Source organism: Rathayibacter sp. Leaf248, from assembly GCF_920939495.1.
In the GTDB taxonomy this organism is placed as follows: Bacteria; Actinomycetota; Actinomycetes; order Actinomycetales; family Microbacteriaceae; genus Rathayibacter; species Rathayibacter caricis.
In genome coordinates this window covers 1,295,567-1,407,150 of the sequence record NZ_CAKLAV010000001.1, presented here as the reverse complement: position 1 = coordinate 1,407,150, position 111,584 = coordinate 1,295,567, and the positions used below count along the sequence as shown (strand labels likewise).

Here is a 111,584-nt window from a genome sequence, read left to right as displayed (position 1 = left end):
CGCGAGGTGTTCCTCGAAGTGCGCGCCGACAACCCCGGCGCGCAGACCCTCTACCGTTCGGAGGGCTTCGAGGAGATCGGAGTCCGTCCCGCCTACTACCAGCCCGACGGGGTGGACGCGATCGTCATGCGCGCGCCACTTCCGCGGGCGTCGGAGGAGACCGCATGAGCGACGGACCGCTCGTCCTCGGGATCGAGACCAGCTGCGACGAGACCGGCATCGGCGTCGTCCGCGGCACGACGCTGCTCGCCAACACCATCGCGTCGTCGATGGACGAGCACGCGCGCTACGGAGGCGTGGTGCCGGAGGTCGCGGCCCGCGCGCACCTCGAGGCGCTCGAGCCGGCGCTGCGCGCGGCGCTCGCCGAGGCCGGAGTGACGCTCGAGGAGCTCGACGCGATCGCCGTCACGAGCGGCCCCGGGCTCTCGGGTGCGCTCATGGTCGGCGTCGGCGCGGCCAAGGCCCTCGCCGTCTCGCTCGGGAAGCCCCTCTACGCGGTGAACCACCTCGTCGGCCACGTGGGCGCTGACGTGCTCCGGGCCGACGGGAGCGAGGGGAGCCCGGTCGAGGTGCCCACGATCGCGCTCCTCGTCTCGGGCGGGCACACGTCGCTCCTGCACGTGCGCGACCTGGTCTCGGACGTCGAGCTGCTCGGCGAGACCATCGACGACGCGGCCGGGGAGGCGTTCGACAAGGTCGCGCGCGTCCTCGGGCTGCCCTATCCCGGCGGTCCGCAGATCGACAGGGTGGCGGCCGACGGCGACCCCCGCGCGATCCGGTTCCCGCGCGGATTGAGCCTGCCGAAGGACCTCGAGCGGCACCGCTACGACTTCTCGTTCTCGGGGCTGAAGACCGCCGTGGCGCGGTGGGTGGAGAAGCGCCAGGACGCCGGCGAGGAGGTGCCGGTCGCGGACGTGGCCGCGAGCTTCCGCGAGGCCGTGGCCGATGTGCTGCTCACGAAGGCGGTGGCGGCGTGCCGCGACCGCGGGGTGCCGAGACTGCTGTTGGGCGGCGGAGTGGTCGCCAATGCACGGGTGCGGGCGCTCGCGGAGGAGCGGTGCGCGGCCGCGGGGATCGCGCTGCGGATCCCGGCGCTCTCGCTCTGCACCGACAACGGCGCGATGATCGCGGCGCTCGCCGCTCAGCTCATCGAGGCGGGGCACCCGCCGTCGAGCCTCGACTTCAGCGCGGACTCCACGCTCCCGGTGACCGAGATCCAGGTCCGCTAGCCGACGTCTCGGGGCGACACAAGCGTCGCTCAGCCTTTTGACAGTGTGCAGCGCCGACTGCCACGCTGGCGTCTCCTGTTCCGATCAAGGGGGATCCCATGACGACTCCGTACACGCCCACCACCGACCGCTACAACATCCTGGCGATCATCGGCTTCATCGCCTCGTTCTTCGTCTCCGTCGTGGGCATCGTGCTCGGCTTCATCGCCCTGTCGCAGATCAAGCGCACGGGGGAGAAGGGCCGCGGCCTCGCGATCGCCGCGATCGTCATCGGGTTCGTCGCGATCATCGTCTACACGATCGTCGGCGTCCTGTTCTTCGCCGCCCTGGCCACCGTCCCCTCCACGGGGTACTGAGCCGACCGGTCCCGCCGGGGACCGTAGGCTGGAGCCAGCTGTGCGAGGGGAGAGCGCGTGAACGACGAATCGGCGATCGATCGGTCCGCCGGGACGCCGGTGCCCCCGCCTCCCGCTCCCGACGCGGTCGACCCGTCGGCGGCCTACCCGCCGCCGACGGGTCCCGCGCACCCGGACGAGTACTCGCCCAACGCTCCGGCGCTCCGCCCGCCTCTCGAGGGTCTCGCGGTCGCCGCCCTCCTCTGCGGGATCCTCGGGCTCGCGCCGGCCGCGATCGTCCTCGGTCACGTGGGGCTGTTCCGGGCCCGCCGGTCCGGCCGCCGCGGCGGAGGCTTCGCGATCGCCGGCTTCGTGCTCGGCTACCTCGTCGTCGTCCTGGCGGTCCTGGGCTTCCTGGCGTACACCGCCTTCGTGGGGGACCTGCGGACCGACGGGTACCTCCCGAGCTGAGACCGGCCGCTGGCTAGACTCGGCCGCATGAGCGACAGCACCGCGCCCGGCTCCGAGGAGCGTCCGGGTCCCGCCCCCGTCCCGCCCGCGCCTCCGGCTTTGCCCGTGCCGCCGGCTCCGCCGGCTCCGCCTGCTCCGCCCTCGGCGCCCGTGTCCGGCCATGGAGCTCCGGCCTCGGCGCCCGCGCCCGGATACGGGGCTCCGCGCACGGACGCCCCGTCCTACGGGACGCCGACGCCTCCGGGCACCGCGCCGGCGTACGCCTCCGCACCGCCGGCCCCGGCCCCGCCCAGGACCCTCAGCCTGACGGGCATGATCCTCGGCATCGCCGGCCTCGTGATCACGATCTTCGCGTGGGGCTTCGGATTCCTGCTGTCCGCTCCGGCCGTCGTCCTCGGGTTCCTCGGGCGTCGTCGCGAGCCCGGAGCGCGCGGGTTCGCCCTGACCGCGATCATCACGGGCTTCGCGGGGATCGTGATCTCGCTGATCTACCTGGCGATCACCGTTGTCATCTTCGTGGTGGCGATCCAGTCGGCCAACTACTAAACGCCCGCCTGCGCCACCCGCTCGGCCAGCAGGGCGCGGTGGCGCCCCTGCACCCGCGTCAGGATCAGCACGGCGCTGCCCCGGCCGGACAGTCCCAGCTTCTTGCGGAACCGCGCGGGGTCGACGTCGACCCCGCGCTTCTTGATCTCGAGCACGCCGATGCCGCGTCCGCGCAGCTCCTTCGCGAGCGTCCGCTCGTCGAGGGGGAGTTCGGCGAGGACGCGGAAGCTGCGCAGGAACGGCGAGGCGGACGGCTCGTCTCCCGTGAGGTAGGCGATGCCGGGCGAGAGCATCCGCGAACCGCTCGAGCGCGCCAGCTCGCCGAGCAATCGCGCCCGGATGGCGGACCCGTCCGGCTCGTGCACGTAGGCGCCGAGCTCGCCGACCTCCTCGTCGTCGGCGTCCGAGTCGGCGGTCAGCTCGGCGGCGCCGTGCGCACCGAGCAGCAGAGCGGAGCGGCGGACACCGGGCCGGGCGAGCGACCCGAACCAGAGTCCGGTCTCGACCAGGTCGCCCTCGACGGACACCCACTGCGCCTCGGCGTCGGCCGGGATCCGCTCGCGGTCGAAGCCCGGCCCGACCTTGACGCCCACGGGCAGGCGCGCGGCCAGGCCGAAGGTGAAGTCGAGCGACGGGGAGTAGTCGTCGGGATCGTCCAGGCGCCGCGTCTCGCGGTGACCGGCGGTGCGCCGAGCCGGATCCAGGTAGACGGCGTCGTAGCCGTCGAGGTCGAACGACTCCGCATCGCCGTGCACGGCGCGAGCGGAGGGGAACGGGGCGAGGTTGAAGCTCGCGAGCGTCGCGGTGATCTCGTCGGCGTCGACGGCGGTCACCTCGAGGTCGATCGCGGCGAGAGCGAGTGCGTCGCCGCCGATCCCGCTGCCCAGGTCCGCGACCCTCCTGGTGCCCGCTGCCGCGAAGCGGCCCGCGTGCAGTGCGGCGACACGGAGCCGCGTGGCCTGCTCGAGGCCGGCGTCGGTGAAGAGCATCGAGCGGGCGAACTCGCCGAACTTGCCCTGCGCCTTCTCGCGCAGTCGCGACTGGGTGAGCACGGCGGCGACCAGCGCGGGGGAGTGACCTGCGGACCGGAGCCGGGCGACGGCCCGCACGAGGTCGTCCGAGCGGTATCCGTCGAGGGAGTCGAGGAGCCGGAGCCCCTCCGGGGAGAGGAGCTCGACCAGCTCGTCGCGATGCATCCGGCCATGGTAGGCCACGGCGTCCGCGCCGCTCCGACGTCGTTCCGCGACGCTCCGCTTGGCACTCTGATTGCACGAGTGCCAGCACAGCCTCTACAGTGGATCTAGCACTCTCGGAGCGTGTGTGCCAGAACCGCGCTCCGCCACATCGTCGTCAAGAAAGAGGTCAACCGTGTCGGTGTCCATCAAGCCGCTCGAAGATCGCATCGTCATCAAGCAGGTCGAGGCGGAGCAGGTGACCGCTTCCGGTCTCGTCATCCCCGACACCGCCAAGGAGAAGCCGCAGGAGGGTGAAGTCGTCGCCGTGGGCCCCGGCCGCATCGACGACAACGGCAACCGCGTCCCCCTCGACGTGGCCGTGGGTGACAAGGTCATCTACTCCAAGTACGGCGGAACCGAGGTCAAGTTCTCGGGCGAGGACCTGCTGGTCCTCTCCGCTCGCGACGTCCTCGCGGTCGTCGTCCGCTAGGACGCGTCCCGAGAAGGGCCCGGCGACCCAGGTCGCCGGGCCCTTCGTCGTCCCGGGCCGGTCCTCCTGGCGACGGGTGGCCTGATCCGGCCGTCCGATGACCGTTCCGAGCCGATCAGCGGGTGCCCGCGTGCGTAGCATCGGACGGGTGTCCGCCTCCCGCACCCCTTCCGAGCCCGACCTGACCGGTACCGCGGCCGAGGAGGGCGAGGGCGTCGAGGCCCTCGCCGAGTCGCGGGCGCGCGGCGGTGCGATGTCCTCGACCGGATTGTGGTTCGGCTTCGGCGCCTACCTCCTGTGGGGCGCGATGCCGCTCTACTTCATCGCGATGGCACCGGCCTCGCCGTTCGAGATCGTCGCGTTCCGGGTGATGTTCTCGCTCGTCTTCTGCCTGATCCTGCTCACCGTGACGCGCAGCTGGGCGGGCTTCCTCGGCCTCTTCCGCGAGCCGCGGCTGCTGGGGGCGATGGCTCTCGCCGGCGCCCTGATCTACGTGAACTGGCAGGTCTACGTCATCGCGACGACCACCGGGCACGTCATCGAGGCTGCGCTGGGCTACTTCATGAACCCGCTCGTCACGGTGCTGCTGGGCGTGCTCGTGCTGCGGGAGCGGCTCCGACCGGCCCAGTGGATCGCGATGGCGATCAGCGCGGTCGCAGTGCTCGTCATCGCCGTCGGCTACGGCTCGTTCCCGTGGGTCTCGCTCGCGCTGGCCTTCTCCTTCGGGTTCTACGGACTCGTGAAGAGCCGGGTGGGCGGCCGGATCGACGCGGTGTCGGGACTGACGCTGGAGACGCTCTGGCTCACTCCGCTCGCGATCGTGCAGCTCGCCGTGGTGGGCTCGCTGGTCGGTCTGACCTTCGGGACGGAGGGCACGGGGCACGCCCTGATCCTGGCGTCGGCCGGTATCGTCACCGCCGTCCCGCTGCTGCTGTTCGCGGGAGCCGCCCGTCGGCTGCCGCTCTCGATCGTCGGCTTCATCCAGTACCTGACGCCGTTCCTGCAGTTCCTGGTGGGCGCGTTCGTGCTCCACGAGGCGATGCCGCCCGAGCGCTGGCTCGGCTTCGCGCTGGTGTGGACCGCGCTGGTGATCTTCTCAGTCGACCTCGTCGCGGCCGAGCGCAGAAGGCGCCGTATCCTGGCGTGAAGTGCGGATCGCGTCGCTGAGAGCGGTTGCTGCTGCCGGAAGTAACGATCCGGTCGCGAAATCCGTTCGTAACACCCCCGTATTGTTCACGGCCCCCTCGAAGGTTACGTTTGCCGAGCGGTTGCCTCCGGCACCGCTCTGACGACAATCACTCTCAAGGAGCAACATGGGCGTTTACGCGAAGGCCGGTTCGGCTCGCGCACGGTCCCTCCGGGCAACCCTCGGCGGTGTCGCCATCCTGGGCGCCAGCGCACTCGTCCTCGCCGGCTGCGCCGGTGGCGGCGAGACCGACGCGGGCACGGACAGCGGCGCATCCGGTGACCTCTCCCTCAAGATCGGCGCGATCCTGCCGCAGACGGGAACGCTGGCCGTCCTCGGCCCGCCCGAGTTCGCCGGTGTCGACCTCGCGGTCGCCGACATCAACGAGGCCGCCGCGGGCATCACGATCGAGGCGGAGCCGAAGGACTCGGGCGACACGTCGACCGACATCGCGACGCAGTCCGCCACGGCGCTGATCGCCGACGGCGTGTCCGCCATCATCGGCGCCGCGTCGTCCGGTGTCTCGAAGACCTTCATCGACCAGGTGACCCAGGCGGGCGTCGTGCAGATCTCGCCGGCCAACACCTCGCCCGACTTCACCACCTACGAGGATGACGGCTACTACTGGCGCACCGCTCCCTCGGACGTGCTGCAGGGCCGCATCCTCGGCAACAAGATCCTGGGCGACGGCAAGACCAACGTCTCGATCCTGTACATGAACGACGCGTACGGCACCGGTCTCGAGAAGAACATCAAGGAGACCCTCGAGGCCGGCGGAGCCACCGTCGCCGCGGAGGAGATCTTCGAGCCCGCCTCGACGGACTTCAACTCGGCGCTGACCACGGTGCTGGCCCCGAACCCCGACGCGCTCGTCGTGATCTCGTTCGACGAGATCAAGACGATCGCGGAGCAGCTCGCGGCCAAGGGCTTCGACTTCTCGAAGCTCTACGGCACGGACGGCAACTACGGCGTCATCACCGAGGCCGACACCAACGTCGACATCGCCGGCGCCCAGTTCACCAACCCGGGCGTGCAGGCGTCGGAGGACTTCCAGTCGAACCTCCAGGCCCTCGTCGAGGAGCAGGGCAACGACCCGCTGACGGTGTTCAGCTACGCTCCCGAGTCCTACGACGCCACCGTCCTGCTCGCCCTCGCGGCGCTGCAGGGTGGAGCGACGGACGGCGCGACCCTCCGCGACAACCTCGAGAGCGTCTCGAAGGACGGCACGGAGTGCACCACCTTCGCCGACTGCGCGGCTCTGCTCGCCGACGACGAGGACATCGACTACAACGGTCTCTCCGGCCCGATCTCGTTCGACGAGAACGGCGACCCGAGCGAGGCCTCCGTGTCGATCTACAAGTACTCGGAAGGCAACGTCACCTCGTTCGAGGAGACCGTCGACGGCTCGCTCGAGTAACGACCACACCGTGACGCGACCTCGGTCGTGACACCGGAAGGGGCTCGGTCTTCGGACCGGGCCCCTTCTGCGTGCCTGGGGAGGGGCGGCGGGTCCGCCTCCGATCCGACGGTCGGAGGGATGCTTGTGCGATCTGCAGGGGATCCTCGTCGTGCGTGCCTCGTCGATGCGGCGGAAAGCAGTTTCCGGCCCGCAGTGCCTGCAGATGGTGCGGATACCTGCAGACGGTGCGGATGCCTGCAGATGGTCCGCAGGCCTGCGGACGGTGCGGATGCCTGCAGATCGTGCGGATACCTGCAGACGGTGCGGACGGTGCGGATGCCTGCGGATGGTGCGTGCGCCTCGGGTCGGTCCGGGGACGGCGGATCGCACCCCGGACGACACGAGGGCGCCCTCCGGACCGAGGTCCGAGGGGCGCCCCCGTGAGCGTCGCGCGTCAGCGGGGCCGGCGCACGACCCGCACCGCACCCGCCGGCACCGTCAGGGTCCCCGACGTCTCCGCTCCCGTCAGCAGCTCCACACCCGTCGCGTCGACGAGCACGTCGTCGGCGGAGTGGTTCAGGAAGAACGCGAAGTCGGCCTCGTCGCCCTCGCGGGTCACCGTCTCGAGGCCCTCGGGGGAGAGGTCGGCCTCGATGCCTGCATCGCGCAGGGCGTCCTCGACGACCGAGCCGAGGTCGTCGCCCGAGAGGCGGGTGGAGACGTACCAGGAGCGGCCCTCTCCGTAGCCGTGGCGTGTGACCGCCGGTCCGCCCGCGGCCGGCCCGCCGACGTACTCCGCCACCGCGTCCGCGCCCTCGAGCACGAGCTCCTCGGCCCAGCCGGACGCCGAGGCGCCGGTGCTCAGCGCGACGGTCTCGTCGGCGTGCAGCGGCAGGAACTCGGGCACCGCCACTCCGAGCACCTCGCGGAAGGCGCCGGGGGCGCCACCGGCGTGCACCGCGTCGTTCTCGTCGACCACGCCCGAGAAGTAGGAGGCCAGGAAGGTGCCGCCCCGTCGCACGTAGTCCTCGACGTTCGCCTTCGACGTCGCGTCGACCAGGTAGAGCGCGGGGGCGAGCACGATGTCGTAGGAGGAGAGGTCGGCGTGCGGATGCGCGAAGTCGACGCTCACCCCGCGGCGCCAGAGCTCGGTGTAGTACGCGATGACGCGCTCGCGGTGCTCGAGCTCGACGGACGGGCGCCACTCGAGGTCCTGGGCCCAGAACGACTCCCAGTCCCAGAGGATCGCGGCGCGGGCGTGCACCCGGGAGCCGAGCACCTCGGCGAGCCCGGCGAGCTCGTCGCCCAGGGCCACGACCTCCTTCCAGATCCTGCTGCCGACGCCGGCGTGCGGCAGCATCGCCGAGTGGAACTTCTCGGCTCCGTAGCGCGAGGCGCGGAACTGGAAGTAGAGGATCGCGTCGGCGCCGCGGGCGAGGTGGCTCATGCTGTTGCGGGCCAGCTCACCGGGCCGCTTGGCAATGTTGCGCGGCTGCCAGTTGACGGCCGAGGTGGAGTGCTCCATCAGGATCCACGGGGCACCGCCGGCCAGGGATCGGGTGAGGTCGGCGTCGAGGGCGAGGAGGACGTGGTTGTCGGAGCGCTCGGCCACGAGGTAGTGGTCGTTGGCGACGAGGTCGACCTCGTCCCGCCACTTCCACAGGTCGACCGACGGGCAGTTGGTCGCCATGAAGTTGGTGGTCACCGGCGTATCGGGGGCGAAGCGCTTGATCGCGTCGCGCTCGGCGCGGAAGCACTCGAGCAGGGCGTCCGAGGTGAAGCGCGCGAAGTCGAGGCGCTGCGTCTGGTTCACCACGCTCGCCGACACGCGCGGTGCGTCGATCTCGTCCCACTCGCCGTAGACCTGGCCCCAGAAGAGCGTGCCCCAGGCGCTGTTGAGCGCGTCGAGGGAAGAGTAGCGGCGCTGCAGCCAGGCGCGGAACGCGCGGACGCTGTGGTCGGAGTAGTCGTCGCTGATCGGAGCGCCGTACTCGTTGTGGACGTGCCAGAGGACGACCGCGGGGTGGGAGCCGTAGCGCTCGGCGAGCCGTTCCGTCAGGGCGACGCAGGCGGCGCGGTACTCGGGTGAGCTCGGGCTCACCATGCCGCGCGATCCCCAGCCGAGGGTGACGCCCTCGCGGGTGACGGGGCGCGAATCCGGGTACTTCCTCCAGAACCAGGCGGGGGGAGCCGCGGTCGGAGTGGCGAGGTCGACGTCGATGCCCGCGCCGTGCAGCAGGGCGATCAGCTCGTCGAGGAACGAGAAGTCGTACTCGCCCTCGCGCGGCTCGAGCAGCGCCCACGAGAAGATGCCGATGCTGACGAGGTTCACCCCGGCGCTGCGCATGAGGGCGATGTCCTCGTCCCACACCTCGCGCGGCCACTGCTCGGGGTTGTAGTCGCCGCCGTAGCGGATCTCGGAGCGGCCGCCGAGCAGCGCCCGGCCGGGGCGGCCGACGACGGCGGTGCGCGGGGTCTCCGCGACCGCGTCGGCGACGGGGGAGCTGAGGTCGGTGGTCATGCGGAGATCTCCTTCGAACTGTGTGCGCTCCCAGTTCTAGCACGGGATATCCGCGCAGCCGGAAGCAGTGACGGCCTGAGAGCCGCCTGGATCCGCGCATTCCGTCGAGTTGACAGCCCTCGGTCCCGTGTGTGTAACTGTAACCGCTCACAGGTACACCGTCGTCCATCCCTCGTCGGAGCGCCCGTGCACCACCACCACACAGCACTTCGACAAGGAGGACGAATGCGCACATCACTCCGCAGGGCCGCCATCGCGACCGCGGCCGCCGCCGCCCTGACCCTCACCGGCTGCACCGCATCCGGAGACGCCGGCGAGTCCGGCACCGTGAACCTCAACTACTGGGCCTGGGCGCCGAACCTCGAGCAGGTCGTCGACATCTGGAACGAGCAGAACCCGGACATCCAGGTCACCGTGAACAAGCAGGACGGCGGCGACCCCGCCATCACCAAGCTGCTCACGGCGATCAAGGCCGGTAGCGGCGCTCCCGACCTCATCCAGGCCGAGTACCAGAAGATCCCGACCCTGGTCTCCTCCGACGCGCTCGCCGACATCTCCGGCTCCGTCTCGGACGACCTGGCCGGCGAGTACTCCGAGGGCGTCTGGAACTCGGTCACCCTCGGCGGTGACGCGGTCTACGCGATCCCGCAGGACTCGGGCCCGATGATGGCCTACTACCGCACCGACATCCTCGACAGCCTCGGCCTCGCCGTCCCGACCACCTGGGACGAGTACGCCGAGGTGGCGCGCGCCGTCCACGCGGCCGACCCGACGAAGTACCTCGGCACCTTCTCGGCCAACGACGCGGGCTGGTTCACCGGTCTCGCGCAGCAGGCCGGAGCCTCCTGGTGGTCCATCGACGACCAGAGCTGGGGCGTCGACATCGACGCCGGTCCGACCGAGCAGGTCGCCGAGTACTGGGGCGGACTCGTCGAGGAGGGTGCCATCGACAACAAGCCGATGTACACGCCCGAGTGGAACGCCGGACTCAACGACGGCTCGCAGGTCGGCTGGATCAGCTCGGTCTGGGCGCCCGGCGTCCTCGGCGGCAACGCCCCCGACACCGCCGGTCTCTGGACCGCGGCGACGCTCCCGCAGTGGGACGCCTCCGCACCCTCGAACGGCAACTGGGGCGGCTCGAGCACGGCCGTCACCACCCAGTCCGACCACGTCGAGGCGGCCGTCGAGTTCGCCACCTGGCTGAACAGCGACCCCGAGGCCGTCGCCGCTCTGGCCGACATCTCGGGCGTCTACCCGGCCGCGACCGAGGCCGCCGCCGACGCGCTGACGACCTCTCCCGAGTTCTTCAGCCAGCAGGCCGACTTCTACGACATCGCGTCGGAGGCGGCGGGCTCCGTGTCGAGCTTCACCTACGGACCGAACGTGAACGTCGCGTTCAGCGCCTACAACGACGAGTTCGCCAAGGCCGCCGACGCGAGGACCCGCCAGGCCTTCGTCGACGCGGTCGCCGAGATGCAGTCGATCACCACGGACGACCTGGTCTCCAGCGGCTTCTCCGTGAACTGACGGTGATGGAGGCGGGGTCCCCCGGCCCCGCCTCCGCACCGTCCCCTCCCGTGCAGCGGCATCCCTCCTGCACGCGCAGACCACCCCAGCAAGCAGGACGAGGACCAGCGATGACCGCTCCCACGATCACCCGAGCACCGGACGGCTCCGTCTCGTCGAACCGCTCGAGCCGCCCCGCCGCCCGCCGCTCCGGCCGCTCCGGCTGGCGCTCGCGGGTCGGCATCCCCTACGCGATGCTCGCCCCCGGCATCGTGCTCTTCGTCGCCTTCATGGCGGCGCCCATCGTCTACACGCTCTTCCTCAGCTTCCAGAAGCGCCAGGTGACCGGCCTGGGCCTGGGGTCGGGAGCGCAGACGCAGGTCTTCGCCGGCGTCGAGAACTACGTCTCGGCCCTGTCCGACCCCGAGTTCGGCGCGAGCGTCGGCCGGGTCCTGCTCTACGGCCTCATCCTCATCCCGTGCATGCTCGGCCTCGCGCTGCTGTTCGCGCTGCTGCTCGACTCGCAGCGCACCCGCGCGGTCGGCTTCTCGCGGATCTCGATCTTCCTGCCCTACGCGGTGCCCGCCGTGATCAGCTCGCTGCTCTGGGGGTTCCTCTACCTGCCCGCGGTCAGCCCCTTCTACTACGTGTTCGAGCGGCTCGGGTGGGACGCCCCGAGTCTGCTCTCCTCCGGCGCCGTCCTCTTCGGCATCGCGAACATCGCGCTCTGGGGCGGCGTCGGCTTCAACATGATCGTCATCTACACCTCCCTGAAGGCGGTGCCGTCGGACATCTACGAGGCGGCCAGGATCGACGGCGCGAGCGAGGTGCAGATCGCCCTGCGCATCAAGATCCCGATCCTCGCGCCGGCCCTGGTGATGACCGCGCTGTTCTCGATGGTCGCGACGCTCCAGGTGTTCGCCGAGCCGACCACCCTGCGCCCGTTGACCAACAGCCTCTCCACGAGCTGGTCCCCGCTCATGCTCGTCTACCGCGACGCGTTCACCCGCGACGACATCTACTCCGCTGCGGCGACCTCCGTCGTGATCGCCCTGGCCACCTTCATCGTCTCCTTCCTCTTCCTCCGGGTCGTGCAGAAGCGAGCCTTCGGACAGGAGGACTGATCCATGACCGCTCTCGCCCCCCGCCTCGGCACCGCCGCTCCCTCGCGGCGCCCGTCCCGCTCGCCCCTCGCCCGTCGCGAGCGGCCGAGCATCCTCTCGACCGGGATCCTCCTGGTCGGCGCGGTCTACTGCCTCTTCCCCGTCTTCTGGGTGCTGATGGCGTCCACGAAGGACGGCGGCGAGCTGTTCTCGACGTTCACCCTCGCCCCCAGCACGCACCTCGTCGACAACATCGTCGCGCTGACCTCGTACCGTGACGGGCTCTTCTGGCGCTGGATGCTGAACACCGCGCTCTACGCCGGGCTCGGCGCGATCGCCTCGACCTGGATCTCGGCGCTCTCGGGCTACGTGCTCGCGAAGTTCGAGTTCCCGGGCAAGAAGGTCGTCTTCAACGTCCTGCTGATGGGCGTGCTCGTCCCGGGTGTGATCCTCGCCATCCCGCAGTACTTCCTGCTCGCGAACGTCGGCCTGACCAACACCTTCTGGGGCGTGCTGCTCCCGCAGATCATCAGCCCCTACGGCATCTACCTGGCCCGGATCTACGCTGCGGCGGCCGTGCCGACCGACGTGATCGAGGCGGCCCGTACCGAGGGCGCGAGGGAGATGTACATCTTCACCCGCATCGCGACGCCGATGCTGCTCCCGGGACTGGTGACGATCTTCCTCTTCCAGTTCGTCGCGATCTGGAACAACTTCATGCTGCCGTACATCATGCTCGGCAACGACGAGCTGTTCCCCCTCACCGTGGGTCTGAACGGCCTGCTGAACCAGGGTGCGTCGGCGCCCTCGCTGTACACGCTGGTGATCACAGGAGCCCTGCTCTCGGTCATCCCGCTGATCGCGATCTTCCTGGTCCTGCAGCGGTTCTGGAAGGTCGATCTCGCCGCCGGCGCGGTGAAGGCGTGATCTCCGGCGAGCCGCGGGCGGCGGACGGCCCGAGCCCTAAGCTGGCCGGGTGACCACCGCCTCCGGCCGCCAGAGACCGACGATCGAGCACGTCGCGCTGGAGGCGGGAGTCTCCCGCGGCACCGTCTCGCGCGTCCTCAACGGCGGCAAGTGGGTCAGTCCGGATGCGAAGACCGCCGTCGAGACGGCGATCAAGAAGACCGGCTACCGGGTGAACCCCCACGCCCGCAGCCTCGCGACGAACCGCACGAACTCGGTGGCGTTCCTCCTGACCGAGGAGCACCAGCTGCTGTTCGAGGACCCGAACTTCTCGACGCTGCTGACCGGCACCGCCGCGGCGCTCGCCGACCGCGACGTCTCGCTCGTGCTGATCATGGCGGGCAACGTGTCCGAGCAGAAGCGGGCTCTCGCCTACCTCGGCGCGGGGCACGTCGACGGCGTGCTGCTCGTCTCGGCGCACGGCGGCCAGGGGCTGCTGCGCGAGATCCAGGACCTCGCGGTCCCGGCGATCGCGTGCGGCATCCCGCTGGGCTACGAGAAGCGGATGGGCTACGTCGCCGCGGACGACGAGGAGGGCGCGCGCGAGATGGTCGCGTACCTCCGCTCCCGCGGGCGCACGCGCGTCGCCACGATCGCCGGCCCGCCGGACATGCCGGGCGGCCTCGTGCGCCTGGCAGGCTACCGTCGCGAGCTCGGCGGGGAGTACGACGAGGGCCTCGTCCGCTACGGCGACTACAGCCGGGCGAGCGGCGACCGCGCGATGACGGAGCTCCTCCGCGACCGCCCCGACGTCGACGCCGTCTTCGCGGCGAACGACCGGATGGCGGCCGGAGCGATCGACGCGCTGCTGCGCTCCGGCAGGCGGGTGCCGGAGGACGTCGCCGTGGGCGGCTTCGACGACTCGAGCGTCGCGGTGTCGACCGAGCCCGCGCTGACCACGATGCGCCAGCCGTTCGGCCGCATCAGTGCCGAGATGGTGCGGCTGCTGCTGCAGAGCATCGCGGGGGAGAAGCCCGCCGCGATCATCCTGCCCACCGAACTGATCGAGCGCGCGTCCGCCTGACGGGGACGCGCGCTCGAGGGACGTGCGGGAAGCTCTAGGAGGCCCGCAGCAGCTCGGCCTCCTGGGCGAGGCGGTACGTCACGAACGAGCGGCTGTAGCTGCTCCGCTTGCCGCCGCGGGTCTCGGCGATGACGACCTGGGCGTAGACGCCGACGACCGACCAGCGCTCGTAGTCGCCGATCGCTCCGGTGCCGAAGACGGCGCCGAGGGCGACGGGGGCGGGGGTGTAGCTCTTCATGCACGGCTCCTTCAGAACGGGGTCGAGCGGCGGGGGCCACCGCCCGGGCGGTGTCGTCCGTCGGGCTGCGACCGGAAGGTGCCTCCCACCAGGAGGAACGTGCTCGGTGCACCCCGCCGGGGTGACGTCTCGTGTCCCCAAAAGTACGGCACCGGCCCTGCCGATCTGGCCCTCCGATGAGGGGTGCGGTGGCGGAGAGATCCTCGTTTGTCGCGGATCGACGGTGCGGCGACGATCAGCTCCAGTCGCAGAAGTCCGAGGCGATGAACTCGTACAGCTCGCCACGCACGTCGTCGCTCACTCCGATCGGCACGACGCCCTCGGCGCCGCCCTCCAGAGCGACGACGACCGGGAAGAAGGTGCCGCGCTTGTCCTCGGCGACGGTGTGGGTGCTGCAGTTCACGGGCACGATCGCGAGATCCAGCACGAGCGGGTCAGAGTCGGCGTCGAGTCGCGCGTCCACCGGCCACACGTCACCGGAGGCGGGACGCAGCAGGATCGTGCCGCGCACCTCCGGGATCCGCACCGCCCCCGGAGCGCCGGTCGGCGTCATCGTCAGGGCGAGGTGCGCGACGGGTCCGCCGGGTTCCTGCGAGACGGTCACCTCGTCGCCGGGCTCGATCGTCACCACCTCGGCGAGCCGCTGGGCGAGGCAGTCCTCGTCGTGCACCCGGGCGAGGGTGCCGAACGGGTCCTCGGGCTCGACGACGGCGGTCCCCGAGGCGTCCGCGGTCGTCCAGGCGAGCCGGATGCGGCCCTCGGAGTCGTCGCCGGCGCAGTCCGGCTCGGGCAGCTGGAGGCGCAGAGCCGTGGTCGTGCCGGCCCGCACGCGGGTGGGCCGCGGCGTCCAGGCGGGATCGGCGAAGGCGGGGGAGTCCAGTCGCGCCTCCCAGACCTCCAGCGCCTCGTCGCCGTCGTTGGCCACGAGCACCTCGAGCCGTCTCGGGCCGTAGTCGTCCCGGTTCTGGCGGATGCTCACCGAGACGCCGTCGGGCAGTGCGGAGGTGGGAGCGGGCCCGCATCCCGTGAGCAGCGTCGCGAGCAGCGCGGTCGTCACGGCCGCGGCGGTGCGTCTCATCCGGTGCCTCCTCGCAGGGGGGACGACGAGGGCCCGCCGCCGCCTCGCGGCGGACGACGGGCCCTCGGCTGGGCGGAGGCGTCAGCCTCCGACGGTCGGCGTGCTCGTGGTGACCTCGTTGGTCGTCGCGAGCGTGCCCAGGTAGAGCTCGATCACCTTGGGGTCGTTCATGAGCTCGCGTCCCGCGCCCTCGTAGGCGTCGCGGCCCTGATCGAGCACGTAGCCGCGGTCGCAGATCTGCAGCGCCCGGCGCGCGTTCTGCTCGACGATCATGATCGAGACGCCCGCGCGGTTGATCCGCTGGACGTTCACGAACGTCTCGTCCTGGCGCATCGGCGACAGGCCTGCGCTCGGCTCGTCCAGGAGCAGCATCGACGGGTCCATCATCAGGGCCCGCGACATCGCCACCATCTGGCGCTCACCGCCCGAGAGCGATCCCGAGCGCTGCTTGAGGCGCTTGGACAGCTCCGGGAACAGCTCCGTGACGAACTCGAGGCGCTGGCGGTACATCTTCGGCTTCTGGTACATGCCCATCTCGAGGTTCTCCTCGATGGTGAGCGACGGGAAGACGTTGTTGTTCTGCGGCACGAAGCCGACGCCCTTTGAGACCAGCTTGTCGGCCTTCATGCCGGTGATGTCCTCGCCGTTGAGCAGCACCGTGCCCTGGCGGATGTTCACCAGCCCGAACATCGCCTTCAGGAGCGTCGACTTGCCCGCCCCGTTCGGGCCGATGATGCCGACCAGCTCGCCCTTCTTCACGTAGACGTTCGAGCCGTTCAGGATGTTGACTCCCGGCACGTACCCCGCGTGGAGGTCGTGCGTCTCGAGGGTGTTGCCGGTCACTTGTCGTCCTTTCCGAAGTCGACGGCGGGCGCGTCCGTGGTGGGCGCGACGCTCGTCGGAGCGACGTCCGCGACGTCCGCGGCGTGCGCGGTAGTGGCGGAGCCGGTGGCCGGGGCTGCGGCGGGAGGGGTGGGCGGCACGAGACCGGCCTCCTCCGCCTGCTTCTCGACGTCCTCGCGGACGAGGTCCGACTCCATCTCCTCCGCGATCACGAGCTGGCCCTCGACGGTGCCGAGGTCGGTGTCGTGGTGGGCGCCGAGGTACGCGTCGATGACGGCCGGATCGTTCATCACGGTGGAGGGCGGACCCTCCGCGACGACCTTGCCCTCGGCCATCACGATCACCCAGTCGGCGATCGTGTTGACCATGTGCATGTCGTGCTCGACGAAGAGGACGGTCATGCCCTCGTCCTTCAGGTTCACGATGTGCCCCAGGAGCGACTGGGTCAGCGCCGGGTTCACGCCCGCCATCGGCTCGTCGAGCATGACCAGCTCGGGCTCGGACATGAGCGCCCGCGCCATCTCGAGGAGCTTCTTCTGACCACCCGAGAGGCTCGACGCGTAGTCGTCCTTCTTCGTGTCCAGCTTGAACTTCTCGAGCAGACTGATCGCGCGCGCCTCGATCGTGTCCTCCTCCTTCGACCACAGCGGCCGGATGAGCGACGTGAAGATGTTCTCGCCCTTCTGCCCCTTGGCCCCGAGGAGCATGTTCTCGAGCACCGTCATGCCGCCGAGGGCCTTGGTGAGCTGGAAGGTGCGCACCATGCCCATCCGGGACACCCGGTACGCGGGGACGTTCGCGAGGTTCTTGCCCTTGAAGTTCCAGCGCCCGGTGTTGGGCTTGTCGAAGCCCGTCAGCAGGTTGAAGAACGTGGTCTTGCCGGCTCCGTTGGGGCCGATCAGGGCGGTGATGGAGCCGCGCGGGATCTCGACGTGCGCGACGTCGACCGCGGTCAGGCCGCCGAAGCGCCGGCTGACGCTGTCGGCGACCAGGATGGGGTCCTTCTTCTTGACCCCGGGGACGATGGTGTCCTCGGTGATGTCCGAGACCGGCGTTTTAGGCAAAGTGCAGATCCTTCTTCTTGCCGAAGATCCCCTGTGGTCGGAAGATCACCAGGAGCATGAGCGCGACCCCCACCACGATGAACCGGATGGGTCCGGTCTGCACCGTCGTGAGGCGGATGATGTCGTTGCTGAGGACACCGGTGTCGATCCCCAGGGTGAGCAGTCCGTCGGTGAGACCGAGGACGACCCAGAAGATGATCGACCCGGCCACGGGCCCGAACACCGTGGCGGCGCCGCCCAGCAGCATGATCGTGTAGAGGAAGAACGTCAGCTGGGTGCCGTAGTTGTCGGGCTGCAGCGAGCGGGGCAGGATGAACAGCGCTCCGGCCAGGCCGCCCAGCACGCCGCCGAGGACCAGCGCCTGGATCTTGTACGAGAAGACGTTCTTGCCGAGCGAGCGCACGGCGTCCTCGTCCTCGCGGATGCCCTTGATGACGCGGCCCCAGGGGCTGCGCATCAGGAGGAACACGAGGAGGCAGGCCAGGCCCACGAGGCCCCAGCCCACGATGCGCACCCACCACTGGTCCTGGTTGTAGGTCAGGATCCCGATGCCCCAGCGCCCCTCCGGGAGCGGGTTGAGGTCGTTGAAGGCGCGGGCGGCGCCGTTGATGCCCTCCGAGCCTCCGGTGATCGCCGAGAACTCGGGCGTCTTGACCGAGAGCCGGATGATCTCGGCCGCCGCGATCGTCACGATCGACAGGTAGTCGGCGCGCAGTCGCAGTGTCGGGATGCCCAGGATCAGGGCGAAGACGGTCGCCGCGACGATGGTCGCGAGGAACGAGCCCCAGACGGGCCACTCGAACTTGACCGACGTGATGGCGAAGGCGTACCCGCCCACCGCCATGAAGCCGGCCTGTCCGAAGTTGAGGAGGCCGGTGAATCCGAAGTGGATGACCAGGCCGACCGTCGCGAGGGCGTACGCCGCGACGGTGGGATCGACGATCTGCCCGATCGCCAGCCAGATGAAGTTGAGGTTCATGGTGTCCTAGCCGATCCGTTCCTTGCGGCCCAGGATTCCCTGCGGCCTGACCAGGAGGATGATGATCATGAGGATGAGCGGAGCCACGTACTTGAGGTTCTCCGGGATCCACACGGTCGAGATGTTCATCATGAGTCCGATGATGAGCGAGCCGACCAGCGCGCCGTAGGCGGAGCCGAGGCCTCCCAGCGTGATCGCCGCGAAGATCAGCAGCAGGATCGACGCTCCGGTGTCCCAGCGCAGCGACTGGTAGTAGCCGATGTAGACGCCGGCGAGAGCGGCCAGCGCGCCCGAGAGCACCCAGACCACGCGGATGACGCGCTCGACGTTGATGCCGGAGGCGGAGGCGAGGGCCCGGTTGTCGGACACCGCGCGCATCGCCTTGCCGATCTTGGTCTTCGTCAGCACGAGGGCGACTCCGACGATGCAGATGATGCCGACGACGGCGCCGACGATGTCGGTGAACTTCAGGCTGATCCCGAGCGCCTCGACCGTGAAGAACGGCGCGGTGCTGTTGGGGAGGGAGAGGCGGTCGGCTCCGAAGAAGAAGACGTAGACGTAGCGCAGGGCCAGCGAGAGGCCGATCGTGACGATCATCAGCGGGATGAGCTGGATGCCCTTCTTCCGCAGCGGCTTCCAGAGCAGGCCGTCCTGCACGTAGCCGAACGCCCCGCCCAGGATCACCGCGATCGGGATCGCCACCAGCGCAGGGAGGCCGAAGACCCCGGAGAAGAGGTACGCCATCAGCGCGCCGAAGGTGACGAGCTCGCCGTGCGCGAAGTTGTTGAGTCCGGTGACGCCGTAGATCAGTGAGGCTCCGATCGCCGCCAGGGCGATCAGGAGGCCGAAGATCAGACCGGTGACGACCTTGGGCCAGAAGGTGATCCAGAAGGTGTCGGCCGAGACCGGCGGGGTCGTCGTGCTCGAGGTGCCGTCGGGGTTCGTCGCCGTGTTGCCGGTCGTGCCCTCGGTCGCCGGGGAGGTCGGACCCGCGGAATCCGTGGGGACGGGGGCCGTCGCTCCGGTGCCGATCGGGTTCGCCGTCGAGACGATGAAGTTCACGATCTGGTTCTGCGAGCCGACGATGGTCACCTCCTTCGGGTTCTGACCCGCGGCGGGGTAGCCCTTGTCGGCGGGGAGGGTGGCCTCGTCGACGGTGATGGTGAAGGTGCCGGGCTCGTCGAGCGGGAAGACCGCGCGGCCGTCCGCGCCGGTGGTGAGCGTCGCGGAGGAGTCGCCCTCGATCGCGATCGAGACGCCGGCGAGGTTCTCGTTGGTGCCCTGGACGCGGACCCAGGCGATGATCGACTGGTCGGCGGTGGTCGCGGCCGTCGCGGCGGGAGCCGCTGCCGCGAGACCGGTCAGGGTCGCGGCGAGCAGGCCCACGGCCAGGAGTCGGCGGCGGAGTGCGCCGAACCGGGGGCCTGTGCGCGACGGCCGTGCGCGGGAGGGGCTAGCTGTCGCCACGGGGCGCCTCCCTGTCCGTCGGGTGCGGGGTCGTCGAGCGCTTGTGGCGCGTCGACCGGGGAGCTGTGAGCAAGACGTTTACCTCTCGTCAGGGTGCACAGACGGAAACTGACTCCGGGCACGCCCGAACAGCCGTCGTCAAACAACGTTGGTTGACCATACGTTCCGCATGTGTCGGCGGTGTTTCACCGGCGGCACATCCGCGTGACCACATTATGCGGGGCGGAGAGCGCTCCAGCGGACTCGAACGGGTGACAGAGTCGGCGGCGGCGCCTCCCGGACGGGCGACAGGGCCCCGAGGGGCAGGAATAGAGGAGCGCCTCCGACGCTTAAGATCGAGTATCCGGGGGCTCCCGGACCGGATGCCCCACCTCACGCCGGGCACCCGCTGTCGACCTGTTAGGGGCATTGATGGACCAGCCGGATCCCTTCGGATTCCTCGGACTCACCTACGACGACGTCATGCTCCTGCCGGGGCACACCGACGTCATCCCGAGCGAGGCCGACACGACCTCCCGGCTCACCAAGCGCATCACCGTCGCGACGCCGCTCCTCTCGGCCGCCATGGACACGGTGACCGAGGCGCGGATGGCGATCGCCATGGCCCGCCAGGGCGGCCTGGGCGTCCTGCACCGCAACCTCTCCATCGCCGACCAGGCCGACCAGGTCGACCGCGTCAAGCGCAGCGAGTCGGGCATGGTCTCCAACCCCGTCACCACGACCCCCGACGCCACCGTCGCGCAGGTCGACGAGCTGTGCGGGCAGTACCGGATCAGCGGCCTCCCCGTCGTCGACTCCACCGGGGTCCTCGTCGGCATCATCACCAACCGCGACATGCGCTTCGTCTCGCCGTTCGAGAAGGCCTCGACCCTCGTCCGCGACGTCATGACCAGCTCCGGCCTCATCACCGGCCGCGTCGGCATCCCCGACAGCGAGGTCATCGCGCTCTTCGCCCAGCACAAGATCGAGAAGCTGCCGCTGGTCGACGAGCAGGGCAAGCTCGCCGGGCTCATCACCGTCAAGGACTTCGACAAGTCCGAGCAGTACCCCAACGCCACCAAGGACGGCGAGGGGCGCCTGCGCGTCGGCGCCGCGATCGGCTTCTTCGGCGACGCCTGGCAGCGCGCGACCGCGCTCCTCGAGGCCGGAGTCGACGTCATCGTCGTCGACACCGCCAACGGCGACTCCGCCGGCGTCCTCGACATCATCCGCCGCCTCAAGTCCGACTCGGCCTTCGCCGGAGTCGACGTCATCGGCGGCAACGTCGCCACCCGCTCCGGCGCCCAGGCGCTCGTCGACGCGGGCGCCGACGCCATCAAGGTCGGAGTCGGCCCCGGCTCCATCTGCACCACCCGCGTCGTCGCCGGCGTCGGCGTGCCCCAGGTCACCGCCGTCTACGAGGCCTCCCTCGCCGCCCGCGAATCCGGCGTGCCCGTGATCGCCGACGGCGGCCTGCAGTACTCGGGCGACATCGCCAAGGCCCTCGTCGCCGGCGCCGACACCGTCATGCTCGGCTCGCTGCTCGCCGGCTGCGAGGAGAGCCCCGGCGACCTCGTCTTCCAGAACGGCAAGCAGTTCAAGACGTACCGCGGCATGGGCTCGCTCGGAGCGCTGCAGACCCGCGGGGAGCGCACCTCCTACTCCAAGGACCGCTACTTCCAGTCCGACGTGCCCACCGACGACAAGCTCATCGCCGAGGGCATCGAGGGCCAGGTGCCCTACCGCGGACCCCTCGCGAACGTGGCCTACCAACTCGCCGGCGGACTCCGGCAGTCGATGTTCTACGTCGGCGCGCGCACCATCACCGAGCTCAAGGAGCGCGGGAAGTTCGTGCGGATCACGGCGGCGGGGCTGAAGGAATCGCATCCGCACGATGTTCAGATGGTGGTGGAGGCGCCGAACTACCGGCGCTGAGTGCTGCTGGTGGCGTGGGTCGGCGTCGGATCGCGATGGCGGCCCCTCTGCCCGATGGGCCTGCGGCCCATACGCCCACCACACCGGAGGGGCCGCCATCCCGATCCGCCGCCGACCCCGTCCCGGGAGTCGGCGGCGGTTCTGCGTGAGGCGGAACGCCGGACGCAGCGCGAGCGGCGCGGGGCGCCGCCGCGGCTGCGCCGGGAGGGTGGGGCAGCGCGAGCGGCGCGGGGCGCCGCCGCGGCTGCGCCGGGAGGGTGGGGCAGCGCGAGCGGCGCGGGGCGCCGCCGCGGCTGCGCCGGGAGGGGCTTGCGGGGGGGGCTCCGGGGAGGGGCCGCTCGTGTGAGGGGACCGGGGGCGGGAGATGAGCGGGGCGAGGCGCCCGGCTAAAGTGGCACGGTGACTGAGATCGAGATCGGCCGCGCCAAGCGCGCTCGCCGCGCGTACGCCTTCGACGACATCGCGGTCGTGCCCAGCCGCCGCACCCGCGATCCCGAGGTGGTCTCGGTCGACTGGACGATCGACGCGTACCGGTTCAGGACGCCGATCCTCGCGGCTCCGATGGACTCGGTGGTGTCGCCGGCGACGGCGATCACGCTCGGGCGCCTCGGCGCGCTCGGAGTGCTCGACCTCGAGGGACTGTGGACCCGTTACGAGGACCCGGAGCCGCTCCTCGCCGAGATCCGTGAGCTGCCCGCCGAGCGGGCGACCGAGCGCATGCAGGAGATCTACTCCGAGCCGATCAAGCCCGAGCTGGTGACCGCGCGGCTGGCCGAGATCCGCGCCGCGGGCGTCACGGTCGCCGGAGCGCTCTCGCCGCAGCGCACGGCCGAGCTGTACCAGACCGTCGTCGATGCGGGCGTCGACCTGTTCGTCATCCGCGGCACCACCGTCTCGGCCGAGCACGTCTCGCGTGACACCGAGCCGCTGAACCTCAAGAAGTTCATCTACGAGCTCGACGTCCCCGTCATCGTGGGCGGGGCCTCCACCTACACCGCGGCGCTGCACCTCATGCGCACCGGGGCCGCGGGCGTGCTCGTCGGCTTCGGCGGAGGAGCGGCGTCGACGACGCGCGCGACCCTCGGCATCCAGGCGCCGATGGCGACCGCCGTGGCCGATGTGGCCGGCGCTCGCCGCGACTACCTCGACGAGTCGGGCGGACGCTACGTGCACGTGATCGCGGACGGCGGCCTCGGCACCTCCGGCGACATCGTGAAGGCCGTGGCCGTCGGCGCCGACGCCGTCATGCTCGGCTCCGCGCTCGCCCGCGCGACCGACGCCCCGGGCGGCGGCTGGCACTGGGGCCAGGAGGCGCACCACCCGCAGCTGCCGCGCGGCCGCCGCGTGCAGGTCGGCACGGTCGGCACCCTCGAGCAGGTCCTCTACGGCCCCGCGACCGGCGCCGACGGCACCGCGAACCTCATCGGCGCCCTCCGCCGCTCCATGGCGACCACCGGTTACTCCGACCTCAAGGAGTTCCAGCGCGTCGAGGTCGTCGTCGCCCCCTACCAGCCCAGCTGACCCTCGGCCCGTCGCGCCAGGGAACCCCGGACGGTCGAGGGAGCCCGCACCGGCTGGTTCCCTCGACGGTCCGGGGTTCCCTCGATACGCCTGACACCGGCACGGGCCAGGCGGACGAGCAGGGGCCGGGTGTCGTAGGCGTCGCGCCAGGACCAGCCGGCGAAGCCGCGCACGCACGACCGGAGGCGATCCTCCCGACGCTTCTCGGCGAGGAGCACCTCCTCGGGCGTGCGGCCGAGGAGGAACGCCGGGTCGGCGTACTTGTGATCGCCGTCCGCTTCACCGACCACAGCCGCGTCCTCGAAGAAGAAGTCCACCACTCCGGCCCGCCCTCCGAGGTCGTGGATCGGATGCTGCAGCACCGGCGCCGGCAGCCCGCCCACGTGCATCGCCACGCGGCTGATCGACTCGAGCGGCGTCTCCGAGGCGGGGTCCGCGAACGCGATGACGGCGGCGCTCGCCGTCCGGCCGCGCGAGCCGGGCGGCAGGCCGGCGTGCCGATCGAGCAGCTCCTCGCGCCGGAGGAGGGGACGGCCGTCGTCGTCGACCAGACGCAGCGCGTGGTCGGCCGCGACCACGGCGCGGCGGAAGGACGAGAACCGCGCGAGATCGAACACGGTCTGGGCGAGGTCCGAGACGGCGAGGCCGTCGACCATCGCGAGCGTCGGGAAGCGCGCGCTGCGGTGCTCCGCCACGCCGTTCCGAGTGCGGCTGCCGACATCGGTCGCTCCTTCGACGTGGACCGCCGTGGCCAGCGGTTCGACCAGAGGGAGCCCCCACACTGCGGCCGCCGATTCGCGGAGGAAGAAGGGCGACGACGAGGTGAGCGCGACCGCCTCGATGCGCGCCCGCTGCCTCTCGTCGACCGAGGCCAGAGCCCAGGCTTCCTCTCGCGCGTAGACGCCCCTTCGCAGCCGCACGAACGCGTCCGACCGTCCGCACGCCCCGTCCCGGAGCAGTTCCACCGCACTCATGCGCCCACCCTGGCTCACTGCGTCTCCCCGTGGACCCGGTCTGCACCACCCTGTGGAGACCCAGCAGGCCCCTGTGGACAGTGAGGGAACCCCGAACCGTCGAGGGAGCCCGCACCGGCGGGTTCCCTCGACGGTCCGGGGTTCCCTCCGCGGCCGGACGGCGTCCGTCCGTTCCCCGGGGGCGAACGGACGGAGGGAGGGGAGCGGGCGCGCCTAAACTGGAGGCATCCCGAGTCAGGAGCGCCGCAGGGCGCGGATGGAGCACGCATGGTCGAGGTCCGCAGGGTCAAGCTGCCCGGTGTCGGAGTGCTGCACACGTTCCTCACCGCCGACGGCGGCAAGGTCGGCGTCATCGCGCACCGCTCCGGCCACAGCGACCTCATCACGTTCGCCGAGGGCGACCAGGACGGCGCGAAGGTCTCCCTCCGCCTGAGCGACGACGAGGCGCACACCCTCGCCGAGCTGCTCGGCGGCACGCAGATCACCGAGTCGCTCACCGCGCTGGATCAGATCCCCGGCCTCTCGATCGACTGGTTCACCGTCGACTACGACGACCACATCGCCGGGCAGCAGCTCGGCAAGCCCGCCGACCGCGGCATCGTCGGACTGACGGTCGTCGCCGTCGTGCGCGGGGACGCCGCGAACCCGGCGCCCGCACCCGACTTCCGCGTCTTCCCGGGCGACACCCTGGTGGTCGCAGGCAGCCCCGAGAAGGTCGCCAAGGCGTTCGCCTTCTTCCGCACGGGAGCGTTCCACAAGACGGCCGACGCGCCCGGAGCCTGAGGATGAACCACGGTGAAGACCTCATCGTCCTCGGGATCCTGTTCGTCGTCGCCTACGTGCTCGGCCGTCTCGGCCGGACGATCGGCCTCCCGGCGATCCCCATCTACATGGTCGTGGGGCTCCTCGCGAGCCCGAACTTCCACTGGTTCCCCCTCGATTTCGAGTCCACCTACATCGAGCTGACGGCCGTCTTCGGCCTGATACTGCTGCTGTTCAACCTGGGCCTGGAGTTCGATCAGGACGAGTTCTTCGGCAACGCCGGGCGCCTGATCCTGTCGGGCGGCACCTACATCGGCGTGAACATGGCCGTGGGCCTGGGCTTCGGCTTCCTGCTGGGCTGGGGGAGCCAGGAGGCGCTCATCGTCGCCGGCATCACGGCGACGAGCTCGAGCGCGATCGTGACCAAGCTCCTGATCGAGCTGAAGCGCCTGGCCAACCCCGAGACTCCGATGATCCTCGGGGTCACCGTGGTCGAGGACATCTTCATCGCGATCTACCTGGCCATCGTCTCGGTGGTGCTCTCGGGCGAGACCGAGCCGTGGCCCGTGATCCTGAAGCTGCTCATCGCGTTCGCGTTCCTGGTCGTGATGTTCGCGATCGCCCGCTGGGGCGGGCGCGTGGTGTCCCGCCTGTTCCGCACCCGCGACGACGAGCTCTTCACGATCCTGTTCTTCGGTCTGGCGCTGCTGTTCGGCGGCATCGGCGAGGTCCTCGGAGTGACGGACGCGATCGGCGCGTTCCTCATCGGCCTCGTGATCGGCGCCACCCGCTACCGCGCCCGGGTCGAGCACATCGCCATCCCGCTCCGCGACGTCTTCGGGGCGTTCTTCTTCGTCAACTTCGGCCTGGGCCTGGATCCGAGCGCGTTCCCGGAGGTGGTCCTCCCCGTCCTCGCGGCGGCCGTCATGACCATCGTCCTCAACCTCGGAGCGGGCCAGTTCGTGGCCTGGCTCAACAAGCTCGGGCCGCGGGCGGGACTGAATGCGGCGTTCATTCTGCACAACCGCGGCGAGTTCGCGCTGATCCTCGCGACCCTCTCGCTGTCGGCCGGGCTCGACGACCGGATCCAGCCGTTCGCGGGTCTGTACGTGCTGATCATGGCGATCGTCGGTCCGATCCTGGCGTCGCGGTCCGAGAGCATCGGGCAGTTCCTGTCGGAGCGGCGCCGCCGGCCGTCCCGAGCGCCGGCGAAGCGCGGTGCCCTCGAGGAGGAGGAGTTCGCGCTGGTCGAGGCGGCGATGGCCGATACACCGGAGGCGACCCGGACCGGGCCGACGCGGACGGAACCCGCGCGGAGCGACCCCGAGTCCGTCGACGCCCCGCCCCGCCGGGAGCCCGAGCACGACGAGCTCGACGACGAGTTCCCCGACCCGATGCGCCAGGCGCTGATCGATCAGGCGATGCAGCAGTCGGACGGCGCGGAGGACCGGCGCCCGCGCCGGCCCGTCGAGCCCGACTACTGATCCCGGGGAGCTCCCACGGTCACCGGTTAGGCTCGTCGGGTCCACCGGCGGCCCCGCTGGGCTGCCGGGACCCCGCACGAACGAGGAGCGCATGACGCAGAGCACCGTCTGGCAGGTCGCCCGGCGCCCGCGCTGGATCGGCGCGCTGGTGCTCGCCCTCGTGATCGCCGGTCTCTTCGCCGCCCTCGGCCAGTGGCAGGTCGGCCGCGCCATCGATGCGGCCGAGCCCGACGGAGGAGCCTCCGAGACGATCGTCCCGCTCGACGCCGCCGCCGCGCCGTCCGCCCCCATCACCGCGACGGCCGACGGCCAGCGGGTCGAGGCCGAGTCGGCGCTCGTCCCCGGCGGCGCCGAGGTGATCGGCGGGCGCCTGAACGCCGGCGAGCCCGGCTGGTGGGTCTTCGCCCGGACCCGCACGAGCACCGCCGACCTCGTCGTCGCCTACGGCTGGACGGCCGACGAGGGCGAGGCGCGCGCGGTCGCCGAGCGCCTGAACTCCGGCGAGGAGGTGCCTCCGGCCTCCTACACGGGCCGGCTGGTCGCCAACGAGGCGGCCGAGGCGCCGGAGGAGGGTGTGGACCCGCAGACCCTCACCGCGCTCTCGATCCCCGCGCTGATCAACCGCTGGCCCGACCCTCCGGCCGACGTCTACCAGGGCTACATCGTCGTGGACGAGCCGCTCGAGGGCCTCGAGGCCATCGACTCGCCCGCCCGCCAGCAGGACCTCTCGCTGAACTGGCTCAACGTGTTCTACGCGATCGAGTGGGTCGTCTTCGCCGGCTTCGCGCTCTACCTCTGGTACCGCCTCGTCCGCGACGCCTGGGAGCGCGAGGTCGAGGAGGCGCTCGACGCGGAGCAGTCGGCCCGCGCCCCCGCCCCCTCCGCCGCACCGTAAACTGGACCCCATGCCCCTCGAGCCCAAGCCCGCGCAGTTCCCTGCGATCCGGAGCGCTCTGCGCTTCTACCGGGTGACCTCGATCATCACGGGCGTCATGCTCCTGCTGCTGTGCGCCGAGATGCTGCTGAAGTACGTGTTCCACCTCGAGCTCTTCGCCTTCGGGCAGCAGGGCGTGCTGAACCTCGCGCCGATGTACGAGGTCCCGGGCGGTGAGTACGAGTCCAGCGGCACGGGAGCGAACCTCTCGACCGGCATCCTGATCGCGCACGGCTGGTTCTACGTCGTCTACCTCTTCGCCGACTTCCGCCTGTGGAGCCTGATGCGCTGGCCCTTCAGCCGCTTCGTGCTCATCGCGCTCGGCGGCGTGATCCCCACCCTCTCCTTCTTCGTCGAGGGGCGCATCGCGCGCGAGGTCGAGCAGTACCTCGCGCGCCGCACCGCCGGCGTCGATCCGAAAGCCCCGACCGACTCCGTGGAGGCCCCCCATTAGCGAGCAGCCCAGCGCCCCTCCGACCCCGCAGCTGGCCTCCCAGCCGGTGCTCGTCGTCGACTTCGGCGCGCAGTACGCGCAGCTGATCGCGCGCCGCGTCCGCGAGGCGAACGTCTACTCCGAGATCGTGCCGTCGAACGTCACCGCGGCCGAGATCGCCGCGAAGTCACCGGTCGGCATCATCCTCTCGGGCGGCCCGTCCAGCGTGTACGAGGAGGGCGCCCCGCAGCTCGACCCCGCGATCTTCGATCTCGGAGTGCCGGTGCTGGGCATCTGCTACGGCTTCCAGGTGATGGCCAAGGCGCTCGGCGGAGAGGTCGCGAACACCGGCCTCCGCGAGTACGGAGCGACCGACGCCGCGATCTCGACCGACGGCGGCGTGCTCCTCGGCGAGCAGCCGGCCGACCAGACGGTCTGGATGAGCCACGGCGACTCGGTCGCGAAGGCGCCCGAGGGCTTCGACGTCCTCGCCTCGACCACCTCCACCCCCGTCGCCGCCTTCGGGAGCGACGCGCGCCGCCTCTACGGCGTGCAGTGGCACCCCGAGGTGAAGCACTCGACCCACGGCCAGGCCGTCATCGAGAACTTCCTGCACCGCGCGGCCGGGATCCCGAACGACTGGAACTCCTCGAACGTCATCGAGGACCAGGTCGCCCTCATCCGCGAGCAGGTCGGCTCGGGCCGCGTCATCTGCGGCCTCTCCGGAGGAGTGGACTCGGCCGTCGCCGCGGCGATCGTGCACCGCGCGGTCGGCGATCAGCTGACCTGCGTCTTCGTCGACCACGGACTCCTCCGCAAGGACGAGCGCCGCCAGGTCGAGGAGGACTACGTCGCCGCGACGGGCGTCCGCCTGGTGACGGTCGACGTGCGCGAGCAGTTCCTCGACGCGCTCGCCGGCGTCAGCGACCCTGAGCAGAAGCGCAAGATCATCGGGCGCGAGTTCATCCGCACCTTCGAGGCGGCCGCCGAGGCGCTCGTCCTCGAGGCGCAGGGCGAGGGTGCGTCGATCGACTTCCTCGTGCAGGGCACGCTCTACCCCGACGTGGTCGAGTCGGGCGGCGGCACGGGCACCGCGAACATCAAGTCGCACCACAACGTCGGCGGACTGCCGGAGGACCTCCAGTTCACGCTGGTCGAGCCGCTGCGCACCCTCTTCAAGGACGAGGTCCGCGCCATCGGCCGCGAGCTGGGCTTGCCCGAGGTCATCGTCGGCCGTCAGCCGTTCCCCGGCCCCGGCCTCGGCATCCGCATCGTCGGCGAGGTCACCCAGGAGCGGCTCGACCTGCTCCAGGAGGCCGACGCCATCGTCCGCGCCGAGCTGACCGCCGCCGGCCTCGACTCCGAGATCTGGCAGTGCCCGGTCGTGCTGCTCGCCGACGTCCGCTCGGTCGGCGTCCAGGGCGACGGCCGCACCTACGGCCACCCCATCGTCCTCCGTCCGGTCTCCTCCGAGGACGCGATGACCGCCGACTGGACGCGACTGCCGTACGACCTGCTGGCGCGCATCTCGAACCGCATCACCAACGAGGTCGCCGGAGTCAACCGCGTCGTGCTCGACGTCACGTCGAAGCCGCCGGGCACGATCGAGTGGGAGTGACGCCTCTCGCGTCGCTGTGACCGGACGGGCTCCTCAGCGGGCCCGTCCGGCGTTTCCGGGCGGGGTCAGGCGGGGCTGTCGACGACGCCGACGAAACGGGTGCCGATGCCGTCGTACTCGTCGCGGCGGTGACCGTCGGGGTGGTGCGGCCACTCGTCGGGGGAGTGGTCCTCGCAGACGAGGAAGGTGAAGTCGGGCCACCACTTCTTGGGGCGCGCGGCCTCCGAGCGGCCGCAGACGGTGCAGTCGAGGGTCACCCAGACCGGGCGCTTGCCGGTGCGGTTCTCGCGGGACTGGACCAGCCACGGCGGCGGCTCCTGCTCCAGGGCCGCGAACTCCTCCTCCGAGAGGCGGGCGGCGAGGCCGTGGCGGGCCGCCATCTCGACGGGGATGTCGAGGCGCTGAGCGGCCTCGCGTCGCGTGATCATCGGGCCACCCTAGCCCAGCGCCCGGACACGGGACCGGCTGGTCGGGCGCAACGAGGCCCGTGCCAGGAGCCACTCGAGCGGACCCTGACCGATGTACTGGCGCCAGAGCATCGCGAAGGCGATCGAGCCGAGGGCGAAGTAGAGCAGGATGTCCCAGCCGCGCCACGCGTCGAAGTCGAACGGCTCGAAGGGGATGAGGTAGAGGGCGAGGAGGACGATCTGCAGCGAGTAGATCGTCAGGGGCATCGCTCCGACGGCCTCGAGCGGCGCCGCGAGGCGGCGGAAGGCGCCCGAGCGCTGTCCCAGCGCGGTCAGGAAGCCGATCGCGATCGCGGCGACTCCGCCGGCGCCGAGCAGCTCGGCCGTGGTGCTCGCGTGGGCCTCCACCGTCTCGGGTCCGCCGAGCAGCAGCCCTCCGCCGTAGCCGATCAGGGCCGACGCGGCACCGCCGATCACGAGCCAGCGCTGCGTGGTCGCCGAGCCGACGTCGCAGCGGGCGACGAGGAGGCCGAGGACCACGTAGGCGAGCCAGGACGGCACCGGGTAGTACTGCGTGAGCCAGGTGAGGGGCTGCCGCGCGATCAGCGCCTCATCGGGCGAAAGGAGCGCCAGCCACGGTGTGCTCCGGAGCACGAGCTCGTCGACGACGATCGGCCCGGCGACCGCGAAGACCGCGACGAGCACGGCCAGGACCGCTCTCGGGAGGAACAGCAGCAGTGCGGCGACGAAGAACATCAGCCCGTAGTGCGACAGGATCACCGCGATCGGCGTCCCGAGGACGGTGAGAGCGACGCCGATCGCGAGGAGGTAGAGACCGCGCAGCAGGATCGACGCCGTGTCGAGCCAGGGTCGCGTCGACCTCCCCGCGCCGCCCGTCATGAGTCCGATCGAGACGCCCGCGAGGACGGCGAACAGGACGGAGCTGCGCCCGTCCCAGGGCATCTCGCGGCCGGTGGGGGCGAGGTGCGCCGCGAACATGCCGAGGACGGCGAGCCCCCGGGCGACGTCGAGGCCGACGATCCGGGCGGGGGAGGAGGCGGTCACGACTCCATGGTGCCAGGCGCGCCTGGCACGGCGCCGGAACGACGACGGGCGCCCGACCCGGAGGTCGAGCGCCCGTGCGGACGTGGTGCAGTGACTACTCGCGGAAGATCGCGACGAGTCGCAGGATCTCGAGGTACATCCAGACGACGGTGACGAGGACGCCGTAGGCGCCCGTCCAGCCGTAGATGCGCGGGGCGCGGTTGCGCACGCCCTGCTGGATGAACTCGAAGTCCATCACGAGCGAGTAGGTCGCCAGGGCGATGGCGATCAGGCCGATCACGATGCCGATGAAGCCGGTGCGCAGACCGAAGCCGCCGCCGACGCCGAAGAGGCCGAGGCCCAGGTTCACGAGCGAGAAGACCGCGTAGCTGATCATGCCGATGAAGAAGATCTTGTTCAGCTTCGGCGAGGTGCGGATCTTGCCGTTCATGAACAGCGCCAGGGTGACGCCGATCACGATGACGGTCGCGAGGAGGGCCTGGACGACCGCTCCTTCGTAGGCGGTCTCGAAGAAGCGTGAGATCCCGCCGACCGCGACACCCTGGGTGAGGGCGTAGCCGAGGATCAGAGCGGGGCTCGGCACCTTCTTGAAGGCGTTGACGATGCCCAGGACCAGCGCGATGAGGACGGCCGGGAGCATGAGCCCGGGGACGAACCAGCCCACGGCCGCGCCCGCCAGGAGCACGACGAACGCGAGCGCCGTCTTCGCGAGGGTGTCCTCGACGGTCATCCGGTCGGTCTCGAGCGAGCTCGCGGCCGGACGGTTGTACATCTGGTCGAGCGTGTCGGACGAGACGTCGGGGAGGTCCTGCACGCGGCCGGCGTAGCCGCGGTTGCTGAACTCCGGACGCCCGAAGGCCGGATTGCTGCTTGCCATGGTTCCTCTTCTCTCAGGTGCGCTGGTGTCCGGTGGATCAACGGAGCTGAGTCGCGGTGTGGTCGGGATGCTGTGGTGCCGCCGGGTCCTCCGAGAGGACTCCGACGATGTGTTCCACAGTATCTGAGAACAGCTCTCAGAGTCTGGCTATTCCCCACGAGGAGACCGAGTCCTCGCCCGTAGGATCGCGGCATGTCCGACCGACTCCGACCGCTCGTCATCGGCCACCGAGGGGCGAGCGGGTACCGCCCCGAGCACACCCGCTCCGCCTACGACCTCGCTATCGCGCTCGGCGCCGACGCCGTGGAGCCGGACCTGGTCGCCACCCGGGACGGAGTGCTCGTCCTGCGCCACGAGAACGAGATCTCGGGCACCACCGACATCGAGCGCCGTCCGGAGTTCGCCGACCGGCGCACCACGAAGCGCCTCGAGGGGAAGGACGTCACCGGCTGGTTCACCGAGGACTTCACCTGGGCCGAGCTCTCCGAGCTGCGGGCGCGGGAGCGGGTGCCCGCCGTCCGCCCGTCCAGCGCCACCTTCGACGGCCAGTTCCCGCTCCTGCGCTTCTCGGACCTGCTCGCGCTGCTCGACCGGGCGGGCGAGGACGCGGCCGGCGCGCCTCCCGGCCTCGTCGCCGAGATCAAGCACGCCGACTACTTCGACTCGATCGGCCTGCCGCTGGACGTGCTGCTGGAGCAGGAGCTCGCCGCCGCCGGCTGGGGGACGCGGGATCCGCGCTTGACGATCGAGAGCTTCGAGAAGACGGTGCTCGAGCGGCTCGGCGTGCGCGGCGTCGGGGCGAAGCGGGTGTTCCTGATCGAGGCCGCCGGCACCGCTCCCGACCTCGTGGCCGCGCACGGGGCGCACGCGACCCCGTACGCCGACTTCGTCACCCCGGCGGGCCTGCGGGGTCTCTCCGGCACCGTCGACGGGGTGAGCGTCGACAAGCGGATGCTCTTCGCGCGCGACTCGGCCGGGCGCGCGGTCGGGCCGAACGACCTGGTCGCCCACGCGCACGCCGTCGGCCTCGAGGTCTACTGCTGGACCCTCCGGCCGGAGAACCGGTTCCTCGAGAAGGCGCACCGGCGCGGCAAGGACCCGGCCGCGTTCGGCGCATGGCAGGACGAGTTCCGGATGATCCTGGCGACGGGCCTGGACGGCGTCTTCGCCGACCACCCCGACCTGGCGCTCGAGATCGTGGCCGCCGGAGCCTGATCCGGAGCCTCGCGGCGAGGATGGAGGGAACGGGGAGCGTCGACTGCCATCATCGGAGCCCGGCGGTCGACCCCCGCCGATCGCCCCGTGTCGAGAGGAGGAGCCCCGTGTCCACCCGCGCCCGCATCACCCGCCGCTGGCTCACCTCCGCCGTGCTCGCCGCCCTCGGGGTCGCGCTCGTCTACTGGATCGCCGTGCTCACGCCGCAGGGCCAGGCGGCCGAGAACTCCGGGCTCCGTGGGGCCGACCTCGTCTTCGGGCGGGCGACCGGCGCGGCCGCCGGCGCGCTGGCCGACGTCACTCCGGTGTCGATGATCGCCGGAGCGCTCCTGGCCGCGTCGATCGCGCTGATCCGCCGGCGCCCCGCCCTGGCGATCGCCTCCGTGGGCTCGATCGTGCTGACCGCCGGGCTCACCCAGCTGCTGAAGAACATCGTCCTCGAGCGGCCGCTCCTCGTCGAGACGGACGCCTGGTACACCGGCGGGAGCTTCCCGAGCGGGCACACGGCCGCCGCGGTCTCGGTCGTCTTCGCGTTGGCGATGGTGCTGCCGGCGCGCGGGCGCACGGTCGTGCTGCTGCTGGGAGGCGCTGTCGTGATCCTGGTCGGCAACCTCACCATGGCGGCGTCCTGGCACCGCGCGAGCGACGTGCTGGGCGCCGACCTCGTGGCGCTCGCCTCCGCCTCGCTCGCCTGCGCCTGGCTCTCGACGCGGGCGCAGCTCGGCCGGGCTCCGCGCCGCAGCACGCGCCGCGGGGTGAACCGGCTGCTGCTCGTCTGCTCGGCGGTCGTGGTGCTGGTCCTCGCCGGACTCGCGGTGCAGGGCATCCAGTACTACCCCGACGACACCAAAGACCTCACCGCGTTCGCGCTGCAGCAGCTGCTCGCGGTGTCGACCTCGACGATCGCCCTCGTGGGGTTCTCGCTCGCCTGGCGCGGGCTGGACGTGGGCGGTTCGCTGACGGCGTCGACGGCCCGCCCCCGGGCGGTCTGACCCGGCCCCGGGTGTCGGAGGGTCGATCTACACTCGGAGGGACATGAGCTTCCTCTTCGATCCGAGCGATTCCCGAGCCACCCCGGTCGTCCTCGCCGCACCCGGCCGCGACGGCGCCTCCTTCAGCGATCCGGCGCACGAGCAGCTCGTCGCGGGACTCAATCCGCAGCAGCGCGAGGCGGTCGAGTACCGCGGCGATGCGCTGCTGATCGTCGCGGGCGCGGGCTCCGGCAAGACCAGCGTGCTGACCCGTCGCATCGCGAGCCTCCTCGGCAACGGCGAGGCCTGGCCGAGCCAGATCCTCGCGATCACGTTCACCAACAAGGCCGCGGCCGAGATGCGCGAGCGCGTCGAGAAGCTCGTCGGGCAGAGCGCCGAGGGGATGTGGATCTCGACCTTCCACTCCGCGTGCGTGCGGATCCTGCGCCGCGAGGCCGAGAACTTCGGCATGACCAAGTCGTTCACCATCTACGACTCCGGCGATCAGCGCGCGCTGCTCAAGCGGATCGTGAAGGACCTCGAGGCCGACTCGCTCGGCATCACGGTCGCGAGCGCCTCGTCGAAGATCTCGAAGCTCAAGAACGAGCTCGCCGACGTCGACTCCTACGCGCGCACCGCGAACATGAGCGATCCCAACGAGGAGATGTTCCTCCAGGTCTTCCGGGCCTACTCGCGGGCGCTCGAGAGCGCGAACGCGTTCGACTTCGACGACCTCATCGCGCAGACGGTCTACCTCTTCCGCGCGTTCCCGCACGTCGCCGCGAAGTACCAGCGGCGCTTCCGCCACGTGCTGGTCGACGAGTACCAGGACACCAACCACGCGCAGTACTCGCTGATCCACGAGCTGACCCGCCCGGTGCCGCGGGCGACGATCGACGCCGCGCAGTTCGACCGTCCGTACCGCGGCCCCGTCACGGCCGACGGGTCGATCCCCGGCGCCTCCCTCACGGTGGTCGGCGACTCCGACCAGTCGATCTACGCGTTCCGCGGCGCCGACATCCGCAACATCGTCGAGTTCGAGCGCGACTTCCCCGGCTGCCGGGTGATCCTGCTCGAGCAGAACTACCGCTCGACCCAGAACATCCTCTCGGCCGCCAACGCGGTCATCTCGAACAACTTCGACCGCCGCGCGAAGAACCTCTGGTCCTCCAGCGGCGACGGCGAGAAGATCATCGGCTACACGGGCTACTCCGGGCACGACGAGGCGCAGTTCGTCGTCGACGAGATCGCCCGGCTGCACGCGGCCGGCACGGGGTACGATGAGATCGCCGTGTTCTACCGCACCAACGCGCAGACCCGCGCGCTGGAGGAGATCTTCATCCGCTCGGCCCTGCCCTACCGGATCCTGGGCGGCACCAAGTTCTACGAGCGCGCCGAGATCAAGGACGCGCTCGCCTACCTCATCACCGTCGCCAACCCCGCCGACGTGCTGGCGCTGCGGCGGATCATGAACACCCCCAAGCGCGGCATCGGCCCGGCGACGGAGGCGCAGCTGCAGTCGTTCGCCGACACCAACGGAGTGACCCTCCGCGAATCGATGCGCAACGCCGGGTCGCTCGGCATGGGTCCGAAGGTCACGAAGGCGATCGTCGATCTGGCGACGCTGCTCGACGAGTGCGCCATGATGCTCGACCCCGGCCGCCCCGAGGGCGAGGCGAAGGTGCACGAGGTGCTCACGGCGCTCCTGACGCGCAGCGGCTACCTCGACATGCTGCGGGCGAGCCGCGATCCGCAGGACGAGGCGCGCGCCGAGAACGTCGACGAGCTCATCGCCGTGACCAAGGAGTTCGCGCGCAACAACCCCGACGGCGGCCTGGTCGACTTCCTCACCGAGGTGTCGCTCGTCGCCGCGGCGGACGACCTCGAGGACGACTCGGGCACCGTCTCGCTGATGACGCTGCACACCGCGAAGGGCCTCGAGTACGACGCCGTGTTCCTCACCGGGATCGAGGAGGACCTCCTCCCGCACCGCATCTCGGCGAACGAGCCCGGCGGTCCGGCCGAGGAGCGGCGGCTGTTCTACGTCGGCATCACCCGCGCGCGCAAGCGGCTCTACCTCTCGCTGGCGATGACGCGCGCGCAGTACGGCGAGACGTCGGTCGCGATGCCGAGCCGCTTCCTCCAGGAGATCCCCGGGGAGCTGATCGAGTGGCGGCAGTCGCCCGGCGCGGCGACCTCGCGCGGAGGTACCCAGCCGCGGGCTCTGAACGCGCAGCGCCCCGGCTTCGGCCGCTCCCGCTCGAACTCCGAGTTCCGCGAGGCGCTCGCCGCGGCGCCGAAGGCCAAGGCCGAGTTCCCCAACCGCATCACGGGCATGGTCCGCGACAACGGCGACCTCGAGCTGATCGCGGGTGACCGCATCCGGCACACCGACTTCGGCGAGGGCCGCGTGAACGCGGTCACGGGGGAGGGCACCAAGCGCGTCGCGCACGTGCTGTTCGACCAGGTCGGCGCGAAGAAGCTGCTGATCAAGGTCGCTCCGATCGAGAAGCTGTGAGGCGCGCGGCGTCGTGAGGCCGCGGGTCGGCCACCGGTCCCGGAGCGACGCCGCGGCGCGCTTCGCGACCGAGGCGTTCTCGCCGGCGGTGCTCGCGGTCGTCGTGCCGATCGCGGTCGGGGCGCGAGTCGCGGATCCGCCCCTGCAGGGAGTGGGATGGGGCGCCCTCGCGGCGCTGTTCGTCGGCGTCCTGCCGTACCTCGCGATCCGACTGCTGCTGCGCGCCGGGCGGATCACGGGCGACCACCACGTCCCGGAGCGACGCGAGCGCGCCCTGCCGATCGCCCTCGCACTCGTCTCGATCGTCGTCGGTCTGGTGCTTCTCGCGGTGCTCGCAGCGCCCGCCGCCGTGACGACCTTCGGCCTCGTCACCGTCGCGGTCGTCGTGGCGGTCGGAGTGGTCAACCTCGCGTGGAAGCTGTCCGGCCACGCCGCAGTCGTCGCGACCTGCGCCGTCGTGGTGCTGATCGCCTACGGACCGTGGTCGCTGCTCGGATCGGTGCCCGTCCTGCTCTGGACCGGCTGGTCGCGCGTGCGGCTCGGCGCGCACACTCCGGCGCAGGTCGCGGCGGGCGCGGCGACCGGCGCGGTGCTCGCCTCCGTCGTCTGGTCGCTGCTCGGCTGACGGTTTCCCGCCATGAGATACCACTCCGGTACGAGACACGCCGCGAGGGGCGTACCGGAGTGGCATCTCATGGCGACGGTCAGGAGTAGCGGGCGACCAGTTCGCGCTTGAGCACCTTCCCGCTCGGGCCCAGCGGCAGGGCGTCGACGAACTCGATGCGGCGGGGGAACTTGAAGGCGGCGAGGTGCTCGTTCGCGAAGGCGATCAGCTCGTCGGCGCCGACCTCGGCCGACGGGGCGAGGACCACGGCGGCGACGATCTCCTGCCCGTGCTTCTCGTCCGCGACTCCGAAGACCGCGGCGTTCGCGACGGAGGGGTGGCCGATCAGCACCTCCTCCACCTCGCGCGGGTACACGTTGTAGCCGTTGCGGATGATCATGTCCTTCGTGCGGTCCAGGATCCGCACGTAGTCCTCGTCGTCCTTCGTGCCGAGATCGCCGGTGCGGAACCAGCCGTCGACGACGGCCTCGGCGCTCGCCGCCGCGTTGCCGAGGTAGCCCTTCATCAGGTTGTGGCCGCGCACGACGATCTCGCCGAGCTCGCCGCGAGGGAGCAGCTCGATCCGATCGGTCACCTCGGGCCGGGCGACCTCGACCTCGACACCCCAGATCGGAGTGCCGACGGTGCCGGCGCGCGGCGGGACCCCCACGTGGTTGAAGGTGGCGACGGGGGAGGTCTCGGTGAGCCCGTAGCCCTCGTAGATCTCGACCCCGAACACCTCGCGGAACCGCTCGATGACCGCGAGCGGCAGCGACGCTCCTCCGGAGACCGCGTAGCGCAGCGGCGGACGGTCGGGTCGCCTGGTCGCGGCGTCGAGCAGCGCCACATACATGGTCGGAACGCCCTCGAACACCGTGCACTCGTGCGCGATCATCGCCTCGAGAGCGGCGTCGCCGTCGAACTTCGGAACCAGCACCACCGTCGCCGCCGTGCGGAAGGCCGTGTTCATTGCGCAGACCTGCCCGAAGGTGTGGAACAGGGGCAGCGCGCCGAGCACGACGTCCCCGCGGTGCAGGTCGAAGGTGTTCATCAGCAGCACGTCCGACTGCGACGCGATCGCGAAGTGCGTCCCCTCCGCTCCCTTCGGACGGCCCGTCGTGCCGCTCGTGTAGAGGATCGTCGCGGTGTCGGAGGGCTCGCGCGGGACGTATCCGTCGATCGGAGCGGCCTCGGCGGCGAGGTCCTCGAGACGAGGGAACGGCGAGTCGGTGCCGTCCGGCACCATCACGGTGAGCACGGGGACGTTGACGAGAGCGGCCCCGGCGGCCCCCTCGGGCAGGAGCGGTGCGGCGCAGATCAGCGCCGAGGCGCCGGAGTCGCGGAGCACGTACGCGATCTCGTCGTGCTTGAGAAGGGCGTGCACCGGCACGACCACCGCTCCCAGCGCGAGGACGGCGAAATAGCCGCGCGGGAAGTCCGGCACGTTGGGCACGAGCAGCGCGACGCGATCGCCGGGCCCGATCCCGAGGGCGCGGAGGGCACCGGCGTAGGCCCGGGTCTGGTCCCAGAGCGTGGCGTAGTCGACGGCGAGCGGACCCACGCGGATCGCGATCGTGGTCGGCGTCCGTCGCGCCGCCTCCGCCAGGATCGCGGCGACCGAGAGGGTGCCGAAGCCGGTCGGTGCGGGCGGGGCCGCGGGAGCCTCCGCAGCTCGTGGTTCGGCGATGCTCATGTGTGCTCCCGTCGTCGTCGACAGCCGCGGCGGATGCCGGGTGGTTCACCGTAGGACCGGCGCGTGCCCCGTTCAAGGGATCCCATCGGATGCTCAGCGCGTCAGAGCGCGATGGCGGAGGATCACGAGGGGACCCGGCACGGTCAGCGCGAGGCTGTGGCTGACGGAGCCGAGCAGCAGCCGCAGGAACGCGCCGCGTCCGTGGCTGCCGACGACCAGCAGCCGCGCCTCGGCGGCGACCTCGCTCAGCTTCTCGACGGGGTTGCCGCGCACGAGCAGGTGCCGGATCTCGAGGTCGGGGCAGCTCTCGCCGAGGCCGACGAGGGACTCCGCGAGCACGAGGTCCTCGTCCTCCTCGATCGCGTCGATGACGCGGCGCTCGACCGGCACCGAGTCGGCCCACGCTCCGGGCAGCTGCCAGGCGTGGAGGGCGAGCAGGGGCTCGCCGAGCCGGTCGGCCTCCTTCGCCGCGAGCCTGATCGCCTCGAGCGAGACCTCGGATCCGTCGACGCCGACCGCGACTCCGCTGCGCCCCGTCGAGGCGGGCCCGGGGATGAGCGCCACCGCCGACCGCGATGCGGCGGCGACCCGGACGGCGACCGGCGCGGCCACCGAGAGACCGCGCCGGGAGAGCGGATGCGCGCCCAGCACCAGCAGGGCGCCGGCGGGCGCGGCATCGGCGAGCACGTGCACGGGATCGCCGTCGAGCAGCCTCACCCGTACGGGGACCCCGGCGTACTCCCGCTCGGCGAGGGCCCGCGCCTCCTCGAGCACCGCGCCCGCCGCGCGGCGCTGCTCGGCGGCCGCCTCGGCGATCCGGCCGCGCGCCGGCTCGACGACGCTCACGAGTTCCGCGGGCAGCCGATGGCCCCGCGCGTAATCGAGCGCCCAGCGCAGGGCGTCCGTGCTCCGATCCGATCCGCTGACTCCGACCACGACCGCGTCCATGCTGCGCCTCCTCATCGAGTGCTGCTCCGAGCCGCATTCTCCTCCACCGCAGGCCTCGGCGGGAGTGCTGGAGCCGGATCCGAGGGGCGCCGTAGGGTCGTGGCATGCGAGGCGAGGCGACCCTGTACACGGATGCGATCGCGACGGCTCCGTTCGCCCTCGCGGTCATCGCGGAGGCGACCGGGTCGCGGGTGATCGGAGCGCGCACCGCGGACGCGCACGTCCCCCTCTACAGCGGGCCGACGAGCGCCCGGGTCTCGGTCGCGGGCTTCGGCGACAGCGTGCCGATCGCCGTCGACGTGCGCGACGAGCGGGGCGTCGAGGAGGCGCGGGCCGCCGCGCAGGCACTGGGTCTCGAGCTCGCCGCCTATGCGGGCTGGAGCATCACGGCAGGGTTCTAGAGAGAGGACTCGCGGCGCACCTGCGCCAGGTACAAGCGACTCGGCGACGTCCGCACGACCGCCGGGAGCCGACGGTAGACGGCGAAGGTGACCCCGAGCGCCCGGTCGAAGCGCCGCTGCTGCCGCTCGCTCCAGCGGAAGCCGAACGGCTCCCGCAGCGCCGGCGGGAGGAGCCCCGCGGTGATCAGACGGAGGTACGGGCCGAGTGGGCGCAGGTACCACGCGGCGATCGCTCCACCGAGGAGGTCGTGCGCGACGCGGCGCGCGTCGGGCGTGACGCGCAGGCGCGTCACCTGCTCGTCCCAGTAGGCGTCGAACGCCGCCCGGTCGGCCGGCCACGCCGCGTCCGCCATCTGCAGCGAGGTGCCGACCACGCGTGAGCGGTCGACGAGATCGTCCGCCTGCTCCCGGGTCATCGGCCCGAACGCGCCCTCGTACAGCTGCAGCATCGACTGCGTGAGGGTCGCCGCGACCCAGCGCTGCAGCTCCGGATCGAAGGCGCTGTACCCGGGGCCGCGGACCGGGCCGTGCGCGCGGTTCACCCGGCGGCGCACCGCACGGACGTCGTCCGGGGAGCCGTAGTGCAGCGCGTAGAGGTAGGAGAGGGTGCCGTGCAGGCGCCCCAGCGCCCGGTGCACGAAGTCGGAGTGCTCGGCGACGCCCGCGCCGACAGCGGGGTGCGCGATCTGCAGCAGGATCGCGCGGGCGCCGGCGATCAGGAAGACGCCCTCGCGGAACACGTCGCGCTCCGGGCGGGAGCGGCTTCTCGAGGGCATGCGACCACGCTACGCGGCGCGGGAAGCGCTCAGTGCGTGCGGAGTAGAGTTGTCGCGGCCCAGGACTGTGCCGAGACTCCGGCGCAGACGGGCCGCATCGGACTCGAAACGCAAGCGCGCTCGGCGCGGAATGGGAATGCAGCGTGGATCTCTTCGAATACCAGGCCCGTGATCTGTTCGAGAAGTACGGCGTCCCCGTGCTCCCCGGCATCGTCGCCGATACGCCCGAGGAGGTGCGCGCCGCGGCCGAGAAGCTCGGCGGCGTGACCGTCGTCAAGGCGCAGGTGAAGATCGGCGGACGCGGCAAGGCCGGCGGAGTCAAGGTCGCCAAGACCGCCGACGACGCCGAGGAGGCCGCGAAGTCGATCCTCGGCCTCGACATCAAGGGCCACGTCGTCAAGCGCGTCATGGTTGCCGGTGGCGCCCGCATCGCCCAGGAGTTCTACTTCTCGGTGCTGCTGGACCGCGCCAACCGCTCCTACCTCTCGCTCACGTCCTACGAGGGCGGCATGGAGATCGAGCAGCTCGCCGTCGAGCGTCCCGAGGCGCTCGCGCGCGTCGAGGTCGTCGCCGGCCAGGGCATCGACCTCGCCAAGGCCGAGGAGATCGCCCGCGCGGCGAAGTTCCCCGAGGAGCTGATCGGCAAGGTCGCCCCGGTCCTCGTGAAGCTCTACGACGTCTACACCGGCGAGGACGCGACCCTCGTCGAGGTGAACCCGCTCGTCCTCACCGAGGAGGGCGACATCGTCGCGCTCGACGGCAAGGTCTCGCTCGACGAGAACGCCGGCTTCCGCCACCCCGAGCACGCTGCGCTCGAGGACAAGGACGCCGCCGACCCGCTCGAGGCGAAGGCCAAGGAGAACGACCTCAACTACGTGAAGCTCGACGGCGAGGTCGGCATCATCGGCAACGGCGCGGGCCTGGTCATGTCGACCCTCGACGTGGTCGCCTACGCGGGCGAGCGCCACGGCGGCGTGAAGCCCGCCAACTTCCTCGACATCGGAGGCGGAGCGTCCGCCCAGGTCATGGCGAACGGCCTCGACGTGATCCTCGGCGACGAGCAGGTCAAGAGCGTCTTCGTCAACGTCTTCGGCGGCATCACCGCGTGCGACGCCGTCGCCAACGGCATCCTGCAGGCGCTCGAGATCCTCGGCGACACCGCGACCAAGCCGCTCGTCGTCCGCCTGGACGGCAACAAGGTGGAGGAGGGCCGCGCGATCCTGCAGGCCGCCGCCAACCCGCTCATCACGCTCGCCGCGACCATGGACGAGGGCGCCGACAAGGCCGCCGAACTCGCCGCCGCGTAACGGACCCGACGACTCAAGGAATCAGAGAACAAGCATGTCGATCTTCCTCACCAAGGACTCCAAGGTCATCGTCCAGGGCATCACCGGCGGCGAGGGCACCAAGCACACCGCGCTGATGCTCAAGGCCGGGACCAACATCGTCGGCGGCGTGAACGCGCGCAAGGCCGGCACGACCGTCACCCACGGCGACGTCGAGCTGCCCGTCTTCGGCACCGTCAAGGAGGCCATCGAGGCCACCGGTGCCGACGTCTCCATCGCGTTCGTCCCGCCCGCCTTCTCGAAGGACGCCGTCATCGAGGCGATCGACGCCGAGATCGGCCTCCTCGTCGTCATCACCGAGGGCATCCCGGTGCAGGACTCGGCCGAGTTCTGGGCGTACGCGCAGGAGAAGGGGAACAAGACCCGCATCATCGGCCCGAACTGCCCCGGCATCATCACGCCGGGCGAGTCGCTCGTGGGCATCACCCCCGCGACGATCACGGGCAAGGGCCCCATCGGCCTCGTCTCGAAGTCGGGCACCCTGACCTACCAGATGATGTACGAGCTGCGCGACCTCGGCTTCTCGACCGCCATCGGCATCGGCGGCGACCCGATCATCGGCACGACGCACATCGATGCGCTCGCCGCGTTCGAGGCCGACCCCGAGACCAAGGCGATCGTCATGATCGGCGAGATCGGCGGCGACGCCGAGGAGCGCGCGGCCGACTTCATCAAGGCGAACGTCACCAAGCCGGTCGTCGGCTACGTGGCGGGCTTCACGGCTCCCGAGGGCAAGACGATGGGCCACGCCGGCGCCATCGTCTCGGGCTCCGCGGGCACCGCGCAGGCCAAGAAGGAGGCCCTCGAGGCCGCGGGCGTGAAGGTCGGCAAGACGCCGTCCGAGACCGCCGCGCTGCTGCGCGAGGTCTACGCGTCGCTGTAGCCACTGGCGCATCCGAACGGGCGGGATCCGCTGCTCCGGCAGCGATCCCGCCCGTTCGCGCGTTCCGGGGTACCGTCGCGGTGTGACCCGCAGACTCGGCCTCGACTTCCTCACCTTCGTCCCGTATCCGGAGGGCCCCGAGCAGCCCGGCGACGCCGCGCGCAGCCTGGAGGACGGGCTCGCCCTCTTCGAGCTCGCCGAGGAGCTGGGCTACGGCACCGGCTGGGTGCGGGTGCGCCACTTCGAGCGCTTCCTGGCCTCGCCGATGACCTTCTTCGCGGCCGCCTCGCAGCGCACGCGGCGCCTCCGCCTGGGCACCGCCGTCATCGGCGCGCGCTACGAGGCGCCGATCCGCCTCGCCGAGGACGCGGCGACCGTCGACCTGCTGTCGGGCGGCCGCCTCGATCTGGGGGTGAGCAGCGGATTCGCGCACCTCGCGTCGGTCTTCGACGGGGTCTTCGGGCAGGGCGAGGGCGAGTTCCGCGCCGAGGCTCAGGAGCGGATCCGCCGGCTGCGCGAGGCCCTCTCGGGCGAGGTGCTCGGGATCGCGGAGTCGGCGCTGATGTCGGTGCCGGTCGGCGATCCGCTCATCCAGCATCCGCACGCCCCGGGACTCGCGGACCGGATCTGGTACGGCGCCGGCACCGTCTCCTCCGCGGTGCGCGCCGGCGAGCAGGGCATGCACCTGCAGGTCTCCACCCTCAACACGGAGGAGACCGGTCTGCCGTTCGCCGAGCAGCAGGCGGTGCAGATCCGCGCCTACCGCGAGGCGTTCCGCGCCGCGCATCCCGAGCGGACCTCGCGCGTCACCGCGGGCCGCATCGTGCTGCCGCTCCTGGACGACGCCGACGAGCGGGCCCATCGCGCCTTCATCGACGGCTACCTCGCGCGGATGAACGACGACGGCACACCGCGCACGGCCGACCGCTCGATCATCGCGGCTCCCATGCGCTTCAGCCCGCTGCACCTCGGCTCGCCGGAGGAGATCGTCGCGTCGCTCGCCGCCGATCCGGCCCTCGCGGAGGCGGACTCGCTGACGCTGACGCTCCCCGCGGTGGGAGGGGTGGAGTCGCACCGCCGGATCCTGCGGACGGTGGCCGAGCGGATCGCACCCGAGCTGGGCTGGGCACCCGAGCGCTAGCCGGCGGGACGCCTCCGCTCGAGCAGGACCTGCACCGGCCGCTGCAGCAGCAGGACCAGCAGCCACCAGAGCGAGGGCGCCGCCATCGCGAGCGCGAACGCGAGCACCAGCAGACCGAACGGCACGAGCGCCCGGCGCAGGGGCGCTCCGGCGACGCCCTCCCGCAGCAGCTCCGGGCGTCGCTCCAGGTGCCTCTCGATCAGCACGAGCGCGCCGCTCATCACGACCATGGTCCCGACGTAGAGGCCGATCGTCCCGCGGGAGTCGGGGAGCAGCGCGATCACGCCCGTGGCGAAGGGGAAGAACGCCACGGCGGCGAGCCAGAGCAGATCGAGCCAGGCCAGCGGGCCGTCGTAGTCGTCGGCACGCTCGAAGACGCGGTGGTGGGGGATCCAGAACACGGCGATCAGGACGAACGACAGAGCGAAGGCGAGCACCTGGTCGAGGTGGTCGTCGAGGAGCGCCGCCACGCCTCCTCCGCCCTCGGCGATCTCCGGAGCGAGCTGCACGAGCGGCAGCACCAGGAGGGTGATGGCGATCGCGACGGTCGCGTCCGAGAAGTTGACGAGGCGGTCCAGTCCCCGAGGGGTGCGGACGGGACGGGCAGAGGCCCGAGGACGCCTGCGCCTCGCCCATCGGTCCAGCGGCTCCAGGAGCAGGAGCAGCAGCAGCCAGAGCATGTTCACCGCGGGCACTGCCACCGCGAGGACGAGCGCGACGCCGAGCAGCCCGAGGACGATCAGCGGGCGGGACAGCGGCTGCGGGGCTCCGGCGCCGAGCGCGGGGTCCCGGCGCAGCAGCAGCCGCATGCCGAGGGTGGCGGCGCTCGCCGCGATGACCACTCCGATGTAGAGGGCGAAGACGGACGGATCGTCGGTGAACACGGTCGAGAGCAGGTTCGCCGCGAACGGCAGGAGGACGATCGCCGCGAGCCAGACGAAGTTCACCGCGACGAGCGCGGGGGAGTAGCCGCGCACCTCCTCGAAGACCGCGTGCTGCACCAGCCACAGGCGTCCGATGACCGCGAAGGTCACGACGAACGCCGCCAGCGTGCCGGAGTGGTCCGCGAGCAGCGGGCCGAGGTCGCCGTACCCGCCCTCCTCGACGACGTCGACGAGCGGCAGCACCAGGAACGTGATCGCGATCGCCGTGACGGCGTCGCTGAAGTTCACGAGCCTGTCCAGGCCGCGCTCGGTCCGCTCCGCCGGTGTCCTCGTCACGAGTCGACAGTAGGGCGTGGCGGCGCGCGCGGCAGGAGGGCGGGAGGCCGCGCGCCGCGCCGCGACCGGACGCGGACCCGCCGGTAGGCTCGTCGCGCCTATGAACCGGATCACCGTCGCCCTCCTCGCCGCCTTCGACGCCGCGCTCTCGGCTCTCCTGGGCATCGCGATCACGCTCGTCCCGCTCACCGTCCTCTGGGCGGTGCAGTACGACACGGCCGTCGACTGGGCCGTGTTCTGGCGCCTCGCGGCCGACGCCTGGCTGATGGGCCACGGTGCCGACCTGCGGGCGAGCCTCGCCCCCGACTCGGCGCTCGCTCTGGGGCTGCCCGGCGGCACGGACGCCTTCACCGTCACGATCGCGCCCCTCGCCTTCGCGCTGCTCGCGATCCTCCTCGGCGCCCGCACCGGTCGACGGGCGCAGGAGTCGCCGTTCCGCTTCATCGGGTTCACCGCGGCGATCGCCACCTACTTCGCCATCGCGTTCCTGGTGACGCTCGGGTCCGCCACGGAGTCGGCGACGATCGCCCCCGTGCAGGGTGCCGTCCTGCCGCCGCTCGTGTTCGGTCTCGGTGTCGCGATCGGGGCGGTCCTCCACTCCGCCCGCAGCGGAGAGAGGGACCGGCTCGGCGAGCTGGTCTCGGACGCGGCGGCCCGGCTGCCGGAGCCCGCGCTCCCGCTCGTGCTCACGTCGCTGCGAGCCGGAGCGCTGGCGGCAGCCGGCGTCGTCGGCGCTGCCGCGGTGCTCGTCGCCGTGCTCCTCGTCGTCGGGTACACCTCGGTCGTCGCGCTCTACGAGGGTCTGGGCTCGGAGGCGCTCGGCGGGCTCGTGCTGACGCTGGGGCAGCTGGCCTTCGTGCCCGACCTCGTGATCTGGGCGGCGAGCTGGCTGATCGGGCCGGGCTTCGCCCTCGGCGCGGGCTCGTCGGTCGGACCGGCCGGGACCCTGCTCGGGCCCGTGCCGTCGATCCCGTTCCTCGGAGCCCTGCCGCAGGGCGACCTGCCGTTCGGGTTCCTCGGACTCCTCGTCCCGATCCTCGCCGGGTTCCTCGCGGGCTGGCGGGTCCGCCGCCCGCTGATCGAGGCGCTCGACGGCCGCTCGCTCCTGCGCTGGGGCGCGGTCGCGGCGGCCGGCACCGGAGTGGTCGGGGGCGTCGTCCTCGGGCTGCTCGCCTGGGCGGCGGCGGGCTCCGCCGGGCCGGGGCGGCTCGCGGTCGTGGGGCCGGATCCGCTCGTCGTCGGCGCGATCGCCGCGCTGGAACTGGCCCTCGCCGCCGGGCTCGGTCTCGCCGCGGGCAGGCCCCCGCGCGACTGAGCGCGGTGGTCCGGGGCGGAGGCCTCCCCCTAGACTTGCGCAGTGCTGAAGCTCGTCGTACTGATCTCCGGCGGCGGTTCCAACCTCCGCGCCCTCCTGGAGGCGACCCGGGACGACCGCTTCCCGGCGCGCGTGGTCGCCGTCGGCAGCGACACCGACGCCGAGGGGCTGCGGCACGCGGAGGCGTTCGACGTCCCCTCCTTCACCGTCACCCCGCACGCCTTCGCCTCCCGCGATGCGTGGGGCGAGGAGCTGCTCGCGAGCATCCGCGAGTGGGAGCCCGACCTCGTGGTCTGCGCGGGATTCATGCGGATCCTGCCTCCCGTCGTCGTCGACGCCCTCAGCCCGCGGATGATCAACACCCACCCCGCCCTGCTCCCGCTGTTCCCCGGTGCCCACGCCGTGCGCGACGCGCTCGCGGCCGGCGCGACCGAGACCGGCGTCACCGTGCACGTGATCGACACCGGAGTCGACACCGGCCCGGTGATCGCCCAGGAGAGCCTCGCCGTGCTCCCCGGCGAGAGCGAGCACGCTCTGCACGAGCGCATCAAGACCATCGAGCGTCGCCTGCTGGTGCAGACGGTGCTCGACATCGCCCACGGAACCGTCGATCTCGAGGAGCTCGCCCGAGCATGAGCATCACCGCCCACGACCCCAGCAGCTACGACGACCGCGACGTCGTCCCCGTCCGCCGAGCGCTGATCTCGGTCAGCGACAAGACCGGGCTCCTCGAGCTCGCGGCGGCGCTCGCCGCCTCCGGTGTCGAGCTCGTCTCGACCGGATCGACGGCCGCGACGATCCGCGACGCGGGCCACGAGGTGACCGACGTCTCCTCCGTCACCGGCTTCCCGGAGTCGCTCGACGGCCGCGTGAAGACGCTGCACCCCGCCGTGCACGCCGGCATCCTCGCCGACCTCCGCCTCGCCTCGCACCGTGAGCAGCTCGAGCAGCTCGACATCGCCGCGTTCGAGCTCGTCGTCGTCAACCTGTACCCGTTCCGCGAGACGGTCGCCGGCGGAGCGGACCCCGCGACCGTCGTCGAGAACATCGACATCGGCGGACCCGCGCTCGTCCGCGCGTCGGCGAAGAACCACGCGAACGTGGCGATCGTCGTCGACCCGGCCGACTACTCCGGAGTCGTCGCCGCCCTGGCCGACGGCGGCACCACCCTCGCCGCCCGCCGCACCCTCGCGGCCCGCGCCTTCGCGCACACCGCCTCGTACGACTCCGCCGTCGCCGCTTGGTTCGCCGGGCAGGAGGGCGACGGATCGGAGTTCGGCGGCGCCGTCGAGATCCGCGGCACACTGAAGCAGGTCCTCCGCTACGGCGAGAACTCGCACCAGAAGGCCGCGCTCTACGTGTCGCCCGACGGCACCGGCATCGCCCAGGCCGAGCAGCTGCACGGCAAGGAGATGTCGTACAACAACTTCGTCGACGCCGACGCGGCCGTCCGCGCGGCCTACGACTTCGTGCTCCCCGCCGTCGCGATCATCAAGCACGCGAACCCCTGCGGCATCGCGATCGCGAGCACGAAGGCCCTCGACCCCATCGCCTCCGCGCACCGCCGGGCCCACGAGTGCGACCCGGTGTCGGCCTTCGGAGGCGTCATCGCCGCGAACCGCCCCGTCACCCTCGCCATGGCCGAGACGGTCAAGGAGATCTTCACCGAGGTGCTGGTCGCCCCCGCCTTCGAGCCCGAAGCGCTCGAGGTGCTCAAGACCAAGAAGAACCTGCGGCTGCTGCAGCTCCCCTCCTTCTACGCGCCGGTCGAGACCGAGTTCAAGCAGATCTCGGGCGGCGTCCTCATCCAGGAGCCCGACCGCTTCACGGGAGGCCCGGGCGAGGTCAGCTCCGGCTGGGAGCTCGTCGCCGGCGAGCCCGCCGACGCCGACACGCTCCTCGACCTCGAGTTCGCCTGGAAGGCCTGCCGCGCCGTGAAGTCCAACGCGATCCTCCTCGCCAAGGGCGGCGCCTCCGTCGGCGTCGGCATGGGCCAGGTCAACCGCGTCGACTCCTGCCACCTCGCCGTCACCCGCGCCGGCGACCGCGCCCCCGGCTCCGTCGCCGCCTCCGACGCCTTCTTCCCCTTCGCCGACGGCCTCGAGGTCCTCCTCGCCGCCGGCGTGAAGGCCGTCGTCCAGCCCGGCGGCTCCGTCCGCGACGCCGAGGTCATCGACGCGGCGAAGCGCGCGGGGATCACGATGTACACGACGGGGGAGCGGCACTTCTTCCACTGAGCGCTTCGCGCTCAGTGGGTGCTTTTCTCCACGCCGCTCCTCGCGCGGCGTGGCGCGGTCGGCTTCGCGACGGGGTGCGTTCCAGGGAGCGGGGAGCGTCGCCCGCCGCGGGAATCGCTTGGCACGCGATTCCCGCTGAGCGGGCTCGCCCTTCGGGCATCGACCCATCCAGGACTCGGAGCCTGCCGGGAGTCGGGGTGTGCCTCGCCCTGCGGGCGTCGAGTTTCCGTGTTCTCGCCCTGTGGGCGTCGAGCTGACGTGTGCCTCGCTCCGAGGGCGCCGGGTTCCTCAACGCCCGGCTTCGAGGGTGTCGGGTGCTGCGGCGGCGGACGGTGCTGTCGAGCAGTGAGTGGTCGCGATCCGGGCGCAGGTCGGTGGGTGGGGGGCGTATCGCGTCCAGGCGGAGGCGGGGGCGAGGGCGACTGGTCGTGAAGCGGTGCTCGGGCGGGGGCGGGGGCCCGGCGCGCGCCCAGTCCTGAGGCACGGGCAGGACGGTGCTTCGTGCGGCAGTCGCGGCGGCGCGCCTGAGAGGTGTCGAGGGGGCGGACGGGGAGGGGCGGAGGAGAGCGCGTAGGGTCGGCGGGTGCCTACCGACTCGACGCCCGACACCGTGAACGCCCCCACGCTCGGACGGAGGGTGTTGCCGGCGATCGCGGCGGCGGCGGCGACAGCGGTCGCGGCGCACACAGCGAATCTGCTCGCGTTCTTCGTCGGCAACCAGCTGCAGCCCTCGTCGCTGGCGCAGGTGAACGCCTACTTCCTGCTCTCGACCGTCCTGGCCTTCGTGGTGCTGGCGGTCCTGGCGGTCGCCGGACTGCTCGCGCGGCGGTGGACCGCGGCGATCGCGGGACTGCTCGCGGGAGTGGTCGGCGCTCTCTCCGGCACGCTCGTGCAGGCGTCCGCGAGCGGCGCTCCGATCGACGGGACCGTCTGGATGTCGATCCTGGCGACGCTGGGCGGTCTGAACCTCCTCTTCCTGGTGGCGTTCACCGTCGCGGCCGCCACGCTCGGCCGCCGGATCGCCCTGTCGCTGGCGCCCGTCCGCGAGGAGCGGGAGGCGCCCGCGCGCCGCATCGCGATCATCCGCCTGCCGACCCCGAACCTCGGCGACGGAGAGCTCACGCACCTCGAGCGCGTCCCCGTCGACCAGGTGGCCGCCGAGGCGCAGTACGAGGAGTACGTCGACGCCCTCGAGGACGCGGGGTGGGAGATCGTCCAGGCCGCGTTCGCGCCGGAGCACCCCGACTCCGTCTTCGTCGAGGACGCGGTGGTCGTGTTCGGCTCGCACGCCGTCCTCGCCCGCTCGGGTGCCGAGTCGCGCCGGGGCGAGAGCGCCGGTGCCGAGGAGGCGGCGCGCGCGCTCGACCTCACCGTGCACCGCCTGGAGGCGCCCGCCACCCTCGACGGCGGCGACGTGCTCAAGATCGGCCGCACCGTCTACGTGGGCCGCGGCGGTCGGACGAACGCCGAGGGAGTCGCGGCGCTGCGCTCGATCCTCCGCCCGCTGGGATGGACGGTGGTCGCGGTGCCGCTCACGAAAGCGCTGCACCTCAAGAGCGCGGTCACGGCTCTGCCGGACGGCACGGTCATCGGCTGGGAGCCCGTCGTCGACGAGCCGCGGCTCTTCCCCTCCTTCCTGCCGATGCCGGAGGAGCCCGGCGCGCACGTCGTCGTGCTCGACGACGACACTCTGCTGATGGCGGCCTCGGCGCCCCGCAGCGCCGAGCTCCTCCGCGGGCTCGGCTACACCGTCGTCGCGGTCGACATCTCGGAGTTCGAGAAGCTGGAGGGCTGCGTGACCTGCCTCTCTGTGCGCGTGCGCTGAGACGGCGTGGAGCGGCGGCCCGGTGCGGGGAGCGGGCCGACGCGCCGAGGACGCCATCCCGCGACAGCGTCCCCCGGCCCGGGTGGACACCTCCGCGAGACCGGGTATAGCCTGCAAGGCTGCCCGGAGCCGGACTCCGCGGCACTCGTCCTCTCCGGCGCCCGACAGCGCCCTCCGCTCCTCGCCGCGAAAGCACTCCTGTGTCCGCACCCTCCTCCCCGTCCGCACCGTCGTCCCCGACAGCCCAACGCCCCAGCACGCTGACAGTGCTGCTGCGCCTGCTGCCGTTCGTCGGCGACACCCTGCCGCGCCTCAGCCTCGGCATCGTGGTCGCCCTCGTGGCGAGCCTCGTCTCGCTGGCCATCCCGATCGTCCTCCAGCGACTCGTCGACGGGCCGCTCACCGAGGGAGCGAGTTCCGGTGATCTCGGGCCGCTGATCGGACCCGTGCTGCTGGTCCTCGGACTCGGCGTGCTCGAGGCGGTCGCGATCGCTCTCCGCCGCCGGATGGTGCTGACCCCGAGCACGCGGGTCGAGGCCCGGATGCGCGCCGCGCTCTACCAGCGCCTGCAGGACCTGCCCGTCTCGTTCCACGACCGCTGGCAGAGCGGCCAGCTGCTGTCCCGCGCCGTGAGCGACCTGAGCCTCATCCGCCGCTGGATCGCCTTCGGCTTCGTGCTGCTGGTCGTGAACGCCCTGACGATCCTCGTCGGCTTCGGCGTGCTGGTGTACTGGAACCCGATCCTCGGCGTCCTCTTCATCGTCTGCTCGATCCCCGTCTGGATCTACGGCTTCCTCTTCGAGAAGCGCTACTCGAGCATCGCCCGTCGCAGCCAGGACCAGGCCGGCGATCTCGCGACCACCGTCGAGCAGTCGGTGCACGGCATCCGCGTGCTGAAGGCGTTCGGCCGCGGCAAGCACGCCCTCGAGGGCTTCGCCGATCAGGCGGAGCTGCTGCGCGGCACCGAGATCGCGAAGGCCAAGGCGATCGCGGGGATCTGGTTGATCCTCCTGCTCGTGCCCGATGTGGCGTTCGCGCTGTGCCTGCTCGGCGGAGTGTTCCTCGCCGCCGACGGCCAGCTGAGCGTCGGCGAGCTGTTCGCCTTCTTCGCCACCGCCACGGTGCTGCGCTGGCCGGTGGAGTCGATCGGGTTCCTCCTGTCGATGACCTTCGACACGCGCACCGCCGTCGACCGCTACTTCGAGGTGATGGACAGCCGCAACACGATCACCGACCCGGAGGCGCCCGAGACGATCGCCCGGCCGCGCGGCCGGGTCGTGTTCCGCGACGTCCACTTCCGCTACCAGGACGCACCCGACAGCACCGCCGAACTGCTCGACGGCGTCGACCTCGAGGTCGAGCCGGGCGAGACGATGGCCCTGGTCGGAGTGACGGGGTCGGGCAAGACGACGCTGACCGCGCTCCTTCCCCGCCTCTACGACGTGACCGCCGGCTCGATCGAGATCGACGGAGTGGACGTGCGCCGCTTGCGCCGCGAGGAGCTCCGCTCGCACGTGGGCATGGCCTTCGAGGACGCCACGCTCTTCTCGACGTCCGTCCGCGAGAACGTGCTCCTCGGGCGTCCCGAGGCGAGCGAGGAGGAGCTGCTCGAGGCGCTCGAGATCGCCCAGGCCGACTTCGTGCACTCCCTCCCCGACGGCCTCGACACCACGGTCGGCGAGGAGGGGATGAGCCTCTCCGGCGGGCAGCGGCAGAGGCTGGCCCTCGCCCGGGCGATCGCCGCGCGGCCGTCGGTGCTGGTGCTCGACGACCCGCTGTCGGCGCTCGACGTCGACACCGAGGCCCGGGTCGAGGCGGGCCTGCGCCGCGTCCTCGGCGACACGACCGCCCTGATCGTCGCCCACCGTCCGTCCACGGTCGCGCTCGCCGACCGCGTCGCGCTCCTCGAGGAGGGGCGCGTCACCGCCGTCGGCACCCACAGCGAGCTGCTGGCGACGAGCCCCCACTACCGCTTCGTCGTCTCGAGCCTCGAGGAGGACGAGCAGTCCAGGGCGCCCGGCGCCGAGCGCGTCGGCTCCCGGCCCGCCCCGATCGATCAGGAGAGCACCTTATGAGCACGCTCGGCTCCCTCGAGGAGCGCGACGACCTCACGCGCGCCGAGTCCGCGGCGATGCGCCGCCGCTCGCTGCGACTCCTCGGGTCGCTGCTGCGGCCGCTGCGGGTGCGCCTCATCCTGACGGCGGTGGTGGTCGTGATCTCCACCGCGGCGCAGGTCGCCGGACCGGCACTGATCGCTGCCGGGATCGACAACGGCCTGCCCGCGGTGCTCGACGGCGATGCGACTCCGCTGCTGCTCGCCGTCGGGGCGTACATCCTCACCGGGCTCACCGGCGCCCTCCTGGTCGCCTGGTACACGGTGCTGTCGGCGCGGGTGAGCCAGGCGATCCTCCTGGACCTCCGCAAGCGCGTGTTCCTGCACACGCAGCGGCTCAGCCTCGAGTTCCACGAGAACTACACCTCGGGCCGCATCATCTCGCGGCAGACGAGCGACCTCGACTCGATCCGCGAGCTGCTCGACTCGGGCATCAACCAGCTCGTCCAGGGCGCGCTCTACATGGGCTTCGTGGCGATCGCGCTCGTCTCGCTCGACCCGCCGAGCGGTCTCGTGCTCGCCTGCGCACTCGTCCCTCTGGCGATCCTGACCCGCTGGTTCCAGAAGCGGTCGCAGGCGCTGTTCCGCGGCACCCGCGTCGCGTCGTCGCGGCTGATCGTGCAGTTCGTCGAGACGATGACCGGCATCCGCGCCGTGCAGGCCTTCCGCACCGAGACGCGCAACGAGTCGGTGTTCGGCGAGCTCGTCGAGCGCTACCGCGTCACCTACAAGCGCGTGTTCGCGCTCTTCGGGACCTTCGATCCCGGCCTCGTGCTGATCGGCAACGTGACCGTCGCGGTCGTCCTGCTGCTGGGCGGCATCCGCGTGCTCGACGGCGGGCTCGAGATCGGGGCCCTGCTCGCGGTCCTGCTCTACACGCGCCGCTTCTTCGACCCGATGGAGGAGATGGCGATGTTCTACAACTCCTACCAGTCGGCCGCCGCGGCCCTCGAGAAGATCTCGGGCGTGCTGGCGGAGGAGCCGAGCGTGCCGGATCCCGCGCGACCGGTCGACCTCTACGAGGCACGGGGGCGCATCGGGTTCGAGGGCGTGCGCTTCGCGTACACGGCCGATCGGGAGATCCTGCCGCGCTTCGACCTCGACATTCCCGCCGGGCAGACGATCGCCCTCGTCGGATCGACCGGTGCGGGCAAGTCGACCCTGGCGAAGCTGCTCTCGCGCTTCTACGACCCGACCGACGGAGTGGTGACCCTCGACGGCGTCGACCTGCGGCAGCTGCACCCGAAGGACCTCCGCCGCGCAATCGTGATGGTGACGCAGGAGGCGTACCTCTTCTCGGGCTCCGTCGCCGACAACATCGCGATCGGCCGGCCCTCGGCCACCTACGACGAGATCGTGGGCGCTGCGAAGGCGGTCGGGGCGCACGAGTTCATCGTGTCGCTGCCGGACGGCTACGACACCGACGTGAACAAGCGCGGCGGCCGCGTCTCGGCCGGGCAGCGCCAGCTGATCTCGTTCGCGCGCGCGTTCCTCGCGGACCCGGCTGTGCTCATCCTCGACGAGGCGACGTCCTCGCTCGACATCCCGAGCGAGCGGCTCGTGCAGCAGGGTCTGCAGACGCTGCTCGCCGATCGGACCGCGGTGATCATCGCGCACCGGCTGTCGACGGTCGCGATCGCCGACCGGGTGCTGGTGATGGAGCACGGGCGCATCGTCGAGGACGGGACTCCCGCCGACCTGATCGCCGGGGAGGGCCGCTTCGCCGTGCTGCACGCCGCCTGGCGGGACTCGCTGGTCTAGGGGCCGGCGGGCTCATGGGTCCAGGCGTCGGCGGGCGGACCGGTCCAGCGAGCGGTCCGCACGTCGACGCGGTAGCCGCTCGGCGTCTCGACCAGCGGGGTGCCCTCCCGCTCGTACTCCGCCCGGGCGCGGTCCTCGTGGCCGACCGGAGGGGCGCCGCCGGAACGGACGACGCGCCACCACGCGGTGTCGGAGCCGTATCGGGCCATCACGGTGCCGACCGCCCGGGCGGCACGGGTCCCGAGGACCGCGGCGACGTCTCCGTAGGCCATCACGTGCCCGCGAGGGATCGACTCGACGACGGCCAGCACGGCCGTGACGAAGTCGGGTGCGCCTCCGGCTCCTGGGTCGATCCGGTCGGACGATCCGTCCCGGAGGTCCCGAGGGGTCAGAGCTTCAGAGCCCCGATGTTCTCGCCGTACGGGGTCTCGCCGACGACCTCGAAGCCGACCCAGCGGAAGAACTGGTCGGGACCGTCCTCGCCGGACTCCCAGATCACGGTGAGGGTGTCGAAGCCCCGGCTGCGCGCCTCGTCGGCGGCGGCGCGGACGGCGAAGGTGCCGACTCCGCGGCCCTGCTTCGCCGCGTCGATGTTGATGCGCCAGATGCAGCTGCGGAACTCCTCCGCGGCGTTCTCATCGAAGTGCGCGTGGAGGAATCCGACGAGCTCGTCGCCGTCGAGGATCGCGCGCTGCCAGGCGGCTCCGGGATCGATCACGGCCGCGGCGGCGGAGTAGGAGACGGGCGCGACGAACTGCTCCTGGCCGGGTTTGAGGCTCAGGCCGTTGACGGCGGAGATGTTCGAGGCCGACAGCTCTTCCAGACGCAGTGCACTCATGCGGTCAATCTAGCGGGCCGGTCGGCGGGCGGCATCCTCCCGGCGGACGACGCATCGCCCGGCGACCCGGCCGCTCCCCGGAACTCTCTCGACGTCGAGACAGTTGGCCCCTCGGGTAAGCTGGTTGAGGCCGTGTGACGCGGCCGAGAGCCGCCCGTCCCGCGCAGAGGCGGGGCGCTTCACGAGACCATGGGAGAGCAATGTCCAAGATCAAGGTTGAGGGAACCGTCGTCGAGCTCGACGGCGACGAGATGACGCGGATCATCTGGCAGAAGATCAAGGACACCCTCATCCACCCGTACCTCGACGTGAATCTCGAGTACTACGACCTCGGCATGGAGCACCGCGACGCGACCGACGACCAGGTCACGATCGACGCGGCGCACGCCATCCAGAAGCACGGCGTGGGCGTCAAGTGCGCGACCATCACGCCCGACGAGGCGCGGGTCGAGGAGTTCGGCCTGAAGAAGATGTGGAAGTCGCCCAACGGCACGATCCGCAACATCCTCGGCGGCGTGATCTTCCGCGAGCCGATCATCATCTCGAACATCCCGCGCCTCGTGCCGGGCTGGAACAAGCCGATCATCATCGGCCGCCACGCCTTCGGCGACCAGTACCGCGCCACGGACTTCGTCTTCAAGGGGAAGGGCACGCTCACCGTCGAGTTCACCCCCGAGGACGGCTCCGAGCCGATGAAGTTCGAGGTCTACAAGGCGCCCGACGACGGCATCGCGCAGGTCCAGTACAACCAGGACGCGTCGATCCGCGACTTCGCGCGCTCGTCGCTGAACTACGGGCTGACCCGCAACTACCCGGTCTACCTCTCGACGAAGAACACGATCCTGAAGGCCTACGACGGCCGCTTCAAGGACATCTTCGAGGAGATCTTCCAGACCGAGTTCAAGGAGCGCTTCGACGCTGCCGGCCTGACCTACGAGCACCGCCTCATCGACGACATGGTCGCCTCGGCCATGAAGTGGGAGGGCGGCTACGTCTGGGCCTGCAAGAACTACGACGGCGACGTGCAGTCCGACACCGTGGCGCAGGGCTTCGGCTCGCTGGGCCTCATGACCTCGGTCCTCTCGACGCCCGACGGCTCCGTCGTCGAGGCCGAGGCGGCGCACGGCACGGTCACGCGCCACTACCGCCAGCACCAGGCGGGCAAGCCCACCTCGACGAACCCGATCGCCTCGATCTACGCCTGGACGCGCGGCCTCGCGCACCGCGGCAAGCTCGACGGCAACCAGGAGCTCATCGACTTCTCGCTCGCGCTCGAGGACGTCGTCATCAAGACGGTCGAGTCCGGCAAGATGACGAAGGACCTCGCGTTGCTCGTCGGCCCCGACCAGGGCTGGCAGACGACGGAGGAGTTCCTCGCGACGCTCGACGAGAACCTCAAGGCGCGCATGTCGGCGTAGCCCGCCTCCGGCTCGCAGAGCACGCTTCGGCCCGCAGGATCCTCGGATCCCGCGGGCCGACCGCGTTCCCGGGGTCCGGAGGTGCTCAGAGCACGCGGGCGAGCCGATCCAGAGCCGCCATCGCGTCCGGCCCCGAGGGCATGAGCACGACGCTCGCGGCGCCGGCGTCGTGGAGCTGCGCGATCCGCGCACGGGCAGCCGAGGGGGTGCCGACGACCGCCAGCTGGTCGACCCACTCGTCGGGCAGGTCACGGACGAAGGCGGCGCGGTCCGCGCTCCGCTCGCGCAGGGCGCGGAACTCGGCCGCGAAGGGCAGCGGGTCGATGTGCGGCGCCCAGTCCGGCTCGCCGATCCACTCGAGGCCGGGGCGGACGAGGTCGCGCGCCGCCGAGGCGTCGTCGTCGACCGCGGCCACGTTGTAGGCGACCACGCGGCCCCCCGTGCCGAGGTGCCCGCGGGCGGTGGCGAGGTACTCCGGAGTGACCGGCTCGGCGAGCACGACGCCGTCGGCGATGCGGCCGGCCAGCTCGAGCGAGCGGGGTCCGCGGACGCCGGCGAGCAGCGGCGGGAGCACCGTCGGCGGGGTCTCGAGACGAAGCGAGTCGACCGCGACGTAGCGGCCGTCGCGCGTCGTCTCCTCGCCCGAGAGCAGGGAGCGGACGGCGTCGAACTGCTCCTCGAGGAGCGTGAGGGGGCTGGCCGGCCAGATGCGCAGGCCGCGCATCCAGTGCGGCATGCCGTGCCCGATGCCGGCGTGCACGCGGCCGGGGAACAGCTCGGCGAGCGTGCCGAGCTCCATCGCGGTGAACGCGGCGGCGCGGGCGGCGGCGGGCAGGATGCCGATGCCCACGACGATCCGCTCGGTCGCGGCGAGGACGGCCGCGGCCTGGGCGATGCCGCCGCGGAAGCCGAGGTCCTCGACGACCCAGAGCTCGTCGAAGCCCGCGGCCTCGGCGCGGCGGGCGTAGGGGAGGACCTGCGAGGCGGGGAGGTCGCGGGGGAGCAGGAGTCCGACGGCGGCGTCGGGAGTCGTGGCGCGCATGCTGAAAGCGTACGGCGGCGCCGCCGCACGTGACGGCGGGGCGGCCGCTCGCGCGCGCCGCCCCGCCGGAGGGTCCGAGCTACTCCGAGTGCGCCTCGCTCAGCTGCACCTGCTCGGGGTGCGAGGTCGAGACGACCTCGATCTTGCGGGAGCGCGCCTTCTCGGACACGGGGATCGTGACCGAGAGCACGCCGTTGTCGTACGACGCCGAGATGCGCTCGGTGTCGACGCCCTGGCCCAGGCTCAGCTGGCGCACGAAGGTGGCCGACTGGCGCTCCCGGGTGATCCAGGTGACTCCGTCCCCGCTCGCGACGGTGCGCTGGGCGCGGATCGTGAGCAGCTGCCCGTCGACGTCCACATCGACGGATCCGGGGTCGATGCCCGGCAGGTCGGCGGTGAGCACGTAGTGGTCGCCGTCGCGGTACAGGTCGATCGGCATGCGGCGGGGGCCCTGGCCCGAGCCGAAGAGGGCGGAGGCGAAGCGGTCGAGCTCGCGGACGGGGTCGTAGGTGACGGCCATGGGAATCACTCCATTCGGTCTGGCAACGGATGAGTCTCGAGTTGAGCCGACTCGACTCAACTGCCTCGAATTTAGCACTCGACCCCGGAGAGTGCCAACGGGAGGCGTTACCCTTTCAGGTACTTCGTTACCTGTTCGTAACAGAGCCCGGCAATCGAGTTCGTAGGGTCGTTTCTATGCGGGAACCGATCCGGTTCCCAGCGACTGCGAGTAGAGGACATCGTTTGCCGATCCAGCCCTTCCACCCACCGAGAGTCCGACGCGCGGAGAGGCGGATCCTCGCGGGTCTGGCCGTCCTCGGCGTCGCCGCCTCCGCTGCCTTCGCCGCCACGGGCGCCAGCGCCGCCCCCGTGATCGGGAGCGCCTCCCTCGTCGGCGGCCTCTCGTCGCTGCAGAGCTTCGACGACGGCGACTACGTCGTCACCCTCGTCGAGCCGTCCGCCGCGACCTACGAGGGCACCGACGCCCGCTTCGCCCGCACCGCACCCGACGCCGGGGCGCAGCTGCAGGCCCGCTCCGCTCCGGTGGAGGACTACGCCGAGCACCTGGAGAAGCGCCAGGACGCCGTCGCCGCCGCGGTCGACGCGCGGATCGGCTACCACTACACGGTCGCCCTCAACGGCTTCTCCGCCACCCTCACCGCCGCGCAGGCGAGCGTCCTCGCGAACCGCAAGGACGTCGCGCAGGTGCGCGAGATCGAGGACCTCACCCTCGACCGGGCTCGCGGAGCCGCTCAGACCGCTCCGCTGGTCACGGCGGAGCCGGGCGCCGGCACTCCCGTGCCCGACACCGGGCAGCAGCGCTCGACCGACTTCCTCGGCCTCGAGGGCGAGGACGGCGTCTGGAACGCGGTCGGCGGCGTCGACGCCGCGGGAGCGGGCATCGTCGTCGGTGTCATCGACTCCGGCATCGCGCCCGAGAACCCCTCGTTCGACGGACCACCCCTGGCCACGTCGCCGGGAGCCGCGCCGTACACGGACGGCGAGACCATCACCTATCGCAAGTCCGACGGCGGCGAGTTCGTCGGAGCGTGCGAGACCGGCTCCGACTCCTCCCAGCAGTGGGACGGCGACGAGTGCAGCCAGAAGCTGATCGGCGCACGCTGGTTCCTCGGCGACTCCGAGAAGGTCGGCTCGGACGACAACCCCGAGTTCCTGTCTCCGCGCGACGCCGACGGGCACGGCTCGCACACCGCGAGCACCGCCGCCGGCAACGCGGACGTCGAGGCGAGCGTCGACGGCTACGACTACGGCACCATCTCGGGCGTCGCTCCGGCGGCGAAGGTCGCGGCCTACAAGGTCTGCTGGAACGGCGACGTCGAGGGCACGGACGACGACGACTTCTGCTCCGGCCCCGGCATCCTCGGCGCGATCGAAGCGGCCGTGACGGACGGAGTCGACGTGATCAACTTCTCGATCGGCGGCGGCTCGGCGACCTCCACGCTCACCCTCTACGACGAGGCGTTCCTGAACGCCGCGGCCGCGGGCGTCTTCGTGGCGGCCTCGGCGGGCAACTCCGGCCCCGACGCCTCGACCCTCGACCACGCCTCGCCGTGGTACACCACGGTCGCAGCGTCCTCGATCCCGTCGTACACGGCGACCGCCGCCCTGGGTGACGGTCAGGCGTTCGTCGGCGGCTCCATCTCGGTCCACGAGGACCTGGAGGCTCCGCTGGTGAACAGCGCCGACGTCGTGCGCTCGGGCGCCGAGACGCCCGAGATCTGCGCGCCCGGCACGCTGGATCCCGACAAGGTGAAGGGCGCCGTCGTGGCCTGCACCGCGGGCACCACCGCGCGCGTCTCCAAGTCGGCCGAGGTCGAGCGGGCCGGCGGCGTCGGCATGCTGCTGCTGAACCCGACCCCCAACGCGCTGCACGTCGACGACCACTCGGTCCCGTCCATCCAGATCGACTCCCAGGCCTACGAGGCGATCACCGAGTACGCCTCCACCGACGGCGCGACCGTCGAGCTCAGCGAGGGCAACCTCACGGGCGCCGAGATCCCCGTCCCGCAGGTCGCCGGCTTCTCGTCGCGCGGCCCGGCCGAGGCCGACGGCACCGACGTGCTCAAGCCCGACCTCACGGCTCCCGGAGTCGCGATCCTCGCCGACTCCTTCAACGAGGAGGGCGACGACCCGGCCTTCGCGTTCGAGTCGGGGACCTCGATGTCCTCGCCGCACGTGGCGGGCCTCGCGGCGCTGATCCTCGGCGCCTCTCCGACCGCCTCCCCGTCGGCCGTGAAGTCGGCCATGATGACGACCGCGTACGACAGCGTCGACCAGGCGGGGAACCCCTCCACCGACGTCTTCGCGCAGGGCGCCGGACACGTCGACCCGACCGCGTTCCTCGACCCGGGACTCCTCTACGAGAGCGGCCCGACCGACTGGATCGCGTTCCTCAAGGGCGCGGGCTACGTGTTCGACCCCGACTTCGCGGTCGACGCCATCGACCCGTCCGACCTGAACCAGCCCTCGATCGCCATCGGCTCGCTCGCGGGGACGCAGACGGTCACGCGCACGGTCACCGCGACCGGTCCCGGCGTGTACACCGCCTCGATCGACGTGCCCGGGATCGATGCCGTCGTCTCGCCCCAGACCCTGACCTTCGGGGCGGCGGGCGAGAGCGCCGAGTACACGGTCACCTTCACGACCGAGGACGCCGGGCTCGCCGAGTTCGCGACGGGCTACCTCACCTGGACGAGCGCCGAGCACGAGGTGCGCAGCCCCGTGGCCGTGCGCCCGGTGCTGCTCGACGCGCCCTTCGAGGTCTCCGGCTCCGGTTCGACCGGATCCACGACCGCCACGATCACGCCCGGCATCGACGGCGCGCTGCCGCTCTCGCCGAGCGGACTCGCCCGGGGAGTGCTGGCAGAGGACGAGTCGGCCGAGGACGGCCACTCGGGCGTCCTGCCCGCGGGGGAGACGTTCGTGACGAGCGTCGAGGTGCCCGAGGGTGCGACCTTCGCGCGCTTCGACCTCGACGCGATCGACGACACGTCCGACCTGGACCTGTACGTCGAGCTGCTGGACGCCGACGGGGAGCCCGTGGGCGAGGCCGTCTCGGCCACCGCCTCGGCCGACGAGCGGGTCGACCTCGACTCGCCGGACGCGGGCACCTACCGGGTGACCGCCGACATCTACGCGGTCGGATCCGACGACACCGTCGCCTTCGACCTGCGCAGCTTCGTCGTCACCGAGGAGGGCGGCCTCGGCTCGCTCACGACCGAGCCCGAGACCGTGGACGCCGTGCTCGGCGAGCCCACGTCGTACTCGGTCTCGTGGTCGGACCTGGCGGGCCCCGCGCAGTACCTCGGGCGCATCGCCTATGCGGACTCGGGACTCGCGACGCTCGTGAGCGTCGACGTGACCGAGGACGTCTCGCCCGGACCGCAGCCGACCGCGACGCCCACGGCCGAGCCGACCGCGACCCCGACCGCGACGCCCGCGCCGACCGGTGCACCGGAGCCGACCGCGACTCCGACCGCCGGACCGACCGCCGGCCCCGCGCCGACGTCGTCGCCGACCTCCGGACCGGGCCTGCCCGGCACCGGCGGACCGGGTCACCTGCCCTCGACGGGCTTCCAGGGAGGGCTCCTCGGAGCCGCCGCGCTGGCGCTGATCGGCGCCGGAGCGGTCATCACCGGAGTCCGACGCCGCGCCGTGACGCTGCGTGAGGAGACCGCGGCGGAGTAGCCGCTCCGCTCGACACGACGGCCGTCCTGATCGCTCCTCCGGGAGCGGCGGGGCGGCCGTCCGTCGTCGGTGGCGCTGCCGGGAGATCGAGCGCCGTCTCCGGCGCTGCTACGAGATCGAGCGGCGCCCGGCGATGACGCCCGAGACGATCGCGACGACGCCGAACGCGATCGCGACGACCGGCTGCCCGAGATCGAGCCAGGCGAGCGCCGCGGCTCCGAAGACGAGGAGCTCGATCAGGGAGCGGCCGTAGACGTCGATCGCGAGGACGGCGCGCGGCGAGAGGAAGAGCGCCCAGACGAGAGCGGCGAGAACGGGAGCGCCGATGCCGACGACGATGTTCAGTGGCACGTCGAAGCCACTGAAGCCCCAGAGGCCGAACGTGATCAGCGCGAACAGCTCGAGCACGAAGCGCACGACGGCGTTCGGGCCGATCCGGGGGTCGCGGTCCGCTGCGGTCGCTCTCGCTGAATTCACGCCGACCATGCTAACCGGCCCGCCCCCGGCGGAGTCCGAGAGTCTGTTGCTCTCCCGGAAAGTCTCTGCAAGACTTTCCACCATGGAAAACGACGACATCCTCCGCGAGCTGTCCGCCGACCGCGCCCGTCTGGCCGACCGCGTCCGCACCCCCTGGTGGCTCGCAGTCGGCTTCGGCCTGGTCGCCGCACTCTTCGTGGTGCGCCCCGCCGCCGGCGAGGACCTGCCCGGCGGGATCCTGCCCGCGCTCGCCCTCGGCGCCGTGCTGCTCTGGGCCTACCGTCGCGCGACCGGCGTCGCGCTCGGACGCCTCGGCGCGATGCCGTGTCTGCTCACCGGCGCGGCACTCGTCCTGGTGCTCGCGCTCTACAGCGTCGCCCTCGGGTTCGCCTCGTTCGATCTGCACGGCTGGGTGGCCCTGCCGACGGCGGTGGCGTTCGCGGTCGGAGTCGGCGCCACCTCCGCCTTCACCGCCTCGGCTCGCGAACGGATGCGCCGTGTCCGCTGACGCGCGGTTCGACGAGGTCATCCACGCGCCGCTCCGGCTGCGCATCTGCGGTCTGCTGCGGGCCGGCGACGGGGTCGACTTCGGCGTCCTGCGCGACACTCTCGGAGTGAGCGACGCGACGCTCTCGAAGCACCTGAAGGTCCTCGCCGACGCCGGCTTCACGAGCAGTCTCAAGAGTTCGTCCTCCGCCCGGAGTGACTCGCGGCGCGTGACGTGGGTGTCGCTGACCCGACCCGGAGCCGCCGCGTTCGACTCGCACGTCCGGGCCCTCCGAGCCATCACCCTGGGGGAGTGACGCCTCCGCCGTCGCCCGTGCTTCCTATGCTCTCGACGCGAGAGTATTCTCGTGATCATGACACCTCCGCTCCCGCCGACGGCGTTCTGGATCCTCACCGTGCTGTCGCGGGGGAGGAGGCACGGCTACGCGATCCTGGCTGAGGCCCGCGAGCTCTCGTCGGGAGACGCGGTGCTGAAGGTGCCGACGCTCTACTCCGCCCTCGAGCGTCTCGCGGCAGACGGCCTCGTGGCGGTCGACGGCGAGGAGGTGTCGGACGGACGGCTGCGGCGGTTCTTCCGGCTGACCGGCGCCGGGGCCGCAGCCCTCGCCGCAGAACTCGGCCGCCTCGAGACGATGGTCGAGCAGGCGCGGGCGGGTCTGTCCGAGCGACCCGAGGGAGTGACGGCATGAACCCCGAACAGAGGTACCGCCTCCTCCTCCGCTGGTACCCGGAAGACTGGCGACGCGAGCACGGCGACGTGGTGCTCGGGATGCTCCTCGACGACGCGGAGGCCCACGGCCGCGAGCGCCCCGCTCGTGGTGAGGCTCTGCACCTGGTGATCGACGGCATCGCGCATCACTCCTGGCGTCGGAGCGACCGTCGGAGGACGACGGCCGCAGCACTCGTCGTCGCGGCGGTGCTCGCCCTCCTCTACGCGGTCACGGTCACGTGGAGCGACGGCCGCGTCGCCGAGGGCTTCCTCGGCCCCTTCTCGAATCCGACGGTCCTCGTCGCGGCGGGTCTCGTGGTCGCCGCCGGTCTGGCCGTGACGGGGCGGACGGCAGCGGCTCGCCTCCTGGCACTCGCCTGCGTCGTCGGCCTCGTGGTCCTCGTCGCGGCGGCGACGACGAACGGGTGGATGGGACCCGGTGCACCGGTCCTCGCTGTCCTCGCTCCGCCCGCACTGTGCGGCGCGTTCCCGTCCCGCGGCGTCGCCGGCGTAGCACGGGACACGGTCGCGGCCCTCGTCCTCGCCGCAGCTCTGGTCCTTGCAGGGGCCGCAGCGAGCTACTCGGTCGTGATCGTCGCGATGGTGGCCCCGGAGCTCGTGCTCTCCTTCGTCGCCCCGGACCAGCGTGCCGTCGAGCTCGCGGTCCTGGCCGTCCTCGCGATCCCCCTGGCGCTCGCCGCGAGGCTGCCGCTGCGCCGGACCGCGCCCGCCGTATCGGCAGCGGCCGCGGGCGTCGCTACTTGAAGATGATCGTGCGCGCCCCGTCGAGCAGCACGCGGTCCTCCGCGAACCACTTGACCGCCTGGGTGAGGGTGCGGCTCTCCTCGTCCTGACCGATCGCGACGAGCTGCGCGGGGGAGTGCGAGTGGTCGACGCGCACGACGTTCTGCTCGATGATCGGACCCTCGTCGAGGTCGCTCGTCACGAAGTGGGCGGTCGCGCCGATCAGCTTCACGCCGCGCGCGTGCGCCTGCTTGTAGGGGTTCGCGCCCTTGAAGCCGGGCAGGAACGAATGATGGATGTTGATGGCGCGGCCGGCCAGGCGCGCGCAGAGCTCGGGGGAGAGGATCTGCATGTAGCGCGCGAGCACGACGAGCTCGATGTCGTGCTGCTCGACGACCTCGACGACCCGCTCCTCGAACTCCCGCTTCGACTCCGGCGACACGACCGGGCGCGACTCGAACGGCACTCCGTAGAACTCCGCGAGATCGCGCAGCACTCCGTGGTTCGACAGGATCAGCGGCACGTCCACGGCCAGCTGACCGGCGCGCTGGCGGAACAGCAGGTCGTTGACGCAGTGCGCCGCCGTCGAGGCCAGCACCAGGGTCCGGAGGGGCCGCCCGACGACGTCCAGCCGCCAGGTCATCCCGTAGTGCTCGGTGATGGGCTGGAGCGCCCGTTCGAACTCCTCGCGGGTCACCGGCGACTCGACCTGCAGGCGCATGAAGAAGCGGCCGGTGTCGGCGCTCGAGAACTGCTGGCTCTCGGTGATGTTGCCGCGCGCGTGCACGACCGCGCCCGAGACGGCGTGGACGATGCCGGGCAGGTCCGGGCACGCGAACGTGAGGGTCCAGTGGTTGCCGGGACCTCCGTCGCCGACCCCGGTGAACTCGGTGCCGGTGGGCACGGGCCGGTCGGAGGCGGGCGCTGCGGGGTCGGACTGCATCCGCCCAGGATAACGGCCGGGAGCCGCCTGTCCTGGACCCCTCCCCGCGCCCGCGGGTAGGCTGGCAGCGGTCGTCGGCACTCCCCGCGGCCCCGGGCGCGCACGACGGCGCGCAGCCGATCCTCCGCCCTCGGGCCGCCACCGCCTCGAGCGGAGCCGCCGCCGCGGCAGGACTCGCCTCTCGGAGCACTCCGATGTCCTCACCCGTTCTTCCCGTCCGCACCGCGCCGCCCACCGCCCGCGACCGCTTCCCCTGGCCGCCGCTCCTCGTCCTCTCGAGCGTGATCTTCCTCTCCGTCACCGCCGAGATGATGCCCACCGGGCTGCTCCCGGAGCTCGGTGCGTCCTTCGGCGTCTCCCCGGCGCAGGCGGGTCTGCTCGTCACCGTCTTCGCGTTCACCGTGGTGCTCTCGAGCACTCCGCTGGCGCTGCTCACCCGCCGCGTGCCCCGGCGCACCCTCCTGCTCGCGGTCCTCGTCGTGCTCACACTGGGCACGGTCGCGACGGCGCTCGCGCCCAGCTACCCCCTCCTCATCGCGGCCCGGATCGTCGGCGGCGCGGGGCACGGGCTCTTCTGGGCCGTCGTCGGCGCCTACTCCGCCCGCCTCGTCCGCCCGCGCGATCTCGGCCGGGCGGTGGCGGTCACCTTCGCGGGCGGCACGCTCGCCTTCGTCCTCGGTGTGCCGCTGGGCACGGCGCTCGGGCAGCTCGTCGGTTGGCGGGTGTCGTTCCTGATCGTGGCCGGGCTGATGGCGGTGGGGGTCCTGCTGGTCCTTCGCGTGCTCCCGAGCGTCGAGACCCCCGTCCCGACCACCACCACGGGCTCGATCCAGGCGCTGCGGCCCGGCCGCGGCGTCGGCGCGGTCGCCGTGCTCTGCGTCGCGGTCGCCGTCGCGATGACCGGCCACTACTCCTTCACCACCTACCTCGTCCCCTTCGCGACCGAGCGGATGGAGGCGCCCGCCGAGGCGGTGTCGCCGCTGCTCTTCGTCTACGGAGCCGCCGGAGCGGTCGGACTCGTCATCGCCGGCACGCGCGCGGTCACCCGCCGACCGGTCGCCGCCCTCCTGCTCGCGCTGAGCGTCGTCCTCGTCTCGTCCGTCGTGCTGAACCTGGCGCCGGCGCAGCCCCTCCTCGCGCTGCCCGCCTTCGCGATATGGGGAGTCGCGTTCGGGGTGCTGCCCTCGCTGCTGCAGACGCGACTGCTGCAGGTGGCGGATCCGCTGATCCGCGACACCGCGACGGCGGTCTACACGGCGTCGTTCAACGCCGGGATCGGAGCGGGAGCGCTGGTCGGCTCGGTCGTCTACGGGGCGTTCGGTCTCGAGAGCACCGCCGTGGTCTACGCGGCGGGACTCGTGCTGGCCGTGGCACTGCTGGCGGCCGCGTCCTGGAGGACCCGCACCCGCGTGGTCGCCTCGGCTCCGTAGCGGCCGTCCGAGGAGGCGTACCTCACGCCGACGCGGTGCTCGCCGGCGGCGAGGTCGAGTGAGACCGTGAACCCCGGGGCTCGTGCAGAGACACTGCGCCGGAGCACGCCGTCGACGAGCACGTCCACCTGTCCGGTCGCCGACAGCACGACGATCGGTACGCCGTCGCCGGCGCTCGCCGTGGGCGGAGCGAGCGGTCGCGGAGCCTGCAGCCGGACGGTCACCGGGGTGCTGCGCCCGTCGGAGACGGCGACGACCGTCGTGGCGCCCGGAGGGAGGGGCAGCGGCTCGATCGACCAGGTGCCGTCGGCGTCGGCGCGGGTCGAGGCGCGGGCGGCGCCGCCGGCCGCGTCCTCGACGGTCACCACCGCGCGCGGAGCGGCGGTGCCGTGCGCGTCGGGGAGGAGCCTCCCGGAGGGGTCCGCTGTCAGGGCGAGGGTCGGAGGTGCGGCCGTCGGGAGGGCGGTCGGCGTCGGACTCGTCGGAGCGGGGGTCGGCGTCGTCGGTGTTGGTGTCGGTGTCGGTGTTCGTGTCGGGGTCGGTGTCGGCGTTCGCGACGGGGTCGGCGCGGGGGTCGCCGGGAGCGAGGCCGTCGGTGTCGGCCGCGGCGAGTCCGTCGTCGTCGGGACGGGGGACGGGACGGCCGTCACGGGTGCGGTCGGAGCGGGCTCCGGCACCACGGTGTTCGGCTCCGGCGCGGGGCGCGGGGCGGGTGCGGGCGCGGGTGCCGAGACCGGCTGCGGACCGAGCGCGACGGCGGTGGACGGCGACGCGCCGGCCGTGGCGGTCGGGGTCGGCGAGGCGACGGTGTCCGGCGTCGCCGCGAGGTCGGTCGGCGCCGACGCCTCGATGGTGACGGGGGCGACGGGTGCCACCGCGACCTGCTGCTCGGCGGGCGGTCCCGCCGGCGGCAGGAGCGCGGCGAGAGCGAGACCCGCGGTGACGACCCCCGTCACGGCCACTGCGGCGATGAGGGACGCGCTCGCTCCCGCGCCGGCCGACACTCCGACCACCGACACTCCGACCACCGACGCACCCGCTCCGCTCGCGGACGCACCCGCTCCGCTCGCGGACGCCCCGGCCGCCGCACCCGCCGACGCCCCTGCAGCACCGCCCGCCGCGCCGTACGCCGCCGCCCCGCCGACTCCCGCCGCGAGAGGCAGCAGCAGCATCGCCAGCCGTGCGCCCGCTCCCGCCGCCTCGGCGAGGGCCGCGCGGCAGGACTCGCACGTCGCGAGATGAGCGTCCGCCCGCCGCCGGTCCCGGATCGGCAGCCGCCCGCGAGTGTGCGCGCCCGCTCGCTCGAGGACCCACCGGCACTCGCCGTCGGCCGCGCTCGCGGCCACGTGCTCCTGGATCCACGCCCCGCGCAGGCCCTCCCGGGCGCGGTGCCCGAGCGCGGCCACTCCGTTCGGTCGCAGGCCCAGCAGCGGTGCGGCCTCGGCCGGGCTCATCCCCTCGACCGCCGTGTACCAGAGCACCTCGCGCCAGCGGGCGGGTAGTGCGCGGAAGGCGCGCACGCCGAGATCGCGGTCCAGCGCTGCGAGGGCGCGCTCCTCCGGTCCGTCCTCGGGGGTCGCCACGTCGTCTTCGAGCGGCCGCTCCCGCGCTCCGCGCCGCCCCCAGCTGGACGCGACGTTGCGGACGGAGGTGAAGAGGTAGGGGCGGAAGGCGCCGTCGGGTCCGCCGCCGCGGGCGAGCGCGTCGAGGGTGCGGAGGAACGCCTCCGACACGAGGTCGTCGGCGTCGAGGGTGGACCACGCCCGTGCGACGGACCGAGCCGCGGGCGCGTGCCGTCGCCACAGCTCGGCCGAGGCCGCCGCGTCGCCCTCCCGCACCCGGTCGATCAGCTCGGCGTCGCCCGCCGAGCCGGCGTGGGAGCGGTCGGACCGCCCGAGCCGCGGGCCCGGAGTCGCCCTGTGCGCGTTCGCCACAGCACCCTCCTCCGCTCGTCGACCCGACGATCCTGCCAGCGAGCCGAGTGATCGTCGGGTTCTGTCGCGCAGTGGAGCGCGGCCTGCGCGTTGCTAAGCTGGCCGCGCCGCGACTGGCGTTCGGATGGGTGACCATCAGGGAGCGGCACCTCCTCCGGGGCGCGCTCCGGACACTTTTCCCGCCGCACGCCTGGGCTGGAACGGATACCGTAGTCCGGGTCGCCCGTACGCGCCGAGTCGCCTCGATGCACCGGCGCGGGCACCCTCCGTTTCCCAGTCAAGGAGCGTCCGTGTCCTCTTCCACCGCCCAGAGTCCCGCGACCACCGGTGCGTCCGGATCGTTCGACCAGCCCGTCTCGGTCGTCGATCCCGAGATCGCCGCCGTCCTGCAGCAGGAGCTCGACCGCCAGCGCGGCTACCTCGAGATGATCGCGAGCGAGAACTTCGTGCCGCGCGCGATCCTGGAGTCGCAGGGCTCGGTCCTGACCAACAAGTACGCCGAGGGCTACCCGGGCCGCCGCTACTACGGCGGCTGCGAGTTCGTCGACGTGGCCGAGCAGCTCGCGATCGACCGCGCCAAGGCCCTCTTCGGCGCCGAGTTCGCGAACGTGCAGCCCCACTCCGGTGCCACCGCGAACGCCGCAGCGCTCTCCGCGCTGATCCAGCCCGGCGACACGATCCTCGGGCTCGAGCTCGCCCACGGCGGTCATCTGACGCACGGCATGAAGCTCAACTTCTCGGGCAAGCTCTACAACGCGACCGCGTACGGCGTCGACCCGCAGTCGTTCCGCATCGACATGGACGTCGTGCGCGAGAAGGCCCTCGAGGTCCGCCCGCAGGTGCTGATCGCCGGCTGGTCGGCCTACCCGCGCCACCTCGACTTCGAGGCGTTCCGCGCCATCGCCGACGAGGTCGGCGCGAAGCTCTGGGTCGACATGGCGCACTTCGCCGGCCTCGTCGCAGCGGGCCTGCACCCCTCGCCCGTCCCGCACGCCGATGTGGTCACCACGACCGTGCACAAGACGCTGGCGGGTCCCCGCTCCGGCCTCATCCTGGCCAGGCAGGAGTACGCCAAGAAGCTCAACTCGGCCGTGTTCCCGGGCCAGCAGGGCGGCCCGCTGATGCACGTCATCGCGGCGAAGGCGACGGCCTTCAAGCTCGCCGGCGAGGCGGAGTTCGCCGAGCGCCAGGCCCGCACGATCCGCGGCGCGCAGATCCTCGCCGAGCGCCTCACCGCGCCCGACGCGAAGGCCGAGGGCATCGACGTGCTCACCGGAGGCACCGACGTGCACCTGGTGCTCGCCGACCTCCGCAACTCCCCGCTCGACGGCCAGCAGGCGGAGGACCGGCTGCACGAGGTCGGCATCACCGTCAACCGCAACGCCGTGCCGTTCGACCCGCGTCCGCCGATGGTCACGTCGGGGCTCCGCATCGGCACGCCGGCGCTCGCGACGCGCGGCTTCGGCGAGAACGAGTTCATCGAGGTCGCCGACGTGATCGCCGAGGCGCTCAAGCCGTCCGCCGACCTGCAGGCCCTGCGCGCCCGTGTGGGTCGCCTCACGGACGACTTCCCGCTCTACCCCGGGCTCTGAGCCCCGATCCGCGGAGCCGCCCGGCTCCGCGGATCCCACCCGGGCCCCCTGGCCCTCCGCGTGCCGCGGTCGCCGGACGACACGTCCCCGGCGACCCGGTGCGCGCCGCTCGAACACGAGGAGTCATCCGATGACGGCACAGGTACTCGACGGAGTCGCCACGGCGACGGCGGTCAAGGCCGAGATCGCGGTGCGGGTCGCCGCGCTGCGCGAGAAGGGGATCGTGCCGGGGCTCGGCACGCTGCTGGTCGGCGACGACCCGGCCTCCCGCTCCTACGTCGCCGGCAAGCACCGCGACTGCGCAGAGGTCGGCATCGAGTCGATCCGGGTCGACCTGCCCGCGACGGCCTCGGCCGAGGACATCCGCAGCGCGATCCGCCAGCTGAACGAGTCCGCGGCGGTGACCGGCTACATCATCCAGCTGCCGCTGCCGAAGGGCATCGACGAGAACGCGATGCTCGAGCTGATGGACCCCGACAAGGACGCCGACGGGCTGCACCCGACGAATCTCGGCCGCCTGGTGCTCGGTGTCGAGGGCGAGCTCGACAGCCCCCTGCCCTGTACGCCCAACGGCGTCGTCGAGATGCTGCGACGGCACGACATCCCGCTCTCGGGCAAGCACGTCGTGGTGGTCGGGCGCGGTCTCACCGTCGGTCGGCCGCTCGGGCTGCTCCTGACGCGCAAGGGCCTCGACGCAACCGTCACCCTGACCCACTCGCGCACGACCGATCTCGCCGCGGAGGTGCGCCGCGCCGACATCGTGGTCGCCGCCGTCGGCGTCCCCGGGCTCATCGCCGCCGACTGGGTGAAGCCCGGCGCCGCCGTGCTGGACGTGGGCATCACCCGCGTCGAGAACCCGGAGACCGGCCGCGCGAAGCTCACCGGTGACGTCGCTCCCGGAGTGGCGGAGGTCGCGGGCTGGCTCTCGCCGGTTCCCGGCGGCGTCGGCCCGATGACCCGCGCCATGCTCATCCACAACGTGGTCACGGCTGCGGAGCGCGCCGCCCGCTGACCGCGCGGAAGCGCACCGGATCCCCCGGGGCGAGCTGGGCGAGGGCGTCGAGCGACGCGGAGTCGACGACGGCGACCACGGGGTAGCCGCCGGTCACCGGGTGGTCCGGTCCGAAGACGACGGGCAGTCCGGAGGGCGGCAGCTGCACCGAGCCGTGCAGCATCCCCTCGCTCGGCAGTTCGCCGCCGCGCCCCGTCGGCAGCGGTGCTCCGGTCAGCCGGAGTCCGACGCGGTCGGCGTCGCCGAGGTGCCAGGGAGTGTCGAGGAGCGCCCTCCAGGCGCCCGGCGGGAGCAGCTCGAGGCGCGGTCCCGGGTGCACGGCGAGCGTCGCTCCGCGACCCGGCGCCGGGAAGGGCCACCAGTCGAGGGCGGCGACGCCGCCGGAGGCGCGTCCGATCGCCAGCACGTCCCCCGCCTGCAGCGGCTCGGGCCCGAGGGCCGCGAGGGTGTCGCGGGAGCGCGACCCGAGCACCGGGGGCACGTCGATCCCGCCCCGGACCGCGAGCGTGCGGCGGATCCCCGCGCGCAGCGGGCCCAGCCTCAGCACGGCTCCGGCCGGCAGCAGCACGGGGAGGACCCGGTCGACGCTCCGCCCGTCGATCCGCGCGTCCCCGTCGGCTCCGGTCAGGCTGATCCAGACGTCCGCGTCGGCGCTCACGGCGAAGCCCGCGCCGAGCAGCTCCAGGCCCGCGTCGTCGGCGCCCCCGCCCAGCAGCCGGTTCCCGAGGCGGAGGGCTCCGGCGTCCATCGCGCCCGAGCGGCCCACGCCGAGCGCGGCGAATCCCGGGCGGCCCGCGTCCTGCACGAGCGCGAGGGGGCCGGGGTCGAGGACGCGGAGGCTCACCGCACCTCCCGGAACCGCACCTCGTCGCCCGGCGCGAGGAGCGCCGGCGGTGTCCGCTCGACGTCCCAGAGCATCGCCGCGGTCGTCCCGATCAGCTGCCAGCCGCCGGGGGAGGAACGGGGGTAGATGCCGGAGTAGGGGCCCGCCAGCGCCACCGATCCCGCGGGCACGCGGGTCCGCGGCTCCGCCCGGCGCGGCACCTCCCGCCAGTCGCCGAGCGCGACGAGGTACGCGAAACCGGGGGCGAACCCGCCGAAGGCCGCCCGCCACCCTGTCGCCGTGTGGCGGCGCACCAGTTCGCCGACCGTCCAGCCGAGTGCGGTCGCGGTGTCCGCGAGGTCCGCGCCGTCGTACTCGACGTCCACGACGATCAGCCGTCCCGTCGTGCCCGCGGCGTCCGTGGCCGCCGACGCGCAGACGGCCCGGACCCACCGGGCCGCCTCCGGCACCGGGAGGACGTCGGGATCGAGGACGACCAGCACGGTGCGCGCCGCGGGAACGAGATCGACGACGCCCTGCGGCCGCTCCGCCTCGAGGGCGAGCGCCAGCGCGAGTGCCTCGTCGAGACCGCTCGTCTCCACGAGCACCGCTCGATCGCCGGAGGGCAGCAGACGCGCGGGGATCACGGCACCGCGGCCGCGAGGGCGACCCCGGCCCGGGCGAGGGCGTCCCGCACGGCCTCCGCCATCGCGAGAGCGCCGGGGGAGTCGCCGTGCACGCACAGCGAGTCGACGTCGACCCGGAGGATCCCGCCGTCGCGGTCCACGACCGTCCCCTCCGTCGCCATCCGCACCGCACGAGCGGCGACGAGCGGCACGTCGACGAGGACGGCCCCCTCCTCGCCGCGCGGCACGAGGGTGCCGTCGGAGCGGTAGCCGCGGTCGACGAACGCCTCGCGGAGGAAGGGCAGGCCCGCGTCCCCGGCGGCGCGCTCGATCGCGGAGGAGGCGAGCCCGAGGACGGGCAGGCCCGGTGCCGCGTCGTGCACGGCGGCCGCGACGGCTCCGGCCCGCACCTCGTCGTGCACGATGCGGTTGTAGAGGGCGCCGTGCGGCTTGACGTAGCGGACGCGTGTACCGGCCGCCCGCGCGACGGCCTGCAGTGCTCCGATCTGGTAGACGACGTCGGCGTGGAGCTCGTCCGGGCCGACGGGGAGGTCTCGTCGACCGAAGCCCGCGAGATCGCGGTACGAGACGTGCGCACCGACCGCGACTCCCCGCTCCGCCGCGAGCCGGCAGCGGTCGAGCATGATCGAGGGATCGCCGGCGTGGAATCCGCACGCGATGCTCGCGCTCGACACCACCCGCAGGATCGCGTCGTCGTCTCCGAGCTCCCACACGCCGAAGCCCTCGCCGAGGTCGGCGTTGAGGTCGATCGCAGCGCGCATGCCCCGAGCCTACGGTTCCCGTCCAGACGACGCCGGTAGCGTTGCCGGGCGCACTCGCGTCCCCCACCCCCGTCGGACCCGTCTTCGAGTGCGCCCGCCCCACGAGGAGAACCCATGCGCACCGTATCCGCCTACGCCGCCCCGTCCGCCACCGAGCCGCTGATCCCGACCACCGTCGAGCGCCGCGACGTCGGCCCGCACGACGTGCTCATCGAGATCGCCTACTCCGGCATCTGCCACTCCGACATCCACACCGTGCGCGGGGAGTGGGGACCGGTCGCCTACCCGCTGACCGTCGGCCACGAGATCGTCGGCGTCGTCGCCGAGGTCGGCTCCGATGTCTCCAAGCACTCCGTCGGCGACCGCGTCGGCGTGGGCTGCATGGTCAACTCCTGCCGCGAGTGCGAGAACTGCCTCGCGGGCGAGGAGCAGTACTGCCTGAAGGGCAACGTCGGCACCTACGCCGCCGTCGACCGCGACGGCACGATCACCCAGGGCGGCTACTCCACCCACGTCGTGGTCGTCGAGGACTTCGTCCTCCGCGTCCCGGAGTCGATCCCCTACGAGGCCGCCGCGCCGCTGCTGTGCGCCGGCATCACCACCTACTCGCCCCTGTCGCACTGGAACGCCGGCCCCGGCAAGAAGGTCGCCGTCGTCGGACTCGGCGGCCTGGGCCACATGGCCGTGCAGTTCGCGCACGCCATGGGCGCCGAGGTCACCGTGCTCTCGCAGACGCTCGGCAAGAAGGACGACGGCCTGCGCCTGGGCGCCGACCACTACTACGCGACGAAGGACGAGGAGACGTTCTCGACCCTCGCGAACACCTTCGACATCATCCTGAACACCGTCAGCGCCCCGCTCGACCTCGACGCATATCTGGGCATGCTGCGCCTGAACGGCACCATGGTGAACGTCGGCGCGCCGGCCGAGGCCCTGCCGCTGCACGTCTTCACGCTCTTCGGCGCTCGCCGCTCCTTCGCGGGCTCGGGCATCGGAGGCATCCGCGAGACCCAGGAGATGCTCGACTTCTGCGCCGAGAAGGGCATCGCGAGCGAGGTCGAGGTCATCCCGGCCTCCGAGATCAACGCCGCCTACGAGCGCGTGCTCTCGTCCGACGTGCGGTACCGCTTCGTCATCGACATCGCGACGATGACGGAGTAGTCGCTAGCCTCGCGGCATGAGCGAACGGAGTCACCCCGCGGTCGACCGCGTCCTGGCCGATCTCGCGGTGCACGGGGTGCATCCGCCCATGCGCTGGCTCGACGAGGCCGCGTCGACCGCGGTCCTCGCGGCTGCGGCGCTCGGCATCGAGCCGGGTCAGATCGCGAACTCGCTGGTGTTCCTCCTCGACGGGGAGCCGCTGCTCGTGCTGACGAGCGGCGGCCACCGCGTCGACACGGAGTGGCTCGGCGGCGAGCTGGGCGGCACGATCGGCCGGGCGAGCGCGTCGGTGGTCAAAGAGGCCACGGGCCAGACCATCGGAGGCGTCGCGCCGGTCGGTCATCCCCGCGCGTTGCGCACCGTGGTCGACGAGGCGCTCGCGGAGTACGGCACGGTGTGGGCGGCGGCGGGACACGCGCACACGGTGTACCCGACCAGCGCCTCGGAGCTCGTGAGGGTCACCGGGGGAGTTCTGCGCGCGGTCGTCCCGCCCGCCTGAGGTCCACCGGACGCAGAGGGAGCCGGCACCCGCGCCGTCCGATCCACCGCGGTGGTCCGGAGGCTGGTGCCGGCTCCCTCGTCGTGCAGCGCTCAGCGCACCCGGCCCGCGCCGTCGGCGGCGGTGACCAGGAACAGCTCCGGCGCGCGGAAGCCCTTCGCGGCGAAGGCGGCGAGGACCGCGGCGCGCACCTCCTCCTCCTTCTCGACCGGCGTGAGGGCGATCGCGGAGCCGCCGAAGCCGCCCCCGGTCATGCGGGCGCCGATGGCTCCCGCACCCCGCGAGGCCTCGACGGCCGTGTCGAGTTCGGGAACCGAGATCTCGAAGTCGTCGCGGAGGGAGACGTGGCCGGCGTCGAGGAGCTCGCCGATGGCGCGGGGGCCCTGCTCGCGGAGGGTCCGCACGGTCGCGAGGACACGCGCGTCCTCGGTCACCACGTGCTTCACGCGGCGGTACGTGACGTCGTCGAGGAGCTCCTCGGCGCGCGGGAGATCGTCGACGGACAGCTCGCGCAGCGACTCCACGCCGAGCGTCGAGGCGCCCAGCTCGCAGGAGGCGCGCCGCTCGGCGTAACCGCCCGTGGCGTGCGCGTGCTCGACCTTCGTGTCGATGACGAGGAGGACGAGGCCGGCCTCCTCGAAACCGAGCGGGATCACCTCGGTGTCCAGGCTCCGGCAGTCCAGGAACACGGCCGCGTCGCGCTGCCCGAAGAGGGAGGCGGACTCGTCCATGATCCCGGTCGGGGCGCCGACGGCGACGTTCTCGGCCCGGCGTCCGACCCGAGCGAGCGTCGCCTTGTCGAGGTCGAGCTCCCAGAGCTCGTTCAGCGCGACGGCCATGGCGCACATCAGCGCGGCGGAGCTCGACAGCCCCGCACCGACCGGGACGTCGGAGTCGACGAACGCGTCGAACCCGGTCCGGGCGCCGAGGTCGACGCCGTACTCGGTGAGAGCCCAGACGACACCGAGCGGGTAGGCCGACCAGCCCGCGATCGCACCCGGAGCGAGATCGTCGAGCGAGATCTCGACGTGCTCGGGAGAGAAGGCGCTGGCGATGCGGATGACGCGGTCCTCGCGCAGCGCGACGGCCATCGCGGTCGCGCGGTCGATCGCGAACGGGAACACGAACCCGTCGTTGTAGTCGGTGTGCTCGCCGATCAGGTTCACGCGGCCGGGCCCTGCCCACACGCCCGCGGGGGCGTGGTCGTACTCGCGCTCGAAGTCGCGGGCGGCGCGCTCGGCGACGGCGTCGAGCGAGGGGGAGGCGGAGGTCATCGGGTCTCCTCGGTGTCGGAGGGGGTGTCGGGGAGGGAGGCGTCGGGGCGCTGCGCGACCTCGGCCTCGAGCGTCGCTGCGTCGGCGCGCTCGATCGCGGCGCGCAGGGCGGCGGCGCTGGTCTCGGGAGCGATGTCGCCGATCCAGGCGCCCATCGCGGCCTCGCTGCCGGCGAGGTACTTGAGCTTCGTCTCGGCGCGGCGCGGCGAGGTGATCTGCAGCATCAGGCGCACCTCGTCGCGGCGCTCGTGCACGGGCGCCTGGTGCCAGGCGGCGATGTACGGCGTCGGGGTGTCGTAGAGCGCGTCGATGCCGCGGAGCAGGCGCTGGTAGACCTTCGCGAGCTCGTCGCGCTCCTCCGGCGTCGTCTCGCTGATGTCGGCGACGTGGCGGTGCGGCAGGAGGTGCACCTCGACGGGCCAGCGCGCGGCGAACGGCACGAAGGCGGTGAAGTGCTCGCCGCGGATCAGCACGCGGTCGCCGGCCTGCTCGAACGCGAGGACGTCGGCGAACAGCGTCGGTCCGTAGGAGTCGAGCGACGCGAGGAGGCGCGTCGTTCGGGGCGTGACGTAGGGGTAGGAGTAGATCTGGCCGTGCGGGTGGTGGAGCGTCACTCCGATCGCCTCGCCGCGGTTCTCGAACGGGAAGACCTGCTGCACGCCGGGCAGGGCCGAGAGGGCGGCGACGCGGTCGGCCCAGGCCTCGACGACCGTGCGGGCGCGCGACGCCGAGAGCGTCGAGAACGAGCCCTCGTGCTCCGGGCTGAAGCAGACGACCTCGCAGCGGCCGACGCTGGTCAGCGTGCGGCCGAGGCCGAGGGTGCGCAGATCCTCGAGGGAGGCGGGCGCGTCCTCGTCTTCGAGCAGCGGGCCGAACGACGGCGAGCGGTTCTCGAACACCGCGACGTCGTAGCGGCTCGGCACCTCGGACGGGTTGGTCGGCGAGGCCGGTGCGAGCGGGTCGAGCTCGGCCGGCGGGAGGAAGACGCGGTTCTGCCGCGAGGCGGCGATCGACACCCACTCCCCGGTGAGGACGTCCTGGCGCATGCGCGCCGTCGCGGGTCGCGGATCGAGGTCGCGTGCGTCGGCGCTGCGCTCGGGCGGCAGAGTCGTGTCGGCGTCGTCGAAGTAGAGGAGCTCTCGCCCGTCGGCGAGGGTGTGCGGGCGCTTGACGACGCCGGCGGAGAGGGGGATCGCTTCGTTCATGGCGGGACTCAGACTAGGGGCTGCTCTTCGAAAAGGAAAGCGCGGTTTCGCTTTGACAAGCCACCCCCGCCGGACCAGCATGGGCGCATGAGAGCAGACGGCGAGCACGACGGGCGCTCCGCTGTCGAGCGCCGACTCCGGATGCGACTGCTGGCCGAGCGCTCGGGCTTCGTCTCGGTCGCCGACCTGGCCGAGCGCCTCGGAGTCTCGGTGGTCACCGTCCGCTCCGACCTCGACCAGCTGGCGGGGGAGGGCTCGGTGCAGCGAGTGCGCGGCGGAGCGATCCCGTCGGCCGCCAGACCGGGCGAGCGCTCGCTCGAAGAGGGCCTGGCCGCCGCCGCCGAGGAGAAGGCGGCGATCGGGCGCGAGGCCGCCGCGTCCGTCTCCTCCGGCGAGAGCGTGATCCTCGACGTCGGCACGACTCCGCTCGCGATCGCGCACGCCCTCGTCGCCCGCGAGGAGCTCCGCGACATCACCGTCATCACGAACGGGCTCTCCACCGCCCTCGCCCTCGAACCGGCGATCCCGCGGTTCACCGTCGTCGTCACCGGAGGCACGCTGCGCCCGCTCCAGCACTCGCTCGTCGAGCCGCTGGCCTCCGAGATGCTCGAGCGGATCCGCGCCGACGTCGTCTTCGTGGGCTGCACGGGCGTGCATCCGCGGGCCGGGGTGACCAACGTCAACCTCCCGGAGGCGACCCTCAAGCGCCGCATGCTGCAGGCCGCCGCCCGTCGCGTCGTCGTCGCCGACTCCCGCAAGCTCGGGGTCGTCGACCTCGGCCGCGTGGCCGGCGCCGACGAGTTCGACCTCCTGCTCACCGGCGGCGCGGCCGAGGCGGGCGTCGTCGCCGAGCTGGAGGAGTCGGGCCTGGCCGTCACGCGCTGCTGATCCTCGAGCGGCGCCCGTCACCGGCATCGGTCCGTAGGATTCACGCATGGCCGACTTCACTCCCGCCCCCGCGACCGGGCGCCAGTACGCCCTCGACCTCACCGCCGAGGGCCGCACGCTCCACGCCGTCGTGACGGAGGTGGCAGCAGGGCTGCGCCACCTCTCCGTCGACGGCGTCGAGATCACCGCCGGATACCCCGAGACCACCGTGCCGCCCTTCGGGTCGGGCATCGTGCTGGTCCCCTGGCCGAACCGCGTGCGGGACGGCAAGTGGCACCACGCCGGGCGGACCCTCCAGCTCGACATCACCGAGCCGAAGTACCACAACGCGCTCCACGGGCTGCTGACCAGCACCTCCTACCGCCTCGTCGACCAGGGGCCCTCGTTCGTCGAGCTCGCCGCTCCGGTCGTCCCCCAGCGCGGCTGGCCGTTCCACCTCGAGACGACCGTGCGGTACGAGCTGCAGGCCGACGGGCTGAAGGTCGTGCACCGCGTGGTCAACGTCGGAGCCGAGGAGGCGCCGGTCGCGATCGGCACGCACCCCTTCCTCGCCATCGGCGACGTCCCGACCGACGAGCTCGAGATCACCGTCGACGCGGCCGTGCACATCGAGGTCGACGAACGGCTGAACCCCACCGGTCAGAGCCCGGTCGAGGGCACGGAGTGGGACCTGCGCCGGGGCCGCCGGATCGGCGATCTCGAGCTCGACGACGCCTGGGCCGACGTCACCGTCGTCGACGGCGAGAGCGTCCACGGCCTCAGCGCCTCCGACGGGCGCCGCGTGCTGCTCTGGGCCGACGCCTCGCACAACTACATCCAGGTCTTCATCACCCGCATCTTCCCCGAGGGCGACGACGTCAAGACCGCGATCGCCGTCGAGCCGATGACCGCTCCCGCCGAGGCGCTCAACTCGGGTCAGGGCCTGCGCTGGCTGGAGCCGGGCGAGGAGTGGACCGTGGCCTGGGGCATCCGGCACGAGGGGTTCCCCTCCGCCTCATGACGGTGACCACCTCGACCGGGCGCGACGACGCCGCGAAGCGGGCCGCGCTCGTCCGGATGAAGCGCATCGCCACCGGCCTCCTGGTCGTGATAGCGATCGTCTTCGCGGTCTCGTTCGCACTGCAGGACCGCTACCCGTGGCTCCAGTGGGTCCGGGCGGCGAGCGAGGGCGGCATGGTCGGCGCCCTCGCCGACTGGTTCGCGGTGACCGCGCTGTTCCGCCGGCCACTCGGGCTGCCCATCCCGCACACGGCGATCATCGCGACCAAGAAGGACGAGATCGGCACGAGCCTCGCGCAGTTCGTCGAGGAGAACTTCCTCCGCGGTGCGATCGTGCGCGAGAAGCTCGACTCGTTCGGCATCGCCCGGCGTGCGGGCGTCTGGCTCGCCGAGCCGGCCAACGCGCACCGCGTGGGCGACGAGAGCGCCGCCGCGGTCCGCGCGGCGATCGCCCTGCTCGACGACTCCCACGTGCAGGGCGTGATCGAGGCGCTCGCCCGCCGCCACCTGCTCGATCCGCAGTGGGGGCCTCCGCTGGGGAAGCTCGTCGGCGGGATCGTCGAGGCCGGGCACCACCGCCGGCTCGTCGACACGCTGGTCGAGCAGGCGGAGGCGTGGCTCGCCGCGAATCCGCAGAGCTTCACCCGCATGGTCAGCGGCAGGCTGCCGACCTGGCTGCCGTCGGCGGTCAGCCGGGCGATCGACGAGCGGCTGTACCACGAGGCCCTGGTGTTCGTGCACGCGGTCAGGGAGGAGCAGGGGCACCCGCTCCGGCTCGCCATCGACGGCTACCTCGCGACCCTCGCCGAGGACCTCGGCACCGACCCCGATCTCGTCGCGCGGGTCGAGGAGATCAAGAACCAGGCGTTCGACAGCCCGCGCGTCCGCGAGCTGGCGGGCGACGTCTGGGAGTCGACGAAGTCGTCCCTCCTCGGCGCGATGGACGACCCGGAGAGCCCGCTGCGCGCGAGCCTGGAATCGATCGTCGTGGACCTCGGCCGCCGCCTCTCGACCGACGAGCGGCTCGCGAGCACGGTCGACGCCTGGATCGGCACGGTCGCCGCGAACCTGGTCGACCGCTACCGCGCCGACATCGCGAGCATCATCGGCGACACCATCCAGCGCTGGGACCCTCGCGAGACCTCCGACAAGCTCGAGCTCCAGGTGGGTAAGGACCTGCAGTTCATCCGGATCAACGGCACGGTGGTGGGCGCACTCGCGGGCCTCGTGATCTTCACGGTCGCGCACGCCCTCCTCGGTTCCTGAGAAGCGGTCCGGGCCGAGCGGAGTCGTCGCCGCCGATCCGCAAGCCCTCGCCGCTGTCGGTGGTCGCGCGTACCGTCGCAGCATGAGCGACAACGACACCACAGGCCCCGACATCAAGACCGAGGGCGACGTCCTCGGAGCCCGCGCCGACGAGGGCAGCGACACCAGCGCCAGCAAGGACCCGTCCGACTGGGTCACCGGCGATGAGCCGATGACCGGCCCGCAGCGCAGCTACCTCGACACCCTCGCCCGCGAGGCCGGCGAGACCCTCCCGGCCGACCTCACCAAGGCGCAGGCGTCCGAGCACATCGATCGCCTGCAGTCCTCGACCGGTCGCGGCGAGACGAGCAACGGGCACGACTGACTCCGGCACCACCCCGCGGGTGCGGCGCGACGGTGAGCATTGATGCCGTCGCGCGCCCCCGTGCGGGGTGCGCCGCTCGCCGCTCGGGCTCCCTAGGTTCGTGGCATGGCGATCTCTCGCACCACGCGGACGGCCCTCGACCTCATCGACTCGCTCCGCGTCCCGGGGGCGATCGATCCCCGTCTCGCCCGGCAGGTGGCCGACTCCCTCCGTCAGCTGCTGGAGGCGGGGACGTTCGGCCCCAGCGACAGGGCATTGCGCCGACGTTCGAGGCAGCTGCGGCGGGGATCCGCTCTCTACTGACCGCGACCTCGACGGGGCGTCCGGATCGTGATGGAAGCGCTCCCTCGACCCCTCCCCGGGGGGCCGGGAGCGGCGTAGGCTCGCCTCAGGCGTCCCGGCCTCTCGTCGCACCGTCGCGACGTCGGAGCGGGCGCCGGTGAGGACGACGATGTCTCAACGGGTCGCAACCCGCAGTTCTGTCAGCATCCGACTCGTGCGGTGGTACCGGACGGACGACGGATGGAGATCGGAGGTCGTGCACGGCCGCCTCCTCGAGCACCAGGCCGGAGTCTGGCGTCTGCTCGACGGCGACGAGGTGCACGACTACCCGGACTCGATCTGGTCGCTCTGCCACGAGTAGGCGCGCCGGTCACTCCTCGTCGCGCGCGAGCATCGACCACTCGTCGTAGTCCGCCACGGGCTCGGGCTGGTCCTCGGCCGTGACGTGCTCGACGCGCGGTTCCAGCGCGCCGCGGCGACGGTCGAGCTCTTCGAGGGTCGCCGCATCCGCTGCGGGATCCTCCGGCGAGTCGTCCTCGACGAGGAGGAGCTGGCTCGCGGGCCCGATCAGCAGCTCGGCCTGCTCGCGCTCGCCGTCGGGCGTCGTCCCTGCCACGACGATCGTGTCGGCGATGCCGCGCAGTCCCAGCTCGCGGGCGTAGCCGAGGATCGCGTGTGCCACGGCGTCCCCGACGAGCAGCGAACCACCGGCGTAATGAAGGCGCTTCATGCTCTCCATCGTCACCGCGCTCCCGAGTCCGCACAGGGGGATTCCGTTCGAGGGGCGGCGTCGCTAACGGTCCGGAGGGCGCCCCGCGAGCGGGGGGCTTCCCTGAAAGGGCATCGTCTGTCTACCCCGAGGGCGAATATCCGTGCCCCTGGGAAAATCTTTTCCATGGGTCAGCTCATCTACGGTTCCTCCGACGTCTAAGAGTTCGACGACCGCGTCCTGGCCCACGTGCAGGTCGTCGTCGGCCGCAAGCTCCGCCGGCACGAGACCTTCTACCTGAGCTGGGTGAAGCCCGTCGAGAGCGGATCCGGCCGCGTCACCGTCTGGATCTCCCCGCACATCCCGCTGCAGTTCCACTTCGTCGGCGGTCGTCCGCCCCGGCTCAACGACAGTTGGCTGCGCGAGATGCTCGCGACGTCCCACGGCGACCGCGGCCTCGTGGTGACCCGCGAGCCCGAGTCGCTCCCGCTGGCGGAGCCGCCGAAGCCGTAGTGCCGTGCGGCGGGAGAGGGAGTGGGCCCCGTCGGGCTCGAACCGACGACCCGCGGATTAAAAGTCCGCTGCTCTGCCAACTGAGCTAGAGGCCCGCGGATCCAGGGTAGCGCGCCCGGCGGACCGACCCGACGGCGCCCGGACCGGGGCATATCCGGCGGCCCGCAGGCGTTACCCTCCTCGAACCCCTTCACTCCCGAGCGGACGCCTGCGCCCGCTCTCCCGACCGCGGAAGGCGGCCCCATGACAGACGGCTTCCACAAGCCGACCAAGTTCCCCTCCCACGTCTTCGAGGCGTTCCAGGGAGGCGAGGACCCCGCCCAGATCACCCGGGTGGCGCACGAGACGGCGATCGCCCTGCTCAGCCGGGTCCGGGACGACCCGGATCCGGTGATCATCGACCGCCTGGTCGAGTACACCGACCACAACGGCATCGACGCGCTCGCCGAGCTGTGGGCGCGCTCGAGCGCCTCGAGCCTGCCGGGCGCCCTCTGGCGCATCTACCTGCTCCGGCTCGTCATCCGGCAGGATCCGCAGAGCACGAGCTTCCTCTACCAGCGCGGCGTGGAGCTCTCCTCCACCATCGACCCGGTGGTCGCGGGCGCCAGCACCCCCACCGGACCCGCCGAGATCACCGAGCTCGCCGACCGGATCCTCCGCGGCGTCTTCGACGGCGACTTCGCCGTGGCGCTGGACCGCGCCGCCGCGTTCTGCCGCGTGAGCGCCTCCGGAGCGGCCTCGGTCGCCGACGACGTCGAGCTGATCGACGGACCGCGCGCCAGCGAGCTGACCACGCGGGCCCTCCGCCTCTCGACCACCGCCTCCGAGCTCGCCGGCTGCGCGCGGCTGTGGCGGAGCGACTCCCTGGAGTAGGCGCTGCAGCGCAAGGCCGTTCACCCACCGCGAACGCGCCTCGCGACCACCCCCGGGGCAGTGGTTAGACTGGGCGAGGCCGGATCGCAGTAACCCCGGGCTCCACTTGTAGCCGCTTCGAGCGGCCTCGCGCCGAGAGGCGTTCTGCGGTCCGGCCCCTTTCTTCCCCGCAGAACCGCACGGGAGCGAGGGCCCAGTGGCGGGTGGTCGGAGGCGGGCCGCCCCGCACCGCACGTCCGAGTCCTCGACAGACAGGCGCCACCCCGATGAAGAACCGCATCGCGTTCCGACGGGGCGCGCGGTGGTGGGCCGGCATCGGCCTGCTGGTCGCCGCAGCCCTCTACCTCCTCGGCGCTCCGCAGGTCGACGACGCCGACGGCGCACTCCTCGGCGGAGGCGTCACCGTGTCGCAGGGCGTGGTGATGCGCTCCCTGGCGGTGCTGGACGTGATCGCCGGTCTCTGGGTCCTCATCCGACCCCGGACCTACCCCGCCCTGACCGCGGCGGCCGCAGGCCTGATCGCCCTCTGGCTCTCGCCCCGGCTCAAGGATCCGGCGCTCGTCGACATCGGCGGATTCGCACTCGACATCCGCTTCGTGGTCCACCCCCTCGAGGTGGTCGTGATCGTCGCGGCGGTCGCCGTCGTCGTCTCCGCGGTGAGCGCCGGCTTCCAGAAGCGGGCCCGGACGGGGCAGCGACGATGAGCGACGACACCACGACCGACCTCGGTTCGCTCCTCGAGCGCATCGCCGCCGCCGATCAGGCGGCGTTCTCGGAGCTGTACGACCTCACCGCGTCCCGCGTCCTCGGACTCGTCACCCGCGTGCTGGTCGACCGCGCTCAGTCCGAGGAGGTGACCCAGGAGGTGTTCCTCGAGATCTGGCAAACCGCTGGACGCTTCGCTCCGAATAAAGGAAGCGCGACGACCTGGATCCTCACGATGGCACACCGCAGGGCCATCGATCGGGTACGCGCGGCTCAAGCGGGCCGCGACCGGGACGTGCGCATCGGAATCCGGGATCTGGGTCGTGACTACGACCAGGTCGCCGAACAGGCGGAGGTGTCTCTTGAGCACGAGAAGGTCGCAGCCGCCATGGGCAGGCTGACCGAGCTGCAGCGGCAGGCGCTGCAGCTGGCGTACTACGGCGGGTACTCGCACAGCGAGATCGCGGGGATCCTGCAGTGCCCCGTCGGTACCGTCAAGACGCGCCTGCGCGATGGAATGATCAGACTTCGAGAAGAGATGGGGGTGACCCGGTGACCGACGTGAATCGACCCGACGACCCTCGCGAGCTCGCCGCGGGCCACGCCCTCGGCATCCTGACTCCCGAGGAGCAGGCGAGGTACGAGCGGTTCCTCGCCGAGCACCCGGAGGCGCGTGCCGAGGCCGACGGGTTCGCCGCAGTGGCCGACGCCCTCGCCGAGGACGCGGCACCGGTGGCTCCGTCCCCGCGCCTGAAGGCCGATCTCATGGCCCTCATCGCGACGACGCCGCAACTGCCGCGGGACGAGCCGGCCCAGCCGGTCGAGACCCCGCGACTGCACGCCGTCGAGGCGGAGGTGCCTCCCGTCGCTCGCCCCGGCGCGGACGAGACGGTCGCGCCGTCCACCGCGCGGCACAGCGCCGAGGCGAAGGCTCGCGGCCGCTGGTTCACCCGACCCGCCGTCTACCTCTCGGCCGCCGCCGCGGCCGCCGTGATCGTGGTCGGCGGAGTGACGCTGCCCCAGGTGCTCGCGCCCGGCTCCGGTCAGACCCAGGAGCTCACGGCGCTGGAGGAGATCCGCAACGCCCCTGACGCGCAGGAGGCCGTCGCCACCGTCGCCTCGGGCGAGACCGCGACGCTGGTCTGGTCGGGGTCGCTCGGCCGCTCGGCGCTCGTCGTCGACGACCTCGCTCCGCTGCCCGACGGCAAGACGTACGAGCTCTGGTACATCGACTCCACCGGGCCCGTGGCCGCAGGCCTCTTCGAGGGAGGCGACGGGCGCACCGTTGCTCCTCTCGAGGGCACCATGGCCGAGGGCGCCGTCGTCGCGGTGACGATCGAGGACGAGGGCGGGTCGGACACTCCGACGACCGATCCCATCCTCGCCATCGAGACCGCCTGACCGTACGGACCACGCGAACGAGAAGAGCCGCACCCCCGAGGGGAGTGCGGCTCTTCTGGTTCGAGGGCGCGGGATCAGCCGAAGCGGCCCGAGACGTAGTCCTCGGTCGCCTGGACGGACGGGCGCGAGAACATCGTCGCGGTGTCGTCGTACTCGATGAGCTTGCCCGGCTTGCCGGTGCCCGCGATGTTGAAGAACGCGGTGCGGTCCGAGACGCGCGATGCCTGCTGCATGTTGTGGGTCACGATCACGATCGTGTACTCGTTCTTGAGCTCCTCGATCAGGTCCTCGATCGCGAGCGTCGAGATCGGGTCGAGCGCCGAGCAGGGCTCGTCCATCAGCAGGACGTCGGGAGAGACCGCGATCGCGCGGGCGATGCACAGACGCTGCTGCTGACCGCCGGAGAGACCGGAGCCCGGCTTGTCGAGGCGGTCCTTCACCTCGTTCCAGAGGTTCGCGCCCTGGAGCGACTTCTCGACCAGGTCGTCCGCGTCGGACTTGCTGATGCGGCGGTTGTTGAGCTTCACGCCGGCCAGCACGTTGTCGCGGATCGACATCGTCGGGAACGGGTTCGGACGCTGGAAGACCATGCCCACCTGGCGGCGGACGAGCACCGGGTCGACGCCGGGGCCGTAGAGGTTGTTCCCGTCGATCAGCACCTCGCCGTCGACGTAGGCGCCGGGGATGACCTCGTGCATGCGGTTGAGCGTGCGGAGGAAGGTCGACTTGCCGCAGCCGGACGGGCCGATGAAGGCGGTGACGGTGCGGGGCTCGATGGTGAGCCCGACTCCCTCGACCGCGAGGAACTTGCTGTAGTAGACGTTGAGGTCGTTGACTTCGATGCGCTTGGACAACGGAGATCCTTCGGGTTAGCGGCCGAGCTTGGGGGCGAAGATGCGCGCGACCATGCGTGCGAGCAGGTTGAGGAGCATGACGATCAGGATGAGGACCAGCGCGCCGGTCCAGGCCCGGTCGATGTACGCGGCGGCGTCGGAGCCCTGGTCCGCGTACTGGCGGAAGACGAAGACCGGGAGGGTCATCATCCGGTCGTCGAACGGGTTGTAGTTCATCGACTGCGTGAAGCCGGCGACGATGAGCAGCGGAGCCGTCTCGCCGATGACGCGGGCGATCGAGAGCATGACGCCCGTGACGATGCCGGCGATCGAGGTGGGGAGGACGATCTTGACGACGGTCAGCCACTTGGGCACGCCGAGTGCGAAGGACGCCTCGCGGAGCTCGTTCGGGACCAGCCGCAGCATCTCCTCCGTCGAGCGGACGACCACGGGGATCATCAGCACCGAGAGCGCGACCGCGCCGCCGATGCCCATCCGGACGCCCGGTCCGAAGAACAGGACGAGGAGGGCGTAGGCGAAGAGGCCGGCGACGATGGAGGGGATGCCGGTCATGACGTCCACGAAGAACGTGATGCCGCGGGCCAGGGGGCCGCGGCCGTACTCGACGAGGTAGATCGCCGTCATCAGGCCGATCGGGATCGAGATGACCGCCGCGAGCGCGGTGATGATCAGCGTGCCCATGATCGCGTGCAGCGCTCCGCCTCCCTCGCCGACGACGTTGCGCATCGAGGAGGTGAAGAAGGTGATGTCGAAGCGCGCGGCTCCCGCGGTGATCGCGGTGTACATCAGCGAGATCAGCGGGATCAGCGCGACGACGAACGCCGCGGTGACCAGGGTCGTCACGACCCGGTCGGTGGCCCGTCGGGCGCCCTCGACCAGTCGTGCCAGCACGAACACCGAGACCGTGTAGAGCACGGCGCCGAAGAAGACGGTGCCGACGATGTCGAAGCCGGCGGTCACCCCGCTGACGGCGAGGAGCGCGTAGACGACGGCCATCAGCGCGAGGCTGCCGCCGAGGAGGGCGAGGGGGGCCCACTTGGGCAGCTGCCCGCTCGTGAGCGTGTTCGTCACCGCGGGAGCGGCGTCCTCGACGCGGCGGCGCTGGCGAGGAGGAGTCGTCATGGTGACCATCAGTTCGCTCCCGAGAAGGCCTTGCGGCGGTTGATGATGTAGCGGGCGAGCATGTTCACGACGAGCGTGATGGCGAAGAGCATCAGGCCGGAGGCGATCAGCTCGTTGACCTTGAGGCCGTAGGCCTCGGGGAAGCTCAGGGCGATGTTGGCGGCGACCGTGTTGGAGTTCGTCGACTGCAGCAGCGCGAAGTTCACGACGAACGACGGCGAGAGGACGATCGCGACGGCCATGGTCTCGCCCAGTGCGCGGCCGAGGCCGAGCATGGAGGCCGAGATGATGCCGGGGCGGCCGAAGGGCAGGACCGCCGTGCGGACCATCTCCCAGCGGGTCGCGCCGAGGGCGAGCGCCGCCTCCTCGTGCAGGGTCGGCGTCTGGAGGAAGACCTCGCGGGAGATCGCCGTGACGATGGGCAGGATCATGACCGCCAGCACGAGGGCCACGGTGAGGATCGTGCGTCCGGTGCCCGAGACGGGGCCGGAGAAGAGCGGGAACCAGCCGAACGCGTCGGTGAGGAACGTGTAGAAGGGCTGGACGAAGGGGGCGAGGACCGTGATGCCCCAGAGGCCGAAGACGACCGACGGCACGGCGGCCAGCAGGTCGATCACGTAGCCCAGGCCCTGCGCGAGACGGCGCGGGGCGTAGTGCGAGATGAAGAGCGCGATGCCGATCGAGATCGGCACGGCGATGACGAGGGCGAGCGCCGCGGCGTACACGGTGCCGAAGACGAGGGGGCCGACGTAGGCCCAGAAGCCGGCGCCACCTGAGATCTCGTCGCTCGGCGCGGTGAGCGCGGGGATCGACTGCACGACCAGGAAGAGGGCGACGGCGGCGAGGATGACGAGGATCAGCGTGCCGGAGGCCATCGCCGTCCCGGCGAAGATCCGGTCGGCCGGGCGCTGCTTCGCCTTGATGGCGCCGACGGGCCGCTCTGCGGTGCTCATGGATGGGTTCCCTGCGTTCGGAGTGGGGGAGGGGGCCGATCCGCGAGTCGGCCCCGGACCGGTGGGGGTCCGGGGCCGACTCGCGAGGGGGGATTACTTGATGGACTCGATCGCGGTGGCGACCTGAGCCGACAGCTCGGACGAGAGCGGGGCGGCGCCGGCGGAGGTCGCTGCCTCCTCCTGACCGGCCTCGCTGGTCACGTAGCCAAGGTACGCCTTGACGAGCTCGGCCGTCGCGGGGTCCTGGTACTCCTGGCAGGCGATGAGGTAGCTGACCAGGACGACCGGGTACACGCCCGACTCCTCGGTGGAGTAGTCGATCTCGTACACGATGTCGTTGTCGGGACGGTCGGTCGCCTCGGGCGAGGCGTCGACGATCGCGGCAGCGGCCTCGGGGGAGTACTCGACGAACTCCTCGCCGACCTTGATCTTCGCGGTGCCGAGCTCACCGGCGCGCGACGCGTCGGCGTAGCCGATGGTGTTGGTGCCGTTGGTCACGGTGTCGATGACGCCCGAGGTGCCCTGAGCGGCCTCGCCGCCCTCGTAGGGCCAGACTCCGTCCGGCTCCGCGTCCCACACGTCCGGGGCGGTCGCGTTGAGGTACGCGGCGAAGTTCTCGGTGGTGCCCGAGTCGTCCGAGCGGTGCACCGCGGTGATGTTGGCGTCGGGGAGCGTCGCGTCGGGGTTGAGCGCGGCGATCTCGGGGGCGTTCCACTTGGTGATGGTGCCCTTGAAGATGCCCGCGGCGGTGGCCGCGTCGAGGTTGAGCTCGTCGACGCCGTCGATCTTGAAGACCAGGGCGATCGGGGAGATGTAGGCGGGGACGTCGATGGCGGAGGTGCCCTCGGCGCACTTGCCGAAGGAGCCGTCGAGCTCCTCGAGCTTGAGCGCGCGGTCCGAGCCGGCGAAGTCGGCGCCGCCGGCGATGAACGCCTCGCGGCCCGCGCCGGAGCCGTCGGGCGAGTAGTTGATGGTGACGCCGGGGTTCTCCGTCTGGAAGGCGGCGACCCAGGCCTCCTGGGCCGACCCCTGCGACGAGGCGCCGATGCCGTTGAGCGTGCCCTCGAGGCTGCTGGCAGCGCCGGAGGAGGAGTCGCCGGCCGGGGCCGTCGTTCCTTCGTTGGCTGCGCACGAGGTCAGAGTGATCGCTGCGACGGCGGCGACGACGGCCGCCTGGCCGAGACGCGAGATTCTCACAAGTATCCCTTTCGGGTAGGAAAGCATGGAAACAGAACAGGGCCTGGTGCAGCCCGCGAGCGAATGTACGAGGGGGTCGTGTCCGCCCACGGTCCGCTGGGTGAACGGGCGGTGAACGAGGCCCGTCGGGGCTTGCCGGGCGCGCCGAGGATCCGGATCGCTCCGGTCGGGCGGCCGTGCCGTGTCAGGCGAGCGGCGCGTGCGTCTCGATCGCCACGATCCCCGACCCGGGGTGCTCGCTCGAGAGGTGCACCACGGTGAATCCGCCCGTGGGCAGGTGCGAGGCCTCGTCGAGGTAGGCGCCGATCGGAGTCGCGGTCGCGAGGGCGATCTCGCGCAGGATCTCGGGGATGACCGGCCGGTGGCTGCAGAGCACCGCGGTCCTGCGGGCGCGCACGCGTTTGCCGACCAGCCCGCGGATGTCGGTGGTGCCGTGCTCGAACGCGTCCTGGCTGATGTCCTCCGACAGGCGGACGGGCTTCTTCACGAGGGAGGCGAGCGGGGCGATCGTCGAGCGGCATCGCTTCGCCGTGCTCGAGACGAGCCGGCGCGGGCGCCAGGCGGCGACGGCGCGGGCGGCTGCGGCGGCCTCGTCGGTCCCGCGCTTGTTGAGGCGGCGGGTGGAGTCGCGTCCGTCCCAGGAGTCGGCGGGCACGGCCTTCGCGTGCCGCAGCACGACGAGCGCGAACGTCTCGAGCCCGCCGCGGGCCGCGATCCGCGAGAACTCGTCCACGATCGCGACGTCGTGCGGGTAGGTGAGGTAGCCCCGCGCCCGCTTCGGCGTGACCCACTCCAGGGCCTCGACCTCGCGGTTGGGCAGGAAGTCGGAGTGCAGCACGGCCTTCTCGCTGACCCGCGCCGCCCAGTAGTGGACCGCCTTGGATCGTCCGTTCGGCAGGGTGTACTCGGTCGAGCCCAGCGGGACCCCGAGTCCGACCGCGAGCCCCGTCTCCTCGCGGATCTCGCGCACGGCCGTCTCGGGCAGCGATTCGCCCGGATCGACCTTGCCCTTGGGCAGGCTGACGTCCCTCCGGTGCGGTCGGTGGATCACGAGGATGTGCGGGCGGCCCTCGATGATCCGCCAGCACACCGCTCCGGCCGCGTAGACGGTCCCCGTCACGGCATCAGCGGGCGGAGGCCCGGGAGGCGGACCGCGACGCGATGCGCTTGCGGTGGGTGATGTGCGCCATGAGCCGGTTCTGCAGGTCCGAGAGCGGCGCGCCGTCCTCATCGAGGTGGTGCCGGGTCCAGACCCCGTCGGGACCGAGCCACCAGGAGGCGGTCTTCTCGTCCATCGCCCGGTCGAACATGTCGTCGATCTCGCTCAGGTGCGCGGGCTCGACGATCCGCACGAGCGCCTCGACGCGGCGGTCGAGGTTGCGGTGCATCATGTCGGCGCTGCCGATGTAGACGATCGGCTCGCCGTCGTTGACGAAGCTGAAGATGCGCGAGTGCTCGAGGTAGCGCCCCAGGATCGAGCGCACGCGGATCGTCTCCGAGAGGCCCTCCTGCCCTGGCTTGAGTCCGCAGATGCCGCGCACCCACACGTCGACCGGCACGCCGGCCTGGCTCGCCCGGTAGAGCGCGTCGATGACGGCTTCGTCGACGATCGAGTTCATCTTGATCCGGATGCCGGAGGGCTTGCCCGCCCTGGCGTTCTCGGTCTCGGCCTCGATGCGCTTCAGCAGGCCCTTCCTGAGGTGGCGCGGCGCGACGAGCAGGCGCTTGAACTTCTTCTCGATCGCGTAGCCCGAGAGCTCGTTGAACAGACGGGTGAGGTCCTTGCCCACCTCGTCGTCGGCGGTGAGCAGGCCGAGGTCCTCGTAGATGCGCGAGGTCTTCGGGTTGTAGTTGCCCGTGCCGATGTGGGAGTAGTGCCGCAGCACTCCGCCCTTCTCCTGGCGGATCACGAGCGCGAGCTTGCAGTGGGTCTTGAGGCCGACGAGGCCGTAGACGACGTGCACGCCCGCCTTCTCGAGCTTGCGCGCCCACGAGATGTTCGCCTGCTCGTCGAAGCGCGCCTTGATCTCGACCAGGGCGAGGACCTGCTTGCCCGACTCCGCCGCGTCGATGAGCGCCTCGACGATGGGGGAGTCGCCGGAGGTGCGGTACAGCGTCTGCTTGATCGCGAGCACGTCCGGATCCGCGGCCGCCTGCTCGAGGAACGACTGGACGCTGGTCGCGAAGGACTCGTACGGGTGGTGCAGCAGCACGTCGCCGCGCGAGACCGCCTTGAACACGTCCTGGCGCTGGTTCGGCTCGGAGGGCATGAGCTGCGCGGCCGTGGTCGGCACGTGGTTCGGGTACTTCAGGTCCGGGCGGTCGATCTTCTGCAGGCTGAAGAGCCCGCTGAGATCCAGCGGCGCCGGGAGCTTGTAGACCTCCTGCGTGGTGATGTCGAGCTCGCGCACGAGCAGCCCGAGCGTCTCGTCGTCCATGTCGTCGGTGACCTCGAGGCGGATGGGCGGGCCGAAGCGACGGCGCAGCAGTTCCTTCTCGAGTGCCTTGATGAGGTTCTCGGTCTCGTCCTCGTCGACCTCGACGTCCTCGTTGCGGGTCACGCGGAAGACGTGGTGGTCGAGGATCTCCATCCCGGGGAAGAGGTCGTCGAGCTGGTTCGCGATGAGGTCCTCGAGCGAGATGAAGCGCATCGGCTCGCCCGGAGCGGCGACGCCGGCGATCCGCACGAAGCGCGGCAGCATCTGCGGCACCTTGAGGCGCGCGAACTCGGTCTTCTGCGTCTTGGGGTTGCGGACCCGGACCGACAGGTTGAGCGAGAGCCCGGAGATGTACGGGAACGGGTGCGCCGGGTCGACTGCGAGCGGCATGAGCACCGGGAAGATCTGCGCCGAGAAGTAGTCGTCGAGCACCGAGCGCTCGGCGTCGTTGAGGTCGCTCCAGCGCACGACCTCGATGCCGGAGGCGCCGAGCGCCGGCTTCACGAGGTCCTGGTACGCGCGGGCGTGGCGCTGCTGCAGCTGGTGCGCCTTCTCGGAGATGTCGGTGAGCACGTCGACCGGCACGCGGCCTATGTTCGTCGTGAGCGCGAGCCCCGTGAGGATCCGGCGCTTGAGTCCGGCGACCCGCACCATGAAGAACTCGTCGAGGTTCGACGAGAAGATCGCGAGGAAGTTCGCCCGCTCGAGCACCGGCACCAGCGGATCCTCGGCCAGCTCGAGCACGCGCTGGTTGAACGCCAGCCAGCTCAGCTCGCGGTCGAGGTAGCGGTTGTCCGGGAGGAGCGGGTCCGGGAGCTCCTCCTCGTCGTCGAAGTCGTCGTCGAGGTCGTCGCTCAGGCCGTCTTCGAGAATGAGGTTGTCGCCGTCCATGCGACCATCCTGGCACCGCCCCCGCGTGCTCCGCGCCGCGGGTGGTGAATGCCGGGTGAACGCGGCCTGGGGAGGAGCGTCCGCGTCAGCGGACGGCCGGACGCCGCTGCAGGTACTGCACGTCGACCGACGCGTCGGTGAAGCCGAGGGAGCGGTAGAGAGCGACCGCCGAGCGGTTCTCGGCCTCCACGTAGAGGTCGGCGGCGGTGCAGCCTCGATCGGCCATGCGGGCGAGCCCGGCGCCGAGCAGAGCGCGACCGAGGCCGCGGCCCGCCTGCTCCGGAGCGATGCCGAGGACGTAGATCTCGCCCGTCGTCGATCCCGGCTCAATCTTCAGCCAGTCGTAGCCGGCGAGGGCACCGGAGGAGTCGCGCAGCAGGAGGAAGTCGCCCTCGTCGAACCACGGCTCGGCGCGGCGGGCGGCGAGGTCCTCCTCCATGAGGCGGCCCTGCTCGGGGTGCGCGGCGAAGACCCGCGCGTTCAGCGCGACCCATTCCGCGGGATCGAGGTCGCGTGCATCGGAGAGCTGGTAGCCCTCGGGGACCGACACCTCGGGAGCGGCGAGCGGCTCGAGCTCGAGGTGGAGGAGGGTGCGCACCGGAGCGAACCCGTGCGACTGGGCGAGGGCGCGGGCGGCCGGGTGGTCGCCGTGCGCCCAGGCGAGGAGACCGGTGCGGCCGCTCGCGAGCACCTGCTCGAGGGTCGCGCGGCCGAAGCCGACGCCGCGCCACTCCGGATCGACGACGAACTCGAGCTCGCCCTGCCCCAGGACGGCTGCGGCCACGACCACGTCGGCCCGCAGGCCGATCAGGAGCGTCCGCGAGCCGTTCCGGGCGTCGACGAGGGTCTGGTCGCTGAACGGGGGCTGGTGGTCGAACCAGGTGGCACGACCGATCAGGTGCTCGAGGCCGGCCGACACCGCGGGGTCGGCCAGATCCTCAACCGAGAGGTTGAGCGACTCGCTCATTGTCCTCTTCGTAGACGTTGAAGCGGTATCCGACGTTGCGGACGGTTCCGATCAGCGACTCGAGATCGCCGAGCTTGGCGCGAAGGCGCCGCACGTGCACGTCGACCGTGCGGGTGCCGCCGAAGTAGTCGTAGCCCCAGACCTCGCTGAGCAGCTGCTCGCGGGTGAAGACCCGCGACGGGTGCGTGGCGAAGAAGCGCAGGAGCTCGAACTCCTTGAAAGTGAGGTCGAGCGGGCGGCCGTGCACCTTCGCCGAGTAGCTGGCCTCGTCGATCACGACGCCGGAGGCCTGGATCCGCGACGCCGACTGCTCCTGGGCGAGGCGCCCGATGACGAGTCGGATGCGGGCGTCGACCTCGGCAGGCCCGGCCGAGTCGAGGATGACGTCGTTCACGCCCCAGTCGGCCGAGACGGCGGTGAGCCCGCCCTCGGTGAGGATCAGGATGAGCGGGACGTTGATCCCCGTCGTCGTCAGGATCTTGCAGAGGGACTTGGCGCTGGCCAGGTCCTGACGCGCGTCGACGAAGATCAGATCGCAGCTCGGAGCGTTCACGAGCTGGGCCGGTTCGGCCGGGATCTGCCGGGTCCTGTGGCTGAGGAGCCCCAGAGCGGGCAGCACCTCGGTGCCCCCCGCAGAGGTCAGTATCAACAACTGCGCCACGGATCCTCCAGAAATGGTCTGCGGCAATACTAGCGGCGGGCCGGAAGGGCCGACCGCCTCGGGCATGATTGACGGATGAGCGGGGATCGGGTGGGCATCGGCGTCGTGTGGGCGCTCGCTCTCGTGGGCTCCGTCTTCTCACTCGTCGTGGCGCCGTCCGGATCGGCGCAGACCTGGCTCGCCCTCACCTTCGGCGGCTGCGTCCTCGCGACCTTCGCGGTCCAGCTGGCCGTGGCGCGCGCCTCCGGCTACCTGCTGCGGGCCATGACGAGCGTGGTCGGAGCGATGGTCGTCGTCGGCGTCGCGAGCGCGATCGCGGCCCTCGCCGGCCGCTGAGTGCCTCCGCTCCGGCGAGTGCCGCCCCACCCGCTCCGACGCCGTGCCGCCGGGTAGGATGGAGCCATGCTTCTCGCCCTCGAACTCTTCTATCTCGGACTGCTCGGGCTCGCCTCCCTCGCGATCGCGTGGGTCTCCGGCGTGGTCGTCTACAAGCTCTACCGCGGCCAGCGCTAGCCGCCGCGACAGAGCCGGAGTGATCTCCCTTCCGTCGGGCCTGCCGCCCGAGCTCGTCCCCCTCTCCTGGCTGCTCGGCGTCTGGGAGGGGTCCGGTGTCGTCGACTACGCCGTCGGCGACGACTCCGTGCAGGCCGAGTTCGGCCACCGCGTCAGCTTCAGCTACGACGGGCTGCCCTACCTCAACTACAGCTCCTACACCTGGCTGGTCGACGACGACCGCGAGATCGGGCACAGCCCGCTGGTGAGCGAGATGGGGTACTGGCGGCTCAGCCGTCCGTTGACCGACGCGGACGCGGGCCCCGCGATGCTCCCCGGGCGCGGCGCCCCCGCGTACCCCGATGCGGAGTCGGTCGAGACGCTCCGCAACGCCGCGGGCGGCTTCGACATCGAGGTCTCGCTCGTGCACCCCGACGGCGTGAGCGAGCTGTACCTCGGCCAGGTCAAGGGTCCGCGCGTCGATCTCGCGACCGACGCGGTCATGCGCACCGCCGCCGCGAAGGACTACGCCGCCGCGACGCGCCTCTACGGCCTCGTCGACGAGCACCTGCTGTGGGCGTGGGACATCGCCGCGCTCGGCCAGGGTCTGCGCACGCACGCCTCCGGACGGCTCGCGCGTGTCGACTGATCCCGTCTCGCCGCTGCTGGACCTCCCCGGTGCGGTGGCCACGGCGAGCACCGCCGAGCCCGGAGTGGCCGCGCACTACGGCGAGCCGTTCCGGGAGCAGAGGGCGCTCGCCGCGGGCACCGCGCTCGTCGACCTCTCCGGTCGTGGCGTCGTCACCGTCACCGGACCCGACCGCCTCACCTGGCTCGACTCGCTGACCAGCCAGGCGCTCAGGGGCCTCGCGCCCGGCGACTCGGCCGAGACGCTCCTCCTGGACCCGACCGGCCGCATCGAGCACGTCATCCGCGTGGTCGACGACGGCGAGACCGCTTGGCTCCTGCTCGACCGCGACGAGACCTCCGGCCTCGCCGCCTGGCTCGACCGGATGCGCTTCATGCTCCGCGTCGAGATCGCCGACCGCACGAGCGAGTACGCCACGCTGGCGACCCTCGGGGAGGGCCCGGCAGGCGTCCTCGCGCTCGAGCTGGCGGGCGAGGACGCCGTCAGCTGGGTCGATCCGTGGACCTCCGTCCAGCCCGGCGGCTGGCAGTACGCCCTCGCCGAGCACCCGGCGGCCGACTGGCACGCCCGCGAGACGCTCGTGCCCCGCTCCGTCCTCGAGGTGCTCCCGTCGGAGGCCACCCGGGCCGGAGTCTCGTTCGCGGGCGCCGATGCGCTCGAGGCGCTCCGCATCGCGGCCTGGCGCCCCCGGCACGCGACCGACGTCGACGAGCGGTCGATCCCGCACGAGCTCGATCTGCTCCGCTCCTCCGTGCACCTCGCCAAGGGCTGCTACCGCGGGCAGGAGACGGTCGCGAAGGTTCACAACCTCGGCCACCCGCCCCGCCGCCTCGTTCTTCTGCAGCTCGACGGCTCCGACTCCGCGCTCCCGTCCCACGGCGACGTCGTCACTGCTCCCAAGGGCGGCGAGGACGTCGAGGTCGGTCTCGTCACCTCCAGCGCCTGGCACTACGAGGACGGTCCGATCGCCCTGGCCGTGATCAAGCGCGCCGTCCCGGTCGACCTCGAACTCACGGTCCTCGCGGGCGAGGTCCGCGTCGCGGCGTCCCAGGAGGTCGTCGTCCCACCCGGAGCCGGTGCGGAGGCGGGAGTGCCCCGCCTGCCCCGGCTCGGGGCGAAGACCAGGTAGGCCACGCCGTGGTGGCCGCAGGACCCGCACGTCGGGATCGGGCGGCCGAGCGGATCCGGGGTCTCGTCCGCGGCGATCGCCTCCGCCCGTCCCGGGGACTGGCGCGCGCGGCGGCGTCGGCTCCCGCCGTGCTGCAGATCGTGCTCGCGGCGATCCTCGCCTACTCCGTGTCGCGGTTCGCGTTCGGGCACCCGGCGCCGGTGCTCTCGCTCACCGTCACCATCTCGAGCCTCGGCATCGCCCGCGACACCCGTCCCAAGCAGGTCGCCGAGACCGCGGCCGGGATGATCCTCGGCATCGCCCTGAGCGAGGTGCTGCTGATGCTCTGGGGCACCGGGGTCTGGCAGCTCGCGGTGGTGCTGGCCGTCGTCTTCACGGTCGGTCGCGCGCTCTCGCCGTCACCCGGGTTCGCGGTCGCGGCGGGCACCCAGGCGATGCTCGTGATGGTGCTGCCTGCGCCCGACGGTGGAGTGCTCACCCGCAGCCTCGACGGGCTCGTGGGCGGACTGGCCGCTCTGCTGTGCACCGCGATCGTCCCCCGCACGCCGCTCCGGGCGGCGCGGGCGGAGGCGCACCGGCTCGTGGAGGCGCTCGCCGGCACGATCGAGACGCTGGCGGACGCGCTCCGCCGGGGTGACGGCACGGCCTCCGCGGCGGCGCTCGAGCGGATCCGCGGAACGCAGCCCGTCATCGACGGCTGGTCGGCGGCACTCGACTCGGCGATCGGCGTCGCGCGGATCTCGCCCTTCCTCCGGCGGCATCGAGGGGAGCTGGACCGCCAGCGCACGATGCTCGGCGCTCTCGACCTCGCCACCCGGAACCTCCGGATCGTCGCCCGGCGCACCGACTTCCTGGTCGGCGACGCTGTGCCGCGTCCGGCCCTCGCCGACGCGGTGGCCGGCTTCGGCCCGGGGATCGCGCTTCTGGGCCGGTCGGTGGCCGATCCGTCGATGCTCGCCCTGGCGCGTCAGGACCTCGTCCTGCTGGCGACGACCCTCGATCCGCAGCGGATGATCCCGGAGGCGCGGCTCGCCGAGAAGACGCTGCTCGTGATCCTGCGCCCCCTGGCGGTCGACCTGCTGACGGCGACCGGGATGGACGCCGCGGACGCGAGAGCCGCGCTGCCGGAACTCGTCTGACAGCGCGGCTCCGGATCAGGCGTTGGTCGCGTCCTGCACCTCTCCGACGAGCTCCTCGATGATGTCCTCGAGGAACAGCACGCCGGTGGTGCGCCCGTCGCGGTCGACCACGCGGGCGATGTGGGCACCCGTGCGCCGCAGTGCCGCGAGGGCGTCCTCGAGCTCGTCCCCGCCCGAGACCGCCGCGAGACGGCGGATCCGCTTGGGCGGCACCGGGACGTCGGGGTCGGCGAGGTCCGAGACGTCCTTGAGGTGGAGGTACCCCGCCGGCAGACCGTCCGCGCCGGCGAGCAGGTAGCGGGAGTAGCCGTGCACGGCGACGGCGCGGCGGACGTCCGCGGGCGTCGACTCCCAGGGCAGGAGCACCATCTCGGCGAGCGGCACGGCGACGTCCGACACCGTCTTGGTCGTGAACTCGAACGCGGCCGTGACGGTCCCGGAGGCGTCGACCAGCATCCCCTCGCGCGTGGACTGCCGCACGATCGCGGCGACCTCGTCGAGGGTGAACGCGCTGGTCGCCTCGTCCTTCGGCTCGACGCGGACGAGGCGGAGGATGCCGTTGGCGACCGAGTTCAGCGACCAGATCACCGGCTTCACCAGGCGCGACACGAGCACGAGCGGAGGTGCCAGCAGCAGCGCCGCGCGCGTCGGGACCGAGAACGCGAGGTTCTTCGGCACCATCTCGCCGAACACCACGTGCAGGAACGTCACCAGCAGCAGCGCGGCGATGAACGCGATCACGCCGATCGCCTCGGCCGAGAGCGAGGTCAGCCCGAGCGGGATCTCGAGCAGGTGGTGGATCGCCGGCTCCGAGACGTTGAGGATCACGAGGGAGCAGACGGTGATGCCGAGCTGGCTCGTCGCCAGCATCAGCGTCGCGTGCTCCATCGCGTAGAGCGTCGTCTTCGCGGCGCGGCTCCCGGCGTCGGCCTTCGGCTCGATCTGCGAGCGGCGGGCCGAGATGACCGCGAACTCGGCGCCGACGAAGAACGCGTTGACGACGAGGAGGACGACCAGCCAGGCGATCCCGGGCAGGTACTCACTCATGGACGGCTCCTTCGGCGCGCAGGGCCGCGACTCCGGTGGCGGTGCCGCCCTCGGTCTCGGGGGTGAAGCGGACGCGGTCCACCCGGTTGGCGGCGACGCGGTCGACGCGCAGCACGCCGGACTCCAGCGCGACCTCGTCGCCCAGCTCGGGCAGGCGGCCCAGCTGCGACGAGAGGAAGCCGGCGACGGTGTCGTAGTCCTCGCCCTCCGGCACCAGCACTCCGAGCCGCGCCGCGACCTCGTCGGGGCGCAGCTCGCCGCCGAAGGTGGCGGAGCGGCCGGTGCGGATCACTCCGGCACGGGTGCGGTCGTGCTCGTCCTCCAGCTCGCCGACGATCTCCTCGACGAGGTCCTCGAGCGTCACGACGCCGGCGGTTCCGCCGTACTCGTCGACGACCACCGCGATCGCGAGTCCGCTGCCGCGCAGCGGAGCCAGCAGTGCGTCGGCCCGCGCGGTCTCGGGGACGCGCATCGGCGCGACCATGAGCTCCTCGGCGCTCACCCTCCGCCGGCGCTCCGGCTCGAGGGCGAAGGCGTGCTTCACGTGCAGCACTCCGCGGATGTCGTCGGAGTCGCGGCCGAGCACCGAGAAGCGGGAGAAGCCGGTCCGGTTGGCCAGCTGCACGACGTCCTCCGCGCTGCTCTGCAGGGTGACCGAGGCCATCCGCACGCGCGGGGTCATCACGTCGGCGACGCTCCGGCTCGAGAAGAGCAGGGTGCGGTGCAGCAGGTCGGCGTGGTCGCGGTCGAGGGTGCCCTCGAGAGCGGAGCGGCGCACGAGCGAGCCGAGCTCGTCGGCGCTCCGGGCGCCCGACAGCTCCTCCTTGGGCTCGATCCCCATCGCGCGGATCAGCGCGTTCGCCGTGTTGTTGAAGAGGAGGATGACCGGCTTGAAGACCGTCGTGAACGCCACCTGGAACGGCACGACCACGCGCGCGGTGGCCAGCGGGAGGGCCAGGGCGAAGTTCTTGGGCACGAGCTCGCCGATCACCATCGAGAAGACGGTGGCGAGCAGGACGCCGATGACAGCGCCGATGCCGGGGACGATCCCGTCGGGGACGCCGACCGAGCGCAGCGGCTCGGCGAGCAGCGACGAGATGGCGGGCTCGAACGTGTAGCCGGTGAGCAGCGTGGTGAGCGTGATGCCCAGCTGCGCGCCGGAGAGGTGGGTGGAGGTGATCCGCAGGGCGGAGATCGTGGGGTCGAGGCGCTTCTCGCCGCGGGCGCGGCGCTCCTCGAGCTCGTTGCGGTCGAGATTGACCAGCGCGAACTCCGAGGCGACGAAGAGTCCGGTGCCGACGGTCAGGAGGAGGCCGATGACGATGCCGAGCCACTCAGGCACGCGCGTCACCGCCGATCAGAGGGGCGGGGGCGGTGGCGCGCACCGGTTCGTGAGCGGGCGCGTCTGAGGGAGGGTCGTCCATGAGGAGGAACGGTACCGTCCGCACATCTGAGAATGCTCACAGGACCCGGGTGGGCCGTGCGCGCCTCGACCCGCGCTCCCGATCAGCGGAGTGACGGGGTCGCGTCCGCGGGCGCCACCGCCTCCCACGCGACGGTCACCTCCCCGAGCCGCCAGCGCCGCGGCCCGCCGAGGATCGGCCAGTCCTCCTGCAGCGCCCGGACCGAGGCGATCCAGCGCTGACCGGGACCGTGGACGGCCAGCGGCGCGTTCACCGTCCACGCGCGCTCGAGTGCGAGCAGGAACGCGTGGACGCGCTCGCCGGGGACGTTGCGGTGGATCAGCGCTTTGGGCAGTCGCTCCGCAGCGATCATCGGCGACGGGATCGCGCCGAGCCGGAGGGAGAGGGTCAGCGAGCGCGGCCCGTCCGCCCCGATCTCGATCCAGGTGCAGATCCTGCCGATCTCGTCGCAGGTCCCCTCGATGAGGACCCCGTCCGGCTCCAGTCGATCGGTCATGATGCGCCAGGCTCCGGCGACCGCGTCCTCGTCGTACTGGCGCAGCACGTTGAACGCCCGGATCACGCTCGCGCGCCGACCGCGGGGGAGGGGGATCTCGAAGCCGCCGCGCTCGAACGTCACGCGCGCATCCGCGGGGAAGGCGGTCCCGCCTCCCCGGACCACCTCGAGCTGCTGCCGCGCCGTGGCCACGCGAGCCGGCTCGATCTCGAATCCGACGACCTCGACGTCGGGAACGGTCCGCACCAGCCGCCGGTGCAGCTCGAGCGTGGTGACCGCGCTCGCCCCGAACCCGAGGTCGACAACGAGGGGCCGGGCGGAGGAGCGCAGGACCGGCAGCTCGGACAGGTACCGGTCGACGCGGCGGAGGCGGTTCGTGCCCGTCGTCCCGCGGGTGACGGCTCCGATCGGCATGGGGATCAGCGTATCCGCGGGCGAGGGGGCCGCCTCTAAGCTGGACGCATGTCCGAGACCTACACTCTCATCCTCGTGCGCCACGGCAACAGCGAGTGGAACCAGAAGAACCTGTTCACCGGCTGGGTCGACGTGCGGCTCACCGAGCAGGGCGTCGCGGAGGCGACCCGCGCCGGCGAGCTCCTGACCGAGGCGGGGCTGCACCCCGACGTCGTCTACACGTCACGTCAGACCCGAGCCATCCAGACCGCGAACATCGCGCTCGAGGTGGCCGACCGCCTCTGGATCGACGTCAAGCGCTCCTGGCGCCTGAACGAGCGCCACTACGGGGCACTGCAGGGCAAGGACAAGGCGCAGACCCTCGCCGAGTACGGCCCCGAGCAGTTCCAGACCTGGCGCCGCTCCTTCGACGTGCCGCCGCCCCCGCTCGACGACGACGACCAGTACTCGCAGGCGCACGACGAGCGCTACGCCGACCTCGGCGACGCCCTGCCGCGCACCGAGTCCCTGAAGCTCGTGATCGAGCGGATGCTCCCGTACTGGGAGTCGGACATCAAGCCGGATCTCGCCTCGGGCAAGACCGTCATGATCACCGCGCACGGCAACTCGCTCCGCGCCCTCATCAAGACGCTCGACGGCATCTCGGACTCGGACATCGCGGAGCTCAACATCCCGACCGGCATCCCGCTCGTCTACAAGCTCGATGAGAACTTCGAGCCGATCGGCCCCGCCGAGTACCTCGACCCGGAGGCCGCCGCCGCCGGTGCCGCGGCCGTCGCCGCCCAGGGCGCCAAGAAGTAGGTCCCGCCACCGCGGAGGGCCCGCCGGATCCCCGATCCGCGCGGGCCTTCCGCGTCTCCGGACGCACCTCCGGCTCGCTGAATCGCGCTCGGCTCCCAGGAACGGCGACGTCTCGCGAGCCGAGCCGGTTCTCGCGAGCCGGAGTTCGTCCGGGACCTGCGCTCAGCGCCCGCGCTCGGATCACGCGGATCTCGATACGCGCGCTCCGCGCGCTACTCGATCAGCAGAGGAGACGGGAGTCCGCGCGACTCGCTGAGCGGAAGACGAGCGAGTATCCGTCCCCCGAATCGGCTCGGACGGAATCCCTGGTTCAACCGTGCAGACCGGCCGACCCCCTTAAAGGCGAACGGCCGAATCGCGTGCGAGCGATTCGGCCTAGCCGAACGCGGGACGCTCCTCGGAACGCAACCATTCCGAAGAGCCGACCGCGGCGAGGATCGCGCCGTGCGCGATCCGAGCACTCAGGCGTAATCGCCTGAGATCAAATACTGCACCTTCTTGGCGATCGAGACCGCGTGGTCGGCGAAGCGCTCGTGGTAGCGGCTGGCGAGGGTGGCGTCGACGGTGTCGGCGGCCTGCCCCTTCCACGCCTCGCTGAGCACCTTGTCGAAGACGCTGACGTGCAGTTCGTCGATCTTGTCGTCCTCGTCGCGGATCTCCTCGGCGATGCGGGGGTCCTGCGAGCGGAGCAGCTCCGTCAGCTTGTGGGCGACGACGACGTCCAGCCGGCCCATCTCGACGAAGGTCGGGCGCAGGCTCTTGGGCACGACCTTGTCGGGGAAGCGGTACCGCGACAGCTGCGCGATGTGCTCGGCGATGTCGCCCATCCGCTCGAGCGAGGCGCTGATCCGCAGGGCGGACACCACGATCCGCAGGTCGCGGGCGACCGGGTTCTGGCGGGCGAGGATGTCGATCGCGAGCTCGTCGAGGCTGATGGCCAGCTCGTCGATGCGGGCATCGCTCGCGATCACCTCCTCGGCGAGCGTGACATCGGAGTGGTTGAACGCCTGAGTCGCCTTCTCGATCGCGATCTCGACGAGTCCGGAGATCTCGACGAGGCGATCCTGGACCTCGGCCAGCTCCTGCTGGAATACTTCGCGCATCTTGTGATCGACCCTCTCTGCGGCACTCACGGCGAACGGTGCCGGGTATGCGTCGCGCACCACGCGCGACGCAGCACCTGTTCCTCGACGGCGCAGGCGCAGCAATGATGACGACGGCAGGTTAACGAACGGTGCCGCGGGTTTGAACAGTACTCGACCTGCTGTCCGTCGTCCGGCATCCGGTAGGGAGACGGCCGGTGGATGGTTAGCCTGGGTCCGTGGATTCGGGTGTGTTCGTGATTCTGGCGCTCGTCCTCGGCGTGGCGATCGGCGTCCTTCTGACGACCGTCTTCACCCTCGCGGCACGGCAGGGGCGCATCGCGGCCGAGGTCGTCTCCGTCACCCTCCCGGAGGGGATAGACGCGATCATCGACGCCGTCGGCGCGCCCGCGTTCGTGACGGATCCGTCGCACAACGTCCTCAAGGCGTCGACCCGCGCGATCGCCCTCGGTCTCGTGTCGCAGGACACGCTCCTCCACCCCGATCTGGTCGCGATCGTCGACCGGGTGCGCCGCTTCGGCGACGACATCGAGCAGGACCTCGAGCTGGCCACGAGCCCGCTCTCGGACCAGGCCGTCACCCTCGTCGTGCACGCGACCCGCCTGGGCTCCCGCTATGTGCTCGTGCTCGCCGAGGACCACACGGAGGCGCGCCGGCTCGAGGCCGTGCGCCGCGACTTCGTCGCCAACATCTCGCACGAGCTGAAGACCCCGATCGGAGCGGTGGGCCTGCTCGCGGAGGCGCTCGACTCCGCCGCCGACGACCCGACGCAGGTGCGGCGCTTCGCCCGCCGCCTGACGCAGGAGTCGCACCGGCTCGCGAAGATCACCCGCGAGATCATCGAGCTCTCGCGTCTGCAGTCCGCCGACGTCGGCGCGTCCGCCGAGCTGGTCCGCGTCGACGACATCGTCACCTCCGCCCTCGAGACGACCCACGTGCTGGCCGAGTCGCACGACGTCACCCTGGTGAAGGGCGGCATGAAGAAGGCCTACGTCGCCGGGCAGGAGAAGATGCTCGTCTCGGCGCTGCACAACCTGCTCGCCAACGCCATCCAGTACTCCCCGCCCGGCTCGCGCGTCGGCATCGGCGTGCGCTCCACCGGCGGCGTCGTCGAGATCGCCGTCACCGACCAGGGCATCGGGATCCCGGAAGAGGACCTCGACCGGGTCTTCGAGCGCTTCTACCGCGTCGACCAGGCCCGCTCGCGCCACACCGGCGGCACCGGCCTGGGCTTGAGCATCGTCAAGCACGCCGTGCAGAACCACGGCGGCGACGTCCGCGTCTGGTCCAAGCCCGGACGCGGCTCCACCTTCACCATCCGACTCCCCGAAGCAGACCCGGCGAGGACGCCCTTCGCGTCCAGCGCCCCGATAGGAGACACCGCGTGACCAGCATCCTGCTCGTCGAGGACGAGAGCGCCCTCAGCGAACCCCTCAGCTACCTGCTCGAACGCGAGGGCTACGACGTCACCGTCGCCGAGGACGGGCTGCGCGCCGTCACCGCCTTCGACGAGGGCGACTACGACCTGATCCTCCTCGACCTGATGCTCCCCGGCATGCCCGGGACCGAGGTCTGCCGCGAGATCCGCACCCGATCGCAGATCCCCATCATCATGGTGACCGCGAAGGACTCCGAGGTCGACATCGTCGTCGGACTCGAGCTCGGCGCCGACGACTACGTCACCAAGCCCTACTCCACCCGCGAACTGCTCGCCCGGATCCGCGCGGTCCTCCGACGCCGCACCGAGGACCCGGGAGAGGAGCGCATCGTCACCGCCGGCCCCGTCCGCATGGACATCGAACGGCACACCGTCGAAGTCGACGGAGTCGAGACCCCCATGCCCCTCAAGGAGTTCGAACTCCTCGAGATGCTCCTCCGCAACGCCGGCCGCGTCCTCACCCGCGGCCAGCTCATCGACCGCGTCTGGGGCAGCGACTACTTCGGCGACACCAAGACCCTCGACGTCCACGTGAAGCGCATCCGCTCCAAGATCGAGAAGACGCCGAAGGAGCCGACGCTGCTCGTCACCGTCCGCGGCCTCGGCTACCGCTTCGACTCGTGACGCGGGGCCTGGCGGGGCCATCTGCGGCGTTGTCGTCGGTCGCGATACCGCCGGTATCGCTCCCTCCTCCGCCTTGCAGCTAACCCCACCAGGCCCCGCGGTGAACTCCAGAAGTAGGGCCGTCGCTGTGCGACGAGCTGCTGCGGAGGGGCCGTCGCTGTGCGACGAGCCGCTGTGGGGGCCGTCGCTGCGCGACGAGCCGGGGTCGGGGCCGTCGCTGCGCGACGAGCCGGAGTGGGGGCCGTCGCTGTGCGACGAGCTGCAGCAGGGGGTGCCTCCCTTGCTGGTCGAGTAGCCGCGGAGCGGCGTATCGAGACCCACGTCCGCCCGAGGGAGGCCCCCCCGCGGCGCCCGTCGCATGCGGCAGGTGCCGGGGTTCAACGACGACGGGCCGCCCACCGGAGTGGACGGCCCGTCGAAGAGGGGTGCGGGGCTACTCGCCGGCGGGGGGCTCGATCGAGTTGCCGGGCTCGGTGGTGGGGGTGGGGATCGCCGTGAAGGCGGGATCCGGCGTGGGGGTCGACGTCGGGGTGACCGACGGGGCCGGGGTGAGGGTCGAGTAGGACTCGAGGGCGTTCGTCAGGACCGGGACGAGGAGCTCCTTGCCCTCCTCGTCGCCGTACTGGAAGTACACCGGGAAGAGGCTGCCGGGGACGGTGTCGATGCCGGGCATCGTCACGGACTGGTCCTCGGTCGGGCCGATCCGGTTCGACCCGGGGACGATCGTCACCTGGCCGTCCGTGCGGCCCTCGGCCGACTCGTACTGCACCTCGAGCGTCTCGGTCTCGGCCGAGTCGTTGATCACGGTGACGACGAGGGTCCCCTCCTCGCCGTCGGTCGACACGATGAACGCATTGCGGATGGAGAGATCGCCGACCGTCGCACCGACTCCGTCACTCGGGTCGTAGATGGCCCGCGTCGCCTGGGGAGCGACGAGGTTGCAGCCGGCGGTAGCGAGGGCGACGCCGACCGCGAGAACGACGGATGCAGCGATACGCGCCTTCACAGGTTCCTCCAGATCGTCGGCCCTGCTCGCCCCGGACAGGGCGACTTCACGGTGCACGAGCCGGACACCAGATTAGCGTAGCGACCCCCCGCCGCCGGTCAGACCGAGGGGGTCCTCACCTCCCGACCCCTTTGGTACTCTGACCGCCGGCGACCGCCGGTGGAAGGACGTGCCCGATGACCCCCCTCTCCTCGGAGCCCCCCACCGTCGCCGTCGTCGTCGTCGCCGCCGGCAGCGGCACCCGGCTCGGCCGCGAGAGGCCCAAGGCCTATGTGGACTGCGCCGGCCGGACGATCCTGGAGCGCAGCCTCCGCACGATCCTCACGATCGCCGAGCCCGTGCAGGTGGTCGTGGTCGCCCCCGCCGCGCTCGTCGACGAGACGGTCTCCCTCTGCCGCGCCGCCTCCGGTTCCGACGACGTGGCGGTCACGGCCGGAGGAGCGACCCGGCAGGAGTCGGTCGGCCGCGGTCTGGCGCTCCTCGCCCCCTCCGTCGAGACGGTGCTCGTCCACGACGCCGCGCGCGCCCTCACTCCCGTCGACCAGTTCGAGCGCGTCATCGCGGCGGTCCGGTCGACCGGCGGGGGAGTGGTGCCGGGCCTGCCGGTCACGGACACGATCAAGCGGATCGGATCCGAGGGTGCGATCCTCGAGACGGTCGACCGCGCGCAGCTCGCGGCCGTGCAGACGCCGCAGGGCTTCCCCCGCGCCCTGCTCGACGCCGCGTACTCCGCCGCGGGCGCCGAGCACACCGACGACGCGGCGCTCCTCGCGGCGCACGGCCGCTGCTCCGTCGTCGTCGCCGGCGACCCCCTCGCCTTCAAGATCACCACGCCGTGGGATCTGTCGCGGGCGGAGCAGCTGCTCGCGCCGCCCGTGCCCGTCGCCGCTCCGCGGGTCGGCATCGGCACCGATGTGCACGCCTTCGACGACGCGTCGCCCCTCTGGCTCGCCGGACTCCACTGGCCCGGGGAGCGGGGGCTCTCGGGGCATAGCGACGGCGATCCCGTCGCCCACGCGATCTGCGACGCCCTCCTCGCCGCGGCCGGGCTGGGCGACATCGGCTCGCGCTTCGGCACCGCGGACCCGCGCTTCGCCGACGCGCACGGCGAGGTGTTCCTCCGAGCCACGCGCGAGCTCGTCGAGTCGGCGGGCTTCACGATCGGCAACGTCTCGGTGCAGCTGATCGGCAACCGGCCGAAGTTCTCGCCGCGCCGCGACGAGGCGCAGGAGCGGCTGTCGGCGATCCTCGGCGCGCCCGTGAGCGTCGCCGCGACGACCTCCGACGCCCTCGGCTTCACGGGGCGGGGCGAGGGAGTGGCGGCGACGGCGACCGCGCTCGTGCTCCCGACCGCGTCCTCGCGCTGATCCCGCCGCCCGGCCGCGGGCGACTCGCCCGGTAAACTCGCCCCGTGACTCTGCGACTGCATGACTCGAAGGCCCAGGCCCTCGTCGATTTCGTCCCCCTCCGCGCGAACGAGGTCGGGATGTACGTCTGCGGACCCACCGTGCAGTCCTCCCCGCACATCGGGCACCTGCGCTCCGCCCTCGTCTACGACCAGCTGCGGCGCTGGCTCCGCTACCGCGGTTTCCACGTCACCCTGGTGCGCAACGTCACCGACATCGACGACAAGATCCTCGCGATCGCCGAGGAGTCGCGACGAGCGGCCCCCGAGGGCGAGCCCTCCGAGCAGTGGTGGGCGCTGGCCTACCGCGTCGAGCTCGAGTTCACCGCCGCCTACAACGCCCTCGGCATCCTGCCGCCCACCTACGAGCCGCGGGCGACGGCGAGCATCGCCGAGATGATCGCTCTGGTGGAGCGCCTGATCGAGCTCGGTCACGCCTACCCCGCGCCCGACGAGTCCGGCGACGTCTACTTCGACACCCGCTCCTGGCCCGACTACGGCGCCCTCACGCACCAGCGCCTCGAGAGCATGGAGGCGGCGACCGACGCCGACCCGCGCGGCAAGCGCGATCCGCACGACTTCGCCCTGTGGAAGGGCGTCAAGCCCGAGGAGCCGGAGTCGGCGTCGTGGGCGTCCCCGTGGGGTCCGGGCCGTCCGGGCTGGCACATCGAGTGCTCGGCGATGTCGACGAAGTACCTCGGCACCCAGTTCGACATCCACGGCGGCGGTCTGGATCTCCGGTTCCCGCACCACGAGAACGAGCTCGCGCAGTCCAGCGCCGCGGGGCACGCCTTCGCCTCCTACTGGCTGCACAACGGGCTGGTCTCGGTGACGGGGCAGAAGATGAGCAAGTCGCTCGGCAACTCCGTCTTCGCGTCCGAGCTGCTCGACGCGGCTCGGCCCCTCGTCGTCCGCTACTACCTCGGCTCCGCGCACTACCGCTCCACCCTCGAGTTCCACGACGGTGCGCTCGACGAGGCCGAGGCCGCGCTCGAGCGGATCGAGGGCTTCCTCGATCGGTCGCGCCGTCGCCTCGAGGGCACCCGCTTCGCCTCCGTCGGCGAGCCCCTCGTCCCGGACGAGTTCGCCGAGGCGATGGACGACGACCTCTCCGTCCCGCAGGCCGTCGGCGTTCTGCACGAGACCGTCCGGGCCGGCAACGCCGCCCTCGACGCCGAGGATCTGGGCACCGTCGCAGCGTTGCGCACGCAGGTCCTCGCCATGGCGTCGGTGCTCGGCATCGACCCGGAGGCGCCCGAGTGGGCGCGATCCGACGACGAGCCCTCCTACCGGGCCCTCAGCGTCCTCGTCGACCGTCTGGTCCTCGAGCGCCAGTCCGCGCGGGAGCAGCGCGACTGGGCGGCCGCCGACCGCATCCGAACCGATCTCGCCGCGGCGGGAATCACGATCGAAGACACCCAGACGGGTGCGCATTGGAGTCTCGATGGCGAATAAGCCCGGCCGCCCAGGAGCGGTCCGCAAGAAGAGCAAGGGCAAGGCCGTCGGTTCCGGCGGTCAGGGCCGTCAGGCCCTCGAGGGCAAGAAGCCCACGCCGAAGGCCGAGGATCGGCCGTACCACCCCGCAGGCAAGGCGAAGGCGGCGCGCGAGCGCTTCGTCGCCGCCGGCGGGAAGGGACGTCCCGGCAGCACGCTGTCGGCGGCCGCGCGCGGAGGATCGGGTCGGCCCGCTCCGTCGCGCAAGCCCAAGAGCGCGGACGAGTCCGAGATGGTGACCGGGCGCAACTCCGTCCTCGAGGCGCTGCGGGCCAAGATCCCCGCGACGACCCTCTACGTGGCGACGCGCATCGAGATGGACGAGCGGGTCAAGGAGGCGCTGAAGCTCGCCACCGCGCGCGGCCTGCCCGTCCTCGAGATCATGCGCCCCGAGCTCGACCGCCTCGCCGGCCCCGACTCGGTGCACCAGGGCCTCGTCCTCAAGGTGCCGCCGTACGAGTACGCCCACCCGAGCGACCTGCTGCAGCGCAGCATCTCGCGCGCGCAGACGCCGCTCTTCGTCGCGCTCGACGGCATCACCGACCCGCGCAACCTCGGCGCGATCATCCGCTCCGTCGCCGCGTTCGGCGGCCAGGGCGTCATCGTGCCGCAGCGCCGCTCGGTCGGGCTCAACTCGGCCGCGTGGAAGACCTCGGCCGGAGCCGCCGCGCGCGTCCCCGTCGCGATGGCGTCGAACCTGACCGCGATGATCAAGGACTTCAAGCGCGACGGCGTCTTCGTCATCGGCCTCGACGGCGGCGGCGACACGATGCTGCCGGGCCTCGAGCTCGCCGACCGGCCGCTCCTCGTGCTCGTCGGCAGCGAGGGCAAGGGCCTGTCCCGGCTCGTCACCGAGCAGTGCGACGCGATCGTCTCGATCCCGATCAGCTCGGCAGCCGAGTCGCTGAACGCCGGCATCGCGGCCTCGGTCGCCCTCTACGAGATCTCCAAGCTCCGGGCGTCACAGAAGTAGAAGCGTATGAATGACGAAGGGCCCGTGCGGAGCGATCCGCACGGGCCCTTCGTCGATCCGGGTCAGACGTTCTTGGTCCAGTCGACGTCGGCGACCTCGTCGGTCAGCTCGGCGTCGCCCGCCTCGTCGATGACGAGGTTGGGCAGCGTCAGCGCCTCGGTCGGCGGGGCGATGATCGTCGCCTCGTCGCGGCGGTGGCGGAGGATGTCGTTCACATAGGCCGTGACCGCCTCGGCGAGGGGGACGTCGCGCGCCTGCTGCTGCGACATGAACCAGCGGTGCTCGAGGAGCTGATGGAACATCTCGGCCGGCTCCAGGCGCCCCTTGAGGTCGCGCGGGATCGAGCGGATGACCGGCTCGAACACCTGCGCCAGCCACTCGTGCGCGACCATCTCCTCGTCCAGGCCCTGCTTGCCGTAGGTCGCGGTGTACGAGTCGAGGTCGTTCAGGAGCCGTCGCGCCTGGTTCTCCTGGGCGTCGAGCCCGGTCAGGCGGAGGAGGCGGCGCTGGTGGTGACCGGCGTCGACGACCTTCGGCTGGATCCGCACGGTCGATCCGGCGTCGTCGGTCTTGATCGCCAGCTCCTCGATGTCGAAGCCGAGGTCGTTCAGGCGGTTCACCCGGTCGTTGATGCGCCAGCGCTCGGAGGTGGCGAACGACTCGACGCCGGTCAGCTCCTTCCAGAGGCTGCGGTACGCCGCGACGATCCCGTCCGACACCGTGATCGGATCGAGGTCCTCGTCGACGCGCCCACCGGCCTCGAGGTCGAGGAGCTCGCCGGCGATGTTGACGCGCGCGATCTCGAGGTCGTTCTCGCGCTGGCCGTTCGACAGCCCGCCCGAGTAGAGCTGACCGGTCTCGGCGTCGACCAGGTAGGCGGCGAACGCGCCGGCGTCGCGGCGGAAGAGCGTGTTCGAGAGTGACACGTCGCCCCAGAAGAAGCCGATGACGTGCAGCCGGACGAGCAGGAGCGCCAGGGCGTCGACGAGGCGGGTCGCCGTATCGGGCCGCAGCGTCTGCGAGAAGAGGGCGCGGTAGGGCAGCGAGAACTTGAGGTGGCGCGTCA

General features: G+C 71.8%; 107 protein-coding genes, 1 tRNA gene and 1 riboswitch (2 of these 109 running past the window's edge). Of the genes, 64 read left to right on the top strand and 44 right to left on the bottom strand.

The features are described 5' to 3' along the window. The 5 genes from rimI to LRG51_RS06860 form a co-directional block, all read left to right on the top strand. Positions 1–168: the final stretch of a ribosomal protein S18-alanine N-acetyltransferase gene (rimI, locus tag LRG51_RS06880; RefSeq protein ID WP_230671858.1), read on the top strand. The gene continues 303 nt to the left of window position 1, outside the view; 168 of the gene's 471 nt are visible here — the last part of the coding sequence; its start codon lies beyond the left edge, outside the window; the stop codon is at positions 166–168. Then, positions 165–1,229 carry a tRNA (adenosine(37)-N6)-threonylcarbamoyltransferase complex transferase subunit TsaD gene (gene tsaD, locus LRG51_RS06875; protein ID WP_230671856.1) on the top strand — a complete coding sequence of 355 codons (1,065 nt, stop codon included), beginning with the start codon at positions 165–167 and terminating at the stop codon, positions 1,227–1,229. The genes rimI and tsaD overlap by 4 nt, the downstream gene beginning before the upstream one ends. Positions 1,230–1,327: 98 nt before the next feature. Further along, positions 1,328–1,585: a DUF4190 domain-containing protein gene (locus LRG51_RS06870; RefSeq protein WP_055787225.1), complete on the top strand. Its 258-nt coding sequence runs from the start codon at positions 1,328–1,330 to the stop codon at positions 1,583–1,585. A gap of 57 nt (positions 1,586–1,642) precedes the next feature. After that, the gene (locus tag LRG51_RS06865) at positions 1,643–2,035 is read left to right on the top strand and encodes a DUF4190 domain-containing protein (RefSeq protein WP_055787227.1); all 393 of its coding nucleotides are present in this window, start codon (positions 1,643–1,645) and stop codon (positions 2,033–2,035) included. 312 nt (positions 2,036–2,347) lie between these two features. Continuing rightward, positions 2,348–2,581: a hypothetical protein gene (locus tag LRG51_RS06860; protein ID WP_055787230.1), complete on the top strand. Its 234-nt coding sequence runs from the start codon at positions 2,348–2,350 to the stop codon at positions 2,579–2,581. Here the strand turns inward: LRG51_RS06860 and LRG51_RS06855 are convergent. Then, positions 2,578–3,777, bottom strand: a complete 1,200-nt coding sequence (locus LRG51_RS06855; protein ID WP_230671854.1) for a class I SAM-dependent methyltransferase — start codon at positions 3,775–3,777, stop codon at positions 2,578–2,580. The two genes, LRG51_RS06860 and LRG51_RS06855, sit on opposite strands and share 4 nt — an antisense overlap. Positions 3,778–3,949: 172 nt before the next feature. Here LRG51_RS06855 and groES point away from each other — a divergent pair, with 172 nt between their 5' ends. From groES to LRG51_RS06840, 3 genes are all read left to right on the top strand, one after another. After that, positions 3,950–4,246, top strand: coding sequence for a co-chaperone GroES (gene groES, locus LRG51_RS06850; protein WP_055787236.1), 297 nt, complete (start codon positions 3,950–3,952; stop codon positions 4,244–4,246). A gap of 253 nt (positions 4,247–4,499) precedes the next feature. Further along, positions 4,500–5,393 (top strand): EamA family transporter RarD, encoded by an 894-nt coding sequence (rarD, locus tag LRG51_RS06845; RefSeq protein WP_055788964.1) that lies wholly within the window; start codon positions 4,500–4,502, stop codon positions 5,391–5,393. Positions 5,394–5,559: 166 nt separating this feature from the next. Next, a complete protein-coding gene (locus LRG51_RS06840; RefSeq protein WP_055787414.1) occupies positions 5,560–6,849 on the top strand; it encodes an ABC transporter substrate-binding protein in 1,290 nt (429 codons plus the stop codon). Between the two features lie 436 nt (positions 6,850–7,285). On the opposite strand, the gene LRG51_RS06835 is transcribed toward LRG51_RS06840, so the two are convergent. Next, complete coding sequence (locus tag LRG51_RS06835) at positions 7,286–9,352, bottom strand: beta-galactosidase (protein ID WP_082480990.1); 2,067 nt, start codon at positions 9,350–9,352, stop codon at positions 7,286–7,288. 225 nt (positions 9,353–9,577) lie between these two features. On the opposite strand from LRG51_RS06835, the gene LRG51_RS06830 reads away from it, so the two are divergent. The 4 genes from LRG51_RS06830 to LRG51_RS06815 all read left to right on the top strand — a co-directional run bounded on the left by LRG51_RS06830 (position 9,578) and on the right by LRG51_RS06815 (position 13,951). Beyond that, positions 9,578–10,879 carry an ABC transporter substrate-binding protein gene (locus tag LRG51_RS06830; RefSeq protein ID WP_055787417.1) on the top strand — a complete coding sequence of 434 codons (1,302 nt, stop codon included), beginning with the start codon at positions 9,578–9,580 and terminating at the stop codon, positions 10,877–10,879. A gap of 110 nt (positions 10,880–10,989) precedes the next feature. Further along, positions 10,990–11,982, top strand: coding sequence for a carbohydrate ABC transporter permease (locus LRG51_RS06825; RefSeq protein ID WP_055787420.1), 993 nt, complete (start codon positions 10,990–10,992; stop codon positions 11,980–11,982). A 3-nt stretch (positions 11,983–11,985) separates the two neighbouring features. After that, complete coding sequence (locus LRG51_RS06820) at positions 11,986–12,888, top strand: carbohydrate ABC transporter permease (protein ID WP_230671852.1); 903 nt, start codon at positions 11,986–11,988, stop codon at positions 12,886–12,888. Between the two features lie 49 nt (positions 12,889–12,937). Next, positions 12,938–13,951, top strand: coding sequence for a LacI family DNA-binding transcriptional regulator (locus tag LRG51_RS06815; RefSeq protein WP_230671850.1), 1,014 nt, complete (start codon positions 12,938–12,940; stop codon positions 13,949–13,951). 34 nt (positions 13,952–13,985) lie between these two features. On the opposite strand, the gene LRG51_RS06810 is transcribed toward LRG51_RS06815, so the two are convergent. From LRG51_RS06810 to LRG51_RS06785, 6 genes are all read right to left on the bottom strand, one after another. Next, positions 13,986–14,189 carry a hypothetical protein gene (locus tag LRG51_RS06810; protein ID WP_055787429.1) on the bottom strand — a complete coding sequence of 68 codons (204 nt, stop codon included), beginning with the start codon at positions 14,187–14,189 and terminating at the stop codon, positions 13,986–13,988. A gap of 235 nt (positions 14,190–14,424) precedes the next feature. After that, the gene (locus LRG51_RS06805) at positions 14,425–15,267 is read right to left on the bottom strand and encodes a hypothetical protein (protein ID WP_230671848.1); all 843 of its coding nucleotides are present in this window, start codon (positions 15,265–15,267) and stop codon (positions 14,425–14,427) included. Between the two features lie 81 nt (positions 15,268–15,348). Further along, the gene (locus tag LRG51_RS06800) at positions 15,349–16,110 is read right to left on the bottom strand and encodes an ABC transporter ATP-binding protein (RefSeq protein WP_055787436.1); all 762 of its coding nucleotides are present in this window, start codon (positions 16,108–16,110) and stop codon (positions 15,349–15,351) included. Further along, positions 16,107–17,174, bottom strand: coding sequence for an ABC transporter ATP-binding protein (locus LRG51_RS06795; RefSeq protein WP_230671846.1), 1,068 nt, complete (start codon positions 17,172–17,174; stop codon positions 16,107–16,109). The genes LRG51_RS06800 and LRG51_RS06795 overlap by 4 nt, the downstream gene beginning before the upstream one ends. Beyond that, positions 17,167–18,153 (bottom strand): branched-chain amino acid ABC transporter permease, encoded by a 987-nt coding sequence (locus LRG51_RS06790; RefSeq protein WP_055787440.1) that lies wholly within the window; start codon positions 18,151–18,153, stop codon positions 17,167–17,169. Before LRG51_RS06790 ends, LRG51_RS06795 begins: the two co-directional genes overlap by 8 nt. 6 nt (positions 18,154–18,159) lie before the next feature. Continuing rightward, positions 18,160–19,620 carry an ABC transporter permease subunit gene (locus tag LRG51_RS06785; protein WP_055787442.1) on the bottom strand — a complete coding sequence of 487 codons (1,461 nt, stop codon included), beginning with the start codon at positions 19,618–19,620 and terminating at the stop codon, positions 18,160–18,162. 411 nt (positions 19,621–20,031) lie between these two features. Here LRG51_RS06785 and guaB point away from each other — a divergent pair, with 411 nt between their 5' ends. Both guaB and LRG51_RS06775 read left to right on the top strand, forming a co-directional pair. Next, positions 20,032–21,534 carry an IMP dehydrogenase gene (guaB, locus tag LRG51_RS06780; RefSeq protein ID WP_055787445.1) on the top strand — a complete coding sequence of 501 codons (1,503 nt, stop codon included), beginning with the start codon at positions 20,032–20,034 and terminating at the stop codon, positions 21,532–21,534. A 399-nt stretch (positions 21,535–21,933) separates the two neighbouring features. Next, positions 21,934–23,055, top strand: coding sequence for a GuaB3 family IMP dehydrogenase-related protein (locus LRG51_RS06775; RefSeq protein ID WP_055787447.1), 1,122 nt, complete (start codon positions 21,934–21,936; stop codon positions 23,053–23,055). Here LRG51_RS06775 and LRG51_RS06770 read toward each other — a convergent pair. Beyond that, positions 23,040–24,029, bottom strand: a complete 990-nt coding sequence (locus tag LRG51_RS06770) for a hypothetical protein (RefSeq protein WP_230671843.1) — start codon at positions 24,027–24,029, stop codon at positions 23,040–23,042. The two genes, LRG51_RS06775 and LRG51_RS06770, sit on opposite strands and share 16 nt — an antisense overlap. A gap of 267 nt (positions 24,030–24,296) precedes the next feature. Between LRG51_RS06770 and LRG51_RS06765 the strand changes: the two genes are divergently transcribed. The 5 genes from LRG51_RS06765 (at position 24,297) to guaA (ending at position 29,260) form a co-directional block, all read left to right on the top strand. Continuing rightward, entirely contained in the window at positions 24,297–24,812 is a 516-nt protein-coding gene (locus LRG51_RS06765) for a cation:proton antiporter regulatory subunit (protein WP_055787452.1), read from the top strand. 2 nt (positions 24,813–24,814) lie between these two features. Next, positions 24,815–26,275, top strand: coding sequence for a cation:proton antiporter (locus tag LRG51_RS06760; protein WP_230671841.1), 1,461 nt, complete (start codon positions 24,815–24,817; stop codon positions 26,273–26,275). Between the two features lie 91 nt (positions 26,276–26,366). After that, complete coding sequence (locus LRG51_RS06755; RefSeq protein ID WP_230671839.1) at positions 26,367–27,170, top strand: SURF1 family cytochrome oxidase biogenesis protein; 804 nt, start codon at positions 26,367–26,369, stop codon at positions 27,168–27,170. Between the two features lie 10 nt (positions 27,171–27,180). Beyond that, positions 27,181–27,663, top strand: a complete 483-nt coding sequence (locus LRG51_RS06750) for a DUF3817 domain-containing protein (RefSeq protein ID WP_055787462.1) — start codon at positions 27,181–27,183, stop codon at positions 27,661–27,663. Further along, positions 27,659–29,260, top strand: a complete 1,602-nt coding sequence (gene guaA, locus LRG51_RS06745) for a glutamine-hydrolyzing GMP synthase (protein ID WP_442966661.1) — start codon at positions 27,659–27,661, stop codon at positions 29,258–29,260. Before LRG51_RS06750 ends, guaA begins: the two co-directional genes overlap by 5 nt. Positions 29,261–29,325: 65 nt before the next feature. Here the strand turns inward: guaA and LRG51_RS06740 are convergent, their stop codons facing one another. The 3 genes from LRG51_RS06740 to LRG51_RS06730 form a co-directional block, all read right to left on the bottom strand. Continuing rightward, positions 29,326–29,688 (bottom strand): hypothetical protein, encoded by a 363-nt coding sequence (locus LRG51_RS06740; RefSeq protein ID WP_107574641.1) that lies wholly within the window; start codon positions 29,686–29,688, stop codon positions 29,326–29,328. A 9-nt stretch (positions 29,689–29,697) separates the two neighbouring features. Further along, the gene (locus tag LRG51_RS06735; RefSeq protein ID WP_230671835.1) at positions 29,698–30,732 is read right to left on the bottom strand and encodes a DUF418 domain-containing protein; all 1,035 of its coding nucleotides are present in this window, start codon (positions 30,730–30,732) and stop codon (positions 29,698–29,700) included. Positions 30,733–30,826: 94 nt separating this feature from the next. Next, complete coding sequence (locus LRG51_RS06730; RefSeq protein ID WP_230671833.1) at positions 30,827–31,609, bottom strand: Bax inhibitor-1/YccA family protein; 783 nt, start codon at positions 31,607–31,609, stop codon at positions 30,827–30,829. 192 nt (positions 31,610–31,801) lie between these two features. On the opposite strand from LRG51_RS06730, the gene LRG51_RS06725 reads away from it, so the two are divergent. From LRG51_RS06725 to LRG51_RS06710, 4 genes are all read left to right on the top strand, one after another. Next, a complete protein-coding gene (locus tag LRG51_RS06725; RefSeq protein ID WP_230671831.1) occupies positions 31,802–32,824 on the top strand; it encodes a glycerophosphodiester phosphodiesterase family protein in 1,023 nt (340 codons plus the stop codon). Between the two features lie 107 nt (positions 32,825–32,931). After that, on the top strand, positions 32,932–33,816 hold the full coding sequence (locus tag LRG51_RS06720) for a phosphatase PAP2 family protein (RefSeq protein ID WP_230671829.1): 885 nt from the start codon (positions 32,932–32,934) through the stop codon (positions 33,814–33,816). Between the two features lie 43 nt (positions 33,817–33,859). Beyond that, a complete protein-coding gene (locus LRG51_RS06715; RefSeq protein WP_055787487.1) occupies positions 33,860–36,313 on the top strand; it encodes an ATP-dependent helicase in 2,454 nt (817 codons plus the stop codon). A 13-nt stretch (positions 36,314–36,326) separates the two neighbouring features. Further along, positions 36,327–36,938: a phosphatidic acid phosphatase gene (locus tag LRG51_RS06710; RefSeq protein ID WP_230671827.1), complete on the top strand. Its 612-nt coding sequence runs from the start codon at positions 36,327–36,329 to the stop codon at positions 36,936–36,938. Positions 36,939–37,017: 79 nt separating this feature from the next. Here LRG51_RS06710 and LRG51_RS06705 read toward each other — a convergent pair whose 3' ends face one another. Both LRG51_RS06705 and LRG51_RS06700 read right to left on the bottom strand, forming a co-directional pair. Next, positions 37,018–38,610 (bottom strand): long-chain-fatty-acid--CoA ligase, encoded by a 1,593-nt coding sequence (locus LRG51_RS06705; protein ID WP_230671825.1) that lies wholly within the window; start codon positions 38,608–38,610, stop codon positions 37,018–37,020. A gap of 93 nt (positions 38,611–38,703) precedes the next feature. Continuing rightward, on the bottom strand, positions 38,704–39,558 hold the full coding sequence (locus LRG51_RS06700; protein WP_055787496.1) for a universal stress protein: 855 nt from the start codon (positions 39,556–39,558) through the stop codon (positions 38,704–38,706). Between the two features lie 104 nt (positions 39,559–39,662). Here LRG51_RS06700 and LRG51_RS06695 point away from each other — a divergent pair, with 104 nt between their 5' ends. Continuing rightward, entirely contained in the window at positions 39,663–39,959 is a 297-nt protein-coding gene (locus LRG51_RS06695) for a hypothetical protein (RefSeq protein WP_055787498.1), read from the top strand. On the opposite strand, the gene LRG51_RS06690 is transcribed toward LRG51_RS06695, so the two are convergent. After that, entirely contained in the window at positions 39,956–40,735 is a 780-nt protein-coding gene (locus LRG51_RS06690) for an oxygenase MpaB family protein (protein ID WP_055787502.1), read from the bottom strand. The genes LRG51_RS06695 and LRG51_RS06690 overlap by 4 nt on opposite strands. Positions 40,736–40,878: 143 nt before the next feature. Between LRG51_RS06690 and sucC the strand changes: the two genes are divergently transcribed. From sucC to LRG51_RS06675, 3 genes are all read left to right on the top strand, one after another. Further along, on the top strand, positions 40,879–42,042 hold the full coding sequence (sucC, locus tag LRG51_RS06685; protein WP_055787504.1) for an ADP-forming succinate--CoA ligase subunit beta: 1,164 nt from the start codon (positions 40,879–40,881) through the stop codon (positions 42,040–42,042). A 34-nt stretch (positions 42,043–42,076) separates the two neighbouring features. After that, positions 42,077–42,964: a succinate--CoA ligase subunit alpha gene (gene sucD, locus LRG51_RS06680; RefSeq protein ID WP_055787509.1), complete on the top strand. Its 888-nt coding sequence runs from the start codon at positions 42,077–42,079 to the stop codon at positions 42,962–42,964. An 82-nt stretch (positions 42,965–43,046) separates the two neighbouring features. Next, positions 43,047–44,105, top strand: coding sequence for an LLM class flavin-dependent oxidoreductase (locus LRG51_RS06675; RefSeq protein ID WP_230671823.1), 1,059 nt, complete (start codon positions 43,047–43,049; stop codon positions 44,103–44,105). Here the strand turns inward: LRG51_RS06675 and LRG51_RS06670 are convergent. Then, positions 44,102–45,325, bottom strand: coding sequence for a TMEM175 family protein (locus LRG51_RS06670; protein ID WP_082480995.1), 1,224 nt, complete (start codon positions 45,323–45,325; stop codon positions 44,102–44,104). The genes LRG51_RS06675 and LRG51_RS06670 overlap by 4 nt on opposite strands. 100 nt (positions 45,326–45,425) lie before the next feature. Between LRG51_RS06670 and LRG51_RS06665 the strand changes: the two genes are divergently transcribed. From LRG51_RS06665 to LRG51_RS06640, 6 genes are all read left to right on the top strand, one after another. Next, positions 45,426–46,640 carry a cell division protein PerM gene (locus LRG51_RS06665; protein WP_055787515.1) on the top strand — a complete coding sequence of 405 codons (1,215 nt, stop codon included), beginning with the start codon at positions 45,426–45,428 and terminating at the stop codon, positions 46,638–46,640. Positions 46,641–46,682: 42 nt separating this feature from the next. Further along, positions 46,683–47,276, top strand: a complete 594-nt coding sequence (gene purN, locus LRG51_RS06660; protein ID WP_055787518.1) for a phosphoribosylglycinamide formyltransferase — start codon at positions 46,683–46,685, stop codon at positions 47,274–47,276. Then, on the top strand, positions 47,273–48,877 hold the full coding sequence (purH, locus tag LRG51_RS06655) for a bifunctional phosphoribosylaminoimidazolecarboxamide formyltransferase/IMP cyclohydrolase (RefSeq protein ID WP_055787521.1): 1,605 nt from the start codon (positions 47,273–47,275) through the stop codon (positions 48,875–48,877). The genes purN and purH overlap by 4 nt, the downstream gene beginning before the upstream one ends. Positions 48,878–49,460: 583 nt before the next feature. Further along, entirely contained in the window at positions 49,461–50,702 is a 1,242-nt protein-coding gene (ddaH, locus tag LRG51_RS19585; protein ID WP_329958724.1) for a dimethylargininase, read from the top strand. A gap of 266 nt (positions 50,703–50,968) precedes the next feature. Beyond that, positions 50,969–52,777 (top strand): ABC transporter ATP-binding protein, encoded by a 1,809-nt coding sequence (locus LRG51_RS06645; RefSeq protein ID WP_442966657.1) that lies wholly within the window; start codon positions 50,969–50,971, stop codon positions 52,775–52,777. After that, positions 52,774–54,576, top strand: coding sequence for an ABC transporter ATP-binding protein (locus LRG51_RS06640; protein ID WP_230671821.1), 1,803 nt, complete (start codon positions 52,774–52,776; stop codon positions 54,574–54,576). The genes LRG51_RS06645 and LRG51_RS06640 overlap by 4 nt, the downstream gene beginning before the upstream one ends. Here LRG51_RS06640 and LRG51_RS06635 read toward each other — a convergent pair. Next, positions 54,573–54,887 carry an MGMT family protein gene (locus LRG51_RS06635; RefSeq protein WP_268966567.1) on the bottom strand — a complete coding sequence of 105 codons (315 nt, stop codon included), beginning with the start codon at positions 54,885–54,887 and terminating at the stop codon, positions 54,573–54,575. The two genes, LRG51_RS06640 and LRG51_RS06635, sit on opposite strands and share 4 nt — an antisense overlap. Positions 54,888–54,964: 77 nt before the next feature. Next, on the bottom strand, positions 54,965–55,414 hold the full coding sequence (locus LRG51_RS06630) for a GNAT family N-acetyltransferase (RefSeq protein ID WP_055787533.1): 450 nt from the start codon (positions 55,412–55,414) through the stop codon (positions 54,965–54,967). Positions 55,415–55,614: 200 nt separating this feature from the next. Here LRG51_RS06630 and LRG51_RS06625 point away from each other — a divergent pair, with 200 nt between their 5' ends. Next, positions 55,615–56,832, top strand: coding sequence for an NADP-dependent isocitrate dehydrogenase (locus tag LRG51_RS06625; protein WP_055787536.1), 1,218 nt, complete (start codon positions 55,615–55,617; stop codon positions 56,830–56,832). An 85-nt stretch (positions 56,833–56,917) separates the two neighbouring features. On the opposite strand, the gene LRG51_RS06620 is transcribed toward LRG51_RS06625, so the two are convergent. Together LRG51_RS06620 and LRG51_RS06615 are read right to left on the bottom strand one after the other, a co-directional pair. Beyond that, positions 56,918–57,874 carry an LLM class flavin-dependent oxidoreductase gene (locus LRG51_RS06620; RefSeq protein WP_230671819.1) on the bottom strand — a complete coding sequence of 319 codons (957 nt, stop codon included), beginning with the start codon at positions 57,872–57,874 and terminating at the stop codon, positions 56,918–56,920. A 79-nt stretch (positions 57,875–57,953) separates the two neighbouring features. Then, positions 57,954–58,394: an Hsp20/alpha crystallin family protein gene (locus tag LRG51_RS06615; RefSeq protein WP_056866559.1), complete on the bottom strand. Its 441-nt coding sequence runs from the start codon at positions 58,392–58,394 to the stop codon at positions 57,954–57,956. Positions 58,395–58,618: 224 nt separating this feature from the next. On the opposite strand from LRG51_RS06615, the gene LRG51_RS06610 reads away from it, so the two are divergent. After that, on the top strand, positions 58,619–62,083 hold the full coding sequence (locus LRG51_RS06610) for a S8 family serine peptidase (RefSeq protein WP_230671817.1): 3,465 nt from the start codon (positions 58,619–58,621) through the stop codon (positions 62,081–62,083). Between the two features lie 108 nt (positions 62,084–62,191). Here LRG51_RS06610 and LRG51_RS06605 read toward each other — a convergent pair whose 3' ends face one another. After that, entirely contained in the window at positions 62,192–62,560 is a 369-nt protein-coding gene (locus LRG51_RS06605) for a YrdB family protein (RefSeq protein ID WP_230671815.1), read from the bottom strand. Positions 62,561–62,642: 82 nt separating this feature from the next. Here LRG51_RS06605 and LRG51_RS06600 point away from each other — a divergent pair, with 82 nt between their 5' ends. The 4 genes from LRG51_RS06600 to LRG51_RS06585 are packed head-to-tail and all read left to right on the top strand — an operon-like array spanning position 62,643 to position 64,541. Continuing rightward, positions 62,643–63,068, top strand: a complete 426-nt coding sequence (locus LRG51_RS06600; protein ID WP_230671813.1) for a hypothetical protein — start codon at positions 62,643–62,645, stop codon at positions 63,066–63,068. Continuing rightward, the gene (locus tag LRG51_RS06595) at positions 63,058–63,363 is read left to right on the top strand and encodes a transcriptional regulator (RefSeq protein ID WP_055787560.1); all 306 of its coding nucleotides are present in this window, start codon (positions 63,058–63,060) and stop codon (positions 63,361–63,363) included. Before LRG51_RS06600 ends, LRG51_RS06595 begins: the two co-directional genes overlap by 11 nt. 57 nt (positions 63,364–63,420) lie before the next feature. Next, a complete protein-coding gene (locus LRG51_RS06590; RefSeq protein ID WP_230671811.1) occupies positions 63,421–63,756 on the top strand; it encodes a PadR family transcriptional regulator in 336 nt (111 codons plus the stop codon). Continuing rightward, positions 63,753–64,541, top strand: coding sequence for a hypothetical protein (locus tag LRG51_RS06585; RefSeq protein ID WP_230671809.1), 789 nt, complete (start codon positions 63,753–63,755; stop codon positions 64,539–64,541). The genes LRG51_RS06590 and LRG51_RS06585 overlap by 4 nt, the downstream gene beginning before the upstream one ends. Here the strand turns inward: LRG51_RS06585 and purU are convergent. Further along, a complete protein-coding gene (purU, locus tag LRG51_RS06580) occupies positions 64,534–65,463 on the bottom strand; it encodes a formyltetrahydrofolate deformylase (protein ID WP_082480998.1) in 930 nt (309 codons plus the stop codon). The genes LRG51_RS06585 and purU overlap by 8 nt on opposite strands. Before the next feature lie 194 nt (positions 65,464–65,657). Between purU and LRG51_RS06575 the strand changes: the two genes are divergently transcribed. Continuing rightward, a complete protein-coding gene (locus LRG51_RS06575) occupies positions 65,658–66,893 on the top strand; it encodes an MFS transporter (RefSeq protein ID WP_230671807.1) in 1,236 nt (411 codons plus the stop codon). Here the strand turns inward: LRG51_RS06575 and LRG51_RS06570 are convergent. Beyond that, complete coding sequence (locus LRG51_RS06570) at positions 66,806–68,827, bottom strand: sigma-70 family RNA polymerase sigma factor (RefSeq protein WP_230671805.1); 2,022 nt, start codon at positions 68,825–68,827, stop codon at positions 66,806–66,808. The genes LRG51_RS06575 and LRG51_RS06570 overlap by 88 nt on opposite strands. Before the next feature lie 99 nt (positions 68,828–68,926). Beyond that, positions 68,927–69,030, top strand: a riboswitch (ZMP/ZTP riboswitch). An 87-nt stretch (positions 69,031–69,117) separates the two neighbouring features. Here LRG51_RS06570 and glyA point away from each other — a divergent pair. Both glyA and LRG51_RS06560 read left to right on the top strand, forming a co-directional pair. Then, entirely contained in the window at positions 69,118–70,419 is a 1,302-nt protein-coding gene (gene glyA, locus LRG51_RS06565) for a serine hydroxymethyltransferase (RefSeq protein ID WP_055787570.1), read from the top strand. A 130-nt stretch (positions 70,420–70,549) separates the two neighbouring features. Beyond that, positions 70,550–71,431 (top strand): bifunctional methylenetetrahydrofolate dehydrogenase/methenyltetrahydrofolate cyclohydrolase, encoded by an 882-nt coding sequence (locus tag LRG51_RS06560; RefSeq protein ID WP_055787573.1) that lies wholly within the window; start codon positions 70,550–70,552, stop codon positions 71,429–71,431. Here LRG51_RS06560 and LRG51_RS19580 read toward each other — a convergent pair. Genes LRG51_RS19580 through LRG51_RS06550 form a run of 3 tightly spaced genes read right to left on the bottom strand, consistent with a single transcriptional unit; the run spans position 71,403 to position 73,662 of the window. Continuing rightward, positions 71,403–72,275, bottom strand: a complete 873-nt coding sequence (locus LRG51_RS19580; protein ID WP_329958723.1) for a biotin-dependent carboxyltransferase family protein — start codon at positions 72,273–72,275, stop codon at positions 71,403–71,405. The genes LRG51_RS06560 and LRG51_RS19580 overlap by 29 nt on opposite strands. Next, positions 72,272–72,901: a 5-oxoprolinase subunit B family protein gene (locus LRG51_RS19575; protein WP_329958722.1), complete on the bottom strand. Its 630-nt coding sequence runs from the start codon at positions 72,899–72,901 to the stop codon at positions 72,272–72,274. The genes LRG51_RS19580 and LRG51_RS19575 overlap by 4 nt, the downstream gene beginning before the upstream one ends. Beyond that, entirely contained in the window at positions 72,898–73,662 is a 765-nt protein-coding gene (locus LRG51_RS06550; RefSeq protein WP_230671803.1) for a LamB/YcsF family protein, read from the bottom strand. Before LRG51_RS06550 ends, LRG51_RS19575 begins: the two co-directional genes overlap by 4 nt. Before the next feature lie 114 nt (positions 73,663–73,776). Between LRG51_RS06550 and LRG51_RS06545 the strand changes: the two genes are divergently transcribed. Both LRG51_RS06545 and LRG51_RS06540 read left to right on the top strand, forming a co-directional pair. Beyond that, on the top strand, positions 73,777–74,823 hold the full coding sequence (locus tag LRG51_RS06545; protein WP_230671801.1) for an NAD(P)-dependent alcohol dehydrogenase: 1,047 nt from the start codon (positions 73,777–73,779) through the stop codon (positions 74,821–74,823). Between the two features lie 16 nt (positions 74,824–74,839). Continuing rightward, entirely contained in the window at positions 74,840–75,322 is a 483-nt protein-coding gene (locus LRG51_RS06540) for a YbaK/EbsC family protein (RefSeq protein ID WP_230671799.1), read from the top strand. 92 nt (positions 75,323–75,414) lie between these two features. Here the strand turns inward: LRG51_RS06540 and galK are convergent, their stop codons facing one another. Then, positions 75,415–76,596 (bottom strand): galactokinase, encoded by a 1,182-nt coding sequence (gene galK, locus LRG51_RS06535; protein WP_230671797.1) that lies wholly within the window; start codon positions 76,594–76,596, stop codon positions 75,415–75,417. Next, entirely contained in the window at positions 76,593–77,801 is a 1,209-nt protein-coding gene (gene galT, locus LRG51_RS06530; RefSeq protein ID WP_230671795.1) for a galactose-1-phosphate uridylyltransferase, read from the bottom strand. The genes galK and galT overlap by 4 nt, the downstream gene beginning before the upstream one ends. Before the next feature lie 87 nt (positions 77,802–77,888). On the opposite strand from galT, the gene LRG51_RS06525 reads away from it, so the two are divergent. From LRG51_RS06525 to LRG51_RS06505, 5 genes are all read left to right on the top strand, one after another. Continuing rightward, positions 77,889–78,689, top strand: a complete 801-nt coding sequence (locus LRG51_RS06525) for a DeoR/GlpR family DNA-binding transcription regulator (protein WP_230671794.1) — start codon at positions 77,889–77,891, stop codon at positions 78,687–78,689. Positions 78,690–78,735: 46 nt separating this feature from the next. Further along, positions 78,736–79,689 (top strand): aldose 1-epimerase family protein, encoded by a 954-nt coding sequence (locus tag LRG51_RS06520; RefSeq protein ID WP_055787595.1) that lies wholly within the window; start codon positions 78,736–78,738, stop codon positions 79,687–79,689. Beyond that, positions 79,686–80,954 carry a DUF445 domain-containing protein gene (locus LRG51_RS06515; protein ID WP_230671792.1) on the top strand — a complete coding sequence of 423 codons (1,269 nt, stop codon included), beginning with the start codon at positions 79,686–79,688 and terminating at the stop codon, positions 80,952–80,954. The genes LRG51_RS06520 and LRG51_RS06515 overlap by 4 nt, the downstream gene beginning before the upstream one ends. An 82-nt stretch (positions 80,955–81,036) precedes the next feature. After that, the gene (locus tag LRG51_RS06510; protein ID WP_230671791.1) at positions 81,037–81,318 is read left to right on the top strand and encodes a DUF3072 domain-containing protein; all 282 of its coding nucleotides are present in this window, start codon (positions 81,037–81,039) and stop codon (positions 81,316–81,318) included. Positions 81,319–81,423: 105 nt separating this feature from the next. Next, the gene (locus tag LRG51_RS06505; protein WP_056866578.1) at positions 81,424–81,621 is read left to right on the top strand and encodes a hypothetical protein; all 198 of its coding nucleotides are present in this window, start codon (positions 81,424–81,426) and stop codon (positions 81,619–81,621) included. A 349-nt stretch (positions 81,622–81,970) separates the two neighbouring features. Here LRG51_RS06505 and LRG51_RS06500 read toward each other — a convergent pair whose 3' ends face one another. Next, entirely contained in the window at positions 81,971–82,330 is a 360-nt protein-coding gene (locus LRG51_RS06500) for a hypothetical protein (protein WP_055787608.1), read from the bottom strand. Positions 82,331–82,558: 228 nt separating this feature from the next. Between LRG51_RS06500 and LRG51_RS06495 the strand changes: the two genes are divergently transcribed. After that, the gene (locus LRG51_RS06495; protein WP_230671789.1) at positions 82,559–82,822 is read left to right on the top strand and encodes a DUF7882 family protein; all 264 of its coding nucleotides are present in this window, start codon (positions 82,559–82,561) and stop codon (positions 82,820–82,822) included. A 22-nt stretch (positions 82,823–82,844) separates the two neighbouring features. On the opposite strand, the gene LRG51_RS06490 is transcribed toward LRG51_RS06495, so the two are convergent. Next, a tRNA-Lys gene (locus LRG51_RS06490) sits at positions 82,845–82,917 on the bottom strand. A gap of 148 nt (positions 82,918–83,065) precedes the next feature. On the opposite strand from LRG51_RS06490, the gene LRG51_RS06485 reads away from it, so the two are divergent. From LRG51_RS06485 to LRG51_RS06470, 4 genes are all read left to right on the top strand, one after another. Beyond that, positions 83,066–83,695: a hypothetical protein gene (locus LRG51_RS06485; protein WP_055787611.1), complete on the top strand. Its 630-nt coding sequence runs from the start codon at positions 83,066–83,068 to the stop codon at positions 83,693–83,695. A 266-nt stretch (positions 83,696–83,961) separates the two neighbouring features. Next, complete coding sequence (locus tag LRG51_RS06480; protein ID WP_055787614.1) at positions 83,962–84,399, top strand: hypothetical protein; 438 nt, start codon at positions 83,962–83,964, stop codon at positions 84,397–84,399. Continuing rightward, positions 84,396–84,956, top strand: a complete 561-nt coding sequence (sigK, locus tag LRG51_RS06475; RefSeq protein ID WP_055787617.1) for an ECF RNA polymerase sigma factor SigK — start codon at positions 84,396–84,398, stop codon at positions 84,954–84,956. Before LRG51_RS06480 ends, sigK begins: the two co-directional genes overlap by 4 nt. Beyond that, the gene (locus LRG51_RS06470) at positions 84,953–85,801 is read left to right on the top strand and encodes an anti-sigma factor (RefSeq protein WP_055787620.1); all 849 of its coding nucleotides are present in this window, start codon (positions 84,953–84,955) and stop codon (positions 85,799–85,801) included. The genes sigK and LRG51_RS06470 overlap by 4 nt, the downstream gene beginning before the upstream one ends. Before the next feature lie 74 nt (positions 85,802–85,875). Here LRG51_RS06470 and pstB read toward each other — a convergent pair whose 3' ends face one another. The 8 genes from pstB to LRG51_RS06430 form a co-directional block, all read right to left on the bottom strand. After that, positions 85,876–86,655, bottom strand: coding sequence for a phosphate ABC transporter ATP-binding protein PstB (gene pstB, locus LRG51_RS06465; RefSeq protein ID WP_055787623.1), 780 nt, complete (start codon positions 86,653–86,655; stop codon positions 85,876–85,878). A gap of 15 nt (positions 86,656–86,670) precedes the next feature. Further along, positions 86,671–87,777, bottom strand: a complete 1,107-nt coding sequence (gene pstA / locus LRG51_RS06460; RefSeq protein WP_055788985.1) for a phosphate ABC transporter permease PstA — start codon at positions 87,775–87,777, stop codon at positions 86,671–86,673. Positions 87,778–87,785: 8 nt separating this feature from the next. Continuing rightward, positions 87,786–88,730 (bottom strand): phosphate ABC transporter permease subunit PstC, encoded by a 945-nt coding sequence (pstC, locus tag LRG51_RS06455; protein WP_055787626.1) that lies wholly within the window; start codon positions 88,728–88,730, stop codon positions 87,786–87,788. A gap of 93 nt (positions 88,731–88,823) precedes the next feature. Then, positions 88,824–89,927: a phosphate ABC transporter substrate-binding protein PstS gene (locus LRG51_RS06450; RefSeq protein WP_055787629.1), complete on the bottom strand. Its 1,104-nt coding sequence runs from the start codon at positions 89,925–89,927 to the stop codon at positions 88,824–88,826. A 184-nt stretch (positions 89,928–90,111) separates the two neighbouring features. Then, a complete protein-coding gene (locus LRG51_RS06445; RefSeq protein WP_055787633.1) occupies positions 90,112–91,047 on the bottom strand; it encodes an NUDIX hydrolase in 936 nt (311 codons plus the stop codon). 4 nt (positions 91,048–91,051) lie between these two features. Continuing rightward, complete coding sequence (locus LRG51_RS06440) at positions 91,052–93,256, bottom strand: RNA degradosome polyphosphate kinase (protein WP_055787636.1); 2,205 nt, start codon at positions 93,254–93,256, stop codon at positions 91,052–91,054. A gap of 85 nt (positions 93,257–93,341) precedes the next feature. Then, the gene (gene mshD / locus LRG51_RS06435) at positions 93,342–94,223 is read right to left on the bottom strand and encodes a mycothiol synthase (RefSeq protein WP_230671787.1); all 882 of its coding nucleotides are present in this window, start codon (positions 94,221–94,223) and stop codon (positions 93,342–93,344) included. Continuing rightward, positions 94,195–94,884, bottom strand: a complete 690-nt coding sequence (locus LRG51_RS06430; RefSeq protein WP_055787643.1) for a winged helix-turn-helix domain-containing protein — start codon at positions 94,882–94,884, stop codon at positions 94,195–94,197. The genes mshD and LRG51_RS06430 overlap by 29 nt, the downstream gene beginning before the upstream one ends. Before the next feature lie 75 nt (positions 94,885–94,959). Here LRG51_RS06430 and LRG51_RS06425 point away from each other — a divergent pair, with 75 nt between their 5' ends. The 4 genes from LRG51_RS06425 (at position 94,960) to LRG51_RS06410 (ending at position 98,293) form a co-directional block, all read left to right on the top strand. Further along, entirely contained in the window at positions 94,960–95,220 is a 261-nt protein-coding gene (locus LRG51_RS06425) for a hypothetical protein (RefSeq protein ID WP_157603063.1), read from the top strand. 196 nt (positions 95,221–95,416) lie between these two features. Next, entirely contained in the window at positions 95,417–96,025 is a 609-nt protein-coding gene (locus LRG51_RS06420; RefSeq protein ID WP_055787649.1) for an FABP family protein, read from the top strand. Further along, a complete protein-coding gene (gene ygfZ, locus LRG51_RS06415) occupies positions 96,015–97,154 on the top strand; it encodes a CAF17-like 4Fe-4S cluster assembly/insertion protein YgfZ (protein ID WP_055787652.1) in 1,140 nt (379 codons plus the stop codon). The genes LRG51_RS06420 and ygfZ overlap by 11 nt, the downstream gene beginning before the upstream one ends. Positions 97,155–97,282: 128 nt before the next feature. After that, positions 97,283–98,293, top strand: coding sequence for an FUSC family protein (locus tag LRG51_RS06410; RefSeq protein WP_157603064.1), 1,011 nt, complete (start codon positions 97,283–97,285; stop codon positions 98,291–98,293). Positions 98,294–98,308: 15 nt separating this feature from the next. On the opposite strand, the gene LRG51_RS06405 is transcribed toward LRG51_RS06410, so the two are convergent. The 3 genes from LRG51_RS06405 to LRG51_RS06395 all read right to left on the bottom strand — a co-directional run bounded on the left by LRG51_RS06405 (position 98,309) and on the right by LRG51_RS06395 (position 101,674). Further along, complete coding sequence (locus LRG51_RS06405; RefSeq protein WP_230671785.1) at positions 98,309–99,340, bottom strand: hemolysin family protein; 1,032 nt, start codon at positions 99,338–99,340, stop codon at positions 98,309–98,311. After that, positions 99,333–100,682, bottom strand: a complete 1,350-nt coding sequence (locus tag LRG51_RS06400) for a hemolysin family protein (RefSeq protein ID WP_230671784.1) — start codon at positions 100,680–100,682, stop codon at positions 99,333–99,335. Before LRG51_RS06400 ends, LRG51_RS06405 begins: the two co-directional genes overlap by 8 nt. Positions 100,683–100,846: 164 nt before the next feature. Beyond that, positions 100,847–101,674, bottom strand: a complete 828-nt coding sequence (locus tag LRG51_RS06395; protein WP_230671782.1) for a class I SAM-dependent methyltransferase — start codon at positions 101,672–101,674, stop codon at positions 100,847–100,849. A gap of 48 nt (positions 101,675–101,722) precedes the next feature. Here LRG51_RS06395 and LRG51_RS06390 point away from each other — a divergent pair, with 48 nt between their 5' ends. Then, positions 101,723–102,475: a phosphoglyceromutase gene (locus LRG51_RS06390; RefSeq protein ID WP_230671780.1), complete on the top strand. Its 753-nt coding sequence runs from the start codon at positions 101,723–101,725 to the stop codon at positions 102,473–102,475. Between the two features lie 461 nt (positions 102,476–102,936). Here LRG51_RS06390 and phoU read toward each other — a convergent pair whose 3' ends face one another. Next, positions 102,937–103,578 (bottom strand): phosphate signaling complex protein PhoU, encoded by a 642-nt coding sequence (phoU, locus tag LRG51_RS06385; RefSeq protein WP_055787678.1) that lies wholly within the window; start codon positions 103,576–103,578, stop codon positions 102,937–102,939. A gap of 230 nt (positions 103,579–103,808) precedes the next feature. Between phoU and LRG51_RS06380 the strand changes: the two genes are divergently transcribed. Next, entirely contained in the window at positions 103,809–104,966 is a 1,158-nt protein-coding gene (locus LRG51_RS06380) for a sensor histidine kinase (protein ID WP_329958721.1), read from the top strand. Next, on the top strand, positions 104,963–105,640 hold the full coding sequence (locus tag LRG51_RS06375; RefSeq protein WP_055787684.1) for a response regulator transcription factor: 678 nt from the start codon (positions 104,963–104,965) through the stop codon (positions 105,638–105,640). Before LRG51_RS06380 ends, LRG51_RS06375 begins: the two co-directional genes overlap by 4 nt. A 433-nt stretch (positions 105,641–106,073) precedes the next feature. Here the strand turns inward: LRG51_RS06375 and LRG51_RS06370 are convergent, their stop codons facing one another. Beyond that, a complete protein-coding gene (locus tag LRG51_RS06370; protein WP_055787687.1) occupies positions 106,074–106,646 on the bottom strand; it encodes a hypothetical protein in 573 nt (190 codons plus the stop codon). A gap of 176 nt (positions 106,647–106,822) precedes the next feature. Here LRG51_RS06370 and ispD point away from each other — a divergent pair, with 176 nt between their 5' ends. Genes ispD through rlmB form a run of 3 tightly spaced genes read left to right on the top strand, consistent with a single transcriptional unit; the run spans position 106,823 to position 110,518 of the window. Next, positions 106,823–108,013 (top strand): 2-C-methyl-D-erythritol 4-phosphate cytidylyltransferase, encoded by a 1,191-nt coding sequence (gene ispD, locus LRG51_RS06365; protein ID WP_055787690.1) that lies wholly within the window; start codon positions 106,823–106,825, stop codon positions 108,011–108,013. A gap of 44 nt (positions 108,014–108,057) precedes the next feature. Beyond that, positions 108,058–109,506, top strand: a complete 1,449-nt coding sequence (cysS, locus tag LRG51_RS06360) for a cysteine--tRNA ligase (protein WP_055787693.1) — start codon at positions 108,058–108,060, stop codon at positions 109,504–109,506. Next, positions 109,496–110,518 carry a 23S rRNA (guanosine(2251)-2'-O)-methyltransferase RlmB gene (gene rlmB, locus LRG51_RS06355; RefSeq protein WP_055787696.1) on the top strand — a complete coding sequence of 341 codons (1,023 nt, stop codon included), beginning with the start codon at positions 109,496–109,498 and terminating at the stop codon, positions 110,516–110,518. The genes cysS and rlmB overlap by 11 nt, the downstream gene beginning before the upstream one ends. A gap of 62 nt (positions 110,519–110,580) precedes the next feature. Here the strand turns inward: rlmB and LRG51_RS06350 are convergent, their stop codons facing one another. Next, positions 110,581–111,584: the 3' portion of a DUF4032 domain-containing protein gene (locus LRG51_RS06350; RefSeq protein ID WP_230671779.1), read on the bottom strand. Its footprint extends 313 nt past the window's final position; 1,004 of the gene's 1,317 nt are visible here — the last part of the coding sequence; its start codon lies off the right edge, out of view — the gene reads right to left on this strand; the stop codon is at positions 110,581–110,583.

What these genes read in the sequence shown, in the direction of transcription:
- LRG51_RS06425 (WP_157603063.1), top strand. Translation starts at nt 94,960, where the DNA reads ATGAGCGGGGATCGGGTGGGCATCGGCGTCGTGTGGGCGCTCGCTCTC.
- LRG51_RS06855 (WP_230671854.1), bottom strand. Translation starts at nt 3,777, where the DNA reads ATGCATCGCGACGAGCTGGTCGAGCTCCTCTCCCCGGAGGGGCTCCGG.
- LRG51_RS06440 (WP_055787636.1), bottom strand. Translation starts at nt 93,256, where the DNA reads ATGGACGGCGACAACCTCATTCTCGAAGACGGCCTGAGCGACGACCTC.
- LRG51_RS06405 (WP_230671785.1), bottom strand. Translation starts at nt 99,340, where the DNA reads ATGAGTGAGTACCTGCCCGGGATCGCCTGGCTGGTCGTCCTCCTCGTC.
- ispD (WP_055787690.1), top strand. Translation starts at nt 106,823, where the DNA reads ATGACCCCCCTCTCCTCGGAGCCCCCCACCGTCGCCGTCGTCGTCGTC.
- LRG51_RS06690 (WP_055787502.1), bottom strand. Translation starts at nt 40,735, where the DNA reads ATGCCCTCGAGAAGCCGCTCCCGCCCGGAGCGCGACGTGTTCCGCGAG.
- LRG51_RS06485 (WP_055787611.1), top strand. Translation starts at nt 83,066, where the DNA reads ATGACAGACGGCTTCCACAAGCCGACCAAGTTCCCCTCCCACGTCTTC.
- LRG51_RS06545 (WP_230671801.1), top strand. Translation starts at nt 73,777, where the DNA reads ATGCGCACCGTATCCGCCTACGCCGCCCCGTCCGCCACCGAGCCGCTG.
- LRG51_RS06740 (WP_107574641.1), bottom strand. Translation starts at nt 29,688, where the DNA reads ATGATCACGCGACGCGAGGCCGCTCAGCGCCTCGACATCCCCGTCGAG.
- LRG51_RS06835 (WP_082480990.1), bottom strand. Translation starts at nt 9,352, where the DNA reads ATGACCACCGACCTCAGCTCCCCCGTCGCCGACGCGGTCGCGGAGACC.
- galT (WP_230671795.1), bottom strand. Translation starts at nt 77,801, where the DNA reads ATGAACGAAGCGATCCCCCTCTCCGCCGGCGTCGTCAAGCGCCCGCAC.
- LRG51_RS06770 (WP_230671843.1), bottom strand. Translation starts at nt 24,029, where the DNA reads ATGAGTGCGGTGGAACTGCTCCGGGACGGGGCGTGCGGACGGTCGGAC.
- LRG51_RS06665 (WP_055787515.1), top strand. Translation starts at nt 45,426, where the DNA reads ATGAACCGGATCACCGTCGCCCTCCTCGCCGCCTTCGACGCCGCGCTC.
- LRG51_RS06500 (WP_055787608.1), bottom strand. Translation starts at nt 82,330, where the DNA reads ATGAAGCGCCTTCATTACGCCGGTGGTTCGCTGCTCGTCGGGGACGCC.
- LRG51_RS06705 (WP_230671825.1), bottom strand. Translation starts at nt 38,610, where the DNA reads ATGAGCATCGCCGAACCACGAGCTGCGGAGGCTCCCGCGGCCCCGCCC.
- LRG51_RS06630 (WP_055787533.1), bottom strand. Translation starts at nt 55,414, where the DNA reads ATGAGTGCACTGCGTCTGGAAGAGCTGTCGGCCTCGAACATCTCCGCC.
- LRG51_RS06750 (WP_055787462.1), top strand. Translation starts at nt 27,181, where the DNA reads ATGCCCCTCGAGCCCAAGCCCGCGCAGTTCCCTGCGATCCGGAGCGCT.
- LRG51_RS06600 (WP_230671813.1), top strand. Translation starts at nt 62,643, where the DNA reads ATGGAAAACGACGACATCCTCCGCGAGCTGTCCGCCGACCGCGCCCGT.
- LRG51_RS06830 (WP_055787417.1), top strand. Translation starts at nt 9,578, where the DNA reads ATGCGCACATCACTCCGCAGGGCCGCCATCGCGACCGCGGCCGCCGCC.
- LRG51_RS06540 (WP_230671799.1), top strand. Translation starts at nt 74,840, where the DNA reads ATGAGCGAACGGAGTCACCCCGCGGTCGACCGCGTCCTGGCCGATCTC.
- LRG51_RS06390 (WP_230671780.1), top strand. Translation starts at nt 101,723, where the DNA reads ATGTCCGAGACCTACACTCTCATCCTCGTGCGCCACGGCAACAGCGAG.
- LRG51_RS06715 (WP_055787487.1), top strand. Translation starts at nt 33,860, where the DNA reads ATGAGCTTCCTCTTCGATCCGAGCGATTCCCGAGCCACCCCGGTCGTC.
- LRG51_RS06765 (WP_055787452.1), top strand. Translation starts at nt 24,297, where the DNA reads ATGGTCGAGGTCCGCAGGGTCAAGCTGCCCGGTGTCGGAGTGCTGCAC.
- LRG51_RS06615 (WP_056866559.1), bottom strand. Translation starts at nt 58,394, where the DNA reads ATGGCCGTCACCTACGACCCCGTCCGCGAGCTCGACCGCTTCGCCTCC.
- LRG51_RS06820 (WP_230671852.1), top strand. Translation starts at nt 11,986, where the DNA reads ATGACCGCTCTCGCCCCCCGCCTCGGCACCGCCGCTCCCTCGCGGCGC.
- LRG51_RS06755 (WP_230671839.1), top strand. Translation starts at nt 26,367, where the DNA reads ATGACGCAGAGCACCGTCTGGCAGGTCGCCCGGCGCCCGCGCTGGATC.
- LRG51_RS06810 (WP_055787429.1), bottom strand. Translation starts at nt 14,189, where the DNA reads ATGAAGAGCTACACCCCCGCCCCCGTCGCCCTCGGCGCCGTCTTCGGC.
- LRG51_RS06590 (WP_230671811.1), top strand. Translation starts at nt 63,421, where the DNA reads ATGACACCTCCGCTCCCGCCGACGGCGTTCTGGATCCTCACCGTGCTG.
- LRG51_RS06805 (WP_230671848.1), bottom strand. Translation starts at nt 15,267, where the DNA reads ATGAGACGCACCGCCGCGGCCGTGACGACCGCGCTGCTCGCGACGCTG.
- sigK (WP_055787617.1), top strand. Translation starts at nt 84,396, where the DNA reads ATGAGCGACGACACCACGACCGACCTCGGTTCGCTCCTCGAGCGCATC.
- LRG51_RS06620 (WP_230671819.1), bottom strand. Translation starts at nt 57,874, where the DNA reads ATGCGCGCCACGACTCCCGACGCCGCCGTCGGACTCCTGCTCCCCCGC.
- LRG51_RS06825 (WP_055787420.1), top strand. Translation starts at nt 10,990, where the DNA reads ATGACCGCTCCCACGATCACCCGAGCACCGGACGGCTCCGTCTCGTCG.
- rarD (WP_055788964.1), top strand. Translation starts at nt 4,500, where the DNA reads ATGTCCTCGACCGGATTGTGGTTCGGCTTCGGCGCCTACCTCCTGTGG.
- LRG51_RS06585 (WP_230671809.1), top strand. Translation starts at nt 63,753, where the DNA reads ATGAACCCCGAACAGAGGTACCGCCTCCTCCTCCGCTGGTACCCGGAA.
- LRG51_RS06550 (WP_230671803.1), bottom strand. Translation starts at nt 73,662, where the DNA reads ATGCGCGCTGCGATCGACCTCAACGCCGACCTCGGCGAGGGCTTCGGC.
- LRG51_RS06395 (WP_230671782.1), bottom strand. Translation starts at nt 101,674, where the DNA reads ATGCCGATCGGAGCCGTCACCCGCGGGACGACGGGCACGAACCGCCTC.
- LRG51_RS06560 (WP_055787573.1), top strand. Translation starts at nt 70,550, where the DNA reads ATGACGGCACAGGTACTCGACGGAGTCGCCACGGCGACGGCGGTCAAG.
- sucD (WP_055787509.1), top strand. Translation starts at nt 42,077, where the DNA reads ATGTCGATCTTCCTCACCAAGGACTCCAAGGTCATCGTCCAGGGCATC.
- guaB (WP_055787445.1), top strand. Translation starts at nt 20,032, where the DNA reads ATGGACCAGCCGGATCCCTTCGGATTCCTCGGACTCACCTACGACGAC.
- tsaD (WP_230671856.1), top strand. Translation starts at nt 165, where the DNA reads ATGAGCGACGGACCGCTCGTCCTCGGGATCGAGACCAGCTGCGACGAG.
- phoU (WP_055787678.1), bottom strand. Translation starts at nt 103,578, where the DNA reads ATGCGCGAAGTATTCCAGCAGGAGCTGGCCGAGGTCCAGGATCGCCTC.
- LRG51_RS06725 (WP_230671831.1), top strand. Translation starts at nt 31,802, where the DNA reads ATGTCCGACCGACTCCGACCGCTCGTCATCGGCCACCGAGGGGCGAGC.
- LRG51_RS06510 (WP_230671791.1), top strand. Translation starts at nt 81,037, where the DNA reads ATGAGCGACAACGACACCACAGGCCCCGACATCAAGACCGAGGGCGAC.
- LRG51_RS06625 (WP_055787536.1), top strand. Translation starts at nt 55,615, where the DNA reads ATGTCCAAGATCAAGGTTGAGGGAACCGTCGTCGAGCTCGACGGCGAC.
- mshD (WP_230671787.1), bottom strand. Translation starts at nt 94,223, where the DNA reads ATGAGCGAGTCGCTCAACCTCTCGGTTGAGGATCTGGCCGACCCCGCG.
- purH (WP_055787521.1), top strand. Translation starts at nt 47,273, where the DNA reads ATGAGCATCACCGCCCACGACCCCAGCAGCTACGACGACCGCGACGTC.
- LRG51_RS06505 (WP_056866578.1), top strand. Translation starts at nt 81,424, where the DNA reads ATGGCGATCTCTCGCACCACGCGGACGGCCCTCGACCTCATCGACTCG.
- galK (WP_230671797.1), bottom strand. Translation starts at nt 76,596, where the DNA reads ATGACCTCCGCCTCCCCCTCGCTCGACGCCGTCGCCGAGCGCGCCGCC.
- LRG51_RS06730 (WP_230671833.1), bottom strand. Translation starts at nt 31,609, where the DNA reads ATGGCAAGCAGCAATCCGGCCTTCGGGCGTCCGGAGTTCAGCAACCGC.
- LRG51_RS06575 (WP_230671807.1), top strand. Translation starts at nt 65,658, where the DNA reads ATGTCCTCACCCGTTCTTCCCGTCCGCACCGCGCCGCCCACCGCCCGC.
- pstC (WP_055787626.1), bottom strand. Translation starts at nt 88,730, where the DNA reads ATGAGCACCGCAGAGCGGCCCGTCGGCGCCATCAAGGCGAAGCAGCGC.
- LRG51_RS06760 (WP_230671841.1), top strand. Translation starts at nt 24,815, where the DNA reads ATGAACCACGGTGAAGACCTCATCGTCCTCGGGATCCTGTTCGTCGTC.
- LRG51_RS06840 (WP_055787414.1), top strand. Translation starts at nt 5,560, where the DNA reads ATGGGCGTTTACGCGAAGGCCGGTTCGGCTCGCGCACGGTCCCTCCGG.
- LRG51_RS06860 (WP_055787230.1), top strand. Translation starts at nt 2,348, where the DNA reads ATGATCCTCGGCATCGCCGGCCTCGTGATCACGATCTTCGCGTGGGGC.
- LRG51_RS06870 (WP_055787225.1), top strand. Translation starts at nt 1,328, where the DNA reads ATGACGACTCCGTACACGCCCACCACCGACCGCTACAACATCCTGGCG.
- LRG51_RS06790 (WP_055787440.1), bottom strand. Translation starts at nt 18,153, where the DNA reads ATGAACCTCAACTTCATCTGGCTGGCGATCGGGCAGATCGTCGATCCC.
- LRG51_RS06515 (WP_230671792.1), top strand. Translation starts at nt 79,686, where the DNA reads ATGACGGTGACCACCTCGACCGGGCGCGACGACGCCGCGAAGCGGGCC.
- LRG51_RS06700 (WP_055787496.1), bottom strand. Translation starts at nt 39,558, where the DNA reads ATGGACGCGGTCGTGGTCGGAGTCAGCGGATCGGATCGGAGCACGGAC.
- LRG51_RS06640 (WP_230671821.1), top strand. Translation starts at nt 52,774, where the DNA reads ATGAGCACGCTCGGCTCCCTCGAGGAGCGCGACGACCTCACGCGCGCC.
- LRG51_RS06520 (WP_055787595.1), top strand. Translation starts at nt 78,736, where the DNA reads ATGGCCGACTTCACTCCCGCCCCCGCGACCGGGCGCCAGTACGCCCTC.
- pstA (WP_055788985.1), bottom strand. Translation starts at nt 87,777, where the DNA reads ATGACGACTCCTCCTCGCCAGCGCCGCCGCGTCGAGGACGCCGCTCCC.
- LRG51_RS06525 (WP_230671794.1), top strand. Translation starts at nt 77,889, where the DNA reads ATGAGAGCAGACGGCGAGCACGACGGGCGCTCCGCTGTCGAGCGCCGA.
- LRG51_RS06695 (WP_055787498.1), top strand. Translation starts at nt 39,663, where the DNA reads ATGCGAGGCGAGGCGACCCTGTACACGGATGCGATCGCGACGGCTCCG.
- rlmB (WP_055787696.1), top strand. Translation starts at nt 109,496, where the DNA reads ATGGCGAATAAGCCCGGCCGCCCAGGAGCGGTCCGCAAGAAGAGCAAG.
- purU (WP_082480998.1), bottom strand. Translation starts at nt 65,463, where the DNA reads ATGCAGTCCGACCCCGCAGCGCCCGCCTCCGACCGGCCCGTGCCCACC.
- LRG51_RS06480 (WP_055787614.1), top strand. Translation starts at nt 83,962, where the DNA reads ATGAAGAACCGCATCGCGTTCCGACGGGGCGCGCGGTGGTGGGCCGGC.